Origin of the sequence: Leptospira sp. WS58.C1, from assembly GCF_040833995.1 — a bacterium.
Taxonomy (GTDB): domain Bacteria; phylum Spirochaetota; class Leptospiria; order Leptospirales; family Leptospiraceae; genus Leptospira_B; species Leptospira_B cinconiae.
The window spans coordinates 57672-173014 of sequence record NZ_CP162138.1 but is presented as its reverse complement, the minus strand read 5'-3'; the positions used below and the strand labels follow the sequence as shown (position 1 = coordinate 173014).

The window sequence follows — 115343 nt, the reverse complement described above, 5'->3', positions numbered from 1 at the left end:
TATTACATTCGGAACAAACGCCGTATAAGATAATTTCATGAGAATCTAATGAAAATCCCTTGGGTAGATTTTCCATAGGGAAAGGACAGATCTCCACATCAAAGACGCGGTCACAGATCTTACAATGAAAATGATGATGATGGTCCAGATGGCTGATCTCGAAACGGGAAGATTCGCCGGGTAATTGGATCTCATGGATCAAACCGGATTCTAAAAGATGGTTCACCGACCGATACACGGTGGCAATCCCTATATTCTGTATGGATTTTTTGGAGATATCGTGGATTTCCTTTACGGAAAGAGGGCCTTTTGCATCACGGATGACTCTCAGGATCTCGCCCTTTTGTTTAGTGTTTCGAGAGGCGGATTTTCTATCTTCTTCCATTCAGACCGGCTTCGAATCTTATCTTGCTCCAAAAAGGAGACAGATGTCAACTCGATTCCCGTTGGAATTCCAACCTGCAAATGAAGGGAAAATAATCGGTTTCTAAATTGATTGTAGGAACTCCTACATGACAACCGAGTGAAGTCGATGTAAAAAATCCGATTTTAAACTGCTTGTAGGAACTCCTGACCGAAATAGATTCGATCTTATGAGGAAAACCTTTCTGATCCTCTATTTTTTATTCGCCTGTTCCCAGTCGAATCATCTTATCCCAGTACGAAATTCCGAAGGTGAGGTCTTAGGTAAATATCCTAAAGAAATTAGATGGTTGGGATTTGAAAACAATCCGAGTTGGAGCGACCTTTCCGCATTCTCCGAATTAGAAGTCCTAGAGCTAAATTCCAAAGAAATAAAATCACTGGAAGGTTTATCGGACCTTCCTAAATTAAGATCCATTCACCTTTCAGGATCTTCCGTAAAAGATCTTTCTCCATTAAATCGTTTTGCAAAATTGGATAGTCTGATCCTAAACCAAACGGAACTAACCGACCAAGATCTGAATAAATATCTGTATTGGAATCGGTTGACTAGAATAGAATTGACCGATTCCAAAATTTCCAATCTCGGTTTTTTAGGATCCGGATGTAGTGTGAGACATTTGCAGCTAAAACACACTCAGATCAAGGATCTAAGACCTTTGGAACATTGTACGAACCTAATCGAACTTTATTTGGGCAGGACCCAAGTAAAAGATTTAAGTCCATTATACGGTCTTACGAACCTGGTCCATTTACAACTGGACGGTTCGGACGTTTCTGCCAAAGAAATTTCAGACTTTAGAAAAATACAACCCTATGTAAAGATCATGCCGGGTTTACGTAAGATCTTTAGTTCCGAAACGGGATTGGATTGATCTATAGTCGCTTCGCTCCTGAAGCCCACATGGCGGGCTATAAAGCGAGAGGTCTCGCTTCCCCGGGATTCATGTATAAGATCATATCCCCAGGCTCTGCATGAATTGATTTTTCAGTCCTGATCTCTCCGGTAGTCTCTACCGTTTTCAGAGAATTCAATTCGGTTCTCTTTCCATCTCTTTTTTCTAATATAGCCTTGGCACCTTTTCTCACTCTGGAAAGGCGTATCCCCCAAATACTTGTGATAGCCGGATCCGTCTTCAAAATGATCGCTGAGATCTGAGAAATATTGGATGATCTTGATTTTTTCAGAAGAATTCCCTCTTCTTCTCCTTCCGGACCCGGAGTTAAACGAATATCCTCCGGACCTGATTTCCATATTAGAAATTCGAAATGATCACATTCGTAAGCCCGAGTTAAGGTCCAACGATCTCCCGGATTTTTACTTGTGAACATCCGACAAAGCCTGGGACGAAATCTGAAATATTTTCCGGACTCGTCTAGATTTAGTTGTCCCTCAAACCTTGTCTCTTCCCAATTTTTGGATCCGCTCACCGTTAGTTGACTGATCAACATTTCTTTTTTGTTGGAGTGATTTAGATACACCTGCCTGATATAAAATCCGGTCGGGATTTTTTTGATCTCGGAAAAATATTCTCCACTTTCCGGGACAGAATCGAATGCGGGAATTTGTGGACCCAGGATCGGATCTTTGTGTAAGGGAGAAGGACGAAATCCGCAATTATATCCTAACGAAAAAATTACGATATATTGAAATTTTTTGGAAAAAAATTTCCAAATCTTCGGAACCTTTTTAGCCAATGATCCTTGCTCCCATTCGACCCTGAATAATTATTGACCTTAACAAAAAGGATCAAGGCGTAAAGCTAGTTTCTTTTTTGATAGGAAAGATCATGAAGGTTTTGACCGGAGACGGTTATTGGAAGTCCCTTTGTATGCCATTAGGCAGATCTTTCCATACGTTCGTACTTTCGGTTTGTTTGATATTCATACTTTCCGACTGCGTGGTTAGCAAAGACGCACTCGGAACAAACGACAAATCGGAACCTAGTATAGACGATCTACTTTCTTTAGCCCAAGTATCTAGTTCTTGCGGCGGCAATAATACATTCTGGATCCGTAATCTTGTAAAGAACAGTTCTAGCTGTGTGCAGACCAAGAAAGTAGCTTCAGGTGCTCACGTAAATATTTACACAACTAACGGTTTAGAATCCGCTTTAGATTACCAATATATCGCCCAAGAATTCGATTCTAAAATTTATCCAAGACTCGGCGAGGCTTTCGGTTTTTCAGACGATCTAGATGGAGATGGAAAAGTCGCAGTTATAGTATCCGACATCCATGACGGGAGCCAGACCGGTTCTTCTTTTGTGGCAGGGTTTTTCGATCCGGTGGATTATTTTCCGGATAATTCCAATTATGCGGTCCGTTCTAATTATTCGAATATTGTGTATATGGACGGTGTGGAACTGGTCGCTGTACGGAACTCCGACCTTGCCTTAGGAAAACCGGATACATTCCTCGCCACCCTCGCCCACGAATACCAACATTTGATCCGATTCCAATACGAGGCAAGGATCATGAGCCAAGGAGGAGGAAGGGACGAGGCTTGGATCAACGAAGGAACCAGCGAAGTAGCCGCAGATATCGCGGGTTATTCTCCCCAGATCAATCGGATCAATTGTTATAGAGGTCGGAATTCCAATGCATGCTCCAGAGGAGTGAACGGAAATAGTATATTCGGAAGTTCTAAATTTAACTCTCTGGTAGATTACGCATTCGCATACTCCTTCATGAAATACTTATATATGATCTCCGGGAACGATACTGATTCTAGAAATACGTTTTTTAGGACCGGGGTCCAGGGTCCTAAAGGGTATAGAGCCTCGGACGCATACGGATTATTCCATTTATTCAAAACGAGTGCGGACAATTACCTGAATTCTTCCCAGGAAATAAAAAACGCGGTCGGGACAGACAGTTCAGAGATCTTTAAGAAAATTTATCCCGCATTCTTATGGCAATCTTTAGGGGATATTTCTCCCGAGTTTGCACAATCCGGAACGGATACAAGTGGCGCTTCCGATTTTTTACAGGATATAACTTATACGATCCAGTATTTCCCTTTCCCTGCTGCGGGAACGGACGGGGATGTTCTCAGAAAATTATACGATCCTCTAAGAATACCGGAAATCACTCCGTTAGGGGAATTGAATCCGGGACAGATCCAATTCGTAAAAGCGGACCGTTCCAATTCCAGTTCGATCGGACGATTAGTATTATTAAAAAAGAATATAGACGGAAACCTGTATTCTCTACAGATCAATACCGAAATGAAAAGGTCCGGAAATGTTTCGGTCTCATTAGGAATTACCGAGGATGACAACGAAGGGGAAGAAGCGATCGTTCTTCCTGAGTCTTCTGACACTCGTCCGATCTGCCCTCACGAGTTCTTTAAACTCTCTCGGAATCGGACGAAACAGAAAATTTTTGGCGAATATAAAATTCCTTAGAAAATTAAGGCATTCCGGAAAGAAGAGATTTGAATTCTCCCATTCTTTCTTCCGCAACTTTTTGGGCCGCTTCCATAGATTGGTTTACAGCCTGTTTGATACTTTTTTGAAGTAGTTTTTTATCGTTTTTAGCCAGCAAAGAATCTTCGATACGGATTTCTTGAACGGTTTGTTTTCCGTCGGTAATGCAGACCACCAATTCGTTTTTGGATTTTCCTTCGAAGGACAGTGCCTCCAGTTCTTTCTCCAATTTTTTCATACGAACCCGCATCTGGTTCATTTGTTTTAGATTATCTAAACTTTTGCCGAACATCGAACACTCCCGGTCTTTCTTGATAGGATTTTCAGACCGGGAAGCGGAGCAAGAAATTAAACCAGGCTAGGTCCGGTTTCTCCCATTCTCTCCGGCAGATCTCGGATCTGTTCCGAACTTGGTTCCCAAGTAAATTGGTCGGGGATGAGTTCTCGTAAGACCGGTTCCTCGGTTAAAAAACCTCCGGTCCTGACAGGGGCAATTCCCAAACTCACTAAGAATCCCAAACTCGCAACCAAGGTTACCAGAAGAGAGGACTCAATATTGATATTTGCCCGACGTTTCATGACTGTATCTAAAGTATCGGTCGTTTCGGGGCAGACTGATTAGAGGATTTCTGAGAAAAAATCGGGCTTTTGAGTCATAAAATGATCTCACGCAAAGGTGAGAAGAACTCCAAAATTTTCAGAATCGAGTCTAAACTCCGTGTGCTCCGTGAACTCTGTGCGAAACACCCTATTGCATCCGGTTTTCGCACGGAGACCACAAAGTTCACAGAGACGGCTTAATGTTCTTCTCCGTCCCTTTTGCGATCGATTCTTTCTTCTATAATGCTAAAAAGAGAGCCGTTCGGATATTTACCTGATTTAGAGATCCTACCTGCGGGGACACCGAAAATATCCGGGATTAAATCCTCCACATGAGAACAGGAGAAGATCTGGAAATTCCCTTTTTTCATACTTTCCCTGATCTCTCTCGGAAGATTCAGATCCCTCATATTGTCTTTCGGGATATAAATTTTGTACTTCTCTCGAGGAGAGCCGGTCAGTCGGATCACGTCAAACCAGGCCTGGATTTTCGTGTTTACGGAACCGACGGGAAGGATATCCCCATATTGAGAAAGAGCCCCGGTTACCGCAATATTACAAGGTATCTCTAGTCCGGAAAGTGCCGAAAGAAGCGCTAGAAGTTCCGCACAACTTGCAGAATCCCCATCGATCGGAGAACTATTCTGCTCGAATAAAATGGAAGCGTCCAAACCGAACGACTGGGTATGAGAAAACATTCCTTTGATATAGGACTGTAAGATGAACACTCCCTTATCGTGAAGGCTTCCCGAAAGGTTCACTTCCCTTTCTATGTTAATCAGATTTCCGGAACCCAATGAAACCCTGGCTGATACCTGGTTCACCTGTCCGAAATCGAGCAAAGAAGATTGCAACAAAATCACAGAAAGTCCGTTGATCCGCCCTGTCTTCTTTCCTTTCAGAGGAACACCGATAAGGCCTTCTTTTATATTCTCTATATATTTTCTTTTATGAATAGCGGTTCTTTTTTGGATCAGCGCAGGACCTGCTTCTATCTCTGCCCTACCCACTACCTTCTTCCCTTTATTATTAAATGCTAATACTTCTCTCACAAAAGAGCGAAGTTCCGAAAGATGAAGGGAAAGTTTAGTTTGGCTATCATTCCATCTGAGCGCAAGTTCCAATAGGGAATCCAAGGCAGCCTGATCCAAAGGAGGATAACCCGGCTTCTCCCAAGACTTGACTAGTCCTGAAAAAATAGGAAGCCAGGATTTTTCCAAACTGATCTCGTAGGGCATATGGATCTTAAAATCAAAACTTCCGTAAAAGTCAGCGTCTATCTGAGAGATCGAATCTACTTCAGTCTCTTCCCCCACTAAAATAAGCCTAAACCTGGAATCAATACTTGGATGAAATCGATTGATATGGATAGAATCGGATCCTTCCGGTAGAGATAAAAAATCTATCTTCCCTGTAAGAAGTACTCCCTTTAGAAAATAATAAAGATCCGGATCTTCTACAAAGGGTTTGATGGGAAGAAGTAAAAGTCCGCCGTTTGCTTCCGAAATTTTTCCCGGTCTGTATTTGTTTTCAAAAGGAAATCCTGCCAAGGACAATAAGGTCGGATTCGGTTCCGCAACTACCGGTTGGCCTTTTACGAGTTCTTCCAGATATTGTCCGAATTGTAGAAGGTTTGCTTCTATTTCCGGACCGGTAATCAAAATATGTCGGAAGAGTCCCGGGTTTTCCAGGGCTTGGCGGAAGGTTCTCACCTCTTCCTTATGAAATACTAAAAAGTCTGGCAGTCCGTTCAGTTTGGCCGGCTTTGCCGCTTTAAATCGAATTTCAGTTTGGGAAGGAAGAACCTTGCGTAACACCTTTCCCAGTTTCCGGTTTGGCGTCGAATTCCTCAATTAAATAAGTTGGGGTTATTTCTTTTCAGGGTCCAAAATCAGCATGGAATCTCCGTAGGAAAAAAAACGGAAATTTTGCTCTATGGCGTATTTATAAGCTTTGAGTATTTTTTCTTTTTCTGAAAATGCGCTAACTAATAAAAGTAAACTGCTCTGCGGAAGGTGAAAATTCGTAATCAAACCTTCGCAACTTAGGATAGAATCTTCGGGCTGCAAAAATAACCTCGTTTTTCCTTCTCCTGGTTTGAACGTTTTGGTGTTTGTATCATAAGCGGATTCCAATGCCCTGAGTGTAGTTGTGCCTACGGAAATAATTCTTCTGTCGTTTTTTTTGGCTAAGTTGAGAAGTTCCGCTGTTTCCAAAGGAAGGTCGAATTCTTCCTCATGTAATTTTTTATTCGCGAAATGATCTTCGTTCAAGGATTGGAATGTGCCATAACCCACTTTCAAATCTAATTTTAAGAATTCTATGTTTCTGTTTTTCAGTTCCACCAATATTTCCTGAGTAAAATGTAAACCAGCCGTAGGAGCCGCAACTGAACCCAGATTTTTAGAATATACGGTTTGGTAACGAACATCGTCTTCCGAAGTACTTTCCCTTTTGAAATAGGGCGGGATGGGAGTGCGGCCTATCAGTTCGAATGAGTTCTCATCTAGCTCTGTTTCAGACCGGAGGATGGTAAATTCTTCTTCTCTTTTTATTACGGAAAAAAGGAATTTCCCGCTTACCTCGTCGGAGACGATATCTCCTAACTTCAATTTTTTAGAATTTCGAGTAAGAGTTTTCCAAACCCCGGGCTCGGTCTCAGAAAGAAACATTGCCTCATGTTTTCTTCCCGTTTTAGTAACGAGGAATACTCTTCGTTTGGAAACTCTGGTTGCATTTGCGACAAGCACATCCCCTTCTCGGAGATAATCGAGTATTCTTGAAAATTCCGTTTCTTCTTGTAAAAAATCCTGGGTCCTACCTAAAACAAGCAGCCTACTTTTATCTCTTTTAGCCGCCGGAAATTTTGCAATCTGGTCTTCGGGAAGTTCGAAATCAAAATCGGACAGATCTTGGAATTCCATTCTTCCAATGAATCCGATCCGAAGAATTCGGGAATCGATTTTTAATTTCTTGGCTTTTTCGGGCGGACAGAAAAGAGTACCTGAATGCGGATCGACCTGAAAAAGTCCGGCCCTCTTTTAGTATTCATTCTATTCTTAGCTTTTCTTTATGCAAACGGGTTCAGCCGCACGGAACTTTCTTCCGATTTTTCGGACTATTACGAAGCCTCACGCAATTTCAAACAAGGCAAGGACCTATATAGTTTGGACGCTTTATCCGAAGTGGTCCAAGAATTCGAAAGCGGCAAATTAAAACTAGATCAGATATTCGATCCGGAAGTATTCTTTAGGATCAAAGCAAAAGTAGAAAATGTAGGTTCTTATATTTATCCGCCAACTTTTGCGTTCTTGCTCATCCCGATTTCCGGTCTTCCATTCCATATTGCATCCGGGATCTTTTTTACGATCAATTTTATAGCGTTAATTGTAAGCTTATTATTGATCGGGAAACTTTTAGGAAGAGAAAAATCCTTCTTATTCTTATCAGCAGTTTTACTTTTATCCTTACGATTTGTAGAGAATCACCAAAACAATAACCAAGTTGGGTTCTTGCTCTTATTACTGATCTTGGTTTCTGTTTCCGTCCAAAAGGATTGGCTATCCGGACTTGTTTTGTCTCTTGCGATCGTGATCAAGATCACACCTGCAGCTTTCTTATTTTATTTCTTATACAAAAAAAGACCGATGGTAATCGTTTATACGATCGTATTCGCTTTTGGTTGGATTGCACTCCCCGCTTTGTATGACCTTGAGTTCACTTGGAAAATGAACCAAACCTGGTATGATCTGGTTTTAGATAAGTATCTTAAGTCTCCCGCATTGAGAGCTTGGAAGAATAACCAAAGTTTGAATTCTACCCTATCCAAATACTTTTTAGCATATTCTGATTTATTAAATCAGGGAAGATTCGGAATGCCGTTTACTACTTTGACAGTAAATCAAGTAAAGATCATTTCCGGCATTTTAAGTTTAGGGATTGCAGGCCCTTATTTGTATAGAGTATTTAAAGGCGCCTCGGAAGGATTTGTATTATCCGGATTATTCTTCTTTTCGGTAATTTTTAGCGGGATTTCCTGGATCCATGCATTCGTATTCTTATTATTCCCGACTGCATTCATTCTTTCTAAACTTTGGCCGGAGCAAGGAGAACCACTTTTAGTCTGGGAAAAATGGAAAACAAATCTAATAAAATATAGATCCGCTACGATCTTTATCTCCGTTTCCATCTTAGTGCTACTTTTAAACAGAAGTTTTATAGGAAACATTGCGGAAGAAGCGATACTCATGTTCTCCTTTTTATTATATACTTCCTTAATACAGTACATGTGCACTTTCTATTCGGATAGAACCGCTTGATCTTTTTGTAAACCGATGCTAAAAAAGGAAAATTTAAAATATAAACCGAGGGTTGCGGTAGATGCAAGACCCTTGTCTTATGGAATAACAGGAAATTCGAGATACCTTGCGGAAGTTTTACAAAGGTTATTACGTCCTGATTCTCCTTTAGAATATTATTTGTATTCAAATAAACCTATTCATCCCGTTTTTAATCATCTAATCGGTTTGACTCCTACTTTTATTCCAAGTAAACTTCCGGGAGTTTTATGGCTGAATTTTACGATACCTTCTCTGGTGAAAAAGCATAGGATAGATCTGTTTTGGGGGACCTTACAGTTACTTCCTGCATTCGGACTAAAAGTCCCTACCTTGGTAAATTATCATGATCTAAATTTCAAGTCCGCTCCGGAAACAATGACCACTGCGAATTATTGGCAACATAAGATCTTGTCTCCGATCACTTTAAAAAAAGCGGATAAGGTCCTTTGCCTTTCACAAAATACCAAAAATGATATTCTGAACTTTTTACCCGAGTTGGAGCCAAAATTAGAAGTAGTCTATCCGGGAGTTCAAGGTTTCGGATCCGTGACCGCTCCCGAAAAAGTTCTGCCAAAAAATTTTTTATTCTCCGTAGGTACTTTAGAACCCAGGAAAAATTTAAGCACTCTTGTAGAAGCTTATCTTTCCTTAAAAAAGGAAGAACCGAATTTTCCTTATCCGTTAGTTCTTGCCGGTAGACTCGGCTGGAAATCGGAGGGGCTTACCTCTCTTTTAAAAGAAGGCGGCTTAGAGAAGGAGGGGATCTATTTTATAGAGAACCCGAACGATTCTAAACTAGGTTGGCTTTATAAAAATTGTTCTTATTTTATCTTCCCTTCTTTGCATGAAGGTTTTGGGCTGCCTTTGCTGGAAGCGATCCGAGAAAACAAACCCTGTATTGTTTCGGATATTCCGGTATTCCACGAGGTTCTAGACGAGCTTACGGACTCTTTCGTCTCTCCTAAGAATTTAGAGGCTTGGAAAAACGCACTTTCCTTGGCCGGTAAAAAAGGGATCTATGGCAGAAAGCCGAGTAAAAACGATTGGTCTTGGGATTCCACCGCAAAGCTAGTCGAAAATTCTCTCGTAGAACTTTGGAAATCAAGAAAGAAAAACTCCTAGGCCCTCAAAGTATGAACAAATCCGATACATCCAAATCCGCATGGTGGAATTGGGAAAGCTCCGAACCGGAAATTAGATCCAGTAAGATCAAAAAAAGTAAATTAAAGATCAATTATATACCTCCATTCTTTGCGATCTTAGTTTACGGAGTATTGTTATTCTATTTATTTCCTTTTTGGACATTAGTTTCCACATGGATCTTTAAATTTGTGGAATTACTACAGATCACCAAGGTACTAAAACTTTCTCTTTTAACCGACAAAAGATTATACGACTATTCTGCACTTTTTGTGATCTCTTATATCGCATTCGCTTTCTTTTTGGATCTGATCCGGTTTTTGCGAAAGAACCTATTTCAAGTTTTTGTAACGGAAGATAATAGGCTTGCAGTTACCAAATGGGGACTTTTAGGGAAGGAAATCATTCGTTGGAATCCGGATCAAACCGGTTTACAGATCCATCATAAATCGGGATGGTTCCGTTCCCTTTTAGGTTTGGAAAAATTATCTTTTAGGATCCATCTTTCCGAAACTGAAAATTCAGTACTTGCGGAATCTCCTTATTTTTTTTCTAAAAGTAATCGTGAGTTCTTATCTTCCGTGTTCAGATCCGTTTAATGCTCAAACGTTCCTTGGAAAGTCTAGAATTCCTTAAAAAAGGAGAAAATATATTCCGTTCTCCTTCCCTTTGGGTGGGCTTTCTATTCCTAATTTGTTTTACCGGGATCTTATTCTTATTCGATCTGAGATTTTTATCCAGACATTACGATTGGGACTCCATCGTTTACACTCATAATATAGTAACCAATAAATACTGGAAGGTATTTTTCAATCCGCATCATATAGGTTTCGAAAGTACAGGATTATTGTACTTAAAATTTTGGTATTGGTTTCATGGGGCTGACTCCGCAATGTTCGGACTCAGGCTTAGAGTGTTGGCGGTCGCATCCTTCTTCATTTTTATACTCATGCTGTCCTACTGGAGATTGTACAAGGACATGATTGGTGCGGTTCTTTTGGGACTGGCAGTCCATTGTTCCCAAGGATTTTGGTTTTATGCCCAGCATAACGACACTCCACTCATCCATTCCTGTTTTACCGCCGCCTTATTTTTACTCTGTGTTTGGAATTCCAAGAACGGTTGGTCTCCGGGAAAATTATACATAGCAGGTTTTTTGCAGGTTTGGAATGTCTATTATCACCAATCGGATACGATTTTTCTGACGTTCGTACCTGTTTCGGTCCTTCTTGCGGATAAATGGAGAGGAAGAAGTTTCGAATATTCTTATAAACTCAAACTTATCTTCGCATATTTATTCTCAGTAGTGACTATCCTAACACTTTCTTATTTGTATGTGGGATTTATTCTTTTAGAAAGGAATTTATCTGCTCCGATCGAAAGTGAGAAAAATTTTGCCAACTGGCTATTTTTATACGCTTCCCAAGAAAGGTGGGGAGCTGCACCAGGACCGAAAAATTATATCATAAATTTTTATAGAGGGATTGGAGACGCCTTTTTAAATTTTGAAGGTGTCAAGAACGGACTTAGGGTAAATACAAACGAACTGACCTCTCTCAAAAGTTTTCCTTATAATTTGAATCTAACGTTTTGGGTCGGGATCCTATTTTTGGCGTTCTTGAATTGGATCCGCCTCTGGAAGTCCTTCAAAACGGAACTCATTCTTTTATTCTTTTGGCTTATTCCTTCCTTCGTATTTTACACTTGGTGGGAAGGTTATTTTTTCGAGTTCTGGGTCTCTTCCGTAATAGGACTTTTGATCTTTGCGGCTTTAGTACTTCGTTCTTTGGAATTCGACAATTTGCGATTTGGAATACGCTCCATCTCTCATATTATTTTTTTCTCTTATGTGAGCTTACTTTTTTTGGTGAATTTCACTTATTCCACTCTTCCTAGATCCGAAAAGTCGCACAAAAGTTTTATAGAAGGGATCGAAGATAAGTATGAGGATATCACTCCGGAGCCGGTATATCGGAACGAGTAAATAAGTGCTTGTGGGTTTCTCTCAGTCCAAAAAACTGCACAGGAGTCGAGGACAAACGAACGAATGCTGTTCAATTCAGCCCATTTTCTCGTATTTTTGCCGATCGTTTTGATCTTAGCAAAGATCCTAAAAGGTACATACCAACGGGTTTTCCTTCTTCTTGCCAGTCTCTACTTCTATAACGCTTGGCATCCTGCTACGATAGTTTGTGACGATATCAGGACCTCTTCTTGGTACGAGAACTGGATCGATCTATCCTTCTGTAATTATAATATCAACTTATATATCATAATCCTGATCGTTTCCATGGTCGTGGACTATGCTGCGGGAAGATTGATGAGTAAAGCGGAAGTCTCTGAAAAGTTCAGAAGACTCTGCTTGATCGTATCTCTCATCACAAATCTTGGGATCTTAGCTTATTTCAAATACACAAATTTCCTTTTGGAAGTTTTTGCCGACTTAATCAATCAGATCTCCACAGGTGAGCCTCTCAAGATAGAACATCTAAAGATCATTTTGCCTGTCGGTATTTCTTTTTATACGTTCCAGTCTATGAGTTATACCATAGACGTATTCCGAAGGAATCTGGAGGCTCGTAAGTCCTTCTTGGATTTTGCTTTGTACGTATCCTTCTTCCCTCAATTGGTGGCAGGACCGATCGTTCGTGCTCACACATTTTTTAGGGATTTGGACGATACTCCAAAAGTCACTGCAGATGATGTGCAGATCGCTTTTGCTCAGATCCTAATGGGATTTACCAGAAAGATCGTATTCGCGGATAATCTGGCTAAGGTAGTAGACTTTACATTCAATAATTATAAAATTCTAAATCCCGCCGAGATCTGGGTCGGAGCTTTGGCTTTCGGATGGCAGATCTATTTCGACTTTGCGGGATATACCGATATCGCGATCGGAACCGCAAGACTTTTCGGATACAAATTCGATCCGAACTTCAACTTTCCGATGGTGGCAAGGAATATCGCGGATCATTGGTCTCGTTGGCATATCTCCTTCTCCACTTGGATCCGGGATTATATTTATATACCTCTCGGCGGTTCCAGAGTAGGAGTTTTAAAAGGGTACAGAAACCTTTTTATCACTTGGCTATTCGCAGGTATTTGGCATGGAGCTGCTTATCATTTTGTCGGGTGGGGACTCTGGCAGGGGATTATGCTCGGAATTCATAGAGAATATTCCAAAACCAAGCTTGCCTCTTGGTTAAACGAAAGAGGCGGCATAAGTTACGATATCGGAGCTCGAGTTTTCACCATGTTCTGTCTTTCTTTCGGATTCATTATGTTCCGTGCCAAAACAATGAAAGCCGCCTGGGCAATGATGAAATCGCTGGTCTTCGCAGTACCCGGCGGGATCTATTCCGTTAAAACTTTTGTAAATTACGATTACGGAATATTACTTGTGATCTGTTTCATTCTTTCCTATTATTTCTCCCGAAACCCGATAGAAACGATCGTGGAAAATAAGAAAAAGTTCGGAGTATTCGTCACTGCGAATCTATTTATCATTCTGTTCTTCGGAGCAGGAGGTCAAAACTTCCTGTATTTCGATTTCTGAGGTGAAAGTGAATCCGTATATCAGTTTGATCCGTCAGAGAAGTTTTTGGATACCGATCCTCGTATTGGCCTTATTCGATTTATGCCTACAAACGGGAGTTTATAGACCTTATTTAAAAAAAGGATCCTTCGCAGCAAACGTTATCCGAAACACCGATTACGTCTTGGAGAAGAAGGCCGAGTTCGAACCTACGATCCTTCTTCTTGGAACCTCGGTCGCTCACCAGGGGCTTTCTCTTAAAACTTTAAACGAGACCTTGGAACCTTACGGGGAGAAGATCCAATCCATAGCAATGGAAGGGACCGAACTTGTAGTACAAGATGCACTTGTGCGGAACCTTCTTCCTAAATTCCCTAAAGTACATACCGTCTTACATATTCTGGAAATCTCCACGCCGTGGGTAGACCAAGAAGACCTACAAATCCACACTCTTGCTATGCTTGGAGAGTTGGATAGAAGAATGGCTTTTCCTTTAATCTACGAATTCAATTATAATGTGCGTTATGACGATCTTGGATTTTTGGCGTTCAAAAGTATCGCATACAGAAGGGATATCAGGGATTTTATCTTAGATCCGTCCAAACGTTTGAAAGATATCAGCAGAAGGAAAAAAGAAGCAAAGCTTACTCCTTGGCCGCATGAGAATACAAATCTTCCGAGTATCAGTATGTTCCCGGAAGTAAAAGATATCAAATCTTGTTTGAAAATCACAAATCCTGGGAATGGGATCGCTGCTCCTGTGGGTTCGGACCAATTCCATAAGAAAGCGATCTGGGACACCTGCGGATTAGGAGAAAAAACTCCTATCAAAGTAGAAAGGACCAAACAGGTGAACAACTACTTCCATAGATTAAAGATCCTGCATAATGATATTCGCCAAGTCGGCCTGGAAAATGGACAAAAGATCAAGATCATAGGAGTGATCGCACCGTATAGTGAGATCATTAAGAATTGGAGAAGTCCGGACAGGAATAAGATCTGGGAAGAAGAGATCCGAAAGATTGATCCGACTACCCCGCTACTCGATTATCAAGCGAGCCTAGATGGAGCAAATAACGGGGATTATTATTACGATCTTATCCATTTGAATAAGGCAGGAATGGAAAAATTCTCCGCGATATTTTCCGCCGACTTACCCTCTATCCTTGGGTTGAACCGGAAAAAATAAAAATGATCTTTACCTCCACTTTATTTTTCGTATTCTTTCTGATCGTTTATGTTCTATATTGGTCTTGGGAAAGTCGCAAGTACAGAGAATGGGTATTGCTCATTGCATCCTTAGCATTTTACGCGTCTTGGAATCCCCCTTTCCTTTTGCATCTCATGGGGATCGTATTTGTAAATTATCTTTTCTTACAGCCGATCGCAAAGACAAAAAGTAAAAAATTGCTCACGATTATCGTATTGATCGACTTGATCAACTTAGGAATATTCAAATATTTTTATTTCGTTTCTGACAATCTATTCTACGTAACGAATTTATCCCTATTTAATACGAGTACATTTTCTTTTAGGATCATTCTTCCTTTAGCCATCAGCTTTTATACATTTCAAGTCATGGCTTTCATGATAGATGTCTATCGTGGAAAGGTGGAAGAGCTTCCGAGTTTCTTCCATTTTACTTTGTTCTTGTTATTTTTCCCTCAGTTGGTCGCAGGACCTATCATGAGGGCGAAAGATTTTTTCCCGAGACTGGAACATTTAAGAATTCATAAGACCGCGATCTATATCGGGTTATTTTTGGTCGGACTCGGAGCATGCAAAAAGATCCTGATCGCCGACAATTTAGGAAGTTTGATCGATCCTGTATTTTTAAGACCGAAAGAATACGGAAGCGGATCTTTACTTTTGGCGGCTATCGGATTTACTTGGCAGGTATATTCCGACTTCTCCGGATATACGGACGTAGCTAGAGGTTGCGCTTTATTATTCGGATTTAATATACCGAGGAACTTCAACGCTCCATTTTTCAGCAAGAACATCCATGAGCTTTGGAGAAAATGGCATATCACCCTGGGCACTTGGCTTAAGGATTATATTTATATTCCTTTGGGTGGAAGCAGGATCTCCGAGTTCAGGACCAATATCAACCAAACGATCACTTTCGCTTTGGGGGGTTTATGGCATGGAGCAAACTGGACATTTTTAGCCTGGGGACTTTCTCACGGATTCTTTCTGTTTGTGGAAAGGTTCATGGAAAGAAAGGGTTTGAGGGTCCTGCCTGAAACCGGGAAATTTTTCCAAGGGGTTCGGATCCTATGGACATATCTATTATTTACACTTGCGGCGGTATTCTTCCGTTCTTTTAATATAGGGGATTGTTTTTACATTTTCAAAAGCTGGTTTCTTCATATCCGTCCTGAGCAGGCTAGTACTCTTTCTTTCAATTTAGTAATTCCTTATATTATCGGAGGAATCATTTTCCATGCTGCGGAAGCTCCGGCACATTATCCTCTTTGGTTCCAAAGAAACAGGGCCAAACTTTTACTTGCTTTTCTGTTGATCGGAGCTTTGATCTTCGGAAATTACGCGGGCAAGGGACAAGATTTTATCTACTTCGCGTTTTAGATTATGAAAAAAATTCCTTTGTTACAGCGCAAAATTCTTTGGATCCCTCTCGGGATTGCCGCCTTACTCATCGTATGGGATCGACTTCTTTCTTCCGAGAAGATCAGGCCTTATACGGAAACAGGAGCTGAATATTATTTTTATAATATGAAAGACAAGGTCCTTTCTACTATGAAAAAAGAGACGGATTCAAAAACGGAAGACCAAAAAGTGCTCACGTTCTTTGGAACTTCTCACATGGGAGAATTTTCCTTAGTAGAATTTGCAAAGGAAAGCCCGGGCCTGATCGTATACAATCTTTCAGGGCCTTCCGCTCCTTATTCTTTCCATAATTTCACTTTGGAAAAACTTCTTAAGAAAGAAATTCCCTTAGATTACGCCATTTTGGAATATTATCCCGATTCTGGGACCGATTTCGCGAACAGATATCCATTACGTTATTCTTATGATTTCCCATTTTTCTTAAAATACTGGGATATATTCTCCACAAATGAATGGGATAGTTTTCTAAAAGCGAGAGTATTCAGGACTTCCGTATTTCCTCCCAGGTTTAAGGAAGCATTTTCCAGGATCAAAAATCCGTGGGAAGTCCAACAACTTATGTATGTTCGGGATATTCTTATCAACGAATCAGACAAGTTCAAGGGAGGAATTCCGAACGGACTCTTGGCGAATACTCCGGAAGATAAATTAGGTTCGGAATCCGAGAGGATTTTTAACGAGTCATATAAAAATTTCAAAAGTTCCAAGGTCCAAGAATACTTTCTTAGGAATTTTTTAAAAACCGCAAGAGAGAATCATATTAAAGTAGTCTTATGGACTCCTTTATTATATTCCACTTTTTCCGAAAAGGTAAGATCAGCTCCATTCTTCCAAGAATGGATCCGCTTACGAAATAAACTGGTACAAGAATATCCGGAAACCTTAGTATTGGATATGGAAGAATATCGTTCCCGAATGAAATGCCAAAAGTTTATAGATCCTCATCATCTCAGCGGCGGATGTTATGCGGAACCTACTAGATTTCTGGTCGAATTTTTACAGGAAAAGGGAAATCTTCCCAAAACAAGATGAACTTCGACGAAGCCCAAAAGACGGTAGATGATTGGATCAAGACCATCGGAGTAAAATATTTTTCGGAACTTACGAACCTTGCCATTTTAATGGAAGAAGTGGGAGAATTCTCCCGTTTGGTCGCAAGAAAATACGGAGACCAATCATTCAAAAAAGGAGAAGATCCGGAGGGATTAGCTAAGGAATTAGGAGATATCCTTTTTGTTCTAACGTGTTTAGCCAACCAAATGGGGATTTCCTTGGAGGAAGCTTTTAAGGCTACTTTGGAAAAGAACACAACTCGTGACAAGGATCGTCACAAGAACAATCCTAAGTTAAAGGATCTTTAATATTTTTATTGTCCTTGGACAGCCAACTCCAGGGAAGATGCTCCGGATTTGCTTAACAAATCCAATACTTTCACGATTTCTTCGTAGTTGGCAGTTTTATCCGCGAAAAATCGGACTTCTTTTTCTTTAACAAGCCCCTGTTTTAGTTTTTCTTCCAAAACGGATTTTTGGACCTTTTCCTCTCCTATTCTATAAGAACCGTCAGTCAAAAGTACGAATTCGACTCTTTCTCCTTTCGGATCTTCACCCTGCCCTACTTTAGGAAGTTCTAATGGAATGGACCGGATCTCCTTTCGGAAACTGACCGCCAACATTACGAAGACAAGAAGTATAAATACTACGTCTATAAAACTGGTCAGATCTATCCCAGGATCTTCTTCTTTTAAGATCGACTTTCGCATTTTTTCCTACCTAGGAGGGATCTTTAACCAGGACAATGCTTCTCTTTCCAAGTCCAATAATCTATGTTTTAAGAATTGGAAACCGAATAAGGAAGGGATCGCGACGAATAATCCGAGGATCGTGGTTACAAGTGCGAGCTTAATCCCACCTGCAAACGCATCTAAACTAACCGTTCCCGCCGCCTGTAGGGAAGAGAAAGCCTCGGAGATCCCGAGCACGGTCCCTAAAAGTCCGAGCATAGTTGAGATCCCGGCCAAATGTTTCATCCAGGAAAGTTTAGTTTCTATGGGAAATAATACTTCCGAAAGTTTTTCCTCCCAGATGGAAGGATTGTTTTCGGTTAAGAAGTTTTGTTTTAAGGACTCTTTTCTTTTCGGAAGAATACTCCATACATGGATAAACGTTCCGAGATTCCAAACGGAAAGAAGAATGATCAGCCCCGAAACCCAATCCAATCTTTGTAGAAAGCTTAGGTCTTTCATCGTTTCTCCAAAATACGGGGCCTTATCCTTTCTGTCATCCGAACAAAAATCCAAATCCCTCTTGCACCCTATAGATCCGTCAAAATCCTAAGGGAAATGGCCTCTTTTCAAATGCCTTCTTCAGATACGAAGGCCGATTTCGTTCGAGTAAATTTCAACCGGATCGCTTCCAAATACGATCGTTTCAACGATTGTAGTAGCTTGTTCTTACACAGATCTTGGAAGAATAGACTGGTCAAAGAGATCGAAACGGAAACCAAGGGGCCTATCCGAGTTTTAGATCTTTGTTGCGGAACAGGTGATATCTCCATCCGTCTGGAAAAGTCCAAACGAGTGGAATCTTTACTAAGCCTGGACTTCTCCGAAAACATGTTAGAAGTCGCAAAAACAAGATTAGAAAAACCGATTACCCAAGGTAGAGCCAAAGTAGAATGGGGAGATGCCACCAATCTTTCCCAGGTTAAGAATGAAAGCTTGGATGCTGTCAGCATCGGATTCGGTCTCCGAAATGTGAACGATCTAGACAAAGCCTTGTCGGAAATTTACAGAGTGCTCAAACCCGGCGGAGTATTCGCAAATCTCGACGTAGGAAAAGTCGAAAATCCCTTTGTAAAAGCGTTCGCAGATTTTTATTTTTTCAGGATCGTTCCCCTTTTCGGTTATATACTCTGGGGAGGCAAAAATGAAATGTTCGATTATTTACCGGTTTCTTCACTTTATTATCCGGACCAAAAAAGTTTAAAATCCAAATTGGAAAAAACAGGTTTCGAAAAGGTTCGATACACTAATTTTGTTTTCGGGAATAGTGTTCTTCATATAGGAAAAAAACCTAATAGACCGTAGTACCAACCCTTTTCACCCCGTCTCCTTAATGTAAAGAGATTAGAGTGGGGAGACCCTTCATGAAAAAGTTCCTAGCCCTGGCAATGATTGCCGGGTTCGTTTTTAATTGTGGCAATAAAAAGAACGGCCTTTTACTTCCGTTTTTCTTCTTAGGAAGCCAACATACCGCAACCGGAGGAGTTCCCGGAAATAGTGGAAGCCCTGGAGTAGTATTTGTTCCTGGAGACGGTTCCGGTAATCCTGTAACCCCCCCACCTGAGGATAGTACGAATAATAGTGGAGGATCTACCACTACCCCATCGGATTCCAATTCCGGAAATAGCGATTCGAATAGCGGCTCCAGCGGTTCTTCCGATCAGACTTCTTCCAATTCGAATACTTCGGACACTTCCAATACATCCGGATCTTCTTCCGGAAATTCAGGAAGTCCGAATGATTCCAATTCCGGGTCTAATTCTTCTTCCGATACCGCAAGTAATAATACCAGTTCTTCCAATGGAAACAGTAGCACCGGATCTTCCGATTCAGGCTCCGGTTCTTCTTCTAACTCCGGATCAGGAGAAAATACCGATTCAACTGCATCGAATGGATCTTCCGATAACTCGAACACCGGCTCTAATTCAGGAAGCGGTTCGAATACCGGATCAGGAGATTCTTCAGGAACTCCTACAGTGGCTATCATTGTGGTAGAAGATCCGAAAGGAGAACCGAGTTTTAACTACAATACAACGATCAATATTCCTTTGAACCTTACTGTATTAGATAAAAAATCTAACGTGGTTCCCGGAGCGACGGTTCTAGTATATGATGAAAATAATAATATACTATTCCAAGGCGTCTCCGATTCTTCCGGTAAAGTAACCGGAACATTGACCGTTCCGACTTCCGTCGGAAATATCACTATTGATATCTCGATCGGCGGAGAATCAATTACTCAATATATCAGCCTGGAATCGGTTCTTGGGATCAATAGGACCATTCGATACGAGATCAATCTTCCAGCAACCCAAGTTGCCGATACTGACGGTGACGGAGTACCTGACGATACGGATATCTATCCAAATGACGCGACTCGTTCCACCGAAGTTGCCTATCCGGCAGAGGGAGTATTCACGGTTGCTTACGAGGACCTATATCCTTCCGCAGGTGATGCCGACTTAAACGATTACGTGATCCAATTCAAGAATGAAGAAGATCTGAACTCTTCCGGAAAGATAGTAAGACTCAGAGGAACTTACCAACACGTTGCAAAAGGTGCAGGTTATAGACACCAATTGTTCATCAAGTTGCCTGTGGATGTAGGCGCTTCTATCACTTATAAACTGACCCAAGCGGACGGAAAGGTAGAAGTAGCCCCAAACACCGTGAGCGTAACCGCTGCAAATTTGAAATCAGGTTACCAGATCTTTGATGACTCGAACAAGACAATTAGAGGTCAGAACGTTCACCCTGGGGATGTATTCAAACCAGGTTTTATCGCAACAGTGGAGATCGTATTCAACGCTCCTGTTGAAAGAGCCAAACTGGGATCCTTCCCGTACGACTTGTATGCGTATGTTCTCAATACAAAACAAGAGATCCATTTCCCTGGATTGTATAAGAACAATAACGGAACTGACAAATATCTGGACAGCACAGGATTCCCTTGGGCAATTTTGGTCCCAGGCGCTTGGAAATATCCTTATGAAAAATATGATATCAGAAAGGCTTCCGAGTCGGGATATTCTGAGTTCAATCTTTGGGTGTCTTCCGGCGGAAAAGAATATAAAACTTGGTATTTCGATGTGACCAACGAATCCAAAGTATTCCCTGTCCCAAGTGATAGCAGCCTACTCGGTTATCTGTTCCTCTCCGTGAAAAAATTCGCGATCTTCTATGCAATGGGACTAGTCATCGCAGGCGGAATTGCGGTTTATTTCCTGAGAAAAAAACAAACTTTAACCGCATAGAACAAGAACCCCCGCTTACAAAAGTTGCGGATTAAAAGGCGTCGCTTAAAATTGTCAGGCGACGCCTTTTTTATTAAAGCGAATGGAAAACTGGATCTTTTTAGGCAAACCGATCTCTGCAATCCTTGCAGCTTGGTTTTATTGGGATTTTTACCGTAAAACCTATTATTCAGGACAAGGAAACACATTCACAACATTTGCGTTCTTTTACGGAATGATCGCAACCGGGATCGCTCTTGCCTGGGAAGTAGGAGTATTCGACTTATTCGAAAATTATTCCGCATTCTCCAAGGCAATGCTCGTAGGAGCCATTCCGGAAGAAACTTCCAAAGCAATTCTGATCTTTCTATTCTTAAAACAGGTAAAAAATTCCTCCAACCTTGCGGACGGATTGTATTTCGGTCTGACCTTAGGCGCTTCTTTCGGTTGTATAGAAAACGTATTTTATTCTTTTCGACTGGATTTTTGGCAAGGTTTACTTAGATCGGGAACTTCCTTGCCATTGCATACCTTTTCGGGAGGTATATTAGGATTTTTTATTTTAAAATTCCTGCAATCTAGAAAAGGAAATCTTTCCGGCCTGGATCTCATCTTCACATTTTCCTTTTTGATAATACTTCACGGATTTTATAATTTTTTACTGATACAAGGAGGCCTCGGAACGGTATACATTCCGTTAATCCTGGGACTTTCTTTTTTGACCTTAGAATTACTTGTGGTCCAAGCGGAAGTAACTCTTCCATTCGAATTATTACAGGCGGAAAATCTGTTCGTGGACGATTACTCGATGATCCGCAAATTTTCCAGATACGATTCTTGGTTGAGAGCTGCCCAATCCAAAGAGAGTATAAAGGAAATTCCCTTATTAAGAGATCTTTCTACGATAAGATCGTTTATCTCCGTAATCCTTTTCGGAGTTCCTATCTTTTGTCTGAATTTTTATCTATTCGTTCCGGAATGGATCCCATATTATCTGGCAAATATCAGTTCGTTAGAATTTATTACCCTTTTTATGGAATACCCTACTTGGCTCGGATTTTTGTTCCTACTCAGAGGTATGATCAACCCTTCTTTCTTTCGGGAAAGAATTTTGAAAATTCCACTTTTCCTTTCCGTAAACTTGGGACCACAAGGAGACGAAGAACCGAGTCTCGCGTATTCACTCTCCAGAAAGGGTTTTTATTCCCCGGTAATCCGAGAGCCGGAATTAGACAGAGAAACCACTGTTTCTTTCTATATAGCAGGGAAAAATTTCGAAAAGATACCGGTAGTCCCCGTCTGGAAAAACTTCAGGCCGGAAGACCCAAGTCATGAAAGCGGGGCCTTGTACAGATTCCCGAAGATCCCTTGGAGACTACTGGCCTGGAGATGGTTTATACGTATTAAACAACAATATAGAAATACGTTAGATGCATTTTCTAAAACGAGAACTTAATTAGAGATCGCGATGTTGGAATTCCAACATCGCAAATGTCACGACGGCCCCCGCCCGAACTTTGGGTGGCGGGGAGTGGCTCGTGGGAACGCTCGGTCCCTATATCATATAATTCGAATTTTTACTACTCATTTATTTCGCAAAAGTTCTGTAGGAGTTCCAACAAAAAACGATCCACGAAAACTATCTAATCCGGTTCAGACCGTCAAAATCATCCGTACCGATATAAAACTCGGAAGGTCCCGCTTGGTACCAAGAAATCCTCATTACCTTGGCAGTTAATGATTTAGCCCCTGCAGGAACCCCCAAACCTACTTGGTTCACTGTGGCATTTAATGGAGTACTTCTGGATTGTAATTCCACTCCGTTTTGATCCGAGAAAATCCAACGGATATACACAGGCTTTCCCGCCTTAGGCGCTTCTTCCAAAGCGATTCGGATGTTGATATTTCCCTTATCCCCCAAGATCCATGAAGTCCCGGATCGGAATATATGATATCGTCCCCCAGCCTTTTCTTGGAATTTTGCTTTTGCGGAAAGTTGGTAGGTCTTTCTTTCCTCGAATCTGAATTCGGGTCCTTGCAATTGGGAAGATTGTCGAATAAACGCTTTTGCAGTCAGACTCAAGCCGAATAGTAAACAAACCAGATTGAACGCCGGAACCATCCACCATTTCGGTAAAGTTCGGGTAGAAGGTCCCGAGGCGCTTAAAAGCCATATTAAAAGAAAACCTAATATTCCTGCCCCGCTCGTCCAAGGCTCATAGAATGTGACAGGAAAAAATAGAAGAGGCAGAAACCAATAAGAAGTTCTGGTATACGACTCCAATCCCACCCAAATAAAGAATAGAAGGAAGAATAAGATTCCTCCTTCCGAAAGTAAAAATACCAGAGAAGTTAATGCGAAGTCCTGGGTCCCATTCTGAGGATAAGAACCTCTTGGTCCGGACTCGATCCAATGCAGAGCAAATCCGCCGAATCCTTGGCCGAATACCGGAGCATCTTTAAACCAGTTCCATGCGGATAAGGTTTGGATCCAACCGTCTTTCCAGAAAATTTCCAACATTTTGGAGAGTGTCTTTCCCTTGGTCCATGCGTTAGACACATCTTCTCGGATCAATTGCCATGGTGTGAAGGACCAATCCATTCTACCTATAAAGTAAACTCCGACTAGAACGGAGATTGTCCCAAGCACTACGAACGGAATAAAAGAATATTTCCAGATCGGATTTCTGAATCCTCTTTGGTATGTAAGCCCGATCACCAATGCGGTTTGGAATATGATCAAAAGCCAATATCCCGGGCTTTGGTATCTTCCGGCAAGACCAAGCGCGATAAATACTGCAATGCTTAATAGAACTCGAGAAGAGATCCTCCAGTTCCTGCTATGGATCTGGTAAAAGAAAAATCCGAATAGTATCGGCATTCCTATCCCGAAGGAAGCTGCATCCGGAAAGAATGCGGAGACTCCGAAAGTTTCCGCGTTTCCTGCAGTAAACGGAAAATCCGTGGAGGGAGCAAGTCCCTGGATCGCACCTAAAATTAAATTGGCAGTAAAGCCCGCTGTGATCCCTGTTCTCCAATGTTTTCCGGGAGGGTCCGTATCATGAGAACTGGTTTCCTCTGCGAAGAAGTATAAGAAAGCGGAGAGCCAAGAACCTATACTGTCCAAGGTCAATGCAAAGGCATACTTAGAAGAGATCCCCGAAGAATATTCGGTATCCTGCAAGATCCAAGAAGTCAGCGGATCCGTTCCAAAGTAAGCGAGTAATCGATCTAAGAGTAAAAATACCGCTAAGATCAAAAATGCAGTCCTAGGGTTTTTAGTGAATTCAAGGGAATTCTTATAAGGTCGGTTTATATAAAAATATCTTAATACAGGATCGTCGTCGTTTGCTGGATGTCCGTAGAAAGTGGAGATATATTGGCGCAAAAATATCCCGAAAATCGCCCCGGCAAATAGAGCGGATAAGTATAAATAGCCGCCTTCCCCATAAAGTAGTAAACCGGGAGAAAGTAGAGCGAATGCCGCAGTGAACATTCTCCCTGATTTTCTATGATGTAGATTTGGGAGAAGTCCCGCTAAGAATTGGATCCAGACGATTCCCAGGTTCCCATCCGGATCTCTTACTACGAGTGTCCATCGTAGCAATAGGTAGGACAGGATCACTGTTAAAATCAGTGTAAGAAAGGTAGGAGTTTTAAGAGGCCTCAATCGGGCGAAAAGATTTGGCACGAATTGGAAATGCTCGCCGAAAACGAGTAGATTTCAATCCAAAAAAATAGGCCGGATTGGGTGTGGAGAATTAATCGTCCAGGGAATCTGGATCGGATGGTATTTTATAGGTCCCCGTCAATGTAGTCGAAAGTGGACCTTTTTTGCCGGAAGCCTTGTGTTTAGAAACTGCCTCGGCGTATTCAACCGTATAACGAGTCCAAGGGATCGCTTTTAGTCTGGCTAAAGGAATTTTTTTGCCGGTTCCCTCGCAAATGCCATAAGAACCGTCCTCGATTTTTTCGAGAGCCACATCGATTTCTCGAATGGTCTCGATCTCAGACTCGGTTAAAACGGAACTCAACATCTCTTCGTTGATCTCCGACGCGATATCTGCGATATCTCCCATTTCCTTCAGGCCGGAAGGTTTGCTATTATCTTCCCACTTCGCATACTTCTCCAATAGAGAGTTTTTTCTCTCCATGAGAAGGTCCGTTATTTCACTCAGGACCTTTTTGTCGTATGCAGCTTTTTTAGTCACCATCTGAATTCGGAATTATACCTTGGATTCCTTATGTTCGACGTGGGCACGGCAAAATTTGCAAAATTTTTTCGTTACCAACTTCTCGGATTTCGCCTTTTTATTCTTGGTCTGGAAGTAAGAATTTTTCTTACAAACCTGGCAAGAAAGCTTAATGATCTCTCTCATAACGGATGATACTCTTAGCTAAGATTGGCCTGAAAAAGGAACTTCTCGGTTTAGACCAAAATTATGGCCGCCAAGTTTACCCTATTCAGACTGATTATGCTATAAAAAAAAAGGACGGACAAAAATCAAGGAAGATCGGCCGAAATTAGCGATTTTTCCCCTTCTTCCCGAGAAAAGGACCTTCTCCAGATCCCCGCCAAAACACTTCCGATCAAAGAATGTACAAAACTGGAGATTGCTGCCGGAATCGCCACCAAAGGATCGGAAAAATTGTTCCGGGAAAGGACCGCGCCCAGACCGCTGTTTTGCATCCCCACTTCTATGGAAACCGTCCTAGCTACTACAAAAGATTTGGTCCCAAAATAAGCCGCCCAATACCCGAAAAAATACCCTGAAATATGGAGTAAGAATACGGAGGAGATCAAATGAATTCCGGAACGGATCACTGCTTCCTTTCCGGAACCGATAATGGAGGCTACAATCAGAGTGATGAGTATGACTGCGATCAAAGGAGAAATGATTTTCACCTTCTCCGCAAATTTAGGAGTATAACGATTTAATAAAATTCCTAGGATCACCGGAAGGATCACTACTTGTAACGTATCGAAAAAAAGACCGGAAGCGTTTGCGCCCACGCTATTCCCCACCAAAAACAAAGTGAGAAGCGGAGTCATGATCACGGATAAAACAGTCGAGATCGCAGTCATCGTAACTGATAGTGCAAGGTCCCCTCTCGCTAAAAAAGAAACTACGTTAGAGGCAACTCCACCAGGACAACAGGAAACGACTATAATGCCGACAGCTAAAGGAGCAGGGAGTTGGAAGAAGTTTCCCAAAAACCAACCTGTGAGCGGCATGATTGTATATTGACCGATCACTCCGATTAGGATGGGTTTAGGAGCCTTGAATACCCTTGTAAAATCTTCCATTCTTAGGCTGATCCCCATTCCGAGCATGGTCAGTCCTAAGCTGTAAGTAATCCAAGGTCCTTTAAATCCATCCAATATCGTGGGAAAAAACCAGCTCAGTGTCACACCAAAAATGACCCAAAGTGGAAATAATAAAGCCGCCTTTTCGAAAAGTGAAGCCACCGTTTATCTAGAGAGAAGGTCCACTACCCTGTCCAATTGTTCCTTGGCCAGATAAATATGTGGAGAGAATCGGATCCGTCCCAATCGAAGTGCACACATGACTCCGTTCTTTTTGAGATGAGATACCATGTTTTCCATGGAGAGTCCTTCTTTTTCCGCAACTACGATCCCTGTTTTAAAATCGGGAAAATGATCCGAGGCAAGTTTCCAACCTGTATCTCTGAGTTTGTCGGAAAGATAATCCGCAAGTTCGTAAATCCTTTCCATAGAATTATGAAAGCCTACTTTATGAAGCATTTCTAACGTGGATTGGAAATAGACCCAGTCTATAAAATTCACAGTGGAAATTTCGTAACGATCCGTACCTTTTAACTCTTGTCTATAAGGTAAATACACCTCGTCGTTTACCACGGAACCTGTTCCCTTGAATGGGAAATTAAGTCCTTCTAACTTTTCCTTTGCAATGTACAGAACGCCAAGTCCTAACGGTCCGAGTAACCATTTCCAAGCAGGGAACGCCATATAAGAAATTCCCATTTCTCTAGGGCGTACGGGAAGAAGTCCCACTCCTTGGGCCCCATCTATAACGAACTCGATCCCTTTTTCGGTTAGGAAGTTTCCGATCTCTTCCAAAGGGAAAGGCATCCCCGTGCACCAATGTACGGCGGAAAGGCTCACTACTTTTACATCCGGAGTGATAGACGATTTAAGATTTTCTAAAAATCCATCTGGAGTTTCCGACATCGGCACAAATGAAATAGAAACACCTTTTTCCTTCCAATGTTCCCAAGGATAAATATTAGAAGGATATTCGTTTTCCAGAAGTAGAATCCGATCCCCCGCTTTAAGTTTCAAACCCAGGGAAATAAATCCGATCCCTTCGTTGGTATGATGGATTAGAGAAAGTTCTTCCGCATCAACGCCTAATAATTCCGCGAGAATATTACGGATCACTTTTTTAACAGTCGGGTATCTACGTACGTCAGTTTGGCCGCCTCTAGCCGCATAACCTTGCAAGTATTCATTCACTGCATGGATGGTGTCCGTGTTTACGGGAGTAGTCCCACAATTATTCAACCAGATCATTTCCCGGTTTATCGGGTACAAATGTTGTATTTTGGTCCAATCCGGACTTGAATTCGTTTTCATCTCGGGGCTAGATTGGATCTGTCAGTCCGAGGGAAAACTTCTTTTTTAAGAACTTCTTCCAAAAGGTTTACCTTTCCGAACAGCCCAAGGCAAAACCGGGAAGCGCCTGTTTCCCGGTTTTTCTAGTTCTTACTTTTTCTTTTTGGTAGCTGCCTTTTTCTTAGGAGAAACTTTTTTAGGGGCAGGCTTTTTCTTAGCGGAGACCTTAGCTTTTTTCGGAGCAGCCTTCTTCACTACCTTTTTAGCCGCGGCTTTTTTGGCCGGCTTAGAAGGTTTTAGACCCTTAGGAGCCTTACTATTAGGTTTGGAATTGCCTACAGCTTTTGTTACTTCTTCGGCTTGTTCGTCCCAGAAGTATGCACCTCCGGCAGAGCTAGTTTGGTCGAATGAATTCAACTCAGCTTCCAGCAAGGATTGGTAATTATGGCTGTAATCCATGAGTTTGGAAAACAATAGTTTAATATTCGAATCTTCGAATTTAGTGGTAAGCTTTTCGTAGAATGCAACGGAGTTCTCCGCTTCTCTAATTGCAAGCTCCAACGCCTCGTGAGCGTTCTTGGATCCGGAACCTGTAATCGTACGTTCCACCTTATTCATGATCTTTTGGATGGTAGTTTGGTGGAATTTATGGATCGCAGCTAATTGTTTTAAGTTCGGAAGTTCCGCACCTTCCGCTACTTGATAGATCTCCTGAATGAATTTGATATGTTCATCCACTTCCTCCGCAAGTTTTTCGAATAATTCCCTAGTTCTTCCCGGAGGGAGTTTTTCATACGTATCCATGTAAAATTCGAAGTAGTCCTTCTCATGCTGGATTGCAGCCGCAACGGCTTCCAAAAATGTAGTTTCTTTTAAAGGTTTAATACTCATTCTGCATACTCCGGTCGCGACAATTCTAGGGGATTTTCAAGTCGGTTCAATAATAATTTTTTCTATTTTTAATCCTCTTCCTCTTGGGAAAGATAGATCAAAAATTGCGCTAAGTAGTAAGTAGACATTACCCAAACTCCGTGGAACGGAAGTTTATTTGGAGTGAATTGTCCGAGAGCAATGATAGAATCGGAGATGATAAAACTGATCGCTCCTAAAATTCCCAACCATCTGTCTCTGGAAGAAACTTCCCGAGCAGCGGATCTCCAACCCATCACACAAATTGCGGAAACGTAAACAGCGACTGGAATGGTTAACGCAGGTGCGATCCCTGGAAGAAGCCAATAAAAATAAGAAGCGCCGAAAACCACATAAGGGATCAACCTGAGAAAATGTACTGGATTCCCCCAAGAAAAGCTAACGGAATATGCGACTTGAGCGATTAAGAAACTTCCCAAACCGAAAACAAAATATTTATCCGGGAAGGCAAGTATCGAATCCCCTCCAAGGGAAAATACCAAACCGATCCCAAACCAAATTCCGGCTCTTGTTTTCCATTTCCCTTCTCCCACACTTAACGCGATTAAATATAGAATGGGAACTATTTTGGAAATCAAACGAAGCGGAAATATGTCCGCACCTAAAAATAAAACTCCCAAATGAATAAGGGCTAAAACCGGGAATATAATATAGATCATTAACAGCTCCTAATCTCTAAAACACTCGGCGATTTGGGATTGTCTTCCTGATCGAACCGAGGAACCTGTCTTTCAAAGGCCCAATTCTGGCCTCGGAAGCTGCGATGATCTCGTTTAGCCAAAAAGATTCTACACTTTTTCTTATTTTTTCCGTCGTGATAGGCCTTTTGATCTATTTAGACCTATTCGTAATGAATAAAAGAGCCCATAAACTCTCGCTCAGAGAGTCGGGTTACTGGACCTTGTTTTGGGTCACTCTTGCTTTCAGTTTTTCTCTTTTAGTTTATATTTTTCACGAAGACCCGACTAACCCGGGACTCCCAAAACAAAAGACTTTGGAATTTTTAGCGGGATATCTTCTAGAATATTCACTTTCCGTGGATAATCTTTTCGTGTTTATTATGATCTTTTCTAAGTTCAGGATACAATCCCAATACCAACCCATGATTTTAAAATGGGGAATTATCGGTGCATTGGTCTTTCGAGCCGTAATGATCTTTTCCGGTGCAGAACTAGTTTCTAGATTCGAATGGATCTTATACATTTTCGGGTTCCTACTCCTCTACTCCGCTTGGAAGATGTTCTTCCACGACGACGACGAGGATTTCGATCCGGAAGAATTGAAACTTCTGAAGTATGCCCGTAAAATTCTTCCCATGACCAAAACTTACCACCCCGAAAAATTTTTGGTAAAAGAACATGGAAAAACTCTTTTTACTTCCACATTCTTAATCTTAGTCGTTGTGGAATTCAGCGATATACTTTTCGCGATCGACTCCATTCCTGCGATCTTCTCCATTACCCAAGATAGTTTTATCATCTATACTTCCAACGTATTCGCGATCTTAGGACTCAGATCTTTATTCTTCCTTTTAGGCGGAGTGATGGAACTTTTCGTACATCTGAAAAAAGGAGTTTCACTTTTACTCGCATTTGTGGGAGTAAAACTTCTTCTTCCCGCATTTTCCGGATACGTTTTCGGAAGAGTGATCCATGTTTCTATCGAGATCTCTTTGGTAGTGATCGTAGGAACTCTAGCACTCTCAATACTCGCTTCCATTCCTCATTATCTTAAAACGAAAAAAGAAGGAGCCTGACGGGTAAATCGAATGGCATCAGAAAAACTTTTCTCCGAATTTCCACCGGTTTCTACCGAAGCATGGACAAACCTTATCCAGAAGGACTTAAAAGGTGCGGACTTCGAAAAAAAACTGGTTTGGGAAACCCAAGAAGGATTTAAGATCCAGCCGTTTTATAGAAAAGAAAATCTAAAAGGAAAGGAATGGCTCCTTTCCAACCTTCCCGGAAAATTTCCTTATCTTAGGTCTACTCGCAAACTTACGAACGATTGGAGTATCAGACAAGATATCGATACCCCGGATCTCAAAACTGCAAAAGAATTAGCGATCGAAGCGATCTCCAACGGAGTTTCCGCTTTGGGACTTGTGCTCGCAGATGTGGGCTCCGGAAGAAAAGGGATCCAAATTAAAAATGAAAAAGATCTCTCGTTCTTGTTAGCGGACCTTCCTCTAAACGAGATCACTCTTCATTTCGTAGCGGAAGAAAAATCTCCCGAACTTTATTCCTGGCTTCCTAAAAACAAAACTCTTGTAGGCGGGCTCGGTTACGATCCGTATAGAATTCTCGCAAGACATGGTCATTCGGGCGGGCATGGCCCGGAAACCCTGAAACCGATCTTGACGGAACTTGCAGGTAAATGGAAAAACTTCCGCGCACTTACCGTTCATTCATCCACATTCAGAGATAGCGGTTCTACGATCGTTCAAGAACTTGCTTATACTCTGGCTCTCGGTTCCGAATACTTATATCGCCTGGGAGAATTAGGAGTTTCTCCCGAAGTAGTGAATTCGCAGACGATCTTCCAATTTACGATCGGTCCCGACTATTTCTTAGAGATCGCTAAGTTCAGAGCGGCAAGGACTTTATGGGCGGAAATATTTTCTTCTTATTCTTCCGATAAGGGAGAAGCTTCCCTTCCGTTTATCGAGGCGGAAACCGCAAGGTATAATTACGGGATCTATGATCTTCATAATAATATTTTAAGAGGAACCACCGAAGCGATCTCCGCAGCGATCGGAGGTGCAGAGATCATCAATGTTCTTCCATTCGATCATTTATTACAACCTGCGGATTCTTTCTCTCTTAGGATCGCAAGAAATGTGCAGCTACTCTTAAAACACGAATCTTACTTGGATAAGGTTGCGGATCCTTCTTCCGGTTCTTATTATATAGAAACGATCACGGATCAGATCACCGAGCAGGCCTGGAAACTTTTCACAGAAGTGGAGAAGGACGGCGGATTCCTGGAATGTCTAAAATCAGGAAAGATCCAATCGTCAATTTTGGAATCCAGAAAGAAGAAGGAAGAAAATTACTCTACCCGAAAAGAGATCTTTCTCGGAACCAATCAATATCCGAATTCCAAGGATAAGATCCAAAACAAAGACCTGAATAAGAATATCAAGTCTCCGGCGATCTCTTCTGCCTCTAACGAACTCAAAGTATCTCCAATCCCTGAGTTTTTTGCGGGGGATGCGATTGAAGAGATCCGGATGAAAACGGAAGGTTACGAATCCAAAAACAAAACTTCCGTAAAAGTACTTCTTCTTCCTTTGGGCGACTTAAAAATGAAGAAGGCAAGAGCGATCTTCTCATTGAACTTTTTAGGATGTGCAGGATTCCAAGTAGTAGATCCCGGAAGTTACGAAACTTCCGAAGAAGCGATCGCAGGCATCCAAAAAGAAAATCCGCAGATAATCGTTTTCTGTAGTTCCGACGAAGAAGTAAGCGGTTACGTAAAGGAAATTCTTCCTAAATTAAAACAAAAGCCAATCTCACTCGTGGCGGGTTATCCAAAAGATATTCTTTCCGAACTGGAATCCGCCGGCGTGAACGGATTCATCCATGTTCGATCCAATCTATTAGAAACACTTGCCGATCTTCAAAAGAGGCTGGGAATCCAATGAAAAGACCTACATTCTCTCCTAACAGAACTCCCGTAACCGGAGATACAAAATTCGAATCCTGGTCCAAAGAAGCCTTGGACGAATTAGGACTTTCTACATTAGAAGAAACGATTTGGAATACTCCTGAAAAAGTCCCGGTCAAACCTGTTTACGTTCCGAAAGACGTGGAGTCTTTGGAACACTTGGACTATGCGGCGGGGATCCCTCCTTTTTTAAGAGGACCCTACTCTACTATGTATGTCCAACAACCTTGGACCATCCGCCAGTATGCGGGCTTTTCCACAGCAGAAGAGTCTAACGCATTCTATCGTAGAAACCTTGCAGCAGGACAAAAAGGTCTTTCCGTTGCATTCGACTTAGCGACTCACAGAGGATACGATTCCGATCACGAAAGAGTCGTCGGGGACGTAGGAAAAGCGGGAGTGGCAATCGATTCCGTTCTGGATATGAAGATCCTCTTCGACCAAATCCCTTTGGATCAGATGTCGGTCTCGATGACAATGAATGGGGCGGTCATTCCGACTCTCGCTTTTTATATCGTAGCTGCGGAAGAACAAGGAGTAAAACCCGAACAACTTTCAGGTACCATCCAGAACGATATCTTAAAAGAGTTCATGGTCCGTAACACCTATATCTATCCTCCTGAACCATCCATGAGGATTATTGCGGATATTTTCAAATATACCACAGATTTTATGCCAAAGTTTAATTCCATCTCCATCTCCGGCTATCATATGCAGGAAGCAGGCGCCACTGCGGATATCGAATTAGCTTATACATTGGCGGACGGGTTGGAATACCTACGCACAGGTATCAAAGCAGGCATGGATGTGGATAGTTTTGCACCCCGTCTTTCCTTCTTCTGGGCGATCGGAATGAACCATTTTATGGAAATCGCAAAGATGAGAGCAGGAAGACTTCTTTGGGCGAAGTTAGTAAAAACATTCAATCCTAAAAACAACAAGTCTCTCGCACTCAGAACACATTGCCAAACCTCAGGCTGGAGTTTAACCGAACAAGATCCTTTCAATAATGTGGGCAGGACTTGTATAGAGGCTTTGGCGGCGGCACTCGGTCATACTCAGTCTTTGCATACGAACGCGTTAGACGAAGCGATCGCATTACCTACTGACTTCTCCGCAAGGATCGCAAGAAACACTCAGATCTATTTACAGGAAGAAACCAATATCCACAGAGTCGTGGATCCTTGGGGTGGTTCCTTTTATGTGGAGTCTTTGACCGCACAACTAGCGGAAAGAGCTTGGGAACTTATCCAGGAAGTGGAACAACTGGGTGGTATCGCAAAAGCGATCGAGACCGGAATTCCAAAGATGAGGATAGAAGAAGCAGCTGCCCGAAAACAGGCAAGGATCGATTCCGGCAAGGATGTGATCGTAGGGATCAATCGTTATCGTCCTTCTAAAGAAAATCCTTTGGACATCTTAGATATCGATAATACTGCCGTGAGAGAATCGCAGATCCGCAAACTAAACGAACTTAAAAAAAACAGGGACAATGCGGCGGTTACTGCTGCATTAGATGCAATCACGGAATGTGCTAAAACAGGGAACGGAAACCTGCTTGCACTTGCCGTAGATGCGGCTAGAAAAAGAGCCACCCTTGGTGAGATCTCCTTTGCAATGGAGAAAATTTTCGGAAGGTATAAATCCGTCACACATATGATCAAAGGAGTGTACTCGGAGGAGATCATGGACGATCCGGATTTCAAAAAGGCAAAAGAACTCTCCGCAAAATTCGCGAAGTTGGAAGGAAGACAGCCTAGGATCATGGTCGCTAAGATGGGCCAAGACGGACATGATAGAGGTGCAAAAGTAATTTCCACAAGTTTCGCTGATATGGGATTCGACGTCGATATAGGCCCCCTATTCCAAACCCCGGCCGAGGCGGCAAAACAAGCAATCGAAAACGACGTGCATGTGCTCGGAGTTTCGAGTCTTGCTGCAGGTCATAAGACCTTAGTTCCTCAGGTAATCCAAGAACTCAAAAAACTAGGAAGAGACGATATCCTAGTAATCGCAGGCGGAGTCATTCCTCAGCAAGATTATGATTTCTTGTATAAGGCCGGAGTAAACGGGATCTTCGGACCAGGAACAAAAATCTCCAAGGCAGGCGCAGAGATCCTGGAACTTCTGATTAAGAGTGTAGAAGGATAATCTACCCATGCCCCAAGCCGAGGGAAAAGAAAAAACCCATATCCGAGGCTCCGTTAAAAAGAAGAGCCTTCCGGATGCGGAAACTTTTTCTAAAGGAATACTCTCCGGGGATATAGTTTTATTGAGCAGGGCAATTACTCTTGTCGAGAGTACATTACATTCCCACCAAGAGCTTGCCGAAGCTATATTAGAAAAATGTTTACCTCATTCCGGCAAAAGTATTCGGGTTGGCATCACAGGTATTCCTGGTGTCGGCAAAAGTACGTTTATAGAAGCGTTCGGAAATCATCTGATTGACCAAGGCAGAAAGGTCGCCGTACTAACGATAGACCCTACCTCGCAATTATCGAGAGGTTCCATATTGGGAGATAAGACCAGAATGGAAACTCTTTCCCGAAGAAAGGAAGTTTTCATTCGCCCTTCTCCTTCCGGAGATTCCTTAGGCGGAGTCGCACGTAAAACTAGAGAAACGATCTTTTTATGCGAGTCCGCTGGATTCGATACGATACTTGTCGAAACCGTCGGTGTAGGACAATCTGAAACTGCAGTCAATTCCATGGTGGATGTTTTCCTTCTCCTGCTAATTGCCGGTGCGGGAGATGAGTTACAAGGGATCAAACGTGGGATCATGGAAATGGCGGACATGATCGCTATCACCAAGGCGGATGGGGAAAATATTGGCAGAGCGAATCGCGCAAAAGCGGAAACCATTTCCGCAGTTCATTTTCTTCCCGCTCATGAGTCAGGCATACACACAGACGTTAGAACATGTTCGGCATTAACCGGAGAAGGAATCTCCGAGATATGGACAGAAATTGCAAACTTTATAAAAACGATCCGAGAAAAAGGTTACCTAGAAAAAAAAAGAAAAGAACAAGCCAAACATTGGTTACATGAATCAGTACAATCCATATTGCTGGATGACTTTTTCTCGAAGATGGGAACCGATTTCCATAAGGCTGAAGAACTTGTAACGCAAGGATTAGCAGGTTCTTATCAAACCGCTCGCAAGCTCGTACAACGTTATAAGAACGAAGACAAGAACTTATCCAAATAAGTCCCATGTTCCTGAGGTCCAAAACTAAAACCTCCTGGCTAAAATATGCTCCAGGATGGATTATTATCAAATTTAAATATTTAACGAAACCAAAGAATCATGGTTTTGTAATATATTCTCCCTTCGAATCGATATTTGTCCAGACCACATCATAGTGATTCCGGTTTCAAAGGGATTTTTTTTTCTTGGAAAATATGTCTTTTGGGAGATTGATGGTGGATACTAAAGATTGAACCTCAATCGCGAAACTTCTTCGTTCTAATAAGAAATTAACTTAGACCGGAGTCGGTTCCTGGGAAAGGAAAAAACATGAAACTTCGTATTTCCGGACTAGTTTTATCTATTCTGTTAGCTGCTTCCATCTTCTCTTGCGCAACTTCTAGCGCGGGACTTGCAACGAGTACTGTTCCGGTAGCGGATAAAAAGTATAAAGTGATCTCTCCGGTAGAAGGAACGAAGTACTGGTTCACCTTCGATATTGCGATCATCGGAATTCCATTGGGATCTCCTCCTATCGATCAACTATTAGAGGAATTGAAGAAGGAAAAAGAGGCGGACGCTCTGATCAATGTCCGCTATTGGACGGATAAATCCATCTTTGTATTCTTAACTATGAATCGTCTTCATATCTCCGCAGAAGCGATCAAATTCGAGGACGAGTCCTCGGATCCTAAGAAGAAAGGCCGTTAATCCAAGGTCGACATGACTCTTTTCAGATCTTTCATCCTGTTTTGTTTTTTATTTTTTACTTTGTACTCATGCTCTGGCACTTTTAGCCAAGGAGAAGTGGGAGGCAGGGTGACGAACACTCAACTCATCGATTCCGCGACGATCATTCGTTCCAAAGATTACATGGAGTTGGGAATTTCCAGTGGAGAAAGTTCTGTTTTCTTTTTGTTCGGACTTATTCCGATCACTAATCCATTAAATATGGATTATGCACTTAGTGAAGCGGTTCAAAAGATCCCGGGAGGGAAAAGTTTGATCAAGGTAAAATACTGGCAGGAGACTCATTTATTCTTTCCCGTCGGTACTGTAAGTGTTCTTAAAGTAAAGGGTACCGTGATCGGTTCACCTTCTACCGGTCAAAACGAGGCGGGTAAAAGATGAAGACCCGATTATTCACTTTCAGTTTCTTTTGTATTTTATTCATACAATGTGTTCAAGAAGATACGGTTCCACAAGGAGATGCGAATAGTCAGATCTATGCGGCATCAGAATATCTTTCCAAAAAATGCGGAGATCCTATCCCACCCAATTTCCCGATCGCGGTTGGAGACGTACAAAGAAGGAATCTAGATCTTTGTAGTATCGCGATCACCAAAGCGGACTGCCCTTTCAATTCTTATCCTGTGGTTTGTCTTTGGATCTATTATGATAAACCTGCGGGAGAGATCCCTTGGTATCTGAATTTTAAAGACGTATTTGTGGATCCTAAATTGCCATGAAGTTAAAAAAAGTACTGATCAAAATCGCTTTTCTCGCGGCAATCGCGCCAATGGATCTGTTTGCAGAAGTAACCTTTAAGGCGAGGTTATTCTCCAGACAAAAAAACCAAGGGGAAGCAAAGACCCAGGTTTTACTTTTTGAGACCAAAAAGATCTATAGAACGGACGCAGAAGGATATTTCGAAGCTACAGTACCTTCTCCGGGTATTTATACTTTCCGTATCTTAAAAGTGGAAGATATGCAGGATATCAAAGGGAACGTCGAGGCTTCCGGCCAAACAGTTACTCTTTATACGGATGCAGGCGCCGATTCTTCCATAGCGTCCCCTAAAACCAAGGCACCTAAAGGTACGATCACAGTCTCGGCGGAGAGAGATAAACCGATCCTGTCCAGGACCACGATCAAATACGAAGAGATCAAAAGGATGCCTGGAACTTTCGGCGAACCGTTACGCGCCTTGGAAACGATACCGGGTGTCGTTCCCTCCGCAGCATTTGGTGGCGGGGCAAATAACTACGTGATCCGGGGTTCCGATCCGAACTCGAACTTATATTTAGTGGATGATCTTCCGATCCTGTATCCGTTCCACTTCGATGGATTGAGCGCTGTGGTGAATGCGAACTTGATCAAATCCATAGACGTATACACGGGTGTGTTCCCCGCAAACTTCAATAACGCATTGGGCGGGGTCATTCATATCGACACGGTGGATAAGGTGGACAAATCCCAGAAAAACCTGATCATCTCCGCCTGGTCCAGTAGCATCAGTTATATGAGCCCTACTTTCGGCGGCAAAGGATATCTGATTGCTTCCGCCCGCGTGGGATACTTGGATAGATTTGTGCAAGGATTGACCTCCGCGTTAGGCGCTGACTTCCCGGAAGGACTTAGACTTCCTAGATTCGTGGACTCTCAGGTAAAGTTTGTTCATAACTTTAACGAACATCACCAGATCTCTTTTCATTCCTTCTATTCCAAAGACGACTTTGCGGCAAATCTTCCCGCTAAATACCAGAACGACCCGGCAAATGATTCCACCGCCGCATTTGCAGGCGCAAGTATTTCTTCAGGACAGGGATTTAGGACACAGGCAGTACGTTATACTTGGAAACCGATCGACACATTCTCCAATCGTGTCACATTGATCAGCTACGATCCTTTTACCGATTTTAACGTTTCCTTCGGTTCCATCCAAGGAAAGAACCGAGCGAGTGGCGCGTATAATGGTGTGCGTCAGGATGCTTTCTGGGATCCGAACAAATATTTCAGCGCGGAGTTCGGAACCGAATATAGACTATTGAATTATTATTCTACCGGTTCTAGTATTATCCAAACGGATCCGAATAATTTAAGTCCGAACCCGTACGATACACAAAGTCCGGATTTTACCACGATCCCCACCAACATAACCGCCAAGGGAGCTTACTATAACGGTTATTTGACCACCAAGATCCGTTTAGGAAATTTACACATAGAACCGGGAGCACGTTACGACTATATTCCGTATGTCAACAATAGTGCATTCGGTCCGCGAGCGCAGGCATCTTATAAATTCGAAGGTATCGGAAAAGGGACTACCATCTTTGCGGGTGGAGGTAATTTCTTCCGCTTCCCTCTGGACACTAGATTTAATAAAGATAGCGGGAATCCACACTTGGATTTCGAAAAGGTATTCAAGTACGGCGGAGGTATAGAACAACTCTTAGAAGGCGATTACCAGATCAAAGGCGAGATATTCAAACAAGAATACTCGGACCTGATCGTGGATGACCCTTATATCACCGACTACGTAGGAACAAATCCGGATCCCTATTCCAGGATCGCTCAACCTTTTATCGTAAACAAAAAGTTAAATTACTCCAATAGCGGAACCGGTTGGTCCAGAGGTTACGAATTAGTACTTCGCAAAAACTCTCGCCCTGGAACCAGAAACTGGTTCGGTTGGATCACTTATACTTGGTCTCAAACATTCAGAAACAATAATATATTCACCCCTGATCCGGGAGCGGCTCCTTTGAACACTCAGGAGACTCAGATCGCTGTGGAGTTTTATAAGAATTCTAAAGAGACATTATACGACTATGACAGGACCCATGTAATCAATATGGTCTTCGGTTGGAGATGGAGCCAAGAATGGCAGTTTGGGGCCAGATGGTCCTACCTCACAAGCAGACCGTTTACACCTATCGTAGGGGACGATGGGGGAAGGTTCAGTAACCCTGCCAACGGCCAAACCTATTGGGTTCCTCAATATGCTAATAACCCTGCCCTGGGAGAATATATCAATAGCCGTAGATTAAAGCCTTATCATCGACTTGACATACGTTTCGATAGATTTTTCAATTATGAATGGGGGTATATTAATACCTTCTTGGAGATAGTAAACGTCTACTTAAGAGAGAACGTAGGGGGAGAAGATTTCGATAATACGAAACCTTATTCCAAAACAAACCCAAGCCCTAGCCCGACATTCGGAACAATTCCTTTACCGGGCGGTGTGGTCATTCCGTTCTTCAATATAGGTATCGAGGTTAAGTTCTAATGCACTTCCGGAGTTTGGGAAAAGGTTCTGCGCACTGGTTCGGATTATTCTCCGCTCTAGTCATATTCTCCTACTGTTCCCAATATTCGCCGGAAGCGTCTAATGAAAGCACTTTGGTCTTACAATCTCTGTTACATTATTCCGCAAATCCGTCCGCAGCATGTAAGTCCTCCATGCAAGAAACGGAAGATTGTTTAAAAACTTCCTCCGATTTGATCGGAAGCGGAGAAGTCGAGATTTCCGGATTATTCTCCGGTGGGTCCGCAAAAAATTATGAATCGTATTGTAGCCAGATATTAGCTAAGGACCAAATGGTGGGTTTAAATTCCAAAACCCAAGAATGTATTTTTAATTGTAATGAAGCTTATTGGTCCAGGGTCGGATCCGAAAACGATTGTAGCGGAGAAGGTTCCGAACTACTGATTTCCAATTCCGGAATAGAGACCCTCGGCTGCGTCAGAAATTGCAAAGAACTTTATTCGTCAGAACCAGAACTTTAAGTCCGAAATTTCGGAACAAAAACAGAATGACTGGGATCGTATCAAACAAAAAAACAGAAATTAAGAAGGAACCATCAAATGAGTTTTGAAATTGCTATCGGATACATGGAATCGGCGATCTTCGTGATCATGGCGATCGCGAGCGTTCTTGCAGTAGCCGTTGTTGTAGAAAGAGCGATCATATTTGTTAAAAATACGAAAGACTCCGCCTTCGTATTACCTGAAATCATCCAAACCGCAAGAAAAGGAGATCTCTCCGGAGCGCCTAAATTTTCAGAAAATTATCCGGAGAACGTATACGCAAGATTTGCGGACTTCTCTTCCGAACATTCCAAAGGTGGAAAAGAAAGTTTGGGAGAATTAATGGAAGGAAAAATGATCGGAGAAAGAGTCGGTTTCGAGACCAGACTTTCCATTCTAAACACTTTAGGGAACAACGCTCCGTTTATCGGACTTTTAGGAACGGTATTCGGTGTGATCAGTGCTTTTTATAAATTAGGAACCTTGGGGAACGCGGCAGGAGAAGTGGTGATGAGAACCATTTCACAGGCACTGCTTGCCACCGCAGTAGGTCTTGCTGTTGCAATTCCTGTGGTAATGGCAAACAATTACTTCACCCGAAAATTGAAAATCATCCAATCCAATCTAGAAATTCTTTCCAAAGAATTTTTAGCAAGCCTATCTCGGAAAGGTTAAACCGGGGATTTCTAGAAAGGAGAATATATGGCAGGTCAAAGTTCTTCCGGCGACGGAGAAGAAATCGGCAGTATTAATATTACTCCGATGGTGGACGTTATTTTGGTTCTTTTGGTGATTTTTATGGTTACCGCGAATTTTTTAAAAAAAGAATCCATTAATATTAATCTTCCTAAAGCGGATGCGGTAGATGCGAATCTAGCCAAAACCGTTCAGGTTGCATTATCCAAAGACGGAAAAATTTTCTTAGAAGGGAATGAAACTGATTTTCCCCGATTAGAAGCTCAATTACAAAGAGAGAGTAAGATCCGTCCGAATATGAGGATCACGTTATCCGCTGATTCTTCCCTTCCTTACGGAAAAATAGCAGAGACTATGGGAAAAATCAAAAAGGCCGGCGTGCACCAAATCGCATTATCCGTTAAAAGGTGATCCGGAGAAATGAATCCTAGTCTGGAAAAAGTAAAGACTAACGTAATCCAAAGGCTCAAAGAACTTTCTCTTTGGGAGATTTGTGTTTATGGATCCCTTGCTTTTCACCTATTTTTGTTCCTAACTTACTACTATATCACCCACAAAGAAAAGGAATTCGTGGATTCCGAACAATTGGAGATGAACGTAGAAGTCGATATCCAAGACATTCCTCCAGAACTTATTGGTGGGGAAACCGCTCCTACGCACAAAGATCCGAACGAATGGGTAGAAGGTTCCAACGAGGACGGAAAAGACCCGGATCCGAATGAGATCAAAGAAAATGAGATCAGCGGAGAAGGTACAGACAAAGACGGATTCTTATTCGCATTTTATGGAGATAAGGCCCCTACTCCAATCATAGATTTTTCTTTGAGAGATTATTTCCCGGAAAATGCGCGTGCCCAAGGTATATCGGATGCGATGATCTATTTAGAAGTACAAGTGGATGAAAAAGGAAATCTCATCAACGCTAAAGTGATCAAGTCATCCATTCGAGGATACGGTTTTGAAGAAGCGGCGGTAAAAGTGATACGATTGGCTCGCTGGAGCCCCGGTTATGCAAAGGGAAGACCGACTCGAATGAACCATAGGGTTCCAGTACATTTCGAACTCGACGATAACTGATTCCGACGATTGAAACCGCCTAAATATTTCCATAATTTACACACCGGAAATATTTTTCGGAATAAGATTCCTTAAATATTCGGAGACATTCCCTAAGAATAAAGCTGCGGTTTCCGACAAGTTTTCGTCCCTTGTAATTAGAGATGGAATCCGGAGCTTGGAAATTCTTTTTAACGGGCGTGATAGCCAGTTTAGTCATACTATTTTTCTTTTCCCATTCCGATCCGGGAATGATACAAGCGGAGAAGGATGTTCCGGAAGGGATCTTAGTTTTAGCGGAAAATCAATCAGACATTTCCTTGAAATCTGTCTTCTCCGGAAAACAAACTTTTTTATATTTCGGATTTTTACATTCATCCAAAAACGATCTGGAGGAAGTGGAAAAGTTTCTTCGCTGGTTCGATAAATCCGCGTCGAACGATTCTCAATTTGTTTTTATCACCCTAACTCCCGAAAAGGACACCTACCAGGATCTGAGAGATAGATTCGGCAAACTAAGCGAGAATATACTTTTACTCAAACCTGCAAACTCAAGCTCAGCGTTGGAACTAGCCAGAGCGTTCGGGATCCAAGCATACATCCAACCTGAGAGTGGAAATATGAAATATAAGACTGCACTCATCTGGGTGGACGATTCTCCTAAGATCAAAGGAATATTTCCTAAAATCCCGGAAAAACCGGATTCAATAGATCTACCTTCCCTGCTCGTCCGAGCAAAATAAGTTCCCCAAAAATCCTTTAAAATACCATCCCTTATAAACTATTTTCCAAAAATTGGAATATTCTAAATCGTATTTAGAAAGGAAAATTCTTGAAAAAGGTCCCAGATCGCGAGTAGAGTGGAAAGCCGCGTTAACAAATTGTTTCCGGAGTCTTTCCAAATGCAAAAACGTTTCGTATTGATCCTTTTCGTACTGATCCTAATATTCATCTCGCCTGTCTCCGCATTAACACCGCCTCCTAGTCTGGAATCTCAGGTGAACTCCTCCGACTTTATCGCATTGGCAAAACTTTCCAATGTGAAAGAAAGTAAGATCTCTTCAAATTCCATCTCCGTCACGGCCAATGTGGAAATTTTAAGATCCTTAAAGGGCGGAAAGGAACTCCCGCAAAAATTCGACATCGCATTTTTGATCTTTCCCGAACTATTCGGAAAATGGCTGAAGGCACCCCCTCAAGAAGGAGAATATATACTTTTTCTAATTAAGAAAAAAGTAAAGGACAGCAAGGGAGTGGAATCGGAAGTGATCGGACTTTACGAACCTCATCCGTACGCATTCCGAGAATATAACAAACAACTAGAAGAAAATATCTTATCTTTAACCAAGAACTAAAGGACCAATAGATGAAACCGAATTTACGTTTTTTATCCGTTTTATTACTTTCACTCTCTGCAACCGGCCTCCTCTCTCAGACAGTTCCCGGCCTGGGGATGAAACAAGAACCTGCGGAACTTTTAGCTTCTTTCAAAGAAGCAAATCCGAATCGTATCTCTCACCGAGGGCTTTCTTCCTCCATGGATCTTTCCCAGTATATGCCTCCAGTCGGAGACCAAGGACAACAAAGTTCCTGTGTTGCCTGGTCCACCGCTTACGCTACCAAGTCTTTTCAAGAATATATGGAGAGAAAGGACAGAGGTTGGAAGTTAAGCGATTCTTCCGGAAGTCCGAACTATTCCAATATTTTCTCACCTTCATTCATCTATAACCAGATCAACGGAGGAAGGGACAACGGTTCGTTGATTTCCGATGCAATGCGTCTCGTTGTGGAAAAAGGGGCGGCACCTTGGTCTTCAATGCCATATAATGAAAGAGATTATCTTCGCCGTCCCTCTCAAGACGCTTTTAATGCTGCTTCTGCTTATAAGGCAAAAGAATTTTTACGGATCAGACAAACCGATCCGACCGAACTGAAAAATCAACTCTCCTTAGGAAGACCCGTAGTAGCCGGGATAATAGTTTACGAAAACTTTATGAACTTAAAAGGAAGAGAAGTTTATAAGGAAGGAGTCGGGAAAACCTACGGCGGACATGCGATTACAATCGTAGGTTACGACGATTCCAAGGGAGTGTTTAAGTTTATCAACTCATGGTCCACCCAATGGGGAGACAACGGTTACGGCTATATTGATTATAGATGGTTCACGAAGGTTTGCCAATCCGCATTCGTCCTTGTCGACGATGTGACTCCGACAACTACCACGAATACAACCACTACTACACCGGCAACGGATGTAAAACCCGTACCTCCTGAAAAAGTAAAACCGACCGCTCCAAAGGAGATTGCTGCGACCCAAGGTTCTTTTTCGGATAAGGTAGTACTGACCTGGGCATCCGTTCAGCACGCAATCGGATACGAGATCCATAGAAAAGGGCCGGGAGATTCCTCTTTTTCTAAGGTCGGACTTTCTCAGACCAACGGATTTACGGATGATGGGATCCAAAAGGATATCGCTTACTCTTATAAAATTGCGACCTTAACAGATAAAGATTCTTCCGATCTATCGGATGGAGAAGCGATCGGCTATGCAAAAACCGAAGAAGCAAAGGCTCCGCCTAAGGTTGTGGGAGTCCAAGCAAGCCAAGGACAATATCCGAATAAGATCGATCTATCTTGGGAACCCATCAGCGGAGTTTCCGATTACTATGTATACAAGTGGAACTCCAATCAGAAAAAATATCTCTCCGTTGGTAGAGTAAAAAATACCAACTACACGGATAATGCTGCGGCTAGGAACGGAGCGACGGAGTTCTACGTAATCGCGGCGATCGGTAACGGTAAAACCGGGGATACTTCGGATGCTGTTTCCGGATTTACTATGAAAGCAGAAGCGAAACCTTCTAAACCTTTCGGGCTTACCGCTACGAAAGGACTTTATAATAGTAAAATAGAAGTACAATGGCAGAAGGTTTCCGGCGCTTCCAAATATCTAGTCTATCGTTACGATGTGACCGGATTATTCGGAGGAGGCGCTTGGTCCAAGGTAGGAGAAGAATCAAAAGAGGCATTCGTTGACGAAAAACTGAATGGCCAGTACGCATTCTACGCTGTGGCTGCTGTGAATAAGGACGGACTATCCGGTCCATTCTCAGACTATGCTTATGGATATATAGATCCAAATAAACACAGAGCGGCAAAACTTGCCTCGCCGACAAATCTAAAGGGAGCTCTCGATACCAAAACTGGAAAAATTTCCTTAAAATGGGATCCAGTCAAAGGAGCCAACGAATACTATGTGTATCGTAAAAAAAGAGGAGCTTCTTCTTGGGATTTTGTTTCCGGAACGAACGAAAAGACTACAAACTTTATTGCGGATATCCCCGAAAAGGAAATATTATATCTCTACTCCGTAACTTCCAAAACTGATCTGGGAGGAGAAAGTGATAAGGCGACTCCTGTCTCAGCGGTCCTTTCCCAAGCAAAACCTGCAAAGGTAATGCGTTCCTTCGGTGGAGATTCTAGTTTAGAAAAATTTAAAGGACCTTGGACTGCTATGTCTTGGGACGGTTCCAAGGGTGTGAACCAAGTCCTTTTGGAGATCGAAAGCCAAGACAATGTGAACTATGTTGTGAAGTTCAATAAGCAGAAAATTTTCGAAGGACGATATGTGGAAAATAGCCCGATCATCGACAAGGAAGGTAAGTTCCGAATTGAGATCGAGAACGCGGGGGACGCTCTACAGGTAACCTTAAAAGATAATGGGATCATCAATCAGAAAGCTACTTTGAATTTCTTGAAGGAGTAGTATAAGAAAAGCGACTGAACGAAACTTCCAATCCTTTTGTTGGAATTCCAACATGGGGATCGGTGAAAGATCTGCTTGATCTTTTGTGGATTTCGTGATAAGGGGATTTTTGTTGGAGTGCAAGTGTACCACCACACCAGCCCCCTTCGCAGCGACAATAGAAGCGAGAAGACGACCAGCTCTGCTGAGTCGGTGACCGAGACAATCGAGGTCAAACGAGGTCTTAAATCGAATCAACATGCTTCATTTGATCGAAAGTTTATTTTGGTACCACCGACCAGCCCCCACCCAAAAAAGGGTGGGGCACCCTCATTCCCCGTTGGAGTTCCAACAATTAAAACAGGTCTACTTCTTTCGCTAAGACGAAAATATTACCGACTTCTTTCAATCTTTGAGTGAGTTCGGGAGAACTCAGTATCTTAGTGACTGCGTTTTCAGGAAGTTTTTGCATTTCCTTAAAACGTTCCTGGTAATCTTGGATCCAGATCTTTTTGCAGAATAAATTAGCTTGGAAATAATACACTTGGTGGGTAATCAGGAAGTTCAAGGAATCGATATCTTCTAATGCTTCCGCAGTGATGATCGCTTCTCTGTTGTCGGAAAGTCTTCTGCAATAATCTATGAATGCAAGGTTGTCCAGGAACTTGGTCAAATCCTGATCGGCTTTGAACTTGAAACTGATCGGATCCAGTTTGAACTCTTTGATCATCTCTCCCAGATCCAAAACCACCTGGTGACTTTGGCTTTTTACTCCGAAGTCGTCAGCGGCAAAACTGATCCCGAAATTCCAGAACCTTCTACAAACGGATTTGAGAGTCGCCTCTCCTTCCTCGTATGGTTTTTCGATCAGCTCCATACGCACATTTTGCGGATTCAGGTTTTGTTTCAGAAGTAATTCATGAAAGCGAGTAACCTTCTCGTCCGTGTCAAAGGTATCGATTAGGGTCTGTGGAGAAATATTAAATTTTAGAAGCCCAGGAGAACCGTTACAAGACATGATCAACTTTTCTAAGATCAGAAGTTCTATCCTGTTTAAATCCTGGTCATGAGGAATGTCTCGGATCAGATCCGCATAACCTGCGTATGCCTCTCCGCCGACGAAAACTTCTCCACCTTTCATAGAGAACGTATGGTCCCTATGGTTATAATGGATGATCGGCTGGATGACTGCGTCCGCACGTTCGCTTGCGAAATAATCGTTTACACGATTCAGATAAGTCCAACTCCAACGAACCAGATTATCCTTCAGATTTTTTTGAGAAGAAGTCTCCAATTCTCTAAAGATCTCTTCCACATAGGAAATAAAATTACATTGGGTTCTTCCGATCCCGAAATCAAAATTAAGAGTTCCGGTCCGGATTGCATGATCATGGAATCTTCCCATGGCAGCATCAAAATTAGCAAGGCTGATCGGGCCGGAATTATCCAGAGGCGCTACACCGATCAGTAAATTCTTTTTATCACCATAGGCATAATAACGAAATAGCTCACGATGAGAAGGTTCTATGTCAGCGATCCTCTGAGGGATCAGTTGTATGAATTCTACTAAGGAAACTGTGGAAATATTTTGAAATCTAAGGAGGAAGATTGGCTTTCCTCGATTTTCATTGATGAATACTGTCTTAAACTGTTCCAGATCCCCCATATCGAAGGATCTTAGTTTTAAGTTATAAGCATCGGTCATTTCGTTTGCGACATTAATCGGCATAGGATGGGCTTACATACTCGCAAGCCCGTGGACTGGATTTTAAACGACTGTTGTTTTATGTAAAGCGGAAACGTAAACTATCGTTCGAGATTCGATCCACACCTAGCTCGGACAATTTTTTTTGTCCTGGTCCGGAATTTATTAATGTAACATCTCCTTCTAGAATTACTTTCTTATCAAACAAAATATCCCCTTCCACTTTCAAGGAGGTGCAGCGCACTAAAGAAGGAATGGCTTGCATTCGATCGGTAAAATCTCTCACTTTCTTATAATACGTTTCATCCAAGGAGATGACCAACTCTCCTAAACCGGCCTTCTTTCTTTCTTCCGACATAGTAACTGAGTAATCAGGATTTAAAGAATAGGCATCAGAACGTCTGACTAGATAATCCTCACATTTTTTCACGGGAGCAAAACGGTCCCTGGGAATGATAAGACCCTTTGTGTTGGAAAAATTTTGGATGGCGGATCCCATCGCAGTCTCCAGCTGTAGGACCTCCCTCCCTTCTACCTTTTTAGGATTCACGATCAATGATAGTTTGAAGGATCCTTCGAGTAATTTTTCTTTCAATACATCCAATCGGATCCATAAATTATTAGTGGAGAATGTTCTAAATTTTCCCAAACCCTCGAACTCATGCATATAATCGGAGGGCACCTGAGCAGTTTCCAATAATTGTAAGTTCTTTTTTTCTCCGCCGACTACCCTTCTGAAAATCGCTCCCCCTTTTTTATCTGCGAGAGTTTTAGGAGTCATCTCCATACAGAAATCCAGATTTTCTTTCAGAATGTATTCTAGTATTCCAGGATGAACGGTTGCGCCTAAATTATCCCCGTTAGAAACGAATGCCACTCTGTAACCATTTTCTAAAAGTCGATCTAATAGTCCTGTTTCTAATAGTGTGAACCAGATATCTCCGTGGCCCGGAGGACACCATTCTTCCGAATTTTTGGAAATTTCCAAAGGTTTCAGTTCCGGGACGACTAATCTAGGCACCTTATGTTGTAAGAAGCTCGTCGGATAGTTTTGGGAGAATTTGATCTTTTTAAGTTCTTCCTGGCTTTCTTTCTGGGTGCTGAAACTATCCATCAGGATCAGAGGGATTTCGAGATTGTATTTTTGTCGGATGTACTCGATTTGTTTGCAGACAACTTCCAAGAAACTCATCCCATCCTTGATCTCTATCAAGGATTTTGGTCCGGAAAGCCCCATGCTAGTTCCAAGACCTCCGTTCAATTTGATGACCACTAATTCTTTTAAAAATTTAGGATCTCCTGAATATTCGGATTCGATCTTCTCTAAGGAGATCTCGTCTTTGTTCGGGTCCAGGTCCCCTACTTCTTCCCATTTTACGATCCCGGTTTCTCCATTTCTGACTTCTTGGATCTTGGCTATAAAATCGGAAATGAACTCTTCGGAGAGTCCCTCTCTCAACATTTTTTCCCTAATTAATTTTTCGGATTCTGCAATCATCGGATCCATTTTATAATTCCTTTCGCATCGTACATCTCGTCGAACTCACCCAATTCAATCGTATATTTTTCTTCCTCGGAAGAAGGATCGTAAATCAGTTTTAATTTTATTTCTCTTCCGCTATCGTCTTTTCTTACCGGCTTCTCGTTCTGTTCCATATACAAAGGAAGGAACACGGAATAAGAATATATATACACAGATTTTTTGGAGTTTTTCCTATAATACAAAACACCTTTTCCCGCAAGGTCCCTTTTTAAAATTTTCGTATAAGGGACGGGAAATGTTCTATTCCAAACGGCAAGAAGTGTCTTGTCCATCTCGGAATATTTAGGCACCGCCGAAGACAAATTGGTTACGGAAAAAAGAAAAATACAAAGTGCCGGGAGACTAAAGACAACTTTCATAAACTTACAGACAGATTAAGAATCAGGAAGTATTCTTCAAGTATTTACTTAAAAAAGAAAGGACCGCTAGCTATAACATTCTCCGCTACTTTTATAAGAAGAACCCCGGACCTATTTAACGGATTCCTTATATTTAGAATAGGTCTCGTTATCCGAATCGAACACTATATCCGCAGTGGCACATATCACGCCACCCAAGGAGACAATTCTGATATTCAGTAAAAATTCCTGGTCACGAAAAACAAGCTGCCCTAAGGCAAGATATTCCGCTCCCGAAAGTTTCCCGATAGATACGATTTGATCATTGAGAACGAGACCGCTTGCCTGAAAATCCTGTTCTCCAATGACTCGGTTTAATCTATCTCTTTCCAATAATAGGAATGTTTTAGGATCGAATAATTCTTTTCCGAGTCTATCCGTGACGAGTTTCCCTAATTGGGAATTGGTTCCGTCTTCGTTTACTATATGCAAGATAGCAAGCCTTGCCGGAAGTTTGCCTCCTTGCGCTTTGAGAGAAGTCAAAAATTGGTATCTGAGCTCTGAAGCGATACTTGCCACTCCCGCATTCGGATCCTTCGCCTTCTTTTTAACTTCACCGGACGAAACACAAGAACCTAAAATGAATATAGATGCCAATAGGAAGATCCGAATTTTCATTTTCCCGCCTAAATTAAAAATATTTAACTAATGTGACTTGGTTTCCGGTGCTATTAAATTTCACCAGATCGAATGTGGCTAAAGTAAGTGTGAGTCCTCGCCCATGAGTGATCCCTTCGGAGTTCAATTTTTCCATACTACTTTTCTGGAGCCTAGCATGGTTAAATCCTTTTCCCTCGTCGGTGATCCGTACACCGATCCTATCTCTGGAAAGTGAATATTCCACTTTTACTTTTTTGGACTTATAATAAGGGTCCTTCTGCCTTTCCTGAACGAACCTGAAATAATTTCCTTCCGACATTGCCCTGGTTTTTTCCTCAAAGCTGATGTTTAGATTTCCATGTTCTATCGCATTTATGATCATTTCTCTCAGGCAATTTCTCATCGCAGTAATCGTGCCCGGATCCACGAATCTATACAAGTTTGTGGTCATTCTTTGACTTAAGAGTTCCGCATTTTGCAGATAATTATTTGCGGAGTAAACAGTCTTCTCGTCGTCCACGTACCTAGACATCAAGTCTTGGTCCGGTTCGTAGGCTCTTCCTAAAATTTCCCTTTGGCCCTCGTATTCCAAGATCTGGAATTGGACCTGTAACTCTTTCGGTTCTCGTAAATATTTCTGTAGGAATTCCCCTAAAAATCTGACAGGTTTTCCTTCGGAAGCGAGTTCTTCTAGTTTTTCTAATACGTACAATTTTTTATAGGCATCCTGTAATTCTCCCGCCTTATAGATCAGCTCCATAAAGTTTTTGCCGATCACTTCCTGAGGTTTGAATCCTATATGTTTAGATACGGATTTATTTGCGGCTAGAATATTCCAGTTTTGGTCTAAAGAGAATAAAAAGTCCTCTTCGACTTCGAATAAACTTCTGTATTTTGCTTCAGACTCTTCCGCATAGTTACGGATCTTTCCCAATTCTTCCACTCTTTGTTTCAGTTGATCGGACAATCCCTTGATCCTATCCGCTAATCCCAAGGACAAAAGTGTCACTTCCATCACGGAGCCGACCTGTATCCCCCATAAAGTGAAAAAGTTATTCGGTAAAATCCCGAAAGATTTTAACCCGAACAGAAAACTAAAAAATAAGAAAGAAGACCAAGCAAATAGGAAATATTTCGCCTCTCTTCTTCCTGCGACTAAACATTGTATCCCGTTGGAGATCAAAAATCCTAATGTAAAGAACATTAGTACTAAGCTGCTCATAATCGCAGTCCTGTATTCCCAAATGAATAAAGTGGAAACCATCCCGCCGAAACTAAGTGCAAAAAGTAAATAATACAGTTTAGAAGTTTTAGGAGTGTATTCAGGAGCATTCAAGAAGGATCTGCTAAATGCACCTGCAGTTAAGATCACTGTAAAAATGGAAAACGGTAGGCTGTAATTTGCCCATAGAACGGAACTTCTCCATAAATATTGGAAAGAAAGACCGTTTAACGTAAACTGGAAGAGTACATAAGTTAATATATAAATAACGTAATATAAATAACTTTTATCTTTGGTGGAAAATAGCAAAAATAGATTGTATACCACCATGATCATCATAGAGCCGTAATACAAGCCGAGCGCAAGTTGTTCCGTAAAACTATGTTCTATAAATTCATTTTTGGAAAACGCCAGAAAAGGTAGTAGAATCGAACTGGAACTTGCTATCCGAAAATAGATCTCTCTTTTAGAACCCGGCTCATCCGAAAAAGGATAGGCGAAATTCCGATGTTCGATCGGTCGAGTGCCGAATTCCCTAAGATCTCCCGAATGATTGACTGCAGAATCGGAAACTCTTCCCACAAACAGATCCACGTAATCTAACAGCGCATAATCAATCTCTAAGATCCAATCTAGAGGCTTGTTAGTCTGGTTTTCCGTTTTAAGACGCACCCAAATCGCAGATTTAGAATATCCTAAACTATTTTGTGTGACCTTTTCCGACCCACCTTGGTCGAAAATTTTTAACACTTCTTTGAAGGACTTTTTACCTGTTGTATCTTGGTAAACGGAAAGATAAGGAAGAAGAGAAACTCCGTCCATCCTCTCTTCCAAGTAGAAGCGGTCTTTTTTTTCGTAGACCGGACCTTCTCCCCAAATCGGGAAAGAGAAGAAGATCGCCAAAAGAAAACTTGATAGGATTAAAGATCGATTCCTGATTTCCTTTCGCATGGGCTACAAATCGTACGTAAGATCTAAAAAAAAGCGCCTAAAAATTTTAGTATTTTATCAAAAATCTGTTTGGACACTATGAACGTCCCTATGCTACTTCCGATCTGAGGGAGCATAAATACTAGAAAGATACGAGTCACCTTATTCTTCCAATATCCGCTGAAAGTTTCGGTGTCTTCTCCCAATCTTTCGAAATCCTCGACCAACGGTTTTCTAAACCATGACTCGGACAATGCAGCAACCCAACCCGGTTTGATGATCGGATTGAAGTTCCCGATAGGAGCCGCGATAAATGCAAGAAGAATGGAGATCGGATGTGCAAGTGCAATGATTGCACCGATTGCAGCAAGCGATCCTTTGACTAAGATCCATCTTATTAAAAATTCCTGACCTTCTTCTTTTCCACCGAACCAATAGAGCGCAGTAAAAGCAGAGATGATAATAGCGGGAAATAATAAAGGACGGACTCTGTCCCAAAAACCTTTAGTCGGCTGGATATCCAAATGATCGATATCCTTATCTTCTAAGATATGTTTTACGATACCTTCTAAATGTCCGGCGCCGACTACCGCAAAAATTTTCTTACCTACCGCGGCTTGTTGTCTGATCCTTTGTGCTAAATATGCGTCTCTTTCGTCTATGATCACATTTTTGACGGAGTGGTATCTGGAAGGAAGTTGAGAAAATAGATCCTTGAGAACATCGTCCGATTTCATCTCTTCTATTTTTTCGGGAGAAACCTCTTCTTTAACGATAAGAGAGCTCACCAAAGCGGAAAATAACATCATTCTACTCCAGAATCCCACATTCCACCAGGCCCTCTTAAGAGTGATGGAAATCTCTCGATCTACCGGTACGATCTTAGCATGGATCTTATTTCCTTCTTCGATCGCTTTTCTCATTTCGTCCCCGGGACGAATATTTCCGTAACCTAGTTTTTTCTGGAAAGAAGAAAGAATGAGACTGGAAAGAAGAAGCCACATCTTTCTTTCCTTGAATACTTTGAAAATATCCAATTTTTTCCAGTGATCCTGGTCCTGAACGGACCTCATTCTGGATGCACAAAGTTCCACGCAGACGGTGTCCGGTTTTTCTTCTTGGATGATCCTGGAAACTTCATCTATACTTTTTTGGCTAATATGGGCTGTTCCCAAAATAGTGATCTGGGAACCGTTTAATTCCAAGGTGCGGATCGGTTCTGAGGAGGCGATTGTTTGCAAGAGGTATGATTTCCTTTCTGTACATACAGTTTCCTTTACGCAAGGAGGATATGAAACTCTATTTTTCCGAAAAGAGGGGGAATTCCCACGGGATTTTTGGAAGGTTCAATCGTCACATAATTCGATTCCGTCCCCGTCAAATTTCTAGGAAAAATGATTTGAAGGAACTAGGATGATCCTAAAATACTACCCGGTTATTACTGATAGAAAGTATGCTAAATAAAGACGTAAAAATTATAAACGTCGGGATCGCGGATATCCAAGGAGGCCAATCCCCTTCCGTGATCCGCACCACATTAGGTTCCTGTATCGGAGTGGTTTTTTACTCTCCGGAGAAAAAGGTAGGAGCTATGGCCCATATCATGCTGGCCAAAGACCCTTCCGGAAAAGATTCCTCCAAAAATCCCCATAAATACGCCGAAACCGCTCTTCCGGAATTGTTAAAAAGAATGACTGAGTTAGGCTGTAATAAGGGCGAATATTTCGCTCGTCTATTCGGCGGAGCTTCCATGTTCAAAGGAATGAACTCAAGCTTCCTACAGAACATTGGGGATCTAAACGTAAGCGTCGCAAAAGAATTTTTAGATAAAGAAAAAATAACGTTACTAGTAGAAGATGTCGGAGGCCATGAAGGTCGAACGATCAGTCTCTATTTGGATGATGGCAGGATCCTTTTAAAGAAGGGCGGATTCGAAAAGTACCTTTATAAGGTCAGGTAGCGGAATGAAAGAAAAGATAGATCAACTTTTTGAAAACGAGGCCCAGCTCCCTAAGATCTCCTCCGTAGTAAGTAAAGTTATGGAAATGGTGGGAAATCCGGATGTTGTCATTGCAGACCTAGCCAAGGAAATTTCCAAAGATCCCGGACTTACCGCTGCAGTGATCAAACTTTCCAATTCCGCATACTTTCGTCCCGCTAAACCTGTAAAAACGGTACAAGAGTCCCTAATGACACTTGGGACCAAAACTGTAAAAGAGATTATTCTACTGAACGAGACCAAAGGTATTCTTAAAAAAGAACTGAAAGGTTACCAAGTAGATGGAGAAGCGAACTGGCTCCATTCTCTGATCGTAGCGGAACTTGCTAAAAGAATCGCAGTCCAGAAAAAACTAAAAGTGGATAAGGACGTTGTATTTACCGCCGGGCTTCTTCATAATATAGGGAAAGTTATACTCGCCGATTTTTTTCCAACTGTGCTTATGCAATTCAGAACGGAATTACAAAATTATGAAGGACCCTATACCGATCTGGAAGCTAAGTTTTTCGGATACACCCACCAAGAGACAGGTGCAAAACTTCTGGAAAAATGGAACTTCCCTCAGGAATTGATAGAAGTAGCTAGATATTATACTGAACCTGAAAAGGCGACACAGTTCCCTGAACTAGTTTCCATTATACATATCGCGAATTGTATCGTGATCCTAGGTGGAATGGGAATTGACATAGGCGGTTTGAAAATTCCACTCTCTTCTAAAGCCTTACAAGTCGTAGGTGTTACAGAGGGAGATCTGCAAATGTACTACACTCTTTTACCGGAGATGGCAAAACATATCGAAGAGTTGATCTCGGTTTGAAAAACATCGCCCTGATCGGCCCTAGAGGTGTCGGAAAATCCAAAATCTCCCGTAAACTTTCCAAACTCACAGGCAAACCGGTCATCTCCACAGACATGATAGCTGTTTACCTAACAGGCGGTGTATCCATTCCGGATTTCGTAAAATCACATTCCGGAAATTGGAAACCTTTCCGTGACCTAGAATTCCAGATCCTAAAACAAGTATCAGGATCGCAAAATCTGATCTTGGATTGTGGAGGTGGGATCTTATTCGACCAAGACGATTCCGGCAAAGAGATTGTAAGCGAAAGAAAGACCAATCTTCTAAAAGAAACCGCATTTGTGATCTCTCTATCCCGAAAATCCGAATACTTAGTGGAGAAAATCCAGAACGATCCTACCCGTCCTCCTTTAAGTTCCGTTCTATCTTATAAAACGATTTTAGAATCCAGACTACCACAATATAGAGCTCATTCGGATATCCAGATTGCCTTAGATGACCGCAGCACGGAAGAAGTTTGCGAAGAAATCCTACGCAGATCCGGATGGACTTAGTACAAAAAGGGCGATCTGCCCTTTCCTTAAACGTCCAAATTTATAAGATACGATCAAAATCATAAGAGCCTGTCCCCAAAGTGTCGAGGCTCTTGAAGCCTGCGGCTTGGAAATGGATCGATAGCCTTTAGTTTTGAAGCGGACTATAAATATCTTTACGACTTTCTAATGGAATTAGAATCTTCGTTATAGCCGGGACGAAAAAAATCCTTCTAAAAGACGAATGCCCGGGTTGTTGGAATTCCAACAACCCGGGGAATTGGACTCTTAGAACGTCCGGATACAAAAAATATAAAAATGATACAGTTAGCACTAGAGGTCCGAGATGATAGAAACGGAGGTCCCGAAGAAGAATAAATCTTCCTTCGAGAAACTAGTAAAGGTAATTCGGCAAAGAAATTATAAGAAGGCAACCGAATACACTTACCTAAGATATAATTTAGACTTTCTTTTGTTTGCGGATAAACCCGCTGAAAAAGTAGTCACAAAGGATATCGAAAAGTACATAGAATATTTAAGGAAGAAGAAGGTTTCCTCTTCCACTATTCAGATCAATATCAGTTCTTTAAAAATGTTTTTTGAAGAAGTTCTGGATATGAACGTATTCGAAGATTTCAGAAGACCTGCGAGAGAGTATAAAACTCCCAAGGTCCTAAACCAAAAAGAGATCACGCTTCTTTTAGAAACGGCATCGGAGTCTCCTAGATCACATCTTCTCTGCGCATTAGCCTATTTTGGAGGCTTACGAGTGGGAGAGATTATTCGTTTAAAATGGGGGCAATTCGATCTTTCTAAAAAGACGATCAAAGTAGATTCTCCTATCCCTACTCAAAACAGAACGGTTGTAATGGACGGAGAATTACAAAAGATCTTGAAAAAATTCGAAAAGGAAGTTGGGACAGAAAAAAGTTCTTATTTATTCCCTGGAAAATACCAAGGTACACATTTGACTTCCAGGAACGTAGAACGTTTAGTAGGCGATCTGGCAAAGTCCGCCGGGATCAAAAATCAAGTTACCTTATTCACTCTCAGGCATAGCAGGGCCATCCACCAATTGGCGGAAGGGAAAAGTTTAGAGGATATCAGAGAGTTTTTAGGTCATAAAAGTCTTGCAACTACGGAAAGTTATCTTCCTATCCGCAAGAACCTAAGACCTCAGGTGAGACAAAAACATATCCAAGACGCTCTAAAAGAAATTAAGAAGAAATACAGATACTGACAGCTATCCGGCCGGAACGCCGGAACTTCTTCTTTTTTGAATATTCTTTTTTCTTGATAAAAGTTCCTGGATCTTTGCATGTACTTCGCTAGTCAGACCCATTTTAGTAAAGATCAAAGATGCCAAAACGAACAGACCTCCCACCACAGGCCCGAATAGGACCGTAATTCTCCAACCTAATTCGGCGTTCTGTGTTTGCGCTCCTGCTTGGTATCCAATCGCTTCCAAGAGAAATCCTAAAAATGCAAACCCTAGGGCTCTGATGACCTTCGTCGCCATCTTCCAAAATCCGAAATAGGCCCCCTCTCTTTTTTCTCCCGTTAGAAGTTCGTCATAATCGACTACATCCGCCACCAAAGAATCGAAAAGAAGAATGGACCCTGCAAATAACCCGCCAAAAAACGCAGCAATCAAAGGAGCCTCATAAGATCCCTGAGGCAAGATAGGGTATAAGACGATTGTCAAAATGCCTAGAAAAAAACTCCCCCAGAACGCAGGTCTTTTTTTACCGAATTTTTTTGCTAAGTATACCCAAAGAGGAATTGAGATCGTAAGAAAAAATACAAAAGGAAGAAGGATACGTATCACCACCTGAGAGTCCTCGAGCAGCAATCTTTCCTTATAATACAAAAGTCCCAAGGAAGAATTTAAAGTCCTGGCAGCCGTCGCCACGATAAACGCCAAAAGAAGAGGTAAAAAATATCGATTTTTTAATATAAAGACCGCCGATCGGAAGAAAGATCGAATATTTTCGGCGATGGAAATTTTATGAGTAACGGTTCTTTGGTACGGAAAATCTCTCCCTTTGGTGAAAAAATAAGATAAATAAGATACAAAACATAATAAGACCCAGATAGTCGCAGAAGAATAACTTCTGGAACTAAATCCATTCTTTCCGTAAGCGACCCAAATTGCAGGAAGTAGCAATCCGGATAAAAGGCCTAGATTCGCAAAAAACAATCTCCAACCGAAGATCTGATTCCTTTCTCCGGGGGTAAAACTCATCTCTCCCCCTAAACTGATATGAGGGACTGCGATCATGGTCATGAATGTATTCGTAAAAAAGTAAACGATTACCAAATACAAAAACTTAAGACCTTGAGTTTCTAACTCAGGAGGAGTGAAAAGAAAGGTAGCGCCTAATCCGAGTAAAAATCCTCCTACTAGAATATAAGGACGTCGTCTTCCGTTTACAAAACCGGTTCGATCGGAGATATATCCCATAATAGGATCACTGATCGCATCCCATAAAATTGTGATAAGCATTGCCAAACCGAAAAGAGAAGGTTTTAATCCTACGGTGGAAACATAAAAATCCAGAAGATAGATCTGGGCCATAGTTTCCACCGCGGTAATACCTACTTCTGCGGAAGCATAACCTGCCATTCTAGAATGTGATAAGGTTTGATTTTTCATAAAATAGGGAGTTCTTCCTAGCGTTACTCTAAGAGTTCTTTTATCTCAATTGATAAAAGTTTTCCAAGTACCGATCAATTTACCGGAACGTAACAAATGGATCTCTCCCATTTCCGCCATTACCTTTTCACTTTGAGTAGGCCTAAAAAATACATGATCGTCGGGGTCTAAAGAAGTCGCCCGGGATCCGGTTAAAATACTTTGGTTGGTGCTTGAACCGAATAAGGAATTATCCTCGAGTCCTTTAGGAGATTCTTTTTTAGCGGAGAAGGCTCCTCCATAAATGAAGTAGGTCACTTCTTGGTTCGGATTCCAGATCGGGAATAGAAAAGACAAAGATTCTAAGAAAGGGATTTTGGTTCCTTCTAACTTTTTCAGAACCGGAGTTGCTATATACACGGCAGGGCTATGTTCTTCTAAACTTTCCACATCGAAATCGGTAGGTTTTACCAAAGCGGAACCTAAGGATACATCGTTGACTACTCCAGGATTTTTTTGGTAAAAGCGGTAGGTTTTACTCCCTCCCCCATTAAATACCAATTCTTTTCGGTACAAAGCCGGGAACTTTTCTTTTCCTAATTTTATAAAATCGGAATATATCTCTAAGGAATTTTTAAGGGACTTTTCCATAGCCGAGGTCTTATTTTCGAAGATGACCGGAACGGAAGCTACATGAGGTTCATAACCCATATAACCGGAAAGCTCTACGTTCTTAGGATTTTTTTGGAGGAGCTCTAACGCTGCAAAAGAATCTTCCGGTTTCGCAAATCCCCCTCTATGCAAACCTATATCGATCTCTAAACTAAGTTTTAAATTTAGATCCTTCTTCTTTGCAAAATCTAAATATTGTTCCACTCGATAGGAAGTATCCACCAGCCATTGTACATTTTGAAAATGTTCTTTTTTCGTTTTGGAATATATTTCCGCCAAAGCGGCGATCGGCATCGGTTTTCCCAAAAGAATATCAAATTTTTGGAATTCAGGATCATTTAATAACATGATGATATCGCCGGAATGGAAAACCATCAGTCGTTTGGAACCTGTGGCATTGACGATATACTTAAGTAGATCTATAGAAGGGAGAGATTTTACGACGATTCTGTAAGATAGAGGGGGTTTGATTTTTTCTTTCAGAAGTTTTAGATTGGAATCCAAACGATCCAAATCGAGTAATACGATCGGTTTTCCGGGTCCATTTTCTTTGAGCTCTGTGTTTAGGTCCTTAAAATAAGAAGTATAAGCGGCTCCGTTGTCTTTCGGTTTTATAAAAACGATCAGCAAAAGAATAACTGCAAATATCCAAAGTAGTCCTTGATTAGACCCTTTTCTATACATCCTAGATCCTCCTTTGAAAAACCAGGTTGGACTTTAAGATGTTAGACTAATCCGGCAAACGGAATTTAGGGAGAGAGAGATTAAATCGAACCGCAATCATTCGGATCAATATCACAAGTAAGGCGGAAACTGTAGTGTTTAAACTTCCGTTCACTTCATATCTATCTAATACGATATATAAGATTGCTCCTGCCAAACATGCAGTCGCATAAATTTCTTTTCGGAAGATCATGGGAACTTCGTTAATAAGAGTGTCTCGGATTACTCCTCCGAACACTGCGGATATCATTCCCAAGATGGCAGCGGCAAAAGGATTTACTCCGCTGAGTAAAGAGATCCTAGTTCCGATCACCGTGTAGATCCCGATCCCGACAGTATCGAAAAAGAAAATCCCGGTTTTCATCCGGATCAAAAATTTAGGAAATACGAACGTGATCGCAAAACCTGCAAATATCGCCCAAAGAACATTCGAATCGGAAACCCAAGAAACAGGATAATTTCCTAAAGTAATATCTCTTAGTGTCCCGCCGCCGATTGCAGTGATAAATCCCGTGAAAAATACGCTGAACGCATCCGCATGGTAGGTCTTTTTTTCCGCAGCGGCCAAGGCTCCGGACACCGCAAATACGGTGACCCCGGCCAAATTGAAAAAATAAAAAAGGTCCACATTAACCCTTTTTGTAGACCGTTTGTTTTTTCTTACCTTTATTCATGAGAGAAGGACTGAGTAACGCGTTCAAACCGGGTAGAAAACTTCCGACCTTCGCCAAAAATCCTCTGGAACCTGGGATCAAGACTTCCATAGGTTTATTAGGAATTACTTTATTAAAAATAATATCGGTTACTTCTTCCGTTTTGAGATATCTGTTTCCGGAAAATGTCATAGAAGCTTCTTCATAATCTTTTTGCAGATCAAGCATCGGTGTTTGGATCGCATCGGGACATACAACACTGACGAATACTTTTTTGGGTCTTAATTCTTGGGCTACCGCTAAGGAGAACCCTCTGACTGCAAACTTAGAAGTGGAATAAAGAGATATTCCTGGGATCGGGGCCACACCCGCTAAAGATGCAATATTTATAATATGCCCTCCGCCTTGTGCGATCATTCGGATAGAAGCTTCCCTAGTTCCGTACATCAGGCCTTTGGCGTTGATATCGATATGCCTGTCTATATCCTTAGGACTTACATTTTCTATATAACCGGGAAGAAGATATCCTGCCACATTCATTAAAATGTCGAGTTTTCCCCATTTTTTATAAACAAGATCCATGACCTTCTTCCAATCGGAAGGAGAAGTCACATCCAATTTTGCGGTTAAAACCCTGTTCTTGTCAAACTTTTGTTTAGACACGAAATCTTTTAGGGCCTTTTCGTTCAGATTTGTGATAAGGATATTATGACCTAAGGAATAGGCCTTCTCCGCAAGATTTTTTCCTAAACCGCCGTTTGCACCGGTGATGAGTATATTCATGTATATTTCCTAACGGATAACTATATTACCGAATTCTAATTGTCCGAATGAGAAGGTTGGACTAGTTCCGGGGAAAAGCCAGAAACCGCTCATTTCGGAAGAAGGCATAACATTATAAAATTCCGGATTTCGCAAAGAAGGACCCGCAATCTCTTTTTCCAGTACCATGGAGATATATTGATCAAGGCCTATCTCCAATGTGTTTCCATTTAAGATCACTTCCATGCCTGTGTTTTTTGCATATTTTCGCACGCCAGGGATCCTAGACTTAAGCGGGTTATAGTTATCTGCACTTACTCCATTTTCGCTCGTCACAAAAATTCCTTCCGGAGTATTTGCTACCAAACTATGATTTCCGTAGGTATGACCGGGGGTTCGGATCAAAGCCACTCCCCCACCTAATTCGGTATCAGTATCCAATAAAACAACCCGATCCATGGAAATACCGCCGGATCCATTCGGACAGTACCAATCGGATTGAGGAGGAAGCAGTCCTTGGATAGAATTCCATTCTTCTTTCATTACTAAAAGTTTTGCATTCGGGAAATATCCTCGCTGACCATTCGCTCCTAACCATTTACGCAGATCCTGGGTATGCAAATGATCGAACGAAATATAATCCACCTTCTCCGGAGGAAGTCCTACTTGTTTCAGACATTGTTCGACAGTATTCAAAGTAGGAGCCATAATCTTTCTACCAAGGTCCTGAAAAGGGCCGAAACTTTGGGAAAGTCTTTTGAAAAACGGAGTTTCTGCGTTCGCATCCACATCGGATGGAGAGAATAAAAGGGTCTTAATCCCCTCCGAAGTTTTGTATTGAATGATGAATAATCGATTGATGATATGCAAAAACGGCGTGGGTAAACTAAAAGCGTTCAACAAAGCATACTTAGTTGGATAAGGTACACGCACCAGATCAAAGGATTTGTAATATACGACTTGTGGTCCCGACAAAAACCTATCCCTAAACCTTCTGGCTCTTCTGCGGACGTCTTCCAAACGATCCACTGGGGCTGGAAGATCACGAGAACCTAGAAAATCTTTGATAGGTTTGAGACTGGAGTCTTTTTTGGGGGACGGTTTTTTGACCGATTTGGAAACGTTTACCTTTGCCATAAGTTTATCCCTTCACACATTTTTATAGTCCGCCCCAAAACTTAGGTCATTGTTAAATATCCGGTCCCGGGCTCGAGGACCTGGGCCTTTTGGACCGGATCCTTATATTCCCATTCTTAAAAATTCAAACGGGAGTATCTTAAAAAACCTTCTTTAAAAAAATTTAAAATGGTTTGTATAATGCCAAATATGCGGAGAATGTACCAAGCACGGGAAGACCGAACCAAAGTATTTTTGCGAACTCAGGTTTTTTATAATAAGCAGTCAATAATCCGCCGAAGAAAAGCCAAATCAGGGCCTTGGCGATAATCCAACCTTGAAAGCTTGTCAAAAGTCCTATTCTTTCCAGCATTCCAATACCTCCGATCAATATAAAGGTCATGCCTATTCCATGAGCGGAAGCGATCAGTTTTTTAGGAGCGTTCTCTTTTGTACCCCCACTTATTACGTGAAGTGCCAGACCACCGTACGCGGAGAATAAGAATAGAATACCGAGGATATGAATGAGCTTGTACACCGGATAAGAAATCATAGGTGCCTATTCTTAAAAGCCTCCGGTCCTATGGAAAGCGAAAAACGATCTTCTACTTTTCCAAAAGATGTTGGACCCCGACCCAATTCCCAACAGGCGGAGATTCTATATATTCTTGGCAACGTTTTCTGTATAGGATCGCGACTATATCTTCAGGATAAACTTTTAAGGCCTGTTCGAAATTTTGGAGAGCTTCCTTAAAATTTCCTACTTTATACAAAATAATTCCACGAGAAATCAGGGGCAAAGTTGCATCTTTTAGTTTTCGGATATGTGGATCGTCAGACTCATAAATTTCGTAGATGATGATCGCTTGGCTTTTTCCTTTGACCACGACCGAATCCACTTCTCGGATCGCAAGATCGTCGGCAATAGTAAGACTAGATAATGTATTTTGAGTGATCAGTATATCCGCCTTATACAAATTCGTAAGACTTTCCAAACGAGATGCAACGTTCACAGTGTCGCCAATTACGGTTGTGTCCAGTCTATGAGAAGATCCTACAGTCCCAAGCATCAGATTTCCCGTATTAATACCGATCCCGATCCTTACACCCTTTACATGTCCGTGTAAACCTTTCACTTCTTCTTCCAGTTCTCGGACCCTTCTTCTCATATCAATTGCTGCAAGAACCGCTCGATCCGCAGCAGATTTTCCTTCCCAATTGTTCTCCGAATGAATCACTCTTTCCGCAGAAAACAAGGCAAGGATCGCATCTCCCATAAATTTATCCACGAAACCCTCGTATTTTTGGATCAGAGGTTCCATCTTAGCCAGATAGCCGTTGATAAATCGGAAGTTTTCTTCGGGAGTCATCTTCTCGGAGATGGTAGTAAAAGAACGAATGTCCGTGAATAGGACGCTCATCTCTCTTAATGCGGAATCGCCCAGATTCACATCCACCGCGGAATCTTTTCCCAGTACACTCAAAAATTGCATCGGAACAAAACGGAAGAATGCATTCTTCTGCCTGGCCAGTTCCAGTTTTTGATGACTAAGTTCTATGTTCAATTCTTCGGATTGTTTGTACAGATCGATAAATCTGTTCGCAAGTATGGTGGTTAAGGAAATCACAAAAAGAAGATATGCAAACTGCGTGAATCGTATTCCGGATTGGAAAAACATGGAGTCCAATACATCGTAACCCGAAATGAATACGATGATGAACATGCTGATCGCCATAAGGGATGCGTCTTTTTTTCTAAGGTAAACCGCTTTTCCCATGAAGTACAATAGATAAATGAGAGAAGGTAGTATGGAGATCTGCCAAGCTCTCAAACTGATCATTAAGTATTGGAATGGAGCTAAAAAAGAAAAGAAGAAGATAATAAAACTCCATCCTGTAATGCCAAGTATCGCCTTATTCGGTAAAGTGGACCCGTAAAAATAATCGTGAAGAAAAAGTAAAAATAAAGGTGCAAGCAAGGACACCGAACCATATTCAATTCTTGTAATCCAAGTACTGTCCTGAATAAAATCGAAAATGATCGTGGATCTACTCAAAGAGTACACAGCCATGGAAATGGAGAAGATCCCGAAGTATAAGTTATATTTATCCGTTCTTCGTTTGGAAAAAATGAGAAGGTGATAAAGCCCGAAAAATATGTAGATCGTATTTAAACTTAAATTGATTAAGATCCCGATTTTCTTGGAAAAATCGTATTCAACGCCTAAAGTATAATCCCCATCCAGATAAAATCCGAGGTCCACATTCGTCGGAGTGAAGATGGGGGAAAGTACAGGATACTCTTCCTCAGAAAGATGAACCGCCGGCCCATCTCCTAACATGTGAAATACGAGTCTATTTTCTCCGGCTTGTAATAGACTGGAATCCACCTGCACGTCCAGATCTCTGAGAGTTTTTCGGATTTGCATTTTTCCGTTCGAGTCCAAATGGATCTCTTTTTGTAGAAGGTTACCGTTCAGATAAATTTCCCAATTCTCTCCTATAAAATTTAAGTACAATCGGATCGGATTTAAGAACACTTTCGCCTTAGGATCGAAACTAAGATTGAATTTTGTCTGGATGGTGAATTCCTGAACCTTGTCGGAAACGGGAGTTTTATAAATTTGGTTCAGAACGATCGGGAATTTTTCTATTTTTACATATCCAGGTTCTGTGGATTCGAAACCGGATTTGAATGAAGGTTTAAATCCTTGTACGGATTCCCATTCCAATCTTTTAAGATCCAAGTCTTTCCACCCTAGGATGGGCTCTTCTTCCTGAGAACCTAGAGAGAAAAAAGAGAATAAGAAAAAAGAAATAAAGACTAGAGTTCTAAAAGGTAAAGTGGGAATTTTTTGATTTTGCAGCATGCGTTATTCGACAGCAGTAATTGGATGAGAAAAACCGAGAGATTTCAAGTTTTTTAGCGGATTTTTTCCTTTTCCCGAAAATGTTTTCGGTAGAAACTATCCGGAAGGGAAAATAGGAGGAAAACTTTATGTCTGACTCATGGGAAGGCAAAAAATTGCCGGAAGTAAGTTTATCCAGCTCTACCGGAAACACCGTACATCTACCTAAAGACTCGGCCGGTTCTTGGACCTTGTTGTATTTTTATCCGAAAGACGACACTCCAGGTTGTACTAAACAAGCCTGCTCTTACCGAGACAATTTGGAAAAGTTCACCCAAGCAGGGGCAAAGGTCTATGGGATCAGTTCCGATTCTTTGGACAGTCATAAACAATTTATTGACAAGTTCAATCTAAGTTTCCCTCTTCTGTCCGATCCGAAACAAAGTTTGAGCGGTCCCTTAGGAGTTTATGGAGACCAAGAATGGCAAGGCAGAGTGTTCAAGGGACTTTCTAGAGACAGCTTTTTGGTGGGACCTGACGGGACCATTCGCAAAGTATGGAGAAAAGTGGATCCCACTAAAACGGTCGCCGAAACTTTAGAGGCGATCTTAAAAGAGGCCGGTGCCTAAGGCGTGATCGTAAAATATATATTAGATACATACCAACCGCATCTACATTTATTAAAGGTGGAAATGGAAGTCCACCCGGACAAACAGGAAACATTTCTCTGTATTCCGAACTGGTCCCCGGGTTCTTACAAGATCCGAGATTATTCTAAATCCATCCACCAAGTCCAATTTACACAGTCCAAACCGGGCTGGAGCCTAGAGCAAACGGACTTGGATACATGGAAAGTTTCTTCCAAGGGAGAAACATTCAAAATTTCTTATCTAGTCTACGGATTCGAACACACGGTTCGAACCAATTATTTCACTAGCGATTTTATTTTAGTCCACCCTCCCGCAACATTCTTATACCCGAAAGATCGGATCGATCTGGAACCGGAGCTGAGTTGGAGAACCCTAACTCCTTTTCGCTTTTGTTATACGGGATTAAAGAAGAAGGAAGGTTCCAAACAAACCTGGAAGGCAAAGAACTTTGATGAATTTTTCGATTGTCCTATCCTTCTTACAAACGAAAAGCAGCTCAGTTTTAGCGTAGAAGGATGCGAATTCGATCTAGTCATCCTAGGAGATATTGAAACAAAGGATAAGAAGAAGATCTCCAAGGATCTGGCAACCATTGTGGAAACCCAGATCAAACTGTTGGGCGGAACGGAAAATCAATATTATCTATTCGCTTTGGATATGAGCGATAATCAGTATGGAGGATTGGAACATCTAAATAGTAGCATCAACCAATTCGATCCGAATGGATGGTCCAGCCCCGATAATTACAGAACACTTTTAGAACTTTTATCTCATGAATATTTCCATCACTGGAATGTAAAAAGAATTCGTCCGATCGCGCTCGGCCCTTTCGATTACCAAAAACCGAATTTAACAAAAGAATTATGGATCGCGGAAGGTATCACTAGCTTCTTCGACGCCTACTTTCTACTTCTTTGCGGATCTTATTCCCCCCAGCAGTATCTGAACAAACTTTGGAAGGACATACGGGAGTTGGAGGAGTCTTTGGGTGAATCCTGGATGAGTTTGGAAGATTCCAGTTTTACCGCTTGGACTAAATATTATAATCGTCCTTTCGATCCGAATTTTTCGAATACCGGGATCTCTTATTATACGAAAGGTGCTATTTTATCCTTAAGCATACATATTTATATCCTGAAAGAGACCAAGGGTAAAAAATCACTAGTCGATATCATGATTGCTTTGAACAAGCAGTTCCACCAGGAGAAAAAAAGAGGATTTACCAAGGCTGAATTTTTCCAAACGGCGAAGAAGGTCACAGGCCTGGATCTTAAACTGGAATTCGATCCTTATATCGTGGAACCGAAGCGTATTCCTGTTGAAAAATATTTACATCTGATCGGGGTGGAAAGGACCGCTTCCAAACCTAAAATCGAATCCGGATTTAGGGTAAAAGAAGAAAGAGGAAGAATGATCGTAAGTAAGATCCTTCTTTCCAAATCCGTAAAAGAAACGGATATCAATCTAGGCGACGAATGGATCGCTTTGGATGACAAAAGGATTCTCCCAGGCAATTGGACAGAATTATTAAATCAATACCAGCCTGGTAAAAAAGCGGACCTTCTTCTTTCCAGAAGAGGGAAAATCTTAAAAAGAAAGATCAAATTCGATTCTTCCCCATCTGCAAACGAACTATGGATCGATGAAAAAGTGGAGGACTCTACCAAGGAATTGAGAGAGATCTTTTTGAACTTGGGAAAAGATCCGGCGACTTCGAAACCTTCTCCCAAAAAAACTAGATCGAAGTAATTCCTCCGTCCACAGTCCAGTTCGCACCGTTGATATAACCGGACTCGGAAGAAATTAAAAAAGTCACCACTCTCGCGATCTCTTCCGGAGAAGCGATCTTCTTAACGGGGGTCATCTCTATTATTTTTTTGCGATGATCGTCCACTTGATCTTCTTGGATGCCCATCTTGGTTTCCATATAACCGGGACTTACTGCGTTAGACGTAATTCCTTTTTCTCCCCATTCCGCAGCGATCGATTTCATAAAACCTATCATACCATGTTTGGAAGAGGAGTAGGCAACGGACAAGGCGCTTCCTTGCACGGACAATGAAGATGCGATATAAACGAATCTTCCGAATCCTTGGGCGCTAAAAATTGGAAGTAACGATTTTGTAATTTGAAAAGCAGAGCGAAGGTTAATGGAAAAGATCCTGTCCCATTCTTCCAAAGAAACTTGGGTGATTTTATGATAAGGACCGCCGTAACCCGCACAATGTATAAACCCACGGATAGAAGAAGAAGGTTCGGACTGGAAATTTTTACAGGCATTCTCCAGTTCGTCCGAAGAAGTTAGGTCCATTTTTTGGAATGTTTCGTTTGGATGGAGTTTGTCGGGAGAAATTAGATCCCAATTTAGGATCGAATATCCGGAACTTCCTAATTCGGAAACGAGAGCGCGACCCAGGCCCCCACTTCCTCCAGTGATTAAAATTGTAAACATTTCCGAATCGACGTACAAGTGGGGAACGATTTCTCTGTTTGGTATGGAACATTCCTTTGAGAGGGTCAACAATATTCTGGAGGCCCTTCCCTATATTACGAAATACTCCGGGAAAACCGTGGTCATCAAATATGGCGGGGCTGCAATGGCAAAGGCCGACTTAAAGGAATCTTTCGCAAAAGATATCGTTCTTCTAAAATATGTAGGCATCCATCCGGTCATCGTACACGGAGGTGGGCCTGAAATAAACAGACTCTTAGATAGTCTGAATATTCCGACCGAGTTCGTTCATGGACATCGGGTCACAAATGAAGAGACCATGGACGTGGTAGAAATGGTCCTCACCGGAAAAGTAAATAAACAGATCGTTTCCATGATCAATAAAGAAGGTGGGAATGCAGTAGGACTTTCCGGAAAAGACGGAAATCTGGCAGTCGCTTCCAAGACTAAGATCGAAGTGGATGTAGAAGGAAAAAAATCGGAACTCGTGGATGTGGGTCTTGTCGGTAAGATCGACAAAATAGATCCGACTGTCATTTTATCTCTGCAAGAAAAAGGTTTTATCCCGGTCATTTCTCCTGTTGCCGAATCGGGATCAGGAGATTCCTTAAATATCAACGCGGATACTTTTGCGGGAGAATTGGCAGGAGCTCTGAAAGCGGAAAAACTGATCCTACTTACGGATACCAGCGGGATCCTGATCGACGGAAAACTAGTAACCGGTTTAAACCGTGCCTTAGTAAAAGATTATATTCGAAAAGGAGATATCACCGGAGGAATGATCCCCAAAGTGGAATGTTGTCTTTCTGCGATTGACCAAGGAGTGAGAAGGACTCATATTATTGACGGAAGAGTCCCCCATTCTATTCTGATCGAAATTTTTACCGATCAAGGGATCGGTTCCTTGATCGAATAAGATGGAAATTCCGAATCTCCTTGACAGGAGTTGGATTTGGGCTGGAATAAGCCCTCCAATCTGAAAATCTCTCAAAAAAAGAAGTATTCCCGGACCAAATGAGTTTCAAACAGCTCTCCTTAGCGCTTATTTCAGACATTACCGCCAGGATCAACTCCACGGATGATCTGGAAGAACTTTTAGGAATTATTATAGAGACCACAAAAGATGTACTCAATACGGAAGGATGTTCCCTTCTACTCTACGATCGGGAAGAAGATTGTCTCGTATTCCAAGTCGCTAAAGGTGATAAGGGAGAGTCCCTCACAGAATTAAAAGTCCCGAGAGGAAAAGGGATCGCCGGAATGGTTCTAGAAAGTTTAGAACCTGTCATCGTTAACGATGCGGCAAACGATCCTAGGATTTATAGGAATATAGACGACGCAGTCGGATTTACCACAAAAAACCTGATCTGCGTTCCGATGAAGGCCCAAGGAGAGATCCAGGGAGTACTGGAAGCGGTGAACTCTTTGGAAAGGCCCGAATTCACAATTAAGGATATTAAAATATTAGAATATCTTTCCGATCTTGCTGCAATCGCGATCCGTAACAGAAAATTGATCCGCGATCTAAAAGATCGCGCGAGAGAATTGGACTGTCTCTATCAGATCAGCCAGGCGATTTCTAATATCGGCGAGTTGGACCAATTCTTAAATCTGACAGTAAACTCCATCTCCGATGTTTTAGGTGCGGAAAGAGTTTCTTTAATCTTCCAAAATCCTAGAACAAAATCTTTCGAACTCTCAAAATCAATCGGTTTCAGTCTGGAAGAAGAATCCCATTTGGTGGATGAGTCCCGAGGGATCTTAAACGAAATTTTATCCCAGGGAAAAGCTCTTTTAGTACAAGGACAAACGGATATCAATCCGGACCTTCTTACCCCAAATCGTTATAAGACAAGATCCTTTGTTTCCGTTCCGATCCGCCAAGACGGTACCATCATAGGCGTTTTAAACGCTGCGGATAAGATCAGTGGGGATAGTTTCTCTCACCAGGATCTTTCCATTTTAAGCACGATCTCCAACCAGATCGCAGAAGCATATAATAGTCTTTTGGCAAAGAACCAAAAGGAGAAGTTAACCTCTATCCGAAGAGACATGCAGATCGCTTCTCAGATCCAGCTGAACTCATTGCCTAATATTCCTAAGAAGATGCATCTTTTGGAGATCGAAACTTCTTATACCGCATCTAAGGAGATCGGCGGAGATTTTTACGATCTAATCTACCATAATCCTGACGAAGTGAGTATCCTGATCGCGGACGTTTCCGGAAAGGGGATCGCCGCAGCATTGTTTATGGAATTTTCCAAAACGATTATCGCAGGTGAAGTGGCGCGTAACTCTTCCACAAGCATCAGCCTTATGGGGGCGAATCGGATCATCCAGGAGAAGTCCGGTTATTTTATGTTCGTTACGGTAATGCTCACTCGTATCAATATGCTCAAAAAAAGGATACGTTATTCTAGTGCGGGCCATAACGAGCAGCTATTATATAAAGCAAAAGAGAAGAAGGTATTACTTCTCTCCGGAAAAGGAATGCCTCTCGGTATCAAAGAGTCGGAGATAGAAGAACATGAAGTGGAATACCAACCGGGAGATCTTCTAGTTCTATATACCGACGGTGTGAGCGAGACCACTAACGAAGGCGGAGAAATGTATTCTCTGGAAAATCTTGCAAAACTGATAGAAAGAAACGGGGACATGCCTGTGGAAAATCTAAAAGAACTGATCCTGGATACTACCGATGCGTTCAGAGGAGAGGCGGATCCTCACGACGATTACACTTTAGTAATGGTCCGTCTGAATTAGAATTTCATAATATAACTCAATAGATAGGCTCTTCTACTATTCTGCCACCATATGAGCGGGCTGCCCTGTAGAGGCCAGCAAGGTTCTCCATAAAGTACTCTTAGTAGGTTGCAGCACTTTTCTTTCCTGGATGGCTATATCGATCGGAAGATGTGTGAATACGTTATTCCACATACCGATCACTATATCCGTCTTGCCTGCCATAGCAGCGTGTACGGCATTCTGGGCTAAAAATCCGCAAAAAATGGAATCCTCAGGGTTTGCGGGAATGGAACGGATGATATAACTCGGGTCTATATATTTTACGTTCACTTCTATCTTCTCCGCTTTGAAAAATTCTTGGATGGAATTTTTAAGATACACCCCTATATCGCCTAACTTTAGATTTCCTGAAGCGTCTCTTTCTTCCGTCTTGCCGAAAAACTTTTGTCCCGCTCCTTCCGCTACGATGATCACTGCATGTTCTCTGGTCTGTATTCTTTTTTTGAGAACATCTAAGAAGGAACCTTTTCCATGCAGATCAAAATCCACTTCCGGAATGAGGCAATAATTTACGTTTTGAGAAGCCAGAGCTGCATTCACCGCGATAAAACCGGAATGTCTTCCCATCAACTTTACTACACCGATCCCGTTCGGCGCCCCTTTTGCTTCCACATGCGCACATTCTACAGCTTCCATCGCTTTGGAGAAGGCCGTGGAAAATCCGAAAGTTTTTTGCACATAATTGATATCGTTATCTATCGTTTTAGGAACTCCGATGACCGAAATCTCTTCGCCCCTTCTATCAATCTCCTTAACGATCTCTTTTGCACCTCTTAAGGTTCCGTCTCCTCCGATACAGAAGAGCATCTTGACTCCATATAAAGAGAGTCGATCCACCATGTCGGAAGGATTTTGGTTCCCTCTGGAAGAGGCAAGAATCGTACCTCCGTCCCTTCCTATATGAGCCACGTTTTCGGGATTCAACTCTATAGGTTTATGATCATACTTTTTGACAAGGCCCTGATAACCGTAAGGAAATCCAAGGATACGTTTGACCCCGTATCTATAATTTAATTCCATTACAATCCCTCGGATCACGTCATTGATCCCTGGACAAAGCCCGCCGCAGGTTACGATCCCGGCGGTTACTTCTTTCGGGTCGAAATAGATTTTCTTTCTAGGACCTGCTTGTTCGAAAAATTCGGCGCCTTCTTCTATATATTCCTTCCAGTTCTCTTCCGTTTCGAATACCGTCTTAAAAACCACCTTGGATTCGTCTGCGGTGTAATATTCATAGGCGGCCGGACTTTCAAATTTGCAGGGGCCGAAATTTCTGATCTTTGTGTTCATTTTTACCGATTCCAAGTAAATTATAGAAGGTTGGTTTTTTTGCTAAATATGACGGAATTATCATTGGCAAAGCAGAATATTCCGTCATATATCAATAAATATAGGATGAGAACCGAGAAAATGACATTTGATTCCAAATCTCTTCCTAAACGTAAGCGCTCGTTTTTTAGAAAGACCTTTCCTTCCATCCTGCAGGTGATCATTCCCTTTATAGCGAGCCTGTCCGTAATCTACGGAGAGAACAGTTCTACTTTTTTCTGGGATTCTTTCGACAACTTTTCCAAAAATAAAGCCCTATTTTCCCAAAAGGGAACTTCCGACCAGAAAGACGAGAAGGAAGAGAATAAGGTCCAATTTTTTTCCGCTCTTACATTCAAATATCCTTATGAAATGAAAGTGTTTCAGGAATACCTCCCGACCGAATCCGCATCTTACGATTCGATTCCGGGACTGCCGAATAAGTTACCGAACCAACCTAAAATTCTTCTACAAAAGAGAGAATTTTTCGCCCTCTACCCTTCCCTCGGAAGAGAAGAGGTTTTTGTAATGGCAATGAGCATGGGCCAGAATAAAGAAAATAAATCCGAAGCTTATGTGGGAGCGAATACGGAAAGAAGGGCTTTCGATCCTTTAACGGACGTGAGAGTGACTTCTTCCGTTCTGCCTGGACTAGGTTCTAATCTTTCTAGGGGTTTGGATAACCAAGCAGGGAATTTACTTTTCGGATATTTGCTCGGACGCGCAGGGATCCAAATGGATCTAGGCTGGAGAATGGTCGGTAACAACGTAGGTTTAGCGATTCCCGAATCTGCAAAATCCTCCATTGGTATAAGTTATTCTTTGATCTCAAACTCCGGCAGTTTAAATAAGATGGATTTCTTCTTACAAGTTTCCGGAATCAAAAGATTTAACGATAAGAGTTTTTTACCGATCGATACCCCCCAAGCTTTCAAAGGTTGGCAGCAAGGTTACGAATATTACGTAAACCCCGGATTTTCCATTTCAACAAAAAACTTGAGTTTCGAAGGTTTAGTACGTTTGCCTCTTCACCAGCCATTTCCGAATATGGACGGATTACTTACCCCCGAAATCCAAGGTATGCTCGGGGTAAAATATAAATTCTCCGATAGTTCTCCAAATTTACAAAAATAAAGATCAATTTTTTCTAATATCATTTTCCGACGCTACACACCGATATCCAAATTTAGGAGAAAGGCCTATGAAAAAAATCGAATTCCTAATCTTATTTTGTGCTGTTACGACGATATGGGCCGATGAAGTGGTTTATACAAAAGCGGGAAAGAAGATAATCTTAAAAGAAAATTTTACCTGGCAGTATGCCCCCGAACCCAAAGTAGATCCATCAAAAAAATCAAATACGACCAGGCCAATCCTGAAAGGGACCGACCAAACTAGTCTGATTAAAAGTACGTCAGGAGTATATTCCGTTTTTTATAATTCGGCCCAATGGACAAGTGTGACCGAAAACCATGAATTTGCAGAGTTCCATTTCGTAAACCAAACAAGAACCGGCAACGCGATGGTAATCTATGAAGGTTTGGAAATTCCTTTGGAATCATTTCCTGAATTAGTTCTATTAAATGTAGTCAAAACGGATCCGGATGCGAGGATCTTAAACATAGAAGATTGTTCCGTGAACGGAGTCCTTGGAAAGATTGTCACTTATACGGCACAGATCAAAGGTCTTAGATTTATTTTTTATTCCTTTCTAACTAGCGGTAATTTCGGTTCAGTTCAGTTCTCTACTTTTACCCTAGAAAGCCAGTTTGAGAAAGAAAAGGCGAATTTTGAGAAGGTAATTTCGGGTTTTGTTTTGAATTGAGAGGTTTGTAGTAACTTCGACGGAAACCACGGCTTATAACGATCTTTCGATAGCGGAATTTGAATTCGCGTCTGAATTCCGTCGAAGTTACTACAAATTTTGCATTTTCTGAAAGGAAAGTTGCAGATCCAGCTTATTGATTTGTTCTTTCTTTCTGCCAAATCTGAGAATAGATGCAGTTTCGCCGGATGTAGTATCTATGACCTCAATCCTAGTCTCCATCACAGGGCATGCAACTTCCTCACAACGAATCTCACTTAGCTTCAAGAGTAGATCTTCCCTACCCAGCTTCTCCCTGATTTTAGATGCCAACCAAGGATGGAATGGAAACTCCGTTCCAGGCTCCGATTCATCCTGGTATTCAGAATGAACCGGAATTGTAGTAACTTCGACAAATCGTTTCATTAAAAATTAGACTCTGGAAACAGCCTCCTGGGGGTCATAAGCCAAATTCGGAGAAAGCCATTTTTCCACATCGGAAATGGTCATTCCTTTCCTGTTCGCATAATCCTGGACCTGGTCCTTATTAATCTTCGCCACTGCAAAATACTTAGAATCAGGATGAGCAAAATACAAGCCACTCACGGAACTTGCCGGCATCATTGCAAAATGTTCAGTGAGAGTAATGCCCGTATTCTTCTCCACCTCTAATAGATCGAATAAGGTCCTTTTTTCAGTATGATCCGGACTTGCTGGGTAGCCAGCCGCAGGACGAATCCCCTGATAACGTTCCCGGATCAATTCTTCAGAGGATAGATTTTCGTCCGCTACGTAACCCCAAAGTTCTTTCCGGACCTTCAAGTGCATATATTCGGCAAAAGCCTCGGCAAAACGATCGCCCAAGGCTTTTGACATAATGGAATTATAATCATCTAAACGAGAATCGAATAAGGATGCAAATTCTTCCACTCCATGACCCGCGGTGACCGCAAAACCACCGATATAATCCGCAATCCCGCTATCCTTAGGTGCGATATAATCCGCCAAACAATAATTAGGTTCGTCTTTCTCCTCTTTACTTATCTGTTGACGCAGGGTGTGAAAAACAGTCTTAACTTTCGTCCTGGTTTCGTCTTCATACACTTCTATATCATCGCCAACACTATTTGCAGGGAAGATCCCGATCACTCCTCGGGTAGTGTATCTTTTATTAGAAACGATATCTTCCAACAGTTTCTGAGCGTCTTTGAATAATTCTTTGGCCTGTTTACCGTAAGTCTCACTTTCCAAAATGGACGGATAACGTCCCTTCAATTCCCAGGCTTGAAAGAATGGAGACCAGTCTATATAAGGAACGAGTTCCTCCAGAGAGACTTCATTATCAAAAACTCGAACTCCAACAAAATTCGGTTTAGCTACTTGTGTCACATTCCAATCGGTAACATATTTATTCTCACGAGCATCTTCAATAGAAACAAGTTTACGATCGCTTCTAGTATTAAAATAGATTTCTCTTTGGACTTTCTGCTCTTCTTTGATTTGTTTTATATAATCCGGTTTTAAAGAAGGGTTTAAAAGTTTTCCGACGACGTTTACGACCCGAGAAGCATCCAAAACATGAACCACTGGTTGGTCGTACTTTTCCGAAATTTTTACCGCAGTATGAGCGGAGCTTGTAGTAGCGCCTCCGATCAATAAAGGAATATTGAAGCCCGTTCTCTTCATCTCGGAAGCAACGTGGACCATTTCATCCAGAGAAGGAGTGATAAGGCCGGACAGACCGATGATATCCACATTCTGCTTTTTTGCTTCTTCCAAGATTTTTTCGCAAGGGACCATTACACCGAGGTCTATCACTTCGTAATTATTACATGCAAGTACGACTGCCACAATGTTTTTACCGATATCGTGAACGTCCCCTTTTACTGTAGCGATCAGGAACTTTTGTTTAGCGGATGACTGAGCTTGTTTACGGTTCTCTTCTTCCATAAAAGGTAGAAGGTAAGCTACGGATTTTTTCATAACCCGAGCACTTTTTACAACCTGAGGAAGAAACATTTTTCCAGATCCAAATAGATCGCCTACAACCCTCATTCCATCCATCAGAGGACCTTCGATCACTTGTAAAGGTTGATCGTATTTGAGTCTTGCTTCTTCCGTGTCTTGGTCTATGTATTCTACAATTCCTTTTACTAAAGAATATTCCAATCTTTGCTCGACTGTTCCCTCTCTCCAGGCTTCTTCTTTTTTTTCGACCTTCTCGCCTGACTTAAAGGATTCCGCAAATTCGATCAATCTTTCGGTTGCGTCGGATCTTCTGTTTAATAGGACATCTTCCACTCTTTCCAAAAGATCTTTAGGAATTTCCTCATAAACTGCAAGCATACCTGCGTTTACGATCGCCATATCCATTCCGGCTTTGATAGCGTGGAATAAGAATGCGGAGTGCATCGCTTCTCTAACCGGATTGTTCCCGCGGAATGAGAAGGAAATATTACTTAAGCCTCCGCTGATCTTCGCTCCTGGGCAAATAGCTTTGATCTCTTTGATTGCTTCTATAAAATCGACCGCGTAATTATTATGTTCATCTATTCCCGTTCCGACCGTTAGAATGTTCGGATCAAAGATAATATCAAATGGGGAAAAGTCAGCCTTCTCCACCAATAGATCGTAAGCTCTTTTACAAATACGGACTTTGTCGTCTTTCGTAGCCGCCTGGCCTTGTTCATCAAAAGCCATTACGATGACAGAAGCGCCGTACATTTTGATCGTTTTTGCCTGTTGCAAAAACTTCTCTTCCCCTTCTTTTAAAGAGATAGAGTTCACGATCGGTTTTCCTTGGATACATTTTAAGCCGGTTTCTAAAACGGACCATTTGGAACTGTCGACCATAAAAGGAACCTTTGCGATATCAGGCTCGACCGCGATCAAATTTAAGAATTCTTTCATAGAGGCTTCTCCATCCAAAAGAGCCTCGTCGAAATTGATATCAATGATGTTTGCGCCAGCTTCTACTTGTTGCAAAGCGACTGATACGGCTTCTTCAAAATTTCCTTCTAAGATAAGCCTCTTGAATTTAGGAGAACCTGTTACGTTCGTTCTTTCCCCTATTAGGACGAAACCGGTCGCTTCATCTATATTCAAAGGTTCTAATCCGGATAATCTGGTCTTCCCTTCTATCTCAGGTATTAGTCTAGGTTTTTTACCTTGGACTGCTTTAGCACCTTCTTTGATATGTGCAGGAGTTGTTCCGCAACATCCTCCCGCAATGTTCAACCAGCCTTGGCTGGAAAAATCATCCAAAAACTTTCCAAATTCTTCGGGAGTTTGATCATATCCGCCGAATGCGTTAGGCAATCCTGCATTCGGATAACAACTAATATAACAGCCTGAGATCCTAGACAATTCTTCGATATAAGGCCTCATCTCTCCCGCACCCAGGGCACAATTGATCCCAACAGAGAGAGGATTTGCATGATAAATGGAATTGTAAAATGCCTCGATCGTCTGTCCTGACAACGTCCTCCCGGAAGCATCGGTAATCGTGACGGAAAGAGATACCGGGATCCGTACATTCAAATCTTTGAATACATTCTCGATGGCAACAATGATCGCCTTTAAATTCAAAGTATCTATATTCGTTTCGGAAAGAAGAATATCCACTCCTTCTTCCACCAATGCCCTGACCTGCTCGTAAAACGTTTCTACCAGTTCGTCGAAAGTCACTGCACGAAACGCGGGATTATTCACATCGGGAGAAAGAGAAGCGGTCCTAGTAGTAGGTCCAATGGAGCCGGCAAGGAATAACGGTTGATTCGGATGAGTTTTCGAAAACTTCTCCATTGCAGCACGAGCGACTTTGACCGCTTTTCTGTTCAGCTCGTCAACATAAGCTTCCGCATTATAATCCGCTTGAGAGATCCTGTTAGAACTGAACGTATTCGTTTCTAGAATGTTCGCTCCTGCTTCTAAAAATTTATAATGTATTTCTTCGATCACTTCCGGTTTCGTGATCACAAGCAAATCGTTGTTTCCCTTCAATGCGGAAGGATGATCTTTGAGTCTTTCATCTCTGAAGTCTTCTTCTCCCAGGCCATATCTTTGGATCATGGTCCCCATTGCTCCGTCAAGAACTAGGATCCTTTCTTCCAATAATTTTAAGAGTTCTTGCGCTTTGGGGTTTGTATATGTGGGAAATTTATGTTTCATAATTCTTTAATATTGCAGCGTTTATCTAACAGAGGTTTTTTAAGATCATTGATCATCGGTAACGTTTTCGATTCTTTTGCGTTCAAAGTGATCCAATCTTTCCAAATTACCGGTACTTCATCTTCCGGGAAGATGGCATTCACCGGACATTCTCTCAAACAATCATTACAATTGATACAAATGTCCGGATCTATGACTAAGTAATCCTTTCCTTCTCGGAAAGCTTCCACCGGACAGGCTGCGGCACAGTAAGTAATTTTACACCCTACACAGGGCTCAGTTACTACGTATGCCACAACCTCTCCTTTATCGATTAATAGCGGTAGTGTTCCGGTTTGAACGGACCTTCTACAGGTACTCCGATATACTCGGCTTGTTTAGCGTTTAATGTGGTTAGGCGAACTCCTAATTGCTCCAAATGTAACGCTGCAACTTTCTCATCTAATTTTTTAGGCAATCTATAGACACCGATCTCGTACTTATTGTTCCAAAGTTCGATCTGGGCCAATACTTGGTTCGTAAAAGAACAAGACATTACGAAAGATGGGTGACCAGTTGCACAACCAAGGTTCACTAAACGACCTTCTGCAAGAACGATAATGGATCTTCCGTTCTCGAAAGTGTATTTGTCCACTTGAGGTTTGATTTCCTTCTTCACTACACCCTTTTCAGCGTTCAATCTGGACATTTGGATCTCAGTGTCGAAGTGTCCGATATTACAAAGAATTGCGCCGTCTTTCATTGCTTTCATGTGTTCCAGTGTAATAATGTCGTCGTTTCCGGTCGCAGTTACTACAAGATCCACGAATTCGATCGCGTCTTCTACCCTTAGAACTTGGTATCCTTCCATTACTGCCTGGAGAGCGCAGATAGGATCGATCTCGGTAACGATCACTCTAGCTCCGAAATTGCGCAAAGAAGCAGCAGAACCCTTTCCAACGTCTCCGTATCCGCAAACAAGCGCTACTTTTCCAGCAAGCATAACGTCAGTTGCACGTTTGATACCGTCCGCCAAGGATTCTCTACAACCGTATAAGTTGTCGAATTTAGACTTAGTAACGGAATCGTTCACATTGATTGCAGGAAGTTTCAACTCGCCTTTTTTGAGGAGTTTTTCGAGGCCTTTTACTCCTGTAGTCGTTTCTTCAGAAACTCCTTTGATCTCTGCCAGAAGCTGAGGATATTTCTCGTGAACGTACATGGTTAGGTCACCACCGTCGTCCAGGATCATATTTGGGCCTTTGCCATCTTCAAAGAATAGGGTTTGTTCTACACACCACCAATATTCTTCTTCCGTTTCACCTTTCCAAGCAAACACAGGAACTCCGGTTTTTGCGATAGCAGCTGCCGCATGGTCTTGAGTGGAGAAGATATTACAAGAAGACCAACGAACTTCTGCTCCAAGCTCAGTCAGAGTCTCAATCAGAACAGCAGTTTGAATGGTCATGTGAAGAGAACCCGCAATACGCGCTCCTTTCAGAGGTTGTTTCCCCTTATATTCTTTGCGTAAGGACATCAGACCTGGCATTTCTTTCTCTGCCAGAATGATTTCTTCGCGACCCCAGTCCGCGAGTGAAATGTCTTTAACCTTATATTTTAAACCTTTTTCTTGTATTGTAGCGGACATTAAAGTCCTCCTCTTTTCTTAGCTTTAATTATTAATACTTTGAAGTATTTCTGTGATTCTACTTCTTCGATGGATTCAAGGTTGAAACCGGCGTGATTCAACCAATCCGATAGAAGTTCCGACTCAAATCCGAGCCATAAGTCAGCGAAATTATCGCGCATGATTTCCTGGTTGTGTTTCTTTAGATCTACGATGATGAAAACACCATCATCCTTTAAAACTTTATGTATTTCTTTCATAGCCTGAGGCGGATTGGAAAGATGGTGTAAGACCATCGAAGCTACGACAGAATCTGCGGATTGAATCAAATTTTGAGGAAGGGTTTCAATCTCAGAAGTGAGGAAATGGACTTGGGAATTATTTAAAAAGGAGTCTTTCGCCTCTTTGATCATCTTTTCGGAAGAATCAATTCCAATAACTTCCTGGCTCTTCATCAATAAGTAAGGGATTAAACCCCCAGGGCCACAGCCAAGGTCTAAGATCCGACAAGAATGTTCCGGAAGTAAATCAAGGATCTTGTTTCGATATAAAATCGGATCCAAAACATCACTTTGGATGCTTTCCCAATTCTGTGCAACATCATCAAAGTACTTTGATCTTTTCAAATCTCTTTGTTTAAGGATATCTTTAATTTTAGCTAAATCTTGCTCTGAATATGGAAGATTTTTTTCAAAATCCAGAAGAAGTTCATGAAATCTTGCAGAAAAATCCTGTGAATGATCGCTGGAGACCCGAGGACTATAATAAACCCAAGAACCCTCGCGCTGAGATGTCAAAAATCCTGCATCTGCCAAGATCTTTAGATGCCTAGAGATCCGAGACTGACCCATCTCCAGCACTTCTGTTATCTCCTGAACATTGAGAGGTACAATAGAAAGTATCCGAAGAACGCGAATGCGGGTTTCGTCTGATAATGCTTTTATCGCGAGTAGAATATCCCGGTCCTGAAAAGATCCTATTCCAGCAGAAAATGGTACGACAATAGAATCAGAGTAAGTTTCGACAGATTCTCTTTCTAATGACATATCCTTTAGCGACATTTTTCACACCTTTCAACAGGATATCAAGATATCTTGATTTCTTCAAGCAAAAAATTCTCATGCTCTTACTAGAAATTATGTCGTATAAATCAGCCGCTAAAACAGGAACGTTAGCCCCAATGAGAAGGAGATCCTCTTTCAAGAATGAATTTTCGAGGCCATCCTATAAGAATAATGCGAACCTCTCCGGTTTCTAAGTTCAAAACACGACGAATGTCTATAATCTTTGAAGTTGGTGGTTTTCGATTACGCCAAAAGTGAGAAAGAATTCTTTCATCTATTTGAAGAAATTCCCAATGAATCATTAACACAATTATATAATTCATCGAAACACCGTGTGCGAGAGCCATATTTCTCAGCTCTTGGTAATTATCTTCTTTCGGGCGATAACTATGGCGGACCAGATTCTGGCCTTTTTCTTGAAAGGATGTTCTCAGAGGATTCCTTCCCATATATCTTTGGGATTGAATCAACAGACTATACTTCTCTTGCAAACGCCTTAAATATCGAGGAAAGTTTCGTCTGCAATCAATCGGAACTTTTCTCCAAAGCCTTTCCGGAATCAATGCCGTAGAAGGATAAGGATTTTTAACAATCTTTATCTTCTGTTTAAGTTTCTCATGAAGGAAAACGGTAGAGTTCATACCCTTCACGTTTCCCAAGTTTGAGTTAGCGCGTGAAATTTTTTCTTAAGGTGTAGAAATTACTACACCTTGGAAATTATATATCTTGCTTGGTTTGATTTAATAATTCTTGATTCTGAAGTTTTTGATCCCGGAGAATTTTATAATTCTCTTCCATTATCTTCTTAAAGCCATCTAATATTTTCATTTTCTCACGCATAAATTCCTCTAAAGGCTGCTTCAGAAGACCTTGAGGAGATACTACAACTTCTTCATCTCGCTTTAGTGGAAAATTTTGTCCATTTTCTGTAGTAACTCCGACTTCCCCCTCTTTCACAAAGATTCCATTTGGCACATCCGAATCTTCATTATCGGAGTTTTCCTTGCGCTGCGTTTCATTTTCTTCACAAACTACAAATTGCGTTCCTCGAACACCCGCATTGTAAGAAGGGGCGGAAATTGTAAAATCTTCTTTTTTAGAACCCTTATCAACTCGGGCAAAAACTTTGCCGGAAATCAACTCTAACTTTGATTTATTTGCCTTTTTGTCTGAACTTAGTTCGGAAATCTTCACTTTTGTATAAGAAGCGATACGAACCACAACTGAAGGGCCAATTTGAAGATCAACTTTTCCATCTTTTGTTTCGACATCATCCTGCTTCTTTAAAATCGAATTCTTCCTGAGATTTACTTTCTTCCCGTTTTGCGTTCCTGAAACATCCCCCACAACGAACAATACGATCGCAATTTCTTGTTCCGAAAACAAAGAAGTGGGTAGAGTAAAGAAAATTGTTAATACCAATATAAATACGCGATATTTCATGGAAGATTTCCTATAATACAAATTTATTCGACAAAGACTGTAGTAGGGTCTACTAAATCTATCAGAATAGCAACAATTAGAAACTTACTTTTTGGAAGAATTTTGCAGATTAAATCGAGAATAACGAGCTTTCAAGGAAAAATGTTCACTTTCATGTGATGAATCTACAGATTCAAAAGTCAATTCTGTCTCCTGAGAAGTAATAACTGGAAATCCGTAGTACTTATTTTTATGCAAAATCTGCTTCTTTTGCTTCTTCCGATTCGAAACGAAGTCAAGATGGCTTTGTAATCTGTTTTGTAGTATCTTCGACGAGACATTCACAGCACTGAGAAGCTTTTTCCTGGCAATTTCAAGAATTCCAAGATCGAGATCATATCCAATACTATTTCTAGAAGAAAGAAGTGCAGCAAGCGACGTAGTTCCAGTTCCTAAAAATGGGTCCAAGACCGTATCACCCTTTATGGAAAACATGTTCACCAATCGATAGGCGAAATCCACAGGAAATGCCGCCGTCCTTTCCCGAGAAGCTCCTACATCCTTAAAAATTTGTCTTTCTCCTTTTAGATCCCAGATATCCGAGAACCAGATATTCCTTTCTTCCCAGAAGAAGGCGCTATTTCGTCGGATCTCCATCTCCGATTTAGAATACTTTCTTAATCCACCTTTTCGAAAGACCAAAATATACTCATGCTCATAGGTAACATAGGCGCCCACTGGAAACATTCCGGAGCCCATAAATTTAGTAGGGGAATTAGTCTGTTTTCTCCAAAGAATATCTGGCAATGAAGTAAAGCCGAAGTTACGACAAGCCCATAAAATCCTGGAATGATTCGAAAACAGACAGAATTCACCTCCGACACTTCGAGTAGCGTCGCCTATGTTTACAAGCAGGATCCCACCCTCTTTCAAGACGCGAAAGCATTCTTTCCAGACCTTATCCAGTTGTAAATGCATTGCCTCAAACGCATCGTTTCCCAGGTTTTTGGAAAGAGCGCTCTTAGTCTTTTTGTCCCAGTTTTTGAAGAGATCGTCCCACATTCCAACCATGGGGTAAGGTGGCGAAGTTACTACAAGATTGATACTTTCATCCGAAAGCTTATCCATTTTTCTCGAATCGGAATTATATAATATATGAGAAGTTTCCGGAACGAGTATTTCCTTCATACACGTTCCGCATGTTTCAAGAGTGTCCTAAATTGGCTATTCAAATTTAGAAAACTAAAATAAGAAGAAGGACCAGTCGAAGATACGACAAAATCCAAACCTATTACTTTTTACCGTGGATCTTTTTGTCGATCAACTCATTTAGAAGATCCGCAAGGTCCTGAAACTCATCCCCGCTTCGGATCCGGATCTTATCCACGTCTTTACCTTCCAACAGCAACTTTAGATTTTTCTTAATATTGTAGATCGGTCCCGCCATTTTATGGGAATAAAGCAAAACGAATATAGCAGAAAGCAGAAGATACAATAAAGAGAATAGCAGAATTCCCTTAAATTGGATCGTAAACAGATCCAAACCGTGATCATAATCGGGAAGAGCGAGTTCCTTCTCCACAAACTTGTCCTTCTCTTCCCCGTTAACGATCTCAAATCCTTTTTGATAGACTTTAACAGTGTCCTGGCGAAGTCTGAAAACGACTCCCTTGTCGTACTTGGTAGAATGGACCCAAAATAAAAATCCGAGAGTAAGCAGTAACCCGAAGATGAATAATAAGGAAAAATTTAAGAAGAACCTTAATTGAAAGTCCTTGTCGATCAGATAATTGGCGAGATGTCTTTTATACCGAGGAGTCTTTGCGGAGGGGTTTGGTGTTTCTTCAGACATGGGAATTAGCCTTCTTTGGTAGAATTTCTTTAAAATTCTCCACATGTCAAAAATAATTCGATTTTAGCGAAGTTGAATCACCTCCATTACCGAATCTCTTTGGATTTTTATTTCCTTTTCAAGAGTTTGCAAATACATAAAATTTTCGTCCATGTCAACGATCACACCTTCTAACCTCTCACCGTTGGATAGTATAACCCTTTCCAACCTTTGATATTCGTTAAATAGATCGTCCTTATTGGAGAAAGATTTTTCGGAATTTCTAGGAATTTCATCTACTTGAAGTTCTGAAAATTTGAATCCAAGTTCCTTTTGTTCTGCAGAAGTCAGAAAAGTACGCTGAAATCCTTTTGCCTCTAATCGGATCTTTTGTCCTGGTTCCAAAACTTGTTCTCCGCGGTTCGGTTCACTGCTACTTTTTGCTGCTACTCTTCCTTCCAAAACGGAGACGATCGTTCCTTCTTTCGGCTTTTCTCTGACTTCGAATTTTGTTCCTCTGACTTCTACCAAACCTGTTTCGGTAATGATCCTAAATTCGTCCTTTTTCAGGTTCTTATGTAGATGGACTAAGATACTACCGTTGCGAAGTCGGAAAGATTGTTTTCCTTCTTTCATGATCTCGAGTTCCGTAGATTCTTCCAAGATCATACCTTCTCCCTTTGCAATGTTTAAGAAAAGTTTAGAATCCTGTTCTGTCTTCAAGATTTGGCCGGAACCTACCGACTCACCTTCGTTTAAGGCCAAAAGTTTTTCTGAATCAGGAGAGAATAAGTATCCTTTTCCGATAATTTTAGTTATAGATATTCCGAACTCGGTCTTTACGGGAGTAACTTTAGAATTTTGTAAAACAATAAAGCTGAATGCTCCGATCAATATCGCAGCTGCAGAAGCAAGAGTATATAATAACGGTTTGTTAAAGCTAATAACCTTAGAAGTTTGGGCCTTTTCGTAAATTTCCTCGAAAGAAATATGTACAGGAGGACTCACCCAAGATTTGGAAAGCATGTCGGACAATTTTTCGATAGAAGAGCTGTATTCGTTCTTCTCTCCTTCGATCGCCTTTCGTATTTTATGTTCGAAATTTTCGTCCATCTTCCCTTCAAACAGCCTTTTTGTATTATTCCATCGGCAGAATTTGTTTGTTTTTTGCGATCTCTATGAGCTTTCCGGTCGCCTTTACAACCAATCTGGATGCAGTCGCAACCGAGATCCCCATGATATCCGCAATATCAGCCAACGTGTATTTTTCTAAATTCTTTAATACTAAAGCGTATCTTTCTCCTTCTTCTAAGTCGTCCAAACAATCCATCAACCTGGTTTCCAAATCGGAAAGTTCGGTCTTTCTTACAAAACTCTGCCCTTCTTCCCGATAACTTCCCATATCGTCCGTCCCAGATTCTTTTACCGTGGAGAACTTCTTGGCATAGTTGATCGATCGATTTCTTGCGATGGTATACAACAGCTTTAGGGCTTGCTCTTTGTTTAAGTCAGAATTGGAATACTTCTTAAAAAAATTAAGAAAGGTATCCTGCATTAGGTCAGAGGCGGTTTCCGGATTTCCGGTATACTTATACAAGAAATCAAAAATTCTCCCGTTGGATTCCCTATACAGGGTTTCCATAAAATCTTTTCGGGATGCCATTACACAAAGATTCCAACTCGAAACGCTAATTCAAGTAATTTCCGACGGCTGTTTTAAACTATACCCTTTTCTCCTCTTCGCGAATGGGCTTTGATTGAAATAACACATCGAGTCGGCATTTTTTACACGAAGGAGAAAATTTTCTAAGATCACTTCGATTTTTTCGATTTCAGGAATCAGAAGAAGATTCGCCCTGAGTTTGAAGCAGTCCGAATTCGGAGAGAATGAATTTCTGCAACCGGAATTGGGATCGAAGTTCTGTAGTATCTTCGACGGAGGAAAGAGAGTCCTTTGGAAAAGCTGTCGAAGATACTACAGAACTTAGCTATTCCTTTCATCTATGAGACATAATTTTTTAGTCTACAAGCACTCCAGATCTTTTTCGGGCAAACCGATAGAGTTCATATCCCCCCTTTGTCTTTATGAACCTTACCAGAATGAGTCGATACATCCAAATCATTGCCCTTTTTGTAGTAACTTCGACCCTTCTCCACCCATCTCCAGAGGTCTCCTTCCCGAACGAAACTCCCGAATCAAAACCTCTCTTAAGGGTTCTACCTGCCTTCAGGAAAGAAGAATGCGACTGGGCCATTCGATGGGATGTATGCTTAAGATGTATTTCGAGTAGATACAGGTACGCACAACGGATACACTTCTATCCATCCGGAGTGTATAGGGAACATGGATGTTATTCTGAAGAAAAAGGCTTCTTTTTGATAGACGAAGATTAAGCAGGAAAGAAAGAGCCGGAAAATTCCGGCCCTTGGTTGTTAAAAATTACTTCTTACAAGTAGCGAGAGCCGCAAGTGTTTTAGAAGATTTTAAACAAGTAAGATCGTATTTACCAGTCATACACTCTTTAAGTAGATGAGCGGAAATTTGACCTTGCATAGCTTTCAATTTTTCAGTCTGCTCTGGAGTTTGACCAACGGAAAGATTGGAAATCAATTCGTTAACAACTGGATCACATTCTGCTTGGCTTACTTTCGCTCCGCCGCAAGAAATAAGACCTGCAAAAATTAGAATCGTAAGGATCGAAAAAAACGTGTTTTTCATGCAAAGACCTCTGCGAATTTTTAATTCTATGTCGCCAATATTAGCTCGAGTCGAAGCTCCTACTAGATAAGATCGAAAATTTCCAAAACCTTGGAGAATTCCGACATTTTAACGACGAAGGCCATTCTAACGATTCCCACCTATTAGAAAAGTTATTTTTTAGTCGGGAAGATAGTTATACCGTAATAGGACACGGACTTTTCTCCCTTGAAGGTCAGTATCCTTTTTTTGGATTCGTACTTCCAGCTTCCTGCATTTACTAGTACTTCGAAACCTTTTCCGTAATGTATTTCGGGGAGAAAGATCTCTGCTACTGGAATTTCATCCCCTTCTTTTCTGAAAGAATATTTAAACATGGATTTTTCCATATCAAAACTGATAGCTTCCGGGTTTCCTTTGGTTCGGATCGGATACGGCCTGGAGAATGCTCTAACTGCTCTTCCCCCATCTTCATCTATACTTTTAGGAGTGTCCAAAGAATAAAGTGAAAGATCTTCTTCATTCCATCGATCTCCCAAGCTATGGGTATTGTCAGGAGTGTAATTCCAGAGTGTATAATGTACGAAATTTTTCTCGATCGAAGTGATGATACGATCGAGAGAAGCTTCCAAATGAGAATAATTTTTCGTTTTGAACGCCAAACGTCCGTTCATATCCATCGGGATACCTGTTTCTCCGACCACCGTAGGACAGTTATTCATCTTCTTTATTGAAACTTCTTTGATCATTCGGATTGTATCTTCGTAGGCCTTCTCTACATTCTTTTTTCCGAATATTGGGATCTGTTTAAAGATATGAACTCCGAACCAAGGAATATAACGTTTAAACATCAAAACAGAAACATCGTACCAATGAGTCGCGTTGATTACCGTTCCTTCTCCTTTTTTCGGTTTTTCATTCCAATCTAATTCTAAACTTCCCGGATCCGATTCGATGAAGATGGAGAATTTTTTCTGAACGGATTGTATTCTAGTCTTAAATCTTTTGATAAAAGGAAGCATGAACTCCGGGTAAAATTCTATCTTCCTTCCTCTATATTTATTAAAATAATCGGGGCGAAGGAGCATAGGAGCGCCATTCGGATCGTAATCCCAAACTCCATGTTGTCTCCAGATACAATGTTTTCCTTCCTGCCATAGAGGGACCGACTTCGGATTTAACTTTGTTTTTCCTAAATTAAACCCGGTAAAGCCGAGCATATAAGCGTTGTTTGCTCTAACCGTTCTACCTTCGGACAAGAACATTTCTTGGAAAGGAGAAGTACTCAGAACTTTACCGAAACCTAATCCGGAAAATTCCCCTATATTTTTTTTGCCGATCCATCCGGGAGAAGGTTCGTTTAAGGAATCGAATCCAAGGACGTTTTTATATTTCGAAACCTTCTTCGCTATACGACACATCGCTTCTATATAATGATCTTGTAAAAAGGTTTCTACGTTCTTGCCGCGAATAGAAAGTTTAGGCGCGAATGTTTTTCCTCCGAAGAATAAGGTGAACATCGTAGCACAGGCATATTTCTGGTAGTTTAATGGCCAGGACATTCTTCTATAATTCCTGCCCTGGAAATGATGAACGATTGCAGTATCGGAATCTTTAATATTCTCGATGTTCATTCCGACTTCTTCCAAGGTCCAACCTGGGGCGCCATCTCCCCCTGTGAATCTGGACCAAACGTCCTGGTGCGGATCCATAAAAACGTAGAACCCTTTTTTGTCGGCAAGCGCCACCATTCTTTCGATATAATCTAGATATGCTTGGTCGTACTTGCCTGGGCCTAAATGCTCCACTGCTTCCCAGGTTACGAGGAAGCGAAGAAAGTTGAATCCCCACTTCTTCAAACGATCCAAATGTTCGCCGGCTTCCTTCTCCTCTAAAGGCCTACCAACAAATGAAACTTTTCGATGATCGTGAAATGTTAAAGACTGATCGAAATGTGTCGTCCCATCCGGTTTGAATGGAAGTTTGGAACTTCCAGATAAGTTCACTCCTCTCAATTGGAGAATATACCCTTCCGAATCTATAAAATTCCCGTCTTCTACCTTGATTTCCAGCATTGGGTCTTAATCTTCCCCGAATTGAATCTTCGCGTCTTCGTATCCACGGCTAATCAGATAGTCCGCTTGCACTTGAGAGAAATTTAATATACTTCCGAAACCGAGAGAAGTCCTCGGACCGATGACTCTGATCTTATAATCCGTTTTTTCGGGTTCGGAAAAGGATAATAATGATTTTGTGAATCCTTTCTTCTTATTATCCTTTTGTTTTTTTTGGTATTGCAAGTTCGCCATGATGGTCTGGAAGGACCCGATCAAAGAAAGTTCAAAAACTCTCTCAAGCCCGTCCCTTCTGCTCCGCGGAAGTCCCATATTCACTCCTCCCACAGGAGACAATAATACAACCACGATCTCTTTTGCGCCTCTTTCTACAGCAGGGAGGATCGGAACATTCGCCATCACCCCGCCGTCCCAATGAGGTTTTCCATCCACATACTGCCAAGGGAAGATCAAGGGTATGGCAGAAGAAGCCATTACATGTTCTATATCTATGTCCTTGTTTCCGAAAAAAACCAGCTCGGCGGTAAGTATATTCACCGCAGTGATGATGATCTCCATCGGATTATTTCGAATATTACGAAAATCTAATTGAGAGTAGAGTAAATATTTTAGCGGAGTTGTATCTGCAAGAGGAGAAAACCTTCGAAAGATCAAGTCCAGAAAATCGTTCCAGATGGAATATTTCATCACTTTTTGGATTTCGATGGATTTCCAAAGTTGTACAATCCTGGCAGCGTCCATACCGCATCCTAAGGCGGAAGCAGTGATCGCTCCGACGGAAGTCCCGCAGACTATATCCGGTTTAAATCCGATTTCTTCTAAATATTTTAGGACCCCGGCATGATACGCCCCTCGAGCGCCCCCACCGGATAAAACCAAAGCCCGCTTCATTCCAAATAAAATCCTGCCGGAGTCAGTCTTAGGTTTCGCAGGTAAATTTCAAGACGGAATATTGGTTTGGAGTTTTGTAGTATCTTCGACGATTTTACGCAAGTTCGTCTTAGCGCGATTATCGGCAGCTAATATGAACTTAGGATTTGGAAAAATGGATTGGGATACTGGGATTGGCGTCGAAGTTACTACAGATTTTGCTCTCGGGAATTCCCCAAGTTCTACAATATCGTAAAAGGAAGAAATTAAAACCTTCTGAGTGTCTGCGTCTAGCTACGCTAAATGCCCGAAAGTGACCAATTCTCGGAACTCAGAAAGGCCAGTGGTCTGATGGTATTGCAATAGGTCCAAGAGGTCCTTTTGCAGGGGCCTGGGCTATTGCTCAGCCACCTCACAGGTCATTTTCTTGCTGCAACTGTCGCTACTCAACTAAACCACCTCCTTTAACGTGTGGCCAGACAGTATTCTGTCACATTAAAAAGTCAAGAAATGTCCGCATTTTTTTAGGGATTTCTGAAACATGTTTCCAAAGCGCAACTTAGGAAACTATTTTCACCTTTCTGGAAAGATAGAGAGCGAGAAGATTAAAACCGACCGCAAAGTAGCCGACTACATCAAATCTTTCGAAAGTTCCATTTGGCAACTGAATCAGGATTGCACCCGCGAGAAGTGCTCCGATACCTGTGGCCACACTTTGTAAACTGGAATTCACAGACATGAAACTTCCCCTCACTTCCGGGCGGATGGCAGAAGTTAACATCGCCATAGAGGGAATCACCCGACCGGATACTAAGACCATAAAAACTGTCGTAACTCCGAGGGCCATGTACACCGGCAAATCCTTAGGCAAATGGGTAATTGCAAGAATAGGTAACAAGGCGAGAAGCACAAGGATCAAAAAGATCTTATGTTTTCCAAATTTATCAGACAGAAATCCTACAATCCAAGAAGAAACGAAAGTACAGATCCCTCCGATCTCGTAGATATGGCTGACTTGAGTTTTGGAAAAGCCCATATTCCTTTCCATAAAAACGGCTATCGAAGTTACGACAGTAAATCCTCCCAAGATCACACTCATAAAAAACGCCAGTGCCACCAAATGATCCCTTTTCGAAAGTACATTGATCAGCTGGCTGAAATCCGCCATCTTCTGCTTTTCCATTTTAGAAGGAAGGCTAGGTAAATATAAAATGGCCAGAACTAAGATCGGAAGGCCGAGGACCACGATAAACGCAAATGTATAATTCCAACCGGAACTCATGGCAATTCGGATACCCGAAGGAACTCCTAAAACCGAGGCTGCCGAGAAAGCTCCCATTACCCCGCCCATTGCCTTCCCTCTCTTTTCAATCGGAAAAACGTCACCTATTATAGAAAGAATAACTCCGCTGATCATTCCCCCGAAAATCCCGGCCGTGATCCTTGCAAAAAGAAGGAAAGAATACGTATTTGCAACCGCACAAAGCGCAGTTCCTACCAAAAAACCTATATATAAAAAGATAGCGGCGGACTTACGATTAAAACGATCAATAAAATTCGCTCCGATCAAAGCCGCGATCGCAGCTGCAAATGAGTAAGAAGAAAGAACGAAAGAAAACATTGCAGTATCGATCTGGAACTGCTTCAGAAAATAATCCTGAAGCGGGAACATGATCATAAAATCCATGATATTCGTGAACTGAATACTCGCAAGAAGCAGGATCAGGAATAATTCATGACGAACTATTTTTTTCCGAGGAACTGAAGCTACCGATTCCATATACTTAACCAGATTTTTTTAGGAGGGTTATAAAGAGATAAATTTTTAGAAGTTCCCCATTCTACTCATATAAATTTGTTCTTACAAAGTATGGACATTATATCGATCTGGACGATCGTCTAGAACTTAGTTCAAGAAATTTCCAAAATTATAAAACAAGGTTTTTTATGCGAGTTTGGATGACGAATCGGCACCCTCGTTTCTTTCTTAGCTAAGAAAATATTTTTCCGATTTTTAATGCTTGGATTTTTTACTTCCGTTCTCCAAAGCGTATAAACCTAAATCTTCATCCGTCTATCTGATTATCCGCTATGAAACTCAGAAGATATCTTTCGGAAGACTTTTCTTATTCTAGATCCGGGGAAATCCGTAGACTTCGGACCCTAGACAATGATAAGTCGATCAGGATCTTAAGTATTTTCGCTCTTATTGTGTCTTGTCTTCTTCTTGCGCAAAATTTCCTTTCACCGGGGACACCTAGCGGTGGGCAAGTCCAATTTTTGTACGGTTTGAGCTTTGGAAGTTCTGCATTATTCTCAAGTTTAATGCTGGCTGTCCTAGCGCTAAATGATGGGAAGGGTAAAAAACTTTCCTATTTAGCAATGATAGTCTACGTGGGACTACTCACATTAACCACCACTTTTGCGACATTAGTGGACCAGTACCACACCTCCGACTACTCCGCTTTTTGTTTCGGATTACTTCTTCTTCCGCTATTTCTTCGGGCAAGTTTTGTGACCTACCTGACGATTGTATTTATCAACTTGTTTTTCTTTTCGTTGGGGTATTCTTATATAATAGAAAGGGAATTAACTTTCTCAGTAATAACCCCCATCTTCGCGTTCTCCATAGCAAGTATAGGAACGGCAATCAATGTCGAAGGCACCCGCTTAAAAAGTAACCTTCTACAATTACAACTAGAAGAATCCAATAAAAATCTGAAAGAGTTATCTCATAAGGATTCCTTAACCGGACTTTTTAATAGAAGGCATTTAATGGAATCTTTAAATACCCTTTTAGCCGCATCCAAAAGATATGATTTTCCTTTGTCGGTACTTCTTCTCGATTTGGACCATTTTAAAAAGGCGAACGATTCTTTGGGGCACCAAGTGGGAGACAAACTACTAGCTACAATCGGAAGATTATTATCCGGATTAGTGAGAGATTGTGATGTAGCTGCCCGTTACGGGGGAGAAGAATTCTGCGTTGTACTTTCCAACACGAATATTGAAGGAGCGAAATTCGTCGCGGAGAGGATCCGGGTTAGAATCGAAACTGAGACCTTCGAAGAGATCCCTTGGACGATTACCGTAAGTATCGGCGTAGCAACCAGAGACAATGACGAGACTCCGGAAGATTTCCTAAAAGCAGCAGATAAGAAATTATACGAATCAAAGGCCGCCGGAAGGAACAGAGTTTCCGCTTAGTTCGGGTTCGAATAAAGAAATCCTAATATATCTTCCTAAAAACTGACCTAAAAAACTGACACCCAAAGCTGGGATTGTCGGAGGCAGCCATTCCGGTCCGAAAAATTTCAGGCCCAACCATACAATCATCCCCGAGAACATAGCATACACTGCCCCGGTTGCGTTCGCATCTTTCCAAAAAATTGCGGCAACCAATGGAACAAAAAGGGAAACCAAACTTATGGAAGAAGAATCGGCTACCAACTGATAAATATTCGTTTCACTCAGCGCCATTCCTGTGGATACGAATGCCACTATCAACACGGAAAAACGCATCACTCTCAATAATAATTTCTCGGAAGGATTTTTTAAAGTAGGACGGATCAAATTCTCTCCTAAAACGGAAGCGGGAGCTAAGATCGCGCCTGAAGCTGTACTTAAGATAGCGGAAAGTAATGCTCCGAAAAAAAGAATCTGAATAAACAAAGTAGAATGTAATAACACTACATGAGGAAGTATCATTTGATTATCCCCCGCCGCTATCTCAGGATAAACTCTTCTTGCAAAATATCCAGCAAGCAAAGGTAAAAATGCGACGGTCAGATACAATCCCCCGCCCAACAGAGAGGAATACACGGCAACCTTTTCCGACTTAGAAGACATCACTCTTTGAAAAATATCCTGTTGTGGAATAGAGCCTAACCCTATCGTCATCCAAGCTGCAATATAAGCGAGGATTGCTTCCGTTTGTAATGGCGGAAAAAAGGAAAAAAATCCCGGCTTCGCCGTCGCAATCACAGTTTGAAATCCACCGGCCTTTCCTTGTAGGTCCCAAACCAAAACCAAAAGCCCTACTATGATCAAAATGGTCTGTAAGAAATCCGTAATGGAAATCGCCCACATACCTCCGATATATGTGTAAATCAATACGACAACGGATGCCAATAATATTCCTACATACATATCGAATCCGAATAAGGAATGAATGACAATACCCATTGCTACTAATTGAGCCGCAATCCAGCCGAAATAGGAAGGGATCATGAATAGTGCGGAAAGAAATTCCACCCTTCGGCCGAAACGATTTTTGTATAAGTCTCCGAAAGTGAGAATGTTCATCCTATACAAGGGTCTAGCAAAGAATATCCCTACTAAAAAAAGACAAAGGGCCGCCCCGAAAGGATCTTCGATCACCGCTAGGACCCCTCCGTCTACAAACTTGGAAGAAGCTCCCATCAATGTTTCCGAACCGAACCAAGTGGCAAACAAAGCGGACGATGCAAGAACAAGCGGAAGTTTTCTTCCGGCTAACACATAATCCTGGGAACTTTTTACAAATCTGGAGGCAAATGCTCCGATTAAAATGGTTATACAAATATATAAAATGACAAAGAGACCGAGCAATTCAGAGAGTCCTGTGAGAAAACTTATTAATTGTGATCCTGAAATTCAGAGAATGAAAACGCAAGCGATAATAACAAAGAGGATCAATCGATATCCAGGATCAACAGAGTGATATCGTCTTGGATAGAGGTTTTAGAAATAAAATTTTGGAGATCGGAAAGTATTCTTTCTGCTTGGACCTGAGGTTCGAACTGAACATTTGCGCGAATGGAATGCAAAAATCTTTCTTCTCCGTATTCCGATTTATCTTCATTGAACTGTTCGTAGATCCCGTCCGAAAAAAGAAAGATCCGATCTCTTGATTCTATCTTATATTCTTCGGTTCTATATGGATAATCTTTTACAAAACCTAAGATGGCCCCCGTTTTAGGCATCTCTACCATTTGATAGGAACGTACTAAAAATTGGGATATATGACCCGCGGATGCAAAATAAACTTTTTTCTCCGATAGATCCACGTCGCAAATCGCTCCCGTAAAATAGAGAGTTTTATATTTAAGTAAAATAGAATTATTAAGTTCAAAAAGTATTTCTCCCGGTCTCTCTAAAGAGGATTTTAGTCCTTCGTATTCCCCCTTGATTGCCATAGTTACTAAAGCCGCTTGCACTCCGTGACCGGTAGCATCAGCCAAAAAGAATCTATATCTCCCATTACTTAATCTGCATATATCGTAGAAGTCCCCTCCTACCTCGTCCATAGGCAGATAATTGACGGAATATCTTAAGCCCGGGATATTTTTTAGTTCCGGAAGGATACTTCTTTGGATCTTTTGGGAATACAACATATCCTTTCGGATGATCGAAAGGGATTTGGCTAATTCTTCCGTTCTTTCGTTTACTTTTCTTTCCAGCTCGAAATTCATACGAGTGATATCCTCATATAACTTGGCATTCTCCAGTGAAATCGCTGCCTGTGCGGAAAGTATTTCCAAAATTTCTAATCTATGTTCGTCGAAGATACCGGCAGTAAGTCGATTTTCCAAATAAAGAACACATAATGTTCTTCCTTGTTTTGTGATCGGCATACATAACAGGGACTTCGGTTTACTTCTTTTGATATAAGGATTTACGGAATAAAAAGAATCTTTTGCCGCATCCGAGATCAAAACCTTCTGTCCGGAACGGAAACAAAAATACACCACTTCCAAAGGAAGAAGATGGCCCGCTTCATCGAGCGAGATTGGTTTGGGCAAAAAGCCCGGTTCTTCTATATCCGACCCTGCCATCAAAAACAATTCTTTGTTTTGAGGGAGAATTAAAAAACCTCGAGTTGCCGCGGCATTTTCCATAATTGTGCGAATCAACTGCCTAAGTAATTCACCTAATTCGATAACTCCCGAAATACTTTGAGAGGCCTTAAGCACAGTCCTGAGGTCCAAATCGAAGGATGTGGGAAGAATTGAATCCGCCAGGATTTTTTCCATGGAACGTTTCGTAGTTCCTTGAGGACGAAGCAACTCTCCATGTTCGTCCCTAAGTAAGTTTACGATTGATTTGGCTCCCCAAGAACCGTATAGCCTTACCGCATTTTGTATCAAAAATTTTCCGTAGGAAGTCCTACCCTGTTCTATATTCCATTCCGCAACATGTTGGTATACGACTGCCTTTCTAAAATCGTTCGGCTCCGATTCCACTTGTTGTATGGCCATATCGAAATACAGGGAAGAATTCTCCTTTCTTCCAGCGTAATCCTCGTAAAGCCCACCTAATATAAAATAAAATAATTGAAAACTAGGCGGATAGATCTTCGACCAAAGTTTAAATAAATATAATGAATATCTAAAGAAGAACTTCTCGCTCAATTTTAACTTTTTTCTACGCAACTTTAAAAGACCTAAGGATCTATAAAACCGATACTCTGAATAAATAAACATGATCCTGGATTTTTCCAGATCGGAATGGTAATTTTTAAAAATTCTTTCCGCCTCCAAATAATAGCCCGATAAATATGCAAGAGATCCGAATAGGGTCGCATACCAAGAATTAGCGGTTCCGTTCCCTGCGGATTCCAGGACCTGAGACTCGAATTCACGGTCCGTGTACAAATTTTCCTTGTACCGCACGGTTTCAGTGGATTTTCCTTCTAAACGATCCAAATAAGAATCGGAAGAATGTAAAAGGATCATCAGAATATCGTAATTTAATTTGGATCCCCTTTCTAAATTTTCCCTGATCTTTTCCCGGTACGAAAGGGAATTTTCCGCGGAATATAACTGGTTCGTATTTTGGGAGAAAAGTGCGAATGCAGCCCAAAGATAATCCCCATACTGCATACATTTATGGAACGCTTCCTCCGTATAATCCACTATGGAACGGAATGGATACATGAAATAATCCAAAAGAATGGTCCGGCCAAACACGAACCTTCCGTAAAGTTCATCCGATTTAAACTTTTTTAATATCTTTTCCGCCAAGGTCCAATATCTCATAGACTGTTGGAAATTTCCAGTGATAGAAAGTAATATGGATCCGAAGCCTGCGTAACCGAAAAAGCTGAAAGGAGCATTTCCTTCTTTCAAAGTAAGGTTGATTAGCTTCAAATAAATATAAGCCATAACCTTCATATCCATATGTTTTCCGTAATTCAGAAGGTTGACCAAAATATTCAAAGCTTCCGTTTTATACGGATCTTTGCTGTCTTTAGCATTTACTAACTTTTCCGGAGATCTTCCTCTACTATAAAAGATCATCTTCAATACTTCACCGAACACCGCTAAAAAACCCGGCTTTTCCTTGAAACCTGTACCGAGCGATTGAAGCGCCTTGATCCCTATTTTGGATGCGGAGTCAAGATCGTTATAAACGTTCATCACTTCCAATTGCATTAGGTAAACGTCCGCCTTTTCGGATGGACTTTGCAGTTTGGAAAGTAAATCGGATACGATCTTCTCCGCCTCTTCTCTTCTGGATAAATAATATGCCGATTCCGCAAGAGATTTTAGGATATGGATCGCATTCTTTCTGTCTTTTTGCCAATAAGAGTCTTTGAGTTGAGAAGCAAGCAAACTGAAAAAAGAATAAGAAGATTCGTAAGCGGCCCCGGCTTTGGCAGAATTTCCTGCGAGTATCGTATAATGGAAGAAGTCTTCATTCTCCTGTCCGTTCGTATATAATTCTCTGGAACGCAGAAGATGATTTGCAATATCTAAGATCAGCTCGGATCCGCCGGATTTTTTTTCTCTTTCGATCAATAGTCTAGCAAGAGTATTATGGATCCTTGCTTTTTCGGAAGAGTCCGTAGCATCCAAAATACTTTGGATCATTCTATCATGAGAAAAATGAAATTGGATATCGGATAGAGAGGAATACATTCCGGACTCTTCTATCTTTTTTTGGGAAATATACTGCAAAGCCGGAAATAACATATTTCCGGATTCTCTATAAAATACGATCCCTTCTCGGACTGCTTCTCGAATTCCCCTAGACAAAACACCTGGCCGAGCCTTAAAAAAATCGTACATATCTTTCAGATCGAATTTTGCGCCGATACAGGCCCCTACTCTCAGGACTTCCAAGGTCTCGTCGGGAAGTTTCCCCACTTTATCCAGAAATAGATCTAAAACGTTATCCGTAACCGCTCTTTGCAAAAGGCGATCCCAGTCCACTATATGATATGCGGTTTTCGTATCGAAACTTAGGCAACCCTCTTCATACAGGGATCTCAAGAATTGGTGCAAAAATAAAGGATTACCTCCCGTCTTAGAAACAAGAACTTCCGCAAGTCGACTTGCATCCTCGGCGGATACATGGATACTATCGGATACATATTTAAATACGCTATGTTCATTCAAAGGAGAAAGTCGTATTTCTCTCAGATCCAAACCTAAGGGTCCTGGTTTTACCGTAATATTCGGAAAAAAATCCGCATCCTCAGATCGACTAGTGAGAACAAAAAGTAATCCTTCCCAATCTTCACTGTTCAAAATGAATTCTAGTAAAGCCAGGGAAGCCGAATCCGCCCATTGAAGATCATCCACCAAAATAATAGCGGGATTTTTTCGATCAAAACATAGAGTCAGAAATTTAAGAGCGACTGCAAACAGGACCTTTTCGTCCTTCTGCCTCTTATGCGTTTTTACCGGTATTTCTATTCCTAAAGTTTTTCCCAGGTCCGGCAAAAATTGGGTAAGGATCTCGATATTATCTCCTAAGGTTTCCTTAATATAATTTTTTAATAAAATGATTTCCTCTTCTTTTTTCTGAAGGATCCTTCTTAAAAGATCGTCCATAATCTGGCGGAACGCATAATACGGGATCTCCTTTTTATCTTCTTCGAATTTTCCACGCAAAAGGACCACTGAATAGATATCCAGATAAGTGATAGCATCCTCCACTAGCGCCGTTTTTCCGGTCCCTGATTTACCGCCGATAAAAATTGCGGACCTTCTTCCGTTAGTCACATTCACTATACTAGATTCGATCTCTTTTCTTTCCCGGTCCCTATCGTAGATCCTAGGAGAATCCCGAAAACCCACCTTTCTTTCATATACCCCGGGAACGAATTCAGAGAGCTTACGTTTAGACCTTAAAGAATCTTTAATACTCTTTAGATCATGTATCAGATTTTCCAAAGAGAAGTATCTTTCTTCCGGCATTTTGGAGAGCAATTTGTCCACCAAGGTAGAGATCGCAGCCGGAACATCCTCTCTTTTCTTAACTAGAGAAACCGGCGATCTTGCAATATGATAATGCACCATCTCCAAAGGGTCTTCCGTTTCAAACGGAGGAGCTCCCGAGATCATCTTATAAAATAGTGCGCCTAAGGAATATGCGTCGGATCTAAAATCGACCGGACGGTTCAATCTTCCCGTATTTTCCGGAGAACAATACGGTAGAATATCGAACGTATATCTAAGAGGTGCATAACTTCCCTTTTCGGAAAGGAGAAGGGAGGCTCCGCCTAACCAGGCAAGTTTGGTCTCACCGTTATCCGGATTATAAAAAAATGCACGTGGGGAAATTTGGTTATGAACTATCCCGAAAGAATGTAACCTTGCCAAATTTTCCGTGATCGCTAAGGCTATCTCTAAAAAAGTTTCTAGAGAAATGGATCCTGCCAAACTTTGGTGCAGAAGTTTAGAAGGAATATTTTCATACACCAGGCAGATACCGTCCGAATTTTCGAACATATCTTCCGGTTTAAGAATGCCGGGATCGCTGACCAATTTCCCCAATTCGAATTCATTCAGAAAATACACCGAAGAGGTTTCTTTCCCCTCCGGTCTTTGTATTCGAATGATCTTCGGTTCTCTAGTCCTACCTAATTTTCCTCTATACGTTTGGGAAAAACTGTCCTCGTACAACAATTCCCCCAATTCATAAGGAACCCTGTCTGTGGACAAATCCTGCATAATTTCCAATTTGATCTTTTTCGAAATCGTAACGGAATTTCGAAAACCTCGACTGAACTAATTTTTAAAGTTCACACTTTAGAGGGCGAATACTTTTGACGGGTAAATAACCAAACATAGTATATGTCGGCTATCGTTCCGAGTCCGCTCAAAACCTGAACGAAGTACTTATCCGGAAAGTATAAAAAGATGAAGATTGTAAAGAACCCGTTGCCCAAAAATTTTGCCCAAGAAACCGAATAAGAGAACATGTTCGGATCTCCGGTTTTCAGGAAAAGGATCGGATACATTACCGAAATAATCAGACTTAAGATATAAGCCGAATTAGATCCGGTAAAAAGATCATAACCTCCTATATAAAAGGTATAAATCAATAATCCCCAAGACGTCACCAAAATGCCCAAAAGGAATTTATATCCCTTGTCCGACAATGGCAAGGAAATTTGTTTTTTACCGAATCGGATCACCTGGTAGAAAATCACTATATCCAATACGAAGCCAAGTCTATAGCCCCAGAGTAATATCGCACCCATAGGTTCTTTAAAGCAGAATCCCCATAATAATTCCCAAATAATATTCCCACAGGCGATAAAAACGGGCATCTCGACGAATTTTTTCTTAAATGGTTCTATTAGAAGAACTGCATACATATATGCCCAGAAAGCCACACCCAAAAGTAAACAAATATTCTCAAACAGCGTATAACGTCCGAAATACTCCGGATCCGTTGCTAAAGTCTGCCAAAAACTCATCCTTTATAGTCTCCAATTCTCTCTTAATGAAGGCGGGATCCAGAATCTGGCTTTTTTTCCGCCGTAATAAAAATGATCCATAGAAAAAAGAAGTTTGGAAGCAAAATAAGCGACTAACTTTCCGAATCCCTCGTCATCGTCTACATGAGAGTCGACATCCTTAAAAATCCTTTCCATAAAATAACCCAAAGGATTTTTAGGAGGCCATCCTAGGCCGAGTACCTCGCTTGTTTTTTGTCCCATATATGTTTGCAGAAAAAATAATGGAAGACTATCGAATAAGTTCCCCGGAAGCATATACTCCATAAAGTCCAACAGGGATTTTGCAAGTATCTTGCCCGCGTCAGATGGTTTTTGTTGATCGTTAAAAATGGACTCGCCTAAGGAATGTGCGGTATCGTATCCTTCCGGACAAAGTTCCGGTTTTACACCTATAAAATGTCCAACCACTCTCCAGAGATGAATGTATGCGTCTTTTTCTTCCTGACTTAACTTTAAAGAAGATTGAGCCAGTCCATCCAGCACTAAGCTAGAAAAAGACTGCAAAGTACCTGCCATATCTTCTTGGTTGATCGGCCGCCCCCAAGCAGGATCCCAATCTTGTCCCTTCCTTAAAAAATAACGAATGGATGCATGCATTAATCGTACTTTCTGGGCAGTGCGTATCCCTTTTCCTTGAGGGCCCAGTCCATTCTCCTGAGCGACGGAGATCACAAACTGAGTGGTTTCCATGAGTCTTCTATTAACCCCATCAATCACTCCATTCTGTTCTATTAATCTTCCGGTTTTATAAAGTACCTGCGCTCCGTCTCCGCAAGAATATGCCATAGGAAGCGACTTTACACAAAGCATCATTAGGATCTGGGGACCATAAGTGGAGAATAGCCGCTCTCCCTTTGCGATCTTAGTTTTGTCCGCCCAAGAAGGAAGATCTTCCGTCTCATAAAAATATTTTTCTAGATAATCCGGCAGCCCGGAAGGAATAGGGTCCGAGTTCCTGGAAAGAGCATCGAAAAAAAGCATCGTTTTTTGCCGGTCAAAAGCGGATTCAGTAAAATATTTTGTGACAATCTCGTCTGCTAACGGATCAGTTTCATTTCGTAATGCGCGTAACTCGCTCGAATTCATTCTAAAACTTAAGCCTCGTCTCAGGAATGCGCCAGTTTTATATTTTGAATTTTAAAAAGAAAGCACTTGTAAAAAAAACCGTAACGAATTCCTTGAAGCATGCTTTTTGGATCTAGAGTTCGTAAAAAATTTTCCCTGTTTTCCCTGGCTATAATTTCTTTCCTGGCTCCTAAGCTCGAAGCTGTAGGACTTTTTCAACCTTCTCACAACGCGAGATACGGCGGCATGGGGGGAGTCAATCTAGCGATCGGGGGATCTCCTATGGACATAGGGACCAATCCCGCTAACTTAAGTCTCAAAAATCGAAAAGAGTTGGAGTTCGGAATTTCTTTGCCGTACATCCGTACAGTATACAAAGACAGGTTTTTGGATCCGGACCCGAATCTTACCTACGAAAATTCGGAATCCTATAATGTGCTTGCCCCACTTCCCTATTTTGCGATCCGGATCCCACTCGGCGAAAAATGGTCTTATGGTGGAGGGATTTATATCCCGGGAGGAGGAAATGGAGAAGTCTACGGACTCACAAGGATCACTCCTAATGGCCAAAGTTTGAACGATTGGTCAGGAATGAAACTCCCAAGTCCGATAGGAGATTCTAAAAGAATTCAAGAAAGTTATTCTTCTACATTTTATCTAGTGAAATCCACTCACGCACTTTCCTATAAGATCGGCGGACTTTCTCTGGCATTCGGAGTAGAAGGAATTTATTCCAGACAGATCGCATATCAAAAATTTCATGATATCACAGGAACCGTCGAAGTCCCCGGCCAAGGTTTCGATTATAGAAGCAAGCATGCCTATGCACTAGGCGGCATATTCGGAACCACTTATCAGATCACGGAAACATTAAAGATCGCTTATACTTACCAAACTTCCGCAAAAATCCCTTTGGATGGAAGTATACAAGTAGGCTCGTATCCGAGCAGAACCGGAGTGTCTGCGACATTTGCAGTTCCGGAAAGACATGGATTTGGTTTTTCTTATGGAACGGATACATTCAATGTCGGAATAGATGTTTTGTATTATAATTATTCTTCTTACACTTCTACCTATAAACAAACATTGGCTGCTCCCGTATTTCCGACTGCATTCGGACAAACGAATGTAGTCCCTCAAAATTTAAGTTATCATGATTCTTGGGCTTTGGGCATCGGAGGAGAATGGATCGTAAACGATTGGACTTATAGATTAGGAGCAAGGCATAACTCCGGAGTTTTAAGATCGGAAGGAACGAACGCTCTTCAAGCAGGTATCATGGTCCAAGATCTCGTCTCAGGCGGTTTCGGATATACCGCAGGAAAATGGAAATTCGATTTTACACTTTTATACTATCTTCCTGTTAAAGTCTATAACGGAGGCTCTGCAGATTGGAACTTCAACCATGCAGTATTTTCCAAAGACGACATCAGAGTGGCACAATTCAAACATTCCTTAAGATCCGATATCCCCGCGATCTTATTAGGAGCAAGCTATTCGTTTAATTAAGATTTTTGCATATAGTCTTTTTGAGAGATCAAAATAGAACTAACCAACAAACAAAATGCGATAAAGTCGAAGCTGAATGCTCCTACTTGACCGAACTGCCAAGCGGATCTTATACTATTCCAATGCTCCGGGATAGTATGAGTGACGGTCCATTCTTTGATTCGAGAAGCAGCAGGCGCCACAAATAAGAACCAAACCCCTAAAGAAAAAATAAAAGAGAACCCGCTTAAAATCGTATAACGAAACGATTTTGTGCCCTTGGAGAGATAAGCGATTATAAAAATAAGAAGAATGGAACTTATCTGTACGATAGGACCGATGATCCCGAAATATTTATACAAACTTGTTTGGACCGGAAAATACAGTTCTGCTTCCCAATGTAATTTAGGCGCCGCTTCCATTACATGAGCAAATCTCATTCCAAGAGTTAATGCGGCCAAAACAATCGCAAAAAATCGGACCTTAGATAACATAGCGAACTCCTTTCCGTTCCCTTTAGTTTCTACCCCGAACGGAAAAGGTTACCGAATTTCCGCAAAAAAAGGATCCATTTTCATTTGAATTTTTGAAAATAAACAGTATCACAGCCTTCTATGGATTATAAACATCTGAGTATAGAAAACAAAAACGGGTTACTGATTGTACTTTTGAACCGTCCGGAATACAGTAATGCGTTAAATATAAGAATTAGAGACGAATTAGAATCCATTTTTTCAGAGTCCAAAAAAGATCCTAAAGTAAGAGGAATACTTTTAGGAGCAATCGGCAAAAACTTCTGCAGCGGATACGATCTGGAGGAAGTTATCGAAACAAAACTAGGATCTTTCCGTCATCGTATTTTAGAATATCATTATGAACTTTATTCATTTCCGAAACCTTTGGTTTGTGTATTAAAAGGTTTTTGTTCCGCTGGTGGTTTTGACCTCGCTCTTTGCGGAGATTATATTCTTGCGGAAAAGAAAACATTCCTATTTCGCCCTGAAATTCGTTTCGGAGGTCCGCCACTCATCACTACTCTAGCTCGAAAGGTAGGTCCGGCAAAAGCATTATCTTTAACATTATTAGGAGATCCTATCCGTTCCCAAGACGCAGTCCAATTGGGGATTATCGACGATCTAGTTTTGGAAGGTGACTCGATCGCAAAAGGATTAAAAGTACTGGAGAAACTAACTCAATGGGACCCGAAACTCATCCGAGCCGAAAAAGAGATAGCGAATAATTTTTTCCAAGGTAATCTTTACGAAAATCTAAAAAAAGAATTCGATCTGTTCAAAGAATTTTTGGAAAATCCGAATTTTCTAAAAATAATCTCCGAATATGCGAAATCCATTAAACAAAAAGTCTGACTAAGGATTGTTTTGGATGAACTCGGAAAGAAGTTCGGCAAGTAGTTCACCTTTCTCTTCCTGTAAAAAATGCCCGGCGCCTTGGATCACAGTATGTTTCTGGCCTTTTGCACCCGGGATAGTCCTTCTAAAAAATACATCCCCGCCTTTTGTGATCGGATCCGAATCGCTGAACATAGTAATAAAGGGTTTTCTGAAATTCTTATAAAAGATCCAAGCTTGGCGATTCCTTTCCGTTTCAGGATTATCGGGAGAGATCGGAACGAGAGTAGGAAATTTTCTAGCGCCCGCCTTATAAGATTCATCCGGGTAGGGAGAATCGTATGCCCGAATGATCTCCGAACTTAATTTACTCACACATCCGTTTTGGATGATCTTTCCTACGGGAAGTTTACTCACTTCCTGGGAGAAACGAAGCCATTTTAAAAAATCCTCCTTCGGAGCAATATCTCCCGTAGGCAAAAAAGTATTCGCAGCGCATATTCTTGCAAAACGAGAATCCATCTCCGCTACTACTCTTAAACCTAAAAGCCCTCCCCAGTCTTGGCAAAAGAGCGTAATATTCCGTAAATCTAAACCGGCGATCAGATTTTTCAGCCAGTCCACATGATTCTTATATGTATACGTATTTAGATCGATAGGCTTGTCGGATTTTCCAAAACCGATCAGATCTGGAGCGATTACTCTATAACCTTTTTCTGATAAAGGAGGGATCATTTTTCGATAAAGATAAGACCAACTGGGTTCTCCATGCAATAATAGAACCGTTTCCTTTGCATTTTTAGGACCCTCGTCCACATAATGTATCTTAAATTCTCCTACAGAAATATAATGAGGAGAAAAAGGGTAATCCTTTAAATCGGAAAAACATTCGGAAGGAGTTTCTAAATAAGTTTGCATATCAAATCTACCAGAACGAACGTACTTTAAGTACGGTCTCAGATCGTAGATTATCAGGAAATCTTGTCAAACTTCTTCCTAAAAAAGTCGACCGACTCAAATTTCTGATTTTAAAAAACAGGAAAATAAGCTCTTGTAGGACCTCCCTGTAAGAGAGTTTTATGTTCGGTAAAAGAGCGCAGAAAATTACGTTTTACACTTCTTTTGTTCTAATCGGTTTATTCTTATCGGTTTTATGTCAAACAGCTTGTCTGAGTTCTTTCGGAGGAAGCCCAAGCGGAACCAGACTGGAAAGAATGAAAACTTCCAAGATGTTCCATGATGGAAAGTTTGAAAACGATCCTTTCGTCCCTATGTTAAGTTCCGGAAACTATATCGGCATTTTAAAAAGACAACTATTCGGTTCCGAAATGAGGATCCCTCCTTCCCCCATTCCAATCCAAAAACCTGATTTAAAAACTTTTTCAGATCCGATTTCACCGGGACTCAGAGCGATCTGGTTCGGACATTCTTCCGTATTGGTGGAAATAGATGGAATACGCATCTTCACTGATCCTGTTTTTTCGGAGAAAGTTTCTCCTTTCGAAAGTATCGGGCCGGGACGACTTTTCCCTTTGCCGTTAGAACTATCAGAACTTCCTAATATAGATGCGGTTGTGATCTCCCACGACCATTACGATCACTTGGATATGGCAACCGCTCAATTTTTAGCAAAGAAGGGAACGAAATATTTCGTTCCGTTGGGTATTGGGGCTCATTTGGAATCCTGGGGAATTCCGGAAAATCAGATTATCGAATTGGATTGGTGGGAGAAAGGAAACATTAAGAATATTGAAATTATCTGTACTCCTGCCGTTCATTATTCCGGAAGAGGTATATTCAACGGTAAGTCCACTCTTTGGTCTTCTTGGAGCCTGATCGGGCCTAAACATAAATTTTTCCATAGTGGGGATACAGGATATTCTCCTCACTTTACTGAAATCGGGAAAAAGTTAGGACCGTTCGATTTGACTTCTATCAAGGTCGGAGCTTATGATTGGACCTGGGAAGGAATTCATATGAGTCCGGAAAGCGCTGTCCAAGCCCATTTGGATCTAAAAGGAAAAACGATGCTTCCTGTTCACTGGGCCACTTTTAATCTGGCGATCCATTCTTGGGACGAACCTATTTTAAGGACAAAACAAGGAGCGGATCAAAACGGAGTTCGCCTAGCCACACCTAAACCGGGAGAATGGCTGGATCTAAAAAAGGATCTTGTTTTCGAATCTTGGTGGGAGAAGGTAAAGTAGGTTAAGAAAATTTTCTCACCAACTCCAATCTGGAATTAACATGCAGTTTCCTGAATATACTTTTGATTTGCACCCTCACTGTACCTTCTTTAGTGCCCAAGAAAGCGGCGATCTCTTTGGTTCTTTTGCCGTCCACGATCAAATCCAATACTTTTTTTTCCCTATTGGACAACACTTCCACCTCCTTCTGAGTAGTCTTACGAAAAGAAAGGATCACTCTAGCGGCAAGTCCTGGGGAAAGTATCCCTCCTCCCTCCAAAAGTATTTCCGCTTTCTCCTGGATATCTCCAACATCCTTTTTTAATATATATCCTATAGCCCCCGCTTTTAACGCCTTAAATAAGACCTCTTCGGATTCGAAAGCGGATAAGATCGCATAATTCGTTTTTGAATCCTCAGAGTGTCTTTCTAAAATAAAATCCAATCCACTTTGACCGGGAAGATCTATATCCACAAATACCAAATCGTACGGCACATCCTTGCCTTTAGGAAATTCCTCTGCGGAAGTATAAACTTCCACTTTCGTTACTCTATTCAATTTTTTTAATCTCTCTTTGCACTGACTTGCAAAGATTGGATCGTCTTCTAAGATTGCTATTTTGTATAACTTCACGAATCAAATTCTCCGCAATTGACGGATCGGGATCTCCAGAAATCCTTTAAAGTCCCGATTTTCCAGATTTTCTTTCCATTCTCCGTTGATCGCGGAAGTTCTATATTGAATGGTTTTATTTCCTTTGGAACCTATTCTCATCTCTTGGAAATTAGTACGGGTCCTGATGGATATTTCTATGGAATCCTTTTTAGGAGAGAAGGTCCAATGAGAAATTCCTGAACCGTATTTTAGATCGTTGGAACAGATCTCCGTAACGATCCCTAAAATTTGTTCCGCTTTTTCCGTATCGATATGAAAATCTTCCTCACCTTCTCTTGTGAACCTAACCTTTCTTCCTGCATTACCGTACCTTCTTAATAACAATACTCTTATCCCACTCCAGACATCTTCCGAGATCAATTTTACATCGACCATACTCGCAGTGATCTCCCTAATCCCCGTAAAAATATCTTCGGATAATTTTTCCAATCTCAGAAGAGCATCCGTATCTCCGCTCTTATAAACCTGGATGGAACGTACCAATAAATTTAGATCCGTTACTTTTGCCCCTAAATAATCGTGAAGGTCTCTAGTGATGGCCTCTCTTTCATTATACAATCTATCCTGCAAATTTTTGGTCTTCTTAAGATGTTCTATCCTATATCCGTACCACCAAGTATTGCATAAACAAATAAACAATTGGAGAGCACTCATATTACCGATCTGCACCCATAAGGTCCTGCTCGAAAAATATTCGCTTCCTTCCGGAAAGATCCTAAGAATGTAAAATGCAACTACGGAAAAAGAATAGATCGTATAAAAGATAGGTTTCCCGTTAAAGAATAAACTTACTAAAAAAAGGATCACTTGGTTAGTGATCCACATATGATTATCGTAAAAATAATACTCGTTGTCATGGAATTGTGTCTCTACTTCCAGGACCAATAAGATGAATAGTCCGCCGAATACGATCAGGTTCTTTCTGAAATAATTTTTGGAATAAAATCGGATCACTCCCAAACTGAACAAACAGATAGAAGCGGAGATCAGATCCAAATAGAGCAAAAGGTAATTGGAGCGAAAATATTCTAAAATCGCTCCCCATACGGTGATTGCACATACAATCCCGAAAAAGTAAGAGGCTATTCTATAATTTTGGGAATAGAATTCCTCGCTTGCAAATCTATCCTTTTCCTTTTCTTTCATTATTTCCATATTCGCTTCCGATAAATGCCGTTAATATCATCGTTTGGCACATGGTATCTATCGGAGAATAAAACTCTATTCGAATATTTGCTAACTTCGGGATTTTAGCGACATAGGATACGATCTACCTTTTCCCCCAACCTTATCTGATTTTTTCCCTCTCCCCTACCTCAACGGGGGTATTGCCCAATTCGGCCATAGCACTTAAGTTATACGGCAACGTTTCTTGCCTTAGCGCCGCCAAAGTAAGAAACCCGATTCTTCAACAAAAGAATAACATAACAAAAACTTAATATTAAAAAGATTAGGGAACTAAGATGAAAACAAAATTGACTTTGATCTTATTGATCTGCTTGAATTTTTTTTGTTCCGGAACGAACTCCGGACTATCCGCGCTGGCCGCCTTCTTCGGGCTTCCCCAAACTCCTTCCTACGGAAACGTTCAATTCGCCGTGAATGTTTCCAGTTCGCTGACAAAGGTAACAGTCACTGTGACCGGTCCCGGGATCTCCACTCCAATCGTACACGATCTAGTAAAAGTTGGGGACACTTGGCAAGGGATTATTGGACAGATCCCGGCAGGCACAGACAGAACATTTTCGGGAGAAGGTTATAATGCCTCGAATGTTTTGATACAGCAAGGCCAGGTGACTGGAGTTACGATCACCGCTAACTCTATCACCAATATCGTATTAGTTCTATCCGAAACGAATCCATCCCCACCTTTTTCGAATGCTGCTCCTGTTATAGATTCTTTGGTTGCCTCCACAAATCAGGTTGCACCTTCTTCTTCCATGAATCTAAATGCAACGGTCCATGATCCGAATCCTTCCGATACTTTGACCTACGTTTGGTCTACAACCGGAGGAAGTTTCAATAATTCGAATATTCTAAATCCTGTATGGACCTCTCCTTCAACACCGGGACAGTATACGATCACATTGACAGTGAGCGACCCGCTAGGAGCAAGCGCTAGTTTGAGTTTTACCGCAGATGTGCAACTAGGATACGGAACAGGTTACGGAAGTATCAATGTAGGTTCTAATTCTTCTCCTTTTGTAACTAACGTTATATCGGACCCTTCCAGTATTGCTCCGGGTGCCTCTACCAATATCTCCCTGACTGCGTTCGATCCGGACGGGAATACGATCTCTTATTTTTGGGGCTCGAGTTGTGCCGGAAGTTTCGATAATGTGAATGCCCAAAACCCCGTATTTACTGCATCTCCTTCCGCAAGTATAGGGCCTTGTACGTTAAGTGTTTCTTTATCAGACGGGAATGGCGGATCTAATCTAGGGTATTTTACGATCCAGATCTCTCAAACCCAGACGGTCAATCTGGCTCCTCAGATCATGTCTAGCTTTCAAACCGGATTATCTTTAGATCCTTCGGGCAATATGGTTTTTAGGGTAACGGCTACCGATCCGGAGAATACCCCACTCACCTTCTCTTGGAATTCTAGCTCGGGTGTTGTAGGCACTTCTACAAACACGATCAACGGGAATCTCACCACAAGTGAAATGATCTGGACTGCTCCGTCTTGTGGCTCTAATCTCCAAGTTTCCGTAACCGTCACGGACGGAGATGGAAACTCCGTGAACCTAAACTATCTTCCCATAAATATCAACGGAGCCCCTACCTGCGTTTTAGGCCTTTGGTCCCTGCAAGCCTATCTCAAAGCTTCCAACTCGGAAACGAATGATAATTTCGGGAGATCCTGGGCTCTTTCCGGGAACACGATAGTGGTAGGTGCACCTTTGGAGGACAGTAACCAAAATACTATCACGAATGGAAGTAATCCGGGCTCTTCCGATAATAGCGCACCTGCATCCGGAGCAGTGTATGTTTATATTCGGAACGGAAATACTTGGACCCAACAAGCGATCTTAAAACCTTCCAATTCGGAAGAAAGTGATCTGTTCGGTTTCTCGGTAAGTATCTCCGGGGATACGATCGCAGTAGGTGCAATCCAGGAAAGTAGTAACCAATCTACGATTACTAACGGAAGTTCCTCATCTTCGGATAATAGTATGACGTTTGCCGGGGCGGTTTACGTATTTGTCAGGAACGGAAATACTTGGAGCCAGCAGGCTTATATCAAACCCTCTAATCCATCCGCATACGATGCTTTTGGTTACTCCATCGCTGTCCAAAATGACACTTTGGTAGTAGGTTCGAAGAATGAAAGCGGTTCCCAAAATACGATCTCTAACGGACAACCTGCTCCGAATGATGATACTCTCTTCCAAAGTGGGGCCGTTTATGTATTTAAAAGAACAGGAACCAGTTGGGCGGAAGAAGCTTATATCAAACCTTCCAATCCGGATGAAAACGATTCCTTCGGATATAGTGTTGCAATCAGCGGAGATAAGATCGCCGTAAGTTCTTACTATGAGAGCAGCAATCAAAACTATATTACGAACGGAAGCGGTGCAAGTTCCGACAACAGCTTAACTAGAGCCGGAGCAGTGTATATTTTCAATAGAAGCGGAAGCATCTGGACTCAAGAAGCTTATATCAAACCTTCCAATCCGGATGTGGACGACCAATTCGGGGTCAACGTTTCTCTATATGACGATACTTTAGCGGTCGGCGCCAGCGGAGAAGACAGCAACCAAACTAGTATCTCATCCGGTACAACCGCTTCTTCGGATAATTCCTCCAATAGTTCAGGTGCAGTATATGTGTTTGTTAGAAGCGGAGGTATCTGGTCGCAACAAGCATATTTGAAATCTTCTAATTCCGATCCTTCTGATTATTTCGGGGCGGCAATCAGCCTCTATGGAGATACGATTGCTGTGGGAGCATTGGACTCAAGCGCTCAGACTACGATCTCTTATGGAAGTACTGCCAGCTCGGACAATAGCGCTCAGTATTCCGGAGCGGTTTATATTTTCGAAAGAAACGGCACAAGCTGGTCCCAGACGGCATATATCAAAGCGCCTAACGCGAATGCCTATGACTTCTTTGGAGGTGTGTGTTTGGACGGTAATAGTCTTTTGGTGAGCGCGTATTTGGAGGCAAGTTCCGAAAATACGATCACGAACGGTGCTTACGGAAGTGCGGATAATGGCGCAGTTGGTGCAGGTGCCGGCTACGTATTCACGAGATAGTATCAATCGTCCACGAACAGCTCGTCACAAAACGGGCTGTCTTTCGTGATCCTACTTTCCAGAAGATTGAATGCAACTCTTCTGAAATAAGGACGAATTAGTTTTTCGTAATACTTTTTGGATCTTTGGTGGGCATAAGGATCCGTAAAGTAGATCTCCTTCTTCATTCTTGTGTAATCGTTCTTGGTCGGGACCGTAAAATAGAGATAATTCACGATCTTATGTAGTTTTTCGAAAACTTTAGGAAGATGTTTATCTTCTATATATTGAACCACAGAGTTACAAATACCAAGTGTGAAAGGAGGAAGATTAAAATGTTTCAGCTCCAGATCCTGGATTGTAGAGTGTAAAAAAGAAAGATTATAAGAACGGATCCATTTCTGTTTTGCGATCGCATCTATCATTTCTTCCGAAGGATCGACTGCAAACACACGATTCGGTTGGAATATTTTTACGAATTCTTTTAAAAGTAATGCCTTGCCAAACCCAAAGTCCGCGATACTCCTAGGATGAAGTTGCATCAGATCAAAAAGAGATTTTACGTATTTCGCATGTTCTTTCGCGTTGAATGAAGCGTCCACATCCTTCCCGCTTCCGTAAATCTCACTCCAATAGGAAGTTTCGAATGGTAGACCGTTGGCTCCGTATGCGATATAATCGGAGTCTTTCGGTTTTTTACTCATACATCAGGAGCCTTGGAAGAAGCAAACCAGGAAATAAGAAAGGTTTTAAGATCATCGTAACCTTTTTGGTCGGAAAGTTCGGACTTAGCTTCGATGGATCTGGTCCTTAAAGTTTTTAAACTAGGATCCGTTTGTATCCTTTTCCATAAGAACCCATTGATGAGAATCCTTTCTCCCGACAGGAAAAGGTAAGGAGTATTCTTGGCTTTTACCTCTCTTAGTAAAAGTTTTCTGTCTACGGCCCAAACCTCCGATAGCAGTATATAATCTTTATCCCTTATTTCCGGATGAGAAGTGAAATGGGTCTTTTGTTTAGAAGTAAAATATATATAAGCGGAAATTTCAGGAGAAACATAGATCCTTTCGTCCTGATTGACGATCAATCTTCCCCTGAGAGAAGCCACGTCCTTTGCCAAGGAACTTAACTTTGCTTTATCCAAACCTAAAATAGGGCGGATTGTAAAATACCCCGATACTACGATCAGTGCAAAAATCCCGATGGAAGCGGGAAGGGAGTTTAATTCCTTTTCGGAACGAAGCAAAAAATTACCCACGAAGAGAATTAGAATAAAAGAACCGAAGCCTAAAAGATATTTCCAAACGGACTGGCCCATGAACACAAAAGAATGAGCTCCGTAAAAATTAAGATTTCCTAATAGAATAATCCCAAGTACGAAAACCGAAAGATACCCGAATAAGAAAAGTTTAGGCAGGTTCCTTCTTTTGAAAAATACGGATTGCTGTTTTTTCTTCTCTCGTATCCCGACCGTTCCCGCTTTGATCACAAAGATAGTAAATCCGATCAGGAAGAAAGTAAAATGGGAGAAAAACCCGAGCACTGTACAGGAAACTAAGATTAAAAGATCGATTACGGTTTCCATTCGGAATGAAAGAAATAGGACTAATAAAAACGAAAAGCTGACTACTTCTCCCAACATATTCAAAGGAACTAGATAAGAGAACGGATTGATCGCGGCAAGATAACAGAATAGATAATGATTCAATTTCCAGCTCTCTCTTTCCATGATATAAGCGCAGAGATGTATCCCTAAACTCAGGAAAAACGCTCCGAAAGAGAGATAAGCGGGTATATAATTCAAACCTAAGATCGATTTCCAAAACGATAATAGCAAAAATGGAAGAGGCTCCTGGAGTGAGAAAAATTTTCCGTCTTCGGAAAGAGAACGTAATTCCGCCAATGTCCGGAAACTTTCTCCATTGGACGGGTCTCCGTGCCAGGAATAGAGAAGAGTCAATAGACCGGTGAGAAACAGCGTCGAAAGTGAAATGAGCGCGGGGTTTGCTTTTCTGTTTCTTTCCAAGTCCATGCGGTGGAATTCTTCTCCTACGGATTTCGGAGCTACGTTAAAAATTTAGGTGAAATTATACCAACACATTTTGAACTAAACTAAGAGGCATATTCCGAGGGCAAGAAGATGGAAAAAAAAGACCATATCCTTTACGATAAGACCGGAAATCCCAGCAAAGAGCCGGCTTGGATTTTCAGAACTTACGCGGGACACACGAATGCGAAGGAGTCTAACGAACTCTTTAGAAAAAACCTGGCAAAGGGTCAAACAGGCCTTTCCATCGCATTTGATCTTCCCACTCAATGCGGTTATAGCTCGGATCACCCCATAGCAAAGCCGGAAATCGGAAAAGTAGGAGTTCCCATTAACACATTAGAGGACTTCCGCATCCTATTCGATCAGATCCCGATCGAGGAAATGAACACTTCCATGACCATCAACGGAACTTCCATGTGGTTACTTTCGCTATACGTGGCTTTGGCGGAAGAAAGAGGAGAAGACGTTTCCAAACTCCAAGGGACCACTCAAAACGACATAATTAAAGAATATTTAGCTCGCGGGACTTATATTTTCCCACCTGAACATTCGATCCGCATCATCGTGGATATGTACGAATATTGTTTGAAAAGAATTCCGAAATGGAACCCATCCAATATTTGTTCCTACCATTTACAAGAAGCGGGTGCAACTCCAGTGCAAGAGTTGGCATTCGCACTCGCAACCGGGATGGCCATCCTGGATGCGGTCAAAGAAAGAAATTGTTTCACTCACGAAGAATTCGAGCAGTGCGTTGGTAGGATTTCCTTCTTCGTAAACGCAGGGATCCGATTCATCGAAGAAATGTGTAAAATGCGGGCCTTCTCCGACATGTGGGAAGAGATCACCAAAGGGATTTATCAGGTAAAAAACGAGAAATACCGCCGATTCCGTTACGGAGTCCAAGTAAACTCACTCGGATTAACCGAGGAACAACCCGAAAACAACGCCTGGAGAATTTTAATCGAAGCTTTAGGAGTCACCTTAAGCAGAGATGCAAGATGTAGAGCGCTCCAGCTTCCTGCATGGAACGAGGCGCTTTCCCTTCCTCGTCCTTGGGACCAACAATGGTCGCTTCGTTTGCAACAAGTACTCGCTTACGAAACCGACCTACTGGAATATCCGGACCTATTCGAAGGTTCCAGAGTGGTGGAAAGTAAAGTTAAAGATCTGATCGAGAACGCGAACAAAGAGATCCAAAAGATCAAAGAAATGGGCGGAGCTATCAAGGCGATCGAGAACGGTTACATGAAAGCCCAGCTTGTGAAATCCCAAGCGGAAAGACTCGCGAAGATCAATAACGACGAACTTATCATCGTCGGAAAAAACAAATGGAAAGAAGGGATTCCCTCCCCTCTTACAAACGATCCAGACGGAGGGATCTTCAAAGTAGATCCTAAATCCGCGGAGCAAACTCTTAAGGTACTCTCTGATGTAAAAACAAGAAGAGATGCGAAGAAGGTTGCGGAAACTTTAGCGAGATTAGAAGACGATGCCAGAAACGGTAAGAACTTAATGTTCGCTTCCGTAGAATGTGCTAAGGCTCTTGTGACTACGGGAGAATGGGCGGACACGCTCAGAAAAGTGTTCGGAGAATATCGCCCATCCACCGGAGTAGAAGGACAAAAACTCAATCTGGAGTCCGACAAAGTAGCTAATGTCAGATCCAAAGTGGAAAAATTCCAAAAAGCGACAGGTGCCAGACCTAAGATCGTAGTCGGCAAACCTGGGTTAGACGGACATTCCAACGGCGCAGAGATGATTGCAGTATCCGCAAAACATGCAGGATTCGATGTGATCTACTCCGGCATCAGACTCACTCCGGAAGAAATCGTACAATCCGCAGTGGAAGAAAACGCAAATGTGATCGGAGTATCCATACTTTCCGGATCTCATGTCGAACTCGCAGAGCAGATATTCTCGGAATTAAAACATTATAAAGCGGATATACCTGTGGTCTTCGGTGGAATTATTCCTCAACCTGATTTCGAAAAACTACATTCCATCGGAGTCAAAGCGATCTTTACACCAAAGGATTACGATCTTATGGATGTAATGGATCGTATCATAGACATCGTATCCGAGAAAACCCCGGTTCTCCGATAAGGCATGACCGTACGGTTTGCAGAGAA

General features: G+C 41.6%; 102 protein-coding genes (2 of these 102 cut by a window edge). 47 read left to right on the top strand and 55 right to left on the bottom strand.

All coding sequences use genetic code 11. From position 1 onward, the window contains the following. Positions 1-385, bottom strand: the 5' portion of a protein-coding gene (locus tag AB3N61_RS17835; RefSeq protein WP_020770070.1) for a Fur family transcriptional regulator. It extends 14 nt beyond the left edge of the window; only the first 385 of its 399 coding nucleotides appear in the window; the start codon lies at positions 383-385; the stop codon falls past the left edge of the window. Positions 386-593: 208 nt separating this feature from the next. Between AB3N61_RS17835 and AB3N61_RS17830 the strand changes: the two genes are divergently transcribed. Next, a complete protein-coding gene (locus AB3N61_RS17830; RefSeq protein WP_367899337.1) occupies positions 594-1298 on the top strand; it encodes a leucine-rich repeat domain-containing protein in 705 nt (234 codons plus the stop codon). A 37-nt stretch (positions 1299-1335) separates the two neighbouring features. On the opposite strand, the gene AB3N61_RS17825 is transcribed toward AB3N61_RS17830, so the two are convergent. Continuing rightward, positions 1336-2121, bottom strand: coding sequence for a hypothetical protein (locus tag AB3N61_RS17825; RefSeq protein ID WP_367899336.1), 786 nt, complete (start codon positions 2119-2121; stop codon positions 1336-1338). A 92-nt stretch (positions 2122-2213) separates the two neighbouring features. Between AB3N61_RS17825 and AB3N61_RS17820 the strand changes: the two genes are divergently transcribed. After that, positions 2214-3833 carry a peptidase M30 gene (locus AB3N61_RS17820; protein ID WP_367899335.1) on the top strand — a complete coding sequence of 540 codons (1620 nt, stop codon included), beginning with the start codon at positions 2214-2216 and terminating at the stop codon, positions 3831-3833. Positions 3834-3837: 4 nt separating this feature from the next. On the opposite strand, the gene AB3N61_RS17815 is transcribed toward AB3N61_RS17820, so the two are convergent. The 4 genes from AB3N61_RS17815 to queA all read right to left on the bottom strand — a co-directional run bounded on the left by AB3N61_RS17815 (position 3838) and on the right by queA (position 7378). Further along, positions 3838-4146: a YbaB/EbfC family nucleoid-associated protein gene (locus AB3N61_RS17815; protein WP_020770064.1), complete on the bottom strand. Its 309-nt coding sequence runs from the start codon at positions 4144-4146 to the stop codon at positions 3838-3840. 56 nt (positions 4147-4202) lie between these two features. Continuing rightward, entirely contained in the window at positions 4203-4433 is a 231-nt protein-coding gene (locus AB3N61_RS17810; protein ID WP_020769999.1) for a hypothetical protein, read from the bottom strand. 218 nt (positions 4434-4651) lie between these two features. Then, positions 4652-6271 (bottom strand): AAA family ATPase, encoded by a 1620-nt coding sequence (locus AB3N61_RS17805; protein ID WP_020769927.1) that lies wholly within the window; start codon positions 6269-6271, stop codon positions 4652-4654. A 51-nt stretch (positions 6272-6322) separates the two neighbouring features. Further along, positions 6323-7378, bottom strand: a complete 1056-nt coding sequence (gene queA, locus AB3N61_RS17800; RefSeq protein ID WP_367899334.1) for a tRNA preQ1(34) S-adenosylmethionine ribosyltransferase-isomerase QueA — start codon at positions 7376-7378, stop codon at positions 6323-6325. Positions 7379-7462: 84 nt separating this feature from the next. On the opposite strand from queA, the gene AB3N61_RS17795 reads away from it, so the two are divergent. The 9 genes from AB3N61_RS17795 to AB3N61_RS17755 all read left to right on the top strand — a co-directional run bounded on the left by AB3N61_RS17795 (position 7463) and on the right by AB3N61_RS17755 (position 17461). Next, the gene (locus AB3N61_RS17795) at positions 7463-8773 is read left to right on the top strand and encodes a glycosyltransferase family 87 protein (RefSeq protein ID WP_020770018.1); all 1311 of its coding nucleotides are present in this window, start codon (positions 7463-7465) and stop codon (positions 8771-8773) included. A gap of 15 nt (positions 8774-8788) precedes the next feature. Then, positions 8789-9916: a glycosyltransferase family 4 protein gene (locus AB3N61_RS17790; RefSeq protein ID WP_020770017.1), complete on the top strand. Its 1128-nt coding sequence runs from the start codon at positions 8789-8791 to the stop codon at positions 9914-9916. An 11-nt stretch (positions 9917-9927) separates the two neighbouring features. After that, positions 9928-10533, top strand: coding sequence for an LIC20162 family protein (locus AB3N61_RS17785; protein WP_020769954.1), 606 nt, complete (start codon positions 9928-9930; stop codon positions 10531-10533). Beyond that, positions 10533-11918, top strand: a complete 1386-nt coding sequence (locus AB3N61_RS17780) for a hypothetical protein (RefSeq protein ID WP_367899333.1) — start codon at positions 10533-10535, stop codon at positions 11916-11918. The genes AB3N61_RS17785 and AB3N61_RS17780 overlap by 1 nt, the downstream gene beginning before the upstream one ends. A 63-nt stretch (positions 11919-11981) precedes the next feature. Continuing rightward, complete coding sequence (locus AB3N61_RS17775) at positions 11982-13490, top strand: MBOAT family O-acyltransferase (RefSeq protein ID WP_367899332.1); 1509 nt, start codon at positions 11982-11984, stop codon at positions 13488-13490. 7 nt (positions 13491-13497) lie between these two features. After that, positions 13498-14658 (top strand): SGNH/GDSL hydrolase family protein, encoded by a 1161-nt coding sequence (locus AB3N61_RS17770; protein WP_367899331.1) that lies wholly within the window; start codon positions 13498-13500, stop codon positions 14656-14658. Between the two features lie 2 nt (positions 14659-14660). Continuing rightward, complete coding sequence (locus AB3N61_RS17765; RefSeq protein ID WP_367899330.1) at positions 14661-16058, top strand: MBOAT family O-acyltransferase; 1398 nt, start codon at positions 14661-14663, stop codon at positions 16056-16058. A 3-nt stretch (positions 16059-16061) separates the two neighbouring features. Next, positions 16062-17132 carry a DUF1574 family protein gene (locus AB3N61_RS17760; protein WP_020770122.1) on the top strand — a complete coding sequence of 357 codons (1071 nt, stop codon included), beginning with the start codon at positions 16062-16064 and terminating at the stop codon, positions 17130-17132. Continuing rightward, positions 17129-17461: a nucleotide pyrophosphohydrolase gene (locus tag AB3N61_RS17755; RefSeq protein WP_020769944.1), complete on the top strand. Its 333-nt coding sequence runs from the start codon at positions 17129-17131 to the stop codon at positions 17459-17461. The genes AB3N61_RS17760 and AB3N61_RS17755 overlap by 4 nt, the downstream gene beginning before the upstream one ends. Positions 17462-17466: 5 nt before the next feature. Here AB3N61_RS17755 and AB3N61_RS17750 read toward each other — a convergent pair whose 3' ends face one another. Both AB3N61_RS17750 and AB3N61_RS17745 read right to left on the bottom strand, forming a co-directional pair. After that, entirely contained in the window at positions 17467-17862 is a 396-nt protein-coding gene (locus AB3N61_RS17750) for an ExbD/TolR family protein (protein WP_367899329.1), read from the bottom strand. Positions 17863-17868: 6 nt separating this feature from the next. Continuing rightward, complete coding sequence (locus AB3N61_RS17745; protein WP_020770149.1) at positions 17869-18345, bottom strand: MotA/TolQ/ExbB proton channel family protein; 477 nt, start codon at positions 18343-18345, stop codon at positions 17869-17871. A 96-nt stretch (positions 18346-18441) separates the two neighbouring features. Here AB3N61_RS17745 and AB3N61_RS17740 point away from each other — a divergent pair, with 96 nt between their 5' ends. The 3 genes from AB3N61_RS17740 (at position 18442) to AB3N61_RS17730 (ending at position 22572) form a co-directional block, all read left to right on the top strand. After that, complete coding sequence (locus AB3N61_RS17740; RefSeq protein ID WP_081603593.1) at positions 18442-19188, top strand: ubiquinone/menaquinone biosynthesis methyltransferase; 747 nt, start codon at positions 18442-18444, stop codon at positions 19186-19188. 59 nt (positions 19189-19247) lie between these two features. Next, positions 19248-21137 (top strand): LruC domain-containing protein, encoded by a 1890-nt coding sequence (locus AB3N61_RS17735; protein ID WP_020770042.1) that lies wholly within the window; start codon positions 19248-19250, stop codon positions 21135-21137. Positions 21138-21219: 82 nt separating this feature from the next. After that, positions 21220-22572, top strand: coding sequence for a PrsW family glutamic-type intramembrane protease (locus AB3N61_RS17730; protein ID WP_367899328.1), 1353 nt, complete (start codon positions 21220-21222; stop codon positions 22570-22572). Between the two features lie 183 nt (positions 22573-22755). On the opposite strand, the gene AB3N61_RS17725 is transcribed toward AB3N61_RS17730, so the two are convergent. From AB3N61_RS17725 to AB3N61_RS17695, 7 genes are all read right to left on the bottom strand, one after another. Beyond that, positions 22756-24723, bottom strand: a complete 1968-nt coding sequence (locus tag AB3N61_RS17725; RefSeq protein ID WP_367899349.1) for a hypothetical protein — start codon at positions 24721-24723, stop codon at positions 22756-22758. A gap of 154 nt (positions 24724-24877) precedes the next feature. Further along, positions 24878-25330 (bottom strand): TraR/DksA family transcriptional regulator, encoded by a 453-nt coding sequence (locus AB3N61_RS17720; RefSeq protein WP_020769934.1) that lies wholly within the window; start codon positions 25328-25330, stop codon positions 24878-24880. A 12-nt stretch (positions 25331-25342) separates the two neighbouring features. Further along, positions 25343-25495, bottom strand: a complete 153-nt coding sequence (rpmG, locus tag AB3N61_RS17715; protein ID WP_010514486.1) for a 50S ribosomal protein L33 — start codon at positions 25493-25495, stop codon at positions 25343-25345. 125 nt (positions 25496-25620) lie between these two features. After that, on the bottom strand, positions 25621-26586 hold the full coding sequence (locus AB3N61_RS17710) for a bile acid:sodium symporter family protein (protein WP_367899327.1): 966 nt from the start codon (positions 26584-26586) through the stop codon (positions 25621-25623). A gap of 3 nt (positions 26587-26589) precedes the next feature. After that, entirely contained in the window at positions 26590-27735 is a 1146-nt protein-coding gene (locus AB3N61_RS17705) for an aminotransferase class V-fold PLP-dependent enzyme (RefSeq protein WP_367899326.1), read from the bottom strand. A 129-nt stretch (positions 27736-27864) separates the two neighbouring features. Further along, positions 27865-28605: a ferritin-like domain-containing protein gene (locus AB3N61_RS17700; protein WP_367899325.1), complete on the bottom strand. Its 741-nt coding sequence runs from the start codon at positions 28603-28605 to the stop codon at positions 27865-27867. A 68-nt stretch (positions 28606-28673) separates the two neighbouring features. Next, positions 28674-29303 (bottom strand): lysoplasmalogenase, encoded by a 630-nt coding sequence (locus AB3N61_RS17695; RefSeq protein WP_367899324.1) that lies wholly within the window; start codon positions 29301-29303, stop codon positions 28674-28676. Positions 29304-29407: 104 nt separating this feature from the next. Here AB3N61_RS17695 and AB3N61_RS17690 point away from each other — a divergent pair, with 104 nt between their 5' ends. The 15 genes from AB3N61_RS17690 to AB3N61_RS17620 all read left to right on the top strand — a co-directional run bounded on the left by AB3N61_RS17690 (position 29408) and on the right by AB3N61_RS17620 (position 45551). Then, positions 29408-30400 (top strand): TerC/Alx family metal homeostasis membrane protein, encoded by a 993-nt coding sequence (locus AB3N61_RS17690; protein WP_367899323.1) that lies wholly within the window; start codon positions 29408-29410, stop codon positions 30398-30400. 12 nt (positions 30401-30412) lie between these two features. After that, entirely contained in the window at positions 30413-32290 is a 1878-nt protein-coding gene (locus AB3N61_RS17685) for a methylmalonyl-CoA mutase family protein (protein WP_367899322.1), read from the top strand. Continuing rightward, entirely contained in the window at positions 32287-34464 is a 2178-nt protein-coding gene (gene scpA / locus AB3N61_RS17680) for a methylmalonyl-CoA mutase (protein WP_367899321.1), read from the top strand. Before AB3N61_RS17685 ends, scpA begins: the two co-directional genes overlap by 4 nt. Before the next feature lie 7 nt (positions 34465-34471). Further along, the gene (gene meaB / locus AB3N61_RS17675; RefSeq protein ID WP_367899320.1) at positions 34472-35521 is read left to right on the top strand and encodes a methylmalonyl Co-A mutase-associated GTPase MeaB; all 1050 of its coding nucleotides are present in this window, start codon (positions 34472-34474) and stop codon (positions 35519-35521) included. A 309-nt stretch (positions 35522-35830) separates the two neighbouring features. Continuing rightward, on the top strand, positions 35831-36211 hold the full coding sequence (locus tag AB3N61_RS17670) for an LIC20211 family lipoprotein (protein WP_367899319.1): 381 nt from the start codon (positions 35831-35833) through the stop codon (positions 36209-36211). A 96-nt stretch (positions 36212-36307) separates the two neighbouring features. Continuing rightward, entirely contained in the window at positions 36308-36631 is a 324-nt protein-coding gene (locus tag AB3N61_RS17665; RefSeq protein ID WP_232421009.1) for a hypothetical protein, read from the top strand. Beyond that, positions 36628-36969 carry a hypothetical protein gene (locus AB3N61_RS17660; RefSeq protein ID WP_367899318.1) on the top strand — a complete coding sequence of 114 codons (342 nt, stop codon included), beginning with the start codon at positions 36628-36630 and terminating at the stop codon, positions 36967-36969. The genes AB3N61_RS17665 and AB3N61_RS17660 overlap by 4 nt, the downstream gene beginning before the upstream one ends. Then, positions 36966-39512 (top strand): TonB-dependent receptor plug domain-containing protein, encoded by a 2547-nt coding sequence (locus tag AB3N61_RS17655; protein ID WP_367899317.1) that lies wholly within the window; start codon positions 36966-36968, stop codon positions 39510-39512. Before AB3N61_RS17660 ends, AB3N61_RS17655 begins: the two co-directional genes overlap by 4 nt. Positions 39513-39526: 14 nt before the next feature. After that, complete coding sequence (locus AB3N61_RS17650; RefSeq protein ID WP_367899316.1) at positions 39527-40012, top strand: hypothetical protein; 486 nt, start codon at positions 39527-39529, stop codon at positions 40010-40012. Between the two features lie 78 nt (positions 40013-40090). After that, positions 40091-40708, top strand: a complete 618-nt coding sequence (locus tag AB3N61_RS17645) for a MotA/TolQ/ExbB proton channel family protein (RefSeq protein WP_020769980.1) — start codon at positions 40091-40093, stop codon at positions 40706-40708. A gap of 27 nt (positions 40709-40735) precedes the next feature. Next, positions 40736-41140: an ExbD/TolR family protein gene (locus tag AB3N61_RS17640; RefSeq protein WP_020769935.1), complete on the top strand. Its 405-nt coding sequence runs from the start codon at positions 40736-40738 to the stop codon at positions 41138-41140. Between the two features lie 9 nt (positions 41141-41149). Then, on the top strand, positions 41150-41806 hold the full coding sequence (locus tag AB3N61_RS17635) for an energy transducer TonB (protein WP_367899315.1): 657 nt from the start codon (positions 41150-41152) through the stop codon (positions 41804-41806). A gap of 143 nt (positions 41807-41949) precedes the next feature. Next, a complete protein-coding gene (locus AB3N61_RS17630; RefSeq protein ID WP_367899314.1) occupies positions 41950-42528 on the top strand; it encodes an SCO family protein in 579 nt (192 codons plus the stop codon). Positions 42529-42687: 159 nt separating this feature from the next. Further along, a complete protein-coding gene (locus AB3N61_RS17625) occupies positions 42688-43140 on the top strand; it encodes an LIC_20196 family exoprotein (RefSeq protein ID WP_020770132.1) in 453 nt (150 codons plus the stop codon). A gap of 11 nt (positions 43141-43151) precedes the next feature. Next, complete coding sequence (locus AB3N61_RS17620; RefSeq protein WP_412758421.1) at positions 43152-45551, top strand: C1 family peptidase; 2400 nt, start codon at positions 43152-43154, stop codon at positions 45549-45551. Positions 45552-45885: 334 nt separating this feature from the next. Here the strand turns inward: AB3N61_RS17620 and AB3N61_RS17615 are convergent, their stop codons facing one another. The 6 genes from AB3N61_RS17615 to AB3N61_RS17590 form a co-directional block, all read right to left on the bottom strand. Further along, a complete protein-coding gene (locus tag AB3N61_RS17615; RefSeq protein ID WP_020770060.1) occupies positions 45886-47259 on the bottom strand; it encodes an EAL domain-containing protein in 1374 nt (457 codons plus the stop codon). A 55-nt stretch (positions 47260-47314) separates the two neighbouring features. Continuing rightward, positions 47315-48742, bottom strand: coding sequence for a UTP--glucose-1-phosphate uridylyltransferase (locus AB3N61_RS17610; RefSeq protein ID WP_367899313.1), 1428 nt, complete (start codon positions 48740-48742; stop codon positions 47315-47317). Next, positions 48730-49137: a hypothetical protein gene (locus AB3N61_RS17605; RefSeq protein WP_036089815.1), complete on the bottom strand. Its 408-nt coding sequence runs from the start codon at positions 49135-49137 to the stop codon at positions 48730-48732. The genes AB3N61_RS17610 and AB3N61_RS17605 overlap by 13 nt, the downstream gene beginning before the upstream one ends. A 111-nt stretch (positions 49138-49248) precedes the next feature. After that, positions 49249-49794 carry a CsgG/HfaB family protein gene (locus tag AB3N61_RS17600; RefSeq protein WP_020770125.1) on the bottom strand — a complete coding sequence of 182 codons (546 nt, stop codon included), beginning with the start codon at positions 49792-49794 and terminating at the stop codon, positions 49249-49251. 13 nt (positions 49795-49807) lie between these two features. After that, positions 49808-51949 (bottom strand): 7TM diverse intracellular signaling domain-containing protein, encoded by a 2142-nt coding sequence (locus AB3N61_RS17595; RefSeq protein WP_367899312.1) that lies wholly within the window; start codon positions 51947-51949, stop codon positions 49808-49810. Between the two features lie 23 nt (positions 51950-51972). Then, the gene (locus tag AB3N61_RS17590) at positions 51973-53169 is read right to left on the bottom strand and encodes a TraB/GumN family protein (RefSeq protein ID WP_367899311.1); all 1197 of its coding nucleotides are present in this window, start codon (positions 53167-53169) and stop codon (positions 51973-51975) included. A gap of 212 nt (positions 53170-53381) precedes the next feature. On the opposite strand from AB3N61_RS17590, the gene AB3N61_RS17585 reads away from it, so the two are divergent. The 4 genes from AB3N61_RS17585 to AB3N61_RS17570 all read left to right on the top strand — a co-directional run bounded on the left by AB3N61_RS17585 (position 53382) and on the right by AB3N61_RS17570 (position 56499). Next, positions 53382-53888: a chemotaxis protein CheD gene (locus AB3N61_RS17585; protein ID WP_367899310.1), complete on the top strand. Its 507-nt coding sequence runs from the start codon at positions 53382-53384 to the stop codon at positions 53886-53888. A gap of 4 nt (positions 53889-53892) precedes the next feature. Further along, the gene (locus AB3N61_RS17580) at positions 53893-54744 is read left to right on the top strand and encodes an HDOD domain-containing protein (RefSeq protein ID WP_020770049.1); all 852 of its coding nucleotides are present in this window, start codon (positions 53893-53895) and stop codon (positions 54742-54744) included. Next, positions 54741-55280 (top strand): shikimate kinase, encoded by a 540-nt coding sequence (locus AB3N61_RS17575; RefSeq protein WP_020769922.1) that lies wholly within the window; start codon positions 54741-54743, stop codon positions 55278-55280. The genes AB3N61_RS17580 and AB3N61_RS17575 overlap by 4 nt, the downstream gene beginning before the upstream one ends. A gap of 325 nt (positions 55281-55605) precedes the next feature. After that, the gene (locus AB3N61_RS17570) at positions 55606-56499 is read left to right on the top strand and encodes a tyrosine-type recombinase/integrase (RefSeq protein WP_020769958.1); all 894 of its coding nucleotides are present in this window, start codon (positions 55606-55608) and stop codon (positions 56497-56499) included. Between the two features lie 3 nt (positions 56500-56502). On the opposite strand, the gene AB3N61_RS17565 is transcribed toward AB3N61_RS17570, so the two are convergent. The 7 genes from AB3N61_RS17565 to AB3N61_RS17535 form a co-directional block, all read right to left on the bottom strand. Next, positions 56503-57915: an MFS transporter gene (locus AB3N61_RS17565; protein WP_367899309.1), complete on the bottom strand. Its 1413-nt coding sequence runs from the start codon at positions 57913-57915 to the stop codon at positions 56503-56505. Positions 57916-57960: 45 nt separating this feature from the next. Continuing rightward, complete coding sequence (locus AB3N61_RS17560) at positions 57961-59250, bottom strand: alanine racemase (protein WP_020770115.1); 1290 nt, start codon at positions 59248-59250, stop codon at positions 57961-57963. A gap of 46 nt (positions 59251-59296) precedes the next feature. After that, positions 59297-59917 carry a trimeric intracellular cation channel family protein gene (locus AB3N61_RS17555; protein WP_367899308.1) on the bottom strand — a complete coding sequence of 207 codons (621 nt, stop codon included), beginning with the start codon at positions 59915-59917 and terminating at the stop codon, positions 59297-59299. A gap of 1 nt (position 59918) precedes the next feature. Continuing rightward, on the bottom strand, positions 59919-60725 hold the full coding sequence (locus AB3N61_RS17550; protein WP_367899307.1) for an SDR family oxidoreductase: 807 nt from the start codon (positions 60723-60725) through the stop codon (positions 59919-59921). A gap of 9 nt (positions 60726-60734) precedes the next feature. After that, positions 60735-61841 (bottom strand): hypothetical protein, encoded by a 1107-nt coding sequence (locus tag AB3N61_RS17545; RefSeq protein ID WP_367899306.1) that lies wholly within the window; start codon positions 61839-61841, stop codon positions 60735-60737. Positions 61842-62004: 163 nt separating this feature from the next. Then, a complete protein-coding gene (locus AB3N61_RS17540) occupies positions 62005-62373 on the bottom strand; it encodes a hypothetical protein (RefSeq protein ID WP_020770170.1) in 369 nt (122 codons plus the stop codon). Positions 62374-62425: 52 nt separating this feature from the next. After that, positions 62426-64690, bottom strand: a complete 2265-nt coding sequence (locus AB3N61_RS17535; protein WP_367899305.1) for an adenylate/guanylate cyclase domain-containing protein — start codon at positions 64688-64690, stop codon at positions 62426-62428. A 128-nt stretch (positions 64691-64818) separates the two neighbouring features. Here AB3N61_RS17535 and AB3N61_RS17530 point away from each other — a divergent pair, with 128 nt between their 5' ends. Further along, positions 64819-65298, top strand: coding sequence for a peroxiredoxin (locus tag AB3N61_RS17530; RefSeq protein ID WP_020770082.1), 480 nt, complete (start codon positions 64819-64821; stop codon positions 65296-65298). Positions 65299-65361: 63 nt separating this feature from the next. Continuing rightward, positions 65362-67068 carry a M61 family metallopeptidase gene (locus AB3N61_RS17525; RefSeq protein ID WP_367899347.1) on the top strand — a complete coding sequence of 569 codons (1707 nt, stop codon included), beginning with the start codon at positions 65362-65364 and terminating at the stop codon, positions 67066-67068. Here AB3N61_RS17525 and AB3N61_RS17520 read toward each other — a convergent pair. Continuing rightward, positions 67055-67771 (bottom strand): SDR family NAD(P)-dependent oxidoreductase, encoded by a 717-nt coding sequence (locus tag AB3N61_RS17520; protein WP_367899304.1) that lies wholly within the window; start codon positions 67769-67771, stop codon positions 67055-67057. The genes AB3N61_RS17525 and AB3N61_RS17520 overlap by 14 nt on opposite strands. A gap of 43 nt (positions 67772-67814) precedes the next feature. Between AB3N61_RS17520 and argB the strand changes: the two genes are divergently transcribed. Beyond that, a complete protein-coding gene (gene argB / locus AB3N61_RS17515) occupies positions 67815-68687 on the top strand; it encodes an acetylglutamate kinase (RefSeq protein WP_367899303.1) in 873 nt (290 codons plus the stop codon). A 98-nt stretch (positions 68688-68785) separates the two neighbouring features. Beyond that, positions 68786-70534, top strand: coding sequence for a GAF domain-containing SpoIIE family protein phosphatase (locus tag AB3N61_RS17510; RefSeq protein WP_020769983.1), 1749 nt, complete (start codon positions 68786-68788; stop codon positions 70532-70534). Positions 70535-70570: 36 nt separating this feature from the next. Here the strand turns inward: AB3N61_RS17510 and AB3N61_RS17505 are convergent, their stop codons facing one another. Then, positions 70571-71866: an ATP-dependent 6-phosphofructokinase gene (locus AB3N61_RS17505; protein WP_367899302.1), complete on the bottom strand. Its 1296-nt coding sequence runs from the start codon at positions 71864-71866 to the stop codon at positions 70571-70573. A gap of 120 nt (positions 71867-71986) precedes the next feature. Here AB3N61_RS17505 and AB3N61_RS17500 point away from each other — a divergent pair, with 120 nt between their 5' ends. Next, positions 71987-73018 carry an LIC_20087 family outer membrane protein gene (locus tag AB3N61_RS17500; protein WP_036089877.1) on the top strand — a complete coding sequence of 344 codons (1032 nt, stop codon included), beginning with the start codon at positions 71987-71989 and terminating at the stop codon, positions 73016-73018. 67 nt (positions 73019-73085) lie between these two features. Further along, entirely contained in the window at positions 73086-73709 is a 624-nt protein-coding gene (locus AB3N61_RS17495; protein ID WP_020769940.1) for a hypothetical protein, read from the top strand. A gap of 90 nt (positions 73710-73799) precedes the next feature. Here the strand turns inward: AB3N61_RS17495 and AB3N61_RS17490 are convergent, their stop codons facing one another. The 11 genes from AB3N61_RS17490 to AB3N61_RS17440 form a co-directional block, all read right to left on the bottom strand. Next, positions 73800-74114 (bottom strand): hypothetical protein, encoded by a 315-nt coding sequence (locus AB3N61_RS17490; RefSeq protein WP_020769987.1) that lies wholly within the window; start codon positions 74112-74114, stop codon positions 73800-73802. Between the two features lie 6 nt (positions 74115-74120). Beyond that, complete coding sequence (gene metH / locus AB3N61_RS17485) at positions 74121-77858, bottom strand: methionine synthase (RefSeq protein ID WP_367899301.1); 3738 nt, start codon at positions 77856-77858, stop codon at positions 74121-74123. Next, positions 77855-78154: a DUF362 domain-containing protein gene (locus AB3N61_RS17480; RefSeq protein WP_036089812.1), complete on the bottom strand. Its 300-nt coding sequence runs from the start codon at positions 78152-78154 to the stop codon at positions 77855-77857. Before AB3N61_RS17480 ends, metH begins: the two co-directional genes overlap by 4 nt. 17 nt (positions 78155-78171) lie before the next feature. Beyond that, positions 78172-79485: an adenosylhomocysteinase gene (ahcY, locus tag AB3N61_RS17475; RefSeq protein ID WP_020770143.1), complete on the bottom strand. Its 1314-nt coding sequence runs from the start codon at positions 79483-79485 to the stop codon at positions 78172-78174. Further along, on the bottom strand, positions 79485-80525 hold the full coding sequence (locus tag AB3N61_RS17470; RefSeq protein ID WP_367899300.1) for an ArsR/SmtB family transcription factor: 1041 nt from the start codon (positions 80523-80525) through the stop codon (positions 79485-79487). The genes ahcY and AB3N61_RS17470 overlap by 1 nt, the downstream gene beginning before the upstream one ends. Positions 80526-80635: 110 nt before the next feature. After that, complete coding sequence (locus AB3N61_RS17465) at positions 80636-81169, bottom strand: DUF1564 family protein (protein WP_367899299.1); 534 nt, start codon at positions 81167-81169, stop codon at positions 80636-80638. A 76-nt stretch (positions 81170-81245) separates the two neighbouring features. Next, on the bottom strand, positions 81246-81971 hold the full coding sequence (locus tag AB3N61_RS17460) for a FecR domain-containing protein (protein ID WP_367899298.1): 726 nt from the start codon (positions 81969-81971) through the stop codon (positions 81246-81248). An 84-nt stretch (positions 81972-82055) separates the two neighbouring features. Next, on the bottom strand, positions 82056-83138 hold the full coding sequence (locus AB3N61_RS17455) for a DNA-methyltransferase (RefSeq protein ID WP_020770158.1): 1083 nt from the start codon (positions 83136-83138) through the stop codon (positions 82056-82058). A gap of 103 nt (positions 83139-83241) precedes the next feature. Then, complete coding sequence (locus tag AB3N61_RS17450) at positions 83242-83802, bottom strand: hypothetical protein (protein WP_036089873.1); 561 nt, start codon at positions 83800-83802, stop codon at positions 83242-83244. Positions 83803-83865: 63 nt separating this feature from the next. Further along, on the bottom strand, positions 83866-84894 hold the full coding sequence (locus AB3N61_RS17445) for a FecR domain-containing protein (RefSeq protein ID WP_367899297.1): 1029 nt from the start codon (positions 84892-84894) through the stop codon (positions 83866-83868). A 25-nt stretch (positions 84895-84919) separates the two neighbouring features. Further along, positions 84920-85444 carry an RNA polymerase sigma factor gene (locus AB3N61_RS17440; RefSeq protein ID WP_020770024.1) on the bottom strand — a complete coding sequence of 175 codons (525 nt, stop codon included), beginning with the start codon at positions 85442-85444 and terminating at the stop codon, positions 84920-84922. Positions 85445-85881: 437 nt separating this feature from the next. Between AB3N61_RS17440 and AB3N61_RS17435 the strand changes: the two genes are divergently transcribed. Beyond that, positions 85882-86175, top strand: a complete 294-nt coding sequence (locus tag AB3N61_RS17435; RefSeq protein WP_081603592.1) for a hypothetical protein — start codon at positions 85882-85884, stop codon at positions 86173-86175. Positions 86176-86221: 46 nt separating this feature from the next. Here the strand turns inward: AB3N61_RS17435 and AB3N61_RS17430 are convergent, their stop codons facing one another. From AB3N61_RS17430 to AB3N61_RS17415, 4 genes are all read right to left on the bottom strand, one after another. Further along, entirely contained in the window at positions 86222-86500 is a 279-nt protein-coding gene (locus AB3N61_RS17430) for a TIGR04454 family lipoprotein (protein WP_020770055.1), read from the bottom strand. Between the two features lie 152 nt (positions 86501-86652). Next, positions 86653-88554, bottom strand: coding sequence for a cellulase family glycosylhydrolase (locus AB3N61_RS17425; RefSeq protein WP_367899296.1), 1902 nt, complete (start codon positions 88552-88554; stop codon positions 86653-86655). Between the two features lie 6 nt (positions 88555-88560). Next, positions 88561-89445 carry a patatin-like phospholipase family protein gene (locus AB3N61_RS17420; RefSeq protein ID WP_367899295.1) on the bottom strand — a complete coding sequence of 295 codons (885 nt, stop codon included), beginning with the start codon at positions 89443-89445 and terminating at the stop codon, positions 88561-88563. Between the two features lie 538 nt (positions 89446-89983). Beyond that, the gene (locus AB3N61_RS17415; RefSeq protein WP_367899294.1) at positions 89984-91204 is read right to left on the bottom strand and encodes an MFS transporter; all 1221 of its coding nucleotides are present in this window, start codon (positions 91202-91204) and stop codon (positions 89984-89986) included. A 311-nt stretch (positions 91205-91515) separates the two neighbouring features. Here AB3N61_RS17415 and AB3N61_RS17410 point away from each other — a divergent pair, with 311 nt between their 5' ends. Continuing rightward, on the top strand, positions 91516-92631 hold the full coding sequence (locus AB3N61_RS17410; protein ID WP_020770161.1) for a GGDEF domain-containing protein: 1116 nt from the start codon (positions 91516-91518) through the stop codon (positions 92629-92631). On the opposite strand, the gene AB3N61_RS17405 is transcribed toward AB3N61_RS17410, so the two are convergent. The 4 genes from AB3N61_RS17405 to AB3N61_RS17390 all read right to left on the bottom strand — a co-directional run bounded on the left by AB3N61_RS17405 (position 92596) and on the right by AB3N61_RS17390 (position 101245). After that, positions 92596-94014 carry a sodium:solute symporter family protein gene (locus AB3N61_RS17405; protein WP_020770173.1) on the bottom strand — a complete coding sequence of 473 codons (1419 nt, stop codon included), beginning with the start codon at positions 94012-94014 and terminating at the stop codon, positions 92596-92598. The genes AB3N61_RS17410 and AB3N61_RS17405 overlap by 36 nt on opposite strands. 83 nt (positions 94015-94097) lie before the next feature. Beyond that, complete coding sequence (locus tag AB3N61_RS17400; RefSeq protein WP_367899293.1) at positions 94098-99365, bottom strand: trifunctional serine/threonine-protein kinase/ATP-binding protein/SpoIIE family protein phosphatase; 5268 nt, start codon at positions 99363-99365, stop codon at positions 94098-94100. Positions 99366-99436: 71 nt separating this feature from the next. Continuing rightward, a complete protein-coding gene (locus AB3N61_RS17395) occupies positions 99437-100117 on the bottom strand; it encodes a membrane protein (protein WP_020769933.1) in 681 nt (226 codons plus the stop codon). A 3-nt stretch (positions 100118-100120) separates the two neighbouring features. Then, complete coding sequence (locus AB3N61_RS17390) at positions 100121-101245, bottom strand: oxygenase MpaB family protein (RefSeq protein ID WP_367899292.1); 1125 nt, start codon at positions 101243-101245, stop codon at positions 100121-100123. A 99-nt stretch (positions 101246-101344) separates the two neighbouring features. Here AB3N61_RS17390 and AB3N61_RS17385 point away from each other — a divergent pair, with 99 nt between their 5' ends. Further along, positions 101345-102733 (top strand): OmpP1/FadL family transporter, encoded by a 1389-nt coding sequence (locus tag AB3N61_RS17385; protein ID WP_367899291.1) that lies wholly within the window; start codon positions 101345-101347, stop codon positions 102731-102733. On the opposite strand, the gene AB3N61_RS17380 is transcribed toward AB3N61_RS17385, so the two are convergent. Then, on the bottom strand, positions 102730-103206 hold the full coding sequence (locus AB3N61_RS17380) for a hypothetical protein (RefSeq protein WP_367899290.1): 477 nt from the start codon (positions 103204-103206) through the stop codon (positions 102730-102732). The two genes, AB3N61_RS17385 and AB3N61_RS17380, sit on opposite strands and share 4 nt — an antisense overlap. Before the next feature lie 120 nt (positions 103207-103326). Between AB3N61_RS17380 and AB3N61_RS17375 the strand changes: the two genes are divergently transcribed. Next, positions 103327-104079 carry an enoyl-CoA hydratase/isomerase family protein gene (locus AB3N61_RS17375; RefSeq protein WP_367899289.1) on the top strand — a complete coding sequence of 251 codons (753 nt, stop codon included), beginning with the start codon at positions 103327-103329 and terminating at the stop codon, positions 104077-104079. Here the strand turns inward: AB3N61_RS17375 and AB3N61_RS17370 are convergent, their stop codons facing one another. Beyond that, the gene (locus AB3N61_RS17370) at positions 104080-104979 is read right to left on the bottom strand and encodes a haloalkane dehalogenase (RefSeq protein ID WP_367899288.1); all 900 of its coding nucleotides are present in this window, start codon (positions 104977-104979) and stop codon (positions 104080-104082) included. A gap of 161 nt (positions 104980-105140) precedes the next feature. On the opposite strand from AB3N61_RS17370, the gene AB3N61_RS17365 reads away from it, so the two are divergent. Continuing rightward, positions 105141-106268, top strand: a complete 1128-nt coding sequence (locus AB3N61_RS17365) for an MBL fold metallo-hydrolase (protein WP_367899287.1) — start codon at positions 105141-105143, stop codon at positions 106266-106268. Position 106269: 1 nt separating this feature from the next. Here the strand turns inward: AB3N61_RS17365 and AB3N61_RS17360 are convergent, their stop codons facing one another. Then, the gene (locus AB3N61_RS17360) at positions 106270-106881 is read right to left on the bottom strand and encodes a LuxR C-terminal-related transcriptional regulator (RefSeq protein ID WP_020770166.1); all 612 of its coding nucleotides are present in this window, start codon (positions 106879-106881) and stop codon (positions 106270-106272) included. A gap of 3 nt (positions 106882-106884) precedes the next feature. After that, entirely contained in the window at positions 106885-108078 is a 1194-nt protein-coding gene (locus AB3N61_RS17355; protein WP_367899286.1) for a hypothetical protein, read from the bottom strand. A 308-nt stretch (positions 108079-108386) separates the two neighbouring features. On the opposite strand from AB3N61_RS17355, the gene AB3N61_RS17350 reads away from it, so the two are divergent. After that, positions 108387-111182, top strand: coding sequence for a PKD domain-containing protein (locus tag AB3N61_RS17350; RefSeq protein ID WP_367899285.1), 2796 nt, complete (start codon positions 108387-108389; stop codon positions 111180-111182). Positions 111183-111184: 2 nt separating this feature from the next. Here AB3N61_RS17350 and AB3N61_RS17345 read toward each other — a convergent pair whose 3' ends face one another. Together AB3N61_RS17345 and AB3N61_RS17340 are read right to left on the bottom strand one after the other, a co-directional pair. Beyond that, positions 111185-111865 (bottom strand): class I SAM-dependent methyltransferase, encoded by a 681-nt coding sequence (locus AB3N61_RS17345; RefSeq protein ID WP_020769971.1) that lies wholly within the window; start codon positions 111863-111865, stop codon positions 111185-111187. Next, positions 111862-113193: a hypothetical protein gene (locus AB3N61_RS17340; RefSeq protein ID WP_367899284.1), complete on the bottom strand. Its 1332-nt coding sequence runs from the start codon at positions 113191-113193 to the stop codon at positions 111862-111864. Before AB3N61_RS17340 ends, AB3N61_RS17345 begins: the two co-directional genes overlap by 4 nt. 108 nt (positions 113194-113301) lie before the next feature. Here AB3N61_RS17340 and AB3N61_RS17335 point away from each other — a divergent pair, with 108 nt between their 5' ends. Next, positions 113302-115317, top strand: coding sequence for a protein meaA (locus tag AB3N61_RS17335; protein ID WP_020770034.1), 2016 nt, complete (start codon positions 113302-113304; stop codon positions 115315-115317). Between the two features lie 3 nt (positions 115318-115320). Beyond that, positions 115321-115343: the 5' portion of a protein kinase gene (locus tag AB3N61_RS17330; protein WP_367899283.1), read on the top strand. Its footprint extends 931 nt past the window's final position; only the first 23 of its 954 coding nucleotides appear in the window; the start codon lies at positions 115321-115323; the stop codon falls past the right edge of the window.

Bases quoted from the DNA above. Each gene is read 5' to 3' on its own strand.
- AB3N61_RS17830 (WP_367899337.1), top strand. From the start codon at position 594: ATGAGGAAAACCTTTCTGATCCTCTATTTTTTATTCGCCTGTTCCCAG.
- AB3N61_RS17820 (WP_367899335.1), top strand. From the start codon at position 2,214: ATGAAGGTTTTGACCGGAGACGGTTATTGGAAGTCCCTTTGTATGCCA.
- AB3N61_RS17815 (WP_020770064.1), bottom strand. From the start codon at position 4,146: ATGTTCGGCAAAAGTTTAGATAATCTAAAACAAATGAACCAGATGCGG.
- AB3N61_RS17810 (WP_020769999.1), bottom strand. From the start codon at position 4,433: ATGAAACGTCGGGCAAATATCAATATTGAGTCCTCTCTTCTGGTAACC.
- queA (WP_367899334.1), bottom strand. From the start codon at position 7,378: ATGGAATTCCAAGATCTGTCCGATTTTGATTTCGAACTTCCCGAAGAC.
- AB3N61_RS17795 (WP_020770018.1), top strand. From the start codon at position 7,463: ATGCGGATCGACCTGAAAAAGTCCGGCCCTCTTTTAGTATTCATTCTA.
- AB3N61_RS17790 (WP_020770017.1), top strand. From the start codon at position 8,789: ATGCTAAAAAAGGAAAATTTAAAATATAAACCGAGGGTTGCGGTAGAT.
- AB3N61_RS17785 (WP_020769954.1), top strand. From the start codon at position 9,928: ATGAACAAATCCGATACATCCAAATCCGCATGGTGGAATTGGGAAAGC.
- AB3N61_RS17780 (WP_367899333.1), top strand. From the start codon at position 10,533: ATGCTCAAACGTTCCTTGGAAAGTCTAGAATTCCTTAAAAAAGGAGAA.
- AB3N61_RS17775 (WP_367899332.1), top strand. From the start codon at position 11,982: ATGCTGTTCAATTCAGCCCATTTTCTCGTATTTTTGCCGATCGTTTTG.
- AB3N61_RS17765 (WP_367899330.1), top strand. From the start codon at position 14,661: ATGATCTTTACCTCCACTTTATTTTTCGTATTCTTTCTGATCGTTTAT.
- AB3N61_RS17760 (WP_020770122.1), top strand. From the start codon at position 16,062: ATGAAAAAAATTCCTTTGTTACAGCGCAAAATTCTTTGGATCCCTCTC.
- AB3N61_RS17755 (WP_020769944.1), top strand. From the start codon at position 17,129: ATGAACTTCGACGAAGCCCAAAAGACGGTAGATGATTGGATCAAGACC.
- AB3N61_RS17750 (WP_367899329.1), bottom strand. From the start codon at position 17,862: ATGCGAAAGTCGATCTTAAAAGAAGAAGATCCTGGGATAGATCTGACC.
- AB3N61_RS17745 (WP_020770149.1), bottom strand. From the start codon at position 18,345: ATGAAAGACCTAAGCTTTCTACAAAGATTGGATTGGGTTTCGGGGCTG.
- AB3N61_RS17740 (WP_081603593.1), top strand. From the start codon at position 18,442: ATGGCCTCTTTTCAAATGCCTTCTTCAGATACGAAGGCCGATTTCGTT.
- AB3N61_RS17735 (WP_020770042.1), top strand. From the start codon at position 19,248: ATGAAAAAGTTCCTAGCCCTGGCAATGATTGCCGGGTTCGTTTTTAAT.
- AB3N61_RS17730 (WP_367899328.1), top strand. From the start codon at position 21,220: ATGGAAAACTGGATCTTTTTAGGCAAACCGATCTCTGCAATCCTTGCA.
- AB3N61_RS17720 (WP_020769934.1), bottom strand. From the start codon at position 25,330: ATGGTGACTAAAAAAGCTGCATACGACAAAAAGGTCCTGAGTGAAATA.
- rpmG (WP_010514486.1), bottom strand. From the start codon at position 25,495: ATGAGAGAGATCATTAAGCTTTCTTGCCAGGTTTGTAAGAAAAATTCT.
- AB3N61_RS17705 (WP_367899326.1), bottom strand. From the start codon at position 27,735: ATGAAAACGAATTCAAGTCCGGATTGGACCAAAATACAACATTTGTAC.
- AB3N61_RS17700 (WP_367899325.1), bottom strand. From the start codon at position 28,605: ATGAGTATTAAACCTTTAAAAGAAACTACATTTTTGGAAGCCGTTGCG.
- AB3N61_RS17695 (WP_367899324.1), bottom strand. From the start codon at position 29,303: ATGATCTATATTATATTCCCGGTTTTAGCCCTTATTCATTTGGGAGTT.
- AB3N61_RS17690 (WP_367899323.1), top strand. From the start codon at position 29,408: ATGATCTCGTTTAGCCAAAAAGATTCTACACTTTTTCTTATTTTTTCC.
- AB3N61_RS17685 (WP_367899322.1), top strand. From the start codon at position 30,413: ATGGCATCAGAAAAACTTTTCTCCGAATTTCCACCGGTTTCTACCGAA.
- scpA (WP_367899321.1), top strand. From the start codon at position 32,287: ATGAAAAGACCTACATTCTCTCCTAACAGAACTCCCGTAACCGGAGAT.
- meaB (WP_367899320.1), top strand. From the start codon at position 34,472: ATGCCCCAAGCCGAGGGAAAAGAAAAAACCCATATCCGAGGCTCCGTT.
- AB3N61_RS17670 (WP_367899319.1), top strand. From the start codon at position 35,831: ATGAAACTTCGTATTTCCGGACTAGTTTTATCTATTCTGTTAGCTGCT.
- AB3N61_RS17660 (WP_367899318.1), top strand. From the start codon at position 36,628: ATGAAGACCCGATTATTCACTTTCAGTTTCTTTTGTATTTTATTCATA.
- AB3N61_RS17655 (WP_367899317.1), top strand. From the start codon at position 36,966: ATGAAGTTAAAAAAAGTACTGATCAAAATCGCTTTTCTCGCGGCAATC.
- AB3N61_RS17645 (WP_020769980.1), top strand. From the start codon at position 40,091: ATGAGTTTTGAAATTGCTATCGGATACATGGAATCGGCGATCTTCGTG.
- AB3N61_RS17640 (WP_020769935.1), top strand. From the start codon at position 40,736: ATGGCAGGTCAAAGTTCTTCCGGCGACGGAGAAGAAATCGGCAGTATT.
- AB3N61_RS17635 (WP_367899315.1), top strand. From the start codon at position 41,150: ATGAATCCTAGTCTGGAAAAAGTAAAGACTAACGTAATCCAAAGGCTC.
- AB3N61_RS17630 (WP_367899314.1), top strand. From the start codon at position 41,950: ATGGAATCCGGAGCTTGGAAATTCTTTTTAACGGGCGTGATAGCCAGT.
- AB3N61_RS17625 (WP_020770132.1), top strand. From the start codon at position 42,688: ATGCAAAAACGTTTCGTATTGATCCTTTTCGTACTGATCCTAATATTC.
- AB3N61_RS17620 (WP_412758421.1), top strand. From the start codon at position 43,152: ATGAAACCGAATTTACGTTTTTTATCCGTTTTATTACTTTCACTCTCT.
- AB3N61_RS17615 (WP_020770060.1), bottom strand. From the start codon at position 47,259: ATGCCGATTAATGTCGCAAACGAAATGACCGATGCTTATAACTTAAAA.
- AB3N61_RS17610 (WP_367899313.1), bottom strand. From the start codon at position 48,742: ATGGATCCGATGATTGCAGAATCCGAAAAATTAATTAGGGAAAAAATG.
- AB3N61_RS17605 (WP_036089815.1), bottom strand. From the start codon at position 49,137: ATGAAAGTTGTCTTTAGTCTCCCGGCACTTTGTATTTTTCTTTTTTCC.
- AB3N61_RS17600 (WP_020770125.1), bottom strand. From the start codon at position 49,794: ATGAAAATTCGGATCTTCCTATTGGCATCTATATTCATTTTAGGTTCT.
- AB3N61_RS17595 (WP_367899312.1), bottom strand. From the start codon at position 51,949: ATGCGAAAGGAAATCAGGAATCGATCTTTAATCCTATCAAGTTTTCTT.
- AB3N61_RS17585 (WP_367899310.1), top strand. From the start codon at position 53,382: ATGCTAAATAAAGACGTAAAAATTATAAACGTCGGGATCGCGGATATC.
- AB3N61_RS17580 (WP_020770049.1), top strand. From the start codon at position 53,893: ATGAAAGAAAAGATAGATCAACTTTTTGAAAACGAGGCCCAGCTCCCT.
- AB3N61_RS17570 (WP_020769958.1), top strand. From the start codon at position 55,606: ATGATAGAAACGGAGGTCCCGAAGAAGAATAAATCTTCCTTCGAGAAA.
- AB3N61_RS17565 (WP_367899309.1), bottom strand. From the start codon at position 57,915: ATGAAAAATCAAACCTTATCACATTCTAGAATGGCAGGTTATGCTTCC.
- AB3N61_RS17560 (WP_020770115.1), bottom strand. From the start codon at position 59,250: ATGTATAGAAAAGGGTCTAATCAAGGACTACTTTGGATATTTGCAGTT.
- AB3N61_RS17550 (WP_367899307.1), bottom strand. From the start codon at position 60,725: ATGAATATACTCATCACCGGTGCAAACGGCGGTTTAGGAAAAAATCTT.
- AB3N61_RS17545 (WP_367899306.1), bottom strand. From the start codon at position 61,841: ATGGCAAAGGTAAACGTTTCCAAATCGGTCAAAAAACCGTCCCCCAAA.
- AB3N61_RS17540 (WP_020770170.1), bottom strand. From the start codon at position 62,373: ATGATTTCTTATCCGGTGTACAAGCTCATTCATATCCTCGGTATTCTA.
- AB3N61_RS17535 (WP_367899305.1), bottom strand. From the start codon at position 64,690: ATGCTGCAAAATCAAAAAATTCCCACTTTACCTTTTAGAACTCTAGTC.
- AB3N61_RS17530 (WP_020770082.1), top strand. From the start codon at position 64,819: ATGTCTGACTCATGGGAAGGCAAAAAATTGCCGGAAGTAAGTTTATCC.
- AB3N61_RS17525 (WP_367899347.1), top strand. From the start codon at position 65,362: ATGGAAGTCCACCCGGACAAACAGGAAACATTTCTCTGTATTCCGAAC.
- AB3N61_RS17520 (WP_367899304.1), bottom strand. From the start codon at position 67,771: ATGTTTACAATTTTAATCACTGGAGGAAGTGGGGGCCTGGGTCGCGCT.
- argB (WP_367899303.1), top strand. From the start codon at position 67,815: ATGGAACATTCCTTTGAGAGGGTCAACAATATTCTGGAGGCCCTTCCC.
- AB3N61_RS17510 (WP_020769983.1), top strand. From the start codon at position 68,786: ATGAGTTTCAAACAGCTCTCCTTAGCGCTTATTTCAGACATTACCGCC.
- AB3N61_RS17505 (WP_367899302.1), bottom strand. From the start codon at position 71,866: ATGAACACAAAGATCAGAAATTTCGGCCCCTGCAAATTTGAAAGTCCG.
- AB3N61_RS17500 (WP_036089877.1), top strand. From the start codon at position 71,987: ATGACATTTGATTCCAAATCTCTTCCTAAACGTAAGCGCTCGTTTTTT.
- AB3N61_RS17495 (WP_020769940.1), top strand. From the start codon at position 73,086: ATGAAAAAAATCGAATTCCTAATCTTATTTTGTGCTGTTACGACGATA.
- AB3N61_RS17490 (WP_020769987.1), bottom strand. From the start codon at position 74,114: ATGAAACGATTTGTCGAAGTTACTACAATTCCGGTTCATTCTGAATAC.
- metH (WP_367899301.1), bottom strand. From the start codon at position 77,858: ATGAAACATAAATTTCCCACATATACAAACCCCAAAGCGCAAGAACTC.
- ahcY (WP_020770143.1), bottom strand. From the start codon at position 79,485: ATGTCCGCTACAATACAAGAAAAAGGTTTAAAATATAAGGTTAAAGAC.
- AB3N61_RS17470 (WP_367899300.1), bottom strand. From the start codon at position 80,525: ATGTCGCTAAAGGATATGTCATTAGAAAGAGAATCTGTCGAAACTTAC.
- AB3N61_RS17465 (WP_367899299.1), bottom strand. From the start codon at position 81,169: ATGAACTCTACCGTTTTCCTTCATGAGAAACTTAAACAGAAGATAAAG.
- AB3N61_RS17460 (WP_367899298.1), bottom strand. From the start codon at position 81,971: ATGAAATATCGCGTATTTATATTGGTATTAACAATTTTCTTTACTCTA.
- AB3N61_RS17455 (WP_020770158.1), bottom strand. From the start codon at position 83,138: ATGAAGGAAATACTCGTTCCGGAAACTTCTCATATATTATATAATTCC.
- AB3N61_RS17450 (WP_036089873.1), bottom strand. From the start codon at position 83,802: ATGTCTGAAGAAACACCAAACCCCTCCGCAAAGACTCCTCGGTATAAA.
- AB3N61_RS17445 (WP_367899297.1), bottom strand. From the start codon at position 84,894: ATGGACGAAAATTTCGAACATAAAATACGAAAGGCGATCGAAGGAGAG.
- AB3N61_RS17440 (WP_020770024.1), bottom strand. From the start codon at position 85,444: ATGGCATCCCGAAAAGATTTTATGGAAACCCTGTATAGGGAATCCAAC.
- AB3N61_RS17435 (WP_081603592.1), top strand. From the start codon at position 85,882: ATGAGTCGATACATCCAAATCATTGCCCTTTTTGTAGTAACTTCGACC.
- AB3N61_RS17430 (WP_020770055.1), bottom strand. From the start codon at position 86,500: ATGAAAAACACGTTTTTTTCGATCCTTACGATTCTAATTTTTGCAGGT.
- AB3N61_RS17425 (WP_367899296.1), bottom strand. From the start codon at position 88,554: ATGCTGGAAATCAAGGTAGAAGACGGGAATTTTATAGATTCGGAAGGG.
- AB3N61_RS17420 (WP_367899295.1), bottom strand. From the start codon at position 89,445: ATGAAGCGGGCTTTGGTTTTATCCGGTGGGGGCGCTCGAGGGGCGTAT.
- AB3N61_RS17415 (WP_367899294.1), bottom strand. From the start codon at position 91,204: ATGGAATCGGTAGCTTCAGTTCCTCGGAAAAAAATAGTTCGTCATGAA.
- AB3N61_RS17410 (WP_020770161.1), top strand. From the start codon at position 91,516: ATGAAACTCAGAAGATATCTTTCGGAAGACTTTTCTTATTCTAGATCC.
- AB3N61_RS17400 (WP_367899293.1), bottom strand. From the start codon at position 99,365: ATGCAGGATTTGTCCACAGACAGGGTTCCTTATGAATTGGGGGAATTG.
- AB3N61_RS17395 (WP_020769933.1), bottom strand. From the start codon at position 100,117: ATGAGTTTTTGGCAGACTTTAGCAACGGATCCGGAGTATTTCGGACGT.
- AB3N61_RS17390 (WP_367899292.1), bottom strand. From the start codon at position 101,245: ATGAATTCGAGCGAGTTACGCGCATTACGAAATGAAACTGATCCGTTA.
- AB3N61_RS17385 (WP_367899291.1), top strand. From the start codon at position 101,345: ATGCTTTTTGGATCTAGAGTTCGTAAAAAATTTTCCCTGTTTTCCCTG.
- AB3N61_RS17380 (WP_367899290.1), bottom strand. From the start codon at position 103,206: ATGTTATCTAAGGTCCGATTTTTTGCGATTGTTTTGGCCGCATTAACT.
- AB3N61_RS17375 (WP_367899289.1), top strand. From the start codon at position 103,327: ATGGATTATAAACATCTGAGTATAGAAAACAAAAACGGGTTACTGATT.
- AB3N61_RS17370 (WP_367899288.1), bottom strand. From the start codon at position 104,979: ATGCAAACTTATTTAGAAACTCCTTCCGAATGTTTTTCCGATTTAAAG.
- AB3N61_RS17365 (WP_367899287.1), top strand. From the start codon at position 105,141: ATGTTCGGTAAAAGAGCGCAGAAAATTACGTTTTACACTTCTTTTGTT.
- AB3N61_RS17355 (WP_367899286.1), bottom strand. From the start codon at position 108,078: ATGGAAATAATGAAAGAAAAGGAAAAGGATAGATTTGCAAGCGAGGAA.
- AB3N61_RS17350 (WP_367899285.1), top strand. From the start codon at position 108,387: ATGAAAACAAAATTGACTTTGATCTTATTGATCTGCTTGAATTTTTTT.
- AB3N61_RS17345 (WP_020769971.1), bottom strand. From the start codon at position 111,865: ATGAGTAAAAAACCGAAAGACTCCGATTATATCGCATACGGAGCCAAC.
- AB3N61_RS17340 (WP_367899284.1), bottom strand. From the start codon at position 113,193: ATGGACTTGGAAAGAAACAGAAAAGCAAACCCCGCGCTCATTTCACTT.
- AB3N61_RS17335 (WP_020770034.1), top strand. From the start codon at position 113,302: ATGGAAAAAAAAGACCATATCCTTTACGATAAGACCGGAAATCCCAGC.